The 115,343-nt window shown below is 74.3% G+C and carries 101 protein-coding genes (2 of these 101 only partly in view); 49 read left to right on the top strand and 52 right to left on the bottom strand.

The annotated features are described in order from the left end of the window. From FHX44_RS36385 to FHX44_RS36375, 3 genes are all read right to left on the bottom strand, one after another. Positions 1-1,800 carry the 5' portion of a glycoside hydrolase family 65 protein gene (locus tag FHX44_RS36385; RefSeq protein WP_147259913.1) on the bottom strand. Its footprint begins 561 nt before the window's first position, so only the first 1,800 of its 2,361 coding nucleotides appear in the window; the start codon lies at positions 1,798-1,800; its stop codon lies off the left edge, out of view. 112 nt (positions 1,801-1,912) lie between these two features. Further along, positions 1,913-2,659: a beta-phosphoglucomutase family hydrolase gene (locus FHX44_RS36380; protein WP_147259912.1), complete on the bottom strand. Its 747-nt coding sequence runs from the start codon at positions 2,657-2,659 to the stop codon at positions 1,913-1,915. A 280-nt stretch (positions 2,660-2,939) separates the two neighbouring features. Then, complete coding sequence (locus FHX44_RS36375) at positions 2,940-4,517, bottom strand: ATP-dependent DNA ligase (RefSeq protein ID WP_147259911.1); 1,578 nt, start codon at positions 4,515-4,517, stop codon at positions 2,940-2,942. Between the two features lie 65 nt (positions 4,518-4,582). Here FHX44_RS36375 and FHX44_RS36370 point away from each other — a divergent pair, with 65 nt between their 5' ends. The 3 genes from FHX44_RS36370 (at position 4,583) to FHX44_RS36360 (ending at position 9,875) form a co-directional block, all read left to right on the top strand. Further along, positions 4,583-7,108, top strand: a complete 2,526-nt coding sequence (locus FHX44_RS36370; protein ID WP_147259910.1) for a DEAD/DEAH box helicase — start codon at positions 4,583-4,585, stop codon at positions 7,106-7,108. A gap of 118 nt (positions 7,109-7,226) precedes the next feature. Further along, positions 7,227-7,616 carry a hypothetical protein gene (locus FHX44_RS36365; RefSeq protein ID WP_147259909.1) on the top strand — a complete coding sequence of 130 codons (390 nt, stop codon included), beginning with the start codon at positions 7,227-7,229 and terminating at the stop codon, positions 7,614-7,616. Positions 7,617-7,703: 87 nt separating this feature from the next. Further along, positions 7,704-9,875, top strand: coding sequence for a putative bifunctional diguanylate cyclase/phosphodiesterase (locus tag FHX44_RS36360; RefSeq protein WP_147259908.1), 2,172 nt, complete (start codon positions 7,704-7,706; stop codon positions 9,873-9,875). Between the two features lie 78 nt (positions 9,876-9,953). Here FHX44_RS36360 and FHX44_RS36355 read toward each other — a convergent pair whose 3' ends face one another. Further along, positions 9,954-10,709, bottom strand: a complete 756-nt coding sequence (locus FHX44_RS36355) for a DUF742 domain-containing protein (RefSeq protein WP_212612810.1) — start codon at positions 10,707-10,709, stop codon at positions 9,954-9,956. Between the two features lie 168 nt (positions 10,710-10,877). Between FHX44_RS36355 and FHX44_RS36350 the strand changes: the two genes are divergently transcribed. Then, positions 10,878-11,651 carry an LLM class F420-dependent oxidoreductase gene (locus tag FHX44_RS36350; RefSeq protein WP_147259907.1) on the top strand — a complete coding sequence of 258 codons (774 nt, stop codon included), beginning with the start codon at positions 10,878-10,880 and terminating at the stop codon, positions 11,649-11,651. Between the two features lie 278 nt (positions 11,652-11,929). Here the strand turns inward: FHX44_RS36350 and FHX44_RS36345 are convergent, their stop codons facing one another. Continuing rightward, positions 11,930-13,042, bottom strand: a complete 1,113-nt coding sequence (locus tag FHX44_RS36345) for an LLM class flavin-dependent oxidoreductase (RefSeq protein ID WP_147259906.1) — start codon at positions 13,040-13,042, stop codon at positions 11,930-11,932. Positions 13,043-13,289: 247 nt separating this feature from the next. On the opposite strand from FHX44_RS36345, the gene FHX44_RS36340 reads away from it, so the two are divergent. The 6 genes from FHX44_RS36340 (at position 13,290) to FHX44_RS36315 (ending at position 19,168) form a co-directional block, all read left to right on the top strand. Then, positions 13,290-15,197: an FAD/NAD(P)-binding protein gene (locus FHX44_RS36340; protein WP_342793374.1), complete on the top strand. Its 1,908-nt coding sequence runs from the start codon at positions 13,290-13,292 to the stop codon at positions 15,195-15,197. Positions 15,198-15,264: 67 nt separating this feature from the next. Then, positions 15,265-16,368, top strand: a complete 1,104-nt coding sequence (locus FHX44_RS36335) for a glycoside hydrolase family 172 protein (RefSeq protein WP_246170781.1) — start codon at positions 15,265-15,267, stop codon at positions 16,366-16,368. Positions 16,369-16,385: 17 nt separating this feature from the next. Further along, on the top strand, positions 16,386-16,853 hold the full coding sequence (locus FHX44_RS36330; protein WP_147259904.1) for an NUDIX hydrolase: 468 nt from the start codon (positions 16,386-16,388) through the stop codon (positions 16,851-16,853). Between the two features lie 10 nt (positions 16,854-16,863). Beyond that, complete coding sequence (locus FHX44_RS36325; RefSeq protein ID WP_147259903.1) at positions 16,864-17,778, top strand: DUF4126 family protein; 915 nt, start codon at positions 16,864-16,866, stop codon at positions 17,776-17,778. A 42-nt stretch (positions 17,779-17,820) separates the two neighbouring features. Next, the gene (locus FHX44_RS36320; RefSeq protein WP_147259902.1) at positions 17,821-18,429 is read left to right on the top strand and encodes a sulfite oxidase-like oxidoreductase; all 609 of its coding nucleotides are present in this window, start codon (positions 17,821-17,823) and stop codon (positions 18,427-18,429) included. 13 nt (positions 18,430-18,442) lie between these two features. Beyond that, the gene (locus FHX44_RS36315; protein WP_147259901.1) at positions 18,443-19,168 is read left to right on the top strand and encodes a ferredoxin reductase; all 726 of its coding nucleotides are present in this window, start codon (positions 18,443-18,445) and stop codon (positions 19,166-19,168) included. Between the two features lie 9 nt (positions 19,169-19,177). On the opposite strand, the gene FHX44_RS36310 is transcribed toward FHX44_RS36315, so the two are convergent. Beyond that, positions 19,178-19,459: a DUF4326 domain-containing protein gene (locus FHX44_RS36310; protein WP_147259900.1), complete on the bottom strand. Its 282-nt coding sequence runs from the start codon at positions 19,457-19,459 to the stop codon at positions 19,178-19,180. Between the two features lie 87 nt (positions 19,460-19,546). Here FHX44_RS36310 and FHX44_RS36305 point away from each other — a divergent pair, with 87 nt between their 5' ends. From FHX44_RS36305 to FHX44_RS36295, 3 genes are all read left to right on the top strand, one after another. Then, positions 19,547-20,239 (top strand): class I SAM-dependent methyltransferase, encoded by a 693-nt coding sequence (locus FHX44_RS36305; protein ID WP_170309183.1) that lies wholly within the window; start codon positions 19,547-19,549, stop codon positions 20,237-20,239. A gap of 77 nt (positions 20,240-20,316) precedes the next feature. After that, on the top strand, positions 20,317-21,057 hold the full coding sequence (locus FHX44_RS36300; RefSeq protein ID WP_147259898.1) for a GntR family transcriptional regulator: 741 nt from the start codon (positions 20,317-20,319) through the stop codon (positions 21,055-21,057). 146 nt (positions 21,058-21,203) lie between these two features. Further along, the gene (locus tag FHX44_RS36295) at positions 21,204-21,386 is read left to right on the top strand and encodes a hypothetical protein (RefSeq protein ID WP_147259897.1); all 183 of its coding nucleotides are present in this window, start codon (positions 21,204-21,206) and stop codon (positions 21,384-21,386) included. A gap of 156 nt (positions 21,387-21,542) precedes the next feature. Here the strand turns inward: FHX44_RS36295 and FHX44_RS36290 are convergent, their stop codons facing one another. The 3 genes from FHX44_RS36290 to FHX44_RS36280 form a co-directional block, all read right to left on the bottom strand. Continuing rightward, the gene (locus FHX44_RS36290; RefSeq protein WP_246170780.1) at positions 21,543-22,355 is read right to left on the bottom strand and encodes a DUF1932 domain-containing protein; all 813 of its coding nucleotides are present in this window, start codon (positions 22,353-22,355) and stop codon (positions 21,543-21,545) included. A gap of 49 nt (positions 22,356-22,404) precedes the next feature. Further along, the gene (locus tag FHX44_RS36285) at positions 22,405-23,208 is read right to left on the bottom strand and encodes a metal-dependent hydrolase (protein WP_147259896.1); all 804 of its coding nucleotides are present in this window, start codon (positions 23,206-23,208) and stop codon (positions 22,405-22,407) included. Positions 23,209-23,342: 134 nt separating this feature from the next. Next, the gene (locus FHX44_RS36280) at positions 23,343-23,942 is read right to left on the bottom strand and encodes a TetR/AcrR family transcriptional regulator (RefSeq protein ID WP_147259895.1); all 600 of its coding nucleotides are present in this window, start codon (positions 23,940-23,942) and stop codon (positions 23,343-23,345) included. Positions 23,943-24,107: 165 nt separating this feature from the next. On the opposite strand from FHX44_RS36280, the gene FHX44_RS36275 reads away from it, so the two are divergent. Continuing rightward, on the top strand, positions 24,108-24,821 hold the full coding sequence (locus FHX44_RS36275) for an SDR family oxidoreductase (RefSeq protein WP_147259894.1): 714 nt from the start codon (positions 24,108-24,110) through the stop codon (positions 24,819-24,821). 4 nt (positions 24,822-24,825) lie between these two features. Here FHX44_RS36275 and meaB read toward each other — a convergent pair whose 3' ends face one another. From meaB to FHX44_RS42465, 6 genes are all read right to left on the bottom strand, one after another. Then, complete coding sequence (gene meaB, locus FHX44_RS36270) at positions 24,826-25,821, bottom strand: methylmalonyl Co-A mutase-associated GTPase MeaB (RefSeq protein WP_147259893.1); 996 nt, start codon at positions 25,819-25,821, stop codon at positions 24,826-24,828. After that, positions 25,821-27,983: a methylmalonyl-CoA mutase gene (gene scpA / locus FHX44_RS36265; protein WP_147259892.1), complete on the bottom strand. Its 2,163-nt coding sequence runs from the start codon at positions 27,981-27,983 to the stop codon at positions 25,821-25,823. The genes meaB and scpA overlap by 1 nt, the downstream gene beginning before the upstream one ends. Continuing rightward, positions 27,980-29,932, bottom strand: coding sequence for a methylmalonyl-CoA mutase family protein (locus FHX44_RS36260; protein ID WP_246170779.1), 1,953 nt, complete (start codon positions 29,930-29,932; stop codon positions 27,980-27,982). The genes scpA and FHX44_RS36260 overlap by 4 nt, the downstream gene beginning before the upstream one ends. 120 nt (positions 29,933-30,052) lie before the next feature. Beyond that, positions 30,053-30,526, bottom strand: a complete 474-nt coding sequence (locus FHX44_RS36255; RefSeq protein ID WP_147259891.1) for a Rieske (2Fe-2S) protein — start codon at positions 30,524-30,526, stop codon at positions 30,053-30,055. 11 nt (positions 30,527-30,537) lie between these two features. Further along, positions 30,538-31,227, bottom strand: a complete 690-nt coding sequence (locus FHX44_RS36250) for a DUF6529 family protein (RefSeq protein WP_246170778.1) — start codon at positions 31,225-31,227, stop codon at positions 30,538-30,540. Further along, on the bottom strand, positions 31,224-31,925 hold the full coding sequence (locus FHX44_RS42465) for a hypothetical protein (protein ID WP_170308689.1): 702 nt from the start codon (positions 31,923-31,925) through the stop codon (positions 31,224-31,226). The genes FHX44_RS36250 and FHX44_RS42465 overlap by 4 nt, the downstream gene beginning before the upstream one ends. Positions 31,926-32,108: 183 nt before the next feature. Between FHX44_RS42465 and FHX44_RS36245 the strand changes: the two genes are divergently transcribed. From FHX44_RS36245 to FHX44_RS36215, 7 genes are all read left to right on the top strand, one after another. Continuing rightward, positions 32,109-32,651, top strand: a complete 543-nt coding sequence (locus tag FHX44_RS36245) for a sigma-70 family RNA polymerase sigma factor (RefSeq protein WP_147259890.1) — start codon at positions 32,109-32,111, stop codon at positions 32,649-32,651. Beyond that, positions 32,648-33,364, top strand: a complete 717-nt coding sequence (locus FHX44_RS36240; protein ID WP_147259889.1) for an anti-sigma factor family protein — start codon at positions 32,648-32,650, stop codon at positions 33,362-33,364. Before FHX44_RS36245 ends, FHX44_RS36240 begins: the two co-directional genes overlap by 4 nt. Before the next feature lie 86 nt (positions 33,365-33,450). Continuing rightward, positions 33,451-34,884: a cytochrome ubiquinol oxidase subunit I gene (locus FHX44_RS36235; RefSeq protein WP_147259888.1), complete on the top strand. Its 1,434-nt coding sequence runs from the start codon at positions 33,451-33,453 to the stop codon at positions 34,882-34,884. 29 nt (positions 34,885-34,913) lie between these two features. Next, a complete protein-coding gene (cydB, locus tag FHX44_RS36230) occupies positions 34,914-35,909 on the top strand; it encodes a cytochrome d ubiquinol oxidase subunit II (protein ID WP_147259887.1) in 996 nt (331 codons plus the stop codon). Next, entirely contained in the window at positions 35,906-37,585 is a 1,680-nt protein-coding gene (cydD, locus tag FHX44_RS36225; protein ID WP_147259886.1) for a thiol reductant ABC exporter subunit CydD, read from the top strand. Before cydB ends, cydD begins: the two co-directional genes overlap by 4 nt. A 97-nt stretch (positions 37,586-37,682) precedes the next feature. Continuing rightward, positions 37,683-39,443, top strand: coding sequence for a thiol reductant ABC exporter subunit CydC (cydC, locus tag FHX44_RS36220; RefSeq protein WP_147259885.1), 1,761 nt, complete (start codon positions 37,683-37,685; stop codon positions 39,441-39,443). A gap of 57 nt (positions 39,444-39,500) precedes the next feature. Next, positions 39,501-40,856: a glycoside hydrolase family protein gene (locus FHX44_RS36215; protein ID WP_147259884.1), complete on the top strand. Its 1,356-nt coding sequence runs from the start codon at positions 39,501-39,503 to the stop codon at positions 40,854-40,856. Positions 40,857-40,867: 11 nt separating this feature from the next. Here FHX44_RS36215 and FHX44_RS36210 read toward each other — a convergent pair whose 3' ends face one another. The 4 genes from FHX44_RS36210 to FHX44_RS36195 form a co-directional block, all read right to left on the bottom strand. Then, positions 40,868-41,731, bottom strand: coding sequence for an SAM-dependent methyltransferase (locus FHX44_RS36210; RefSeq protein ID WP_147261745.1), 864 nt, complete (start codon positions 41,729-41,731; stop codon positions 40,868-40,870). An 86-nt stretch (positions 41,732-41,817) separates the two neighbouring features. Next, entirely contained in the window at positions 41,818-43,074 is a 1,257-nt protein-coding gene (locus FHX44_RS36205) for a DUF4032 domain-containing protein (RefSeq protein ID WP_147259883.1), read from the bottom strand. A 25-nt stretch (positions 43,075-43,099) separates the two neighbouring features. Continuing rightward, positions 43,100-43,861 carry a 3-oxoacyl-ACP reductase FabG gene (fabG, locus tag FHX44_RS36200; RefSeq protein WP_147259882.1) on the bottom strand — a complete coding sequence of 254 codons (762 nt, stop codon included), beginning with the start codon at positions 43,859-43,861 and terminating at the stop codon, positions 43,100-43,102. A 93-nt stretch (positions 43,862-43,954) separates the two neighbouring features. After that, the gene (locus FHX44_RS36195; RefSeq protein WP_147259881.1) at positions 43,955-44,650 is read right to left on the bottom strand and encodes a methyltransferase domain-containing protein; all 696 of its coding nucleotides are present in this window, start codon (positions 44,648-44,650) and stop codon (positions 43,955-43,957) included. Between the two features lie 107 nt (positions 44,651-44,757). Between FHX44_RS36195 and FHX44_RS36190 the strand changes: the two genes are divergently transcribed. Continuing rightward, on the top strand, positions 44,758-47,262 hold the full coding sequence (locus tag FHX44_RS36190; protein ID WP_147259880.1) for an ATP-dependent Clp protease ATP-binding subunit: 2,505 nt from the start codon (positions 44,758-44,760) through the stop codon (positions 47,260-47,262). A gap of 38 nt (positions 47,263-47,300) precedes the next feature. Here FHX44_RS36190 and FHX44_RS36185 read toward each other — a convergent pair whose 3' ends face one another. Beyond that, the gene (locus FHX44_RS36185) at positions 47,301-47,897 is read right to left on the bottom strand and encodes a UdgX family uracil-DNA binding protein (RefSeq protein ID WP_147259879.1); all 597 of its coding nucleotides are present in this window, start codon (positions 47,895-47,897) and stop codon (positions 47,301-47,303) included. A 198-nt stretch (positions 47,898-48,095) separates the two neighbouring features. Here FHX44_RS36185 and FHX44_RS36180 point away from each other — a divergent pair, with 198 nt between their 5' ends. Beyond that, positions 48,096-48,752, top strand: a complete 657-nt coding sequence (locus FHX44_RS36180; protein ID WP_212612809.1) for a hypothetical protein — start codon at positions 48,096-48,098, stop codon at positions 48,750-48,752. Further along, complete coding sequence (locus FHX44_RS36175) at positions 48,752-49,372, top strand: hypothetical protein (protein ID WP_147259878.1); 621 nt, start codon at positions 48,752-48,754, stop codon at positions 49,370-49,372. The genes FHX44_RS36180 and FHX44_RS36175 overlap by 1 nt, the downstream gene beginning before the upstream one ends. A 66-nt stretch (positions 49,373-49,438) precedes the next feature. On the opposite strand, the gene FHX44_RS36170 is transcribed toward FHX44_RS36175, so the two are convergent. Then, positions 49,439-50,539, bottom strand: a complete 1,101-nt coding sequence (locus FHX44_RS36170; protein WP_147261744.1) for a glycosyltransferase family 9 protein — start codon at positions 50,537-50,539, stop codon at positions 49,439-49,441. Between the two features lie 44 nt (positions 50,540-50,583). Between FHX44_RS36170 and FHX44_RS36165 the strand changes: the two genes are divergently transcribed. Further along, complete coding sequence (locus FHX44_RS36165) at positions 50,584-51,582, top strand: glycosyltransferase family 9 protein (protein ID WP_147259877.1); 999 nt, start codon at positions 50,584-50,586, stop codon at positions 51,580-51,582. Here FHX44_RS36165 and FHX44_RS36160 read toward each other — a convergent pair. Genes FHX44_RS36160 through FHX44_RS43575 form a run of 7 tightly spaced genes read right to left on the bottom strand, consistent with a single transcriptional unit; the run spans position 51,563 to position 58,405 of the window. Then, on the bottom strand, positions 51,563-52,567 hold the full coding sequence (locus FHX44_RS36160; protein ID WP_170309182.1) for a bifunctional heptose 7-phosphate kinase/heptose 1-phosphate adenyltransferase: 1,005 nt from the start codon (positions 52,565-52,567) through the stop codon (positions 51,563-51,565). The two genes, FHX44_RS36165 and FHX44_RS36160, sit on opposite strands and share 20 nt — an antisense overlap. Next, positions 52,564-53,379, bottom strand: a complete 816-nt coding sequence (locus FHX44_RS36155; protein ID WP_147259875.1) for a glycosyltransferase family 2 protein — start codon at positions 53,377-53,379, stop codon at positions 52,564-52,566. The genes FHX44_RS36160 and FHX44_RS36155 overlap by 4 nt, the downstream gene beginning before the upstream one ends. Beyond that, positions 53,376-54,878, bottom strand: a complete 1,503-nt coding sequence (gene rfaE2 / locus FHX44_RS36150) for a D-glycero-beta-D-manno-heptose 1-phosphate adenylyltransferase (RefSeq protein ID WP_147259874.1) — start codon at positions 54,876-54,878, stop codon at positions 53,376-53,378. The genes FHX44_RS36155 and rfaE2 overlap by 4 nt, the downstream gene beginning before the upstream one ends. Next, positions 54,854-56,029 carry a glycosyltransferase family 9 protein gene (locus FHX44_RS36145; protein WP_147259873.1) on the bottom strand — a complete coding sequence of 392 codons (1,176 nt, stop codon included), beginning with the start codon at positions 56,027-56,029 and terminating at the stop codon, positions 54,854-54,856. The genes rfaE2 and FHX44_RS36145 overlap by 25 nt, the downstream gene beginning before the upstream one ends. Next, the gene (locus FHX44_RS36140; RefSeq protein ID WP_147259872.1) at positions 56,026-56,769 is read right to left on the bottom strand and encodes an SDR family oxidoreductase; all 744 of its coding nucleotides are present in this window, start codon (positions 56,767-56,769) and stop codon (positions 56,026-56,028) included. The genes FHX44_RS36145 and FHX44_RS36140 overlap by 4 nt, the downstream gene beginning before the upstream one ends. Further along, a complete protein-coding gene (locus FHX44_RS36135; RefSeq protein WP_147259871.1) occupies positions 56,766-57,833 on the bottom strand; it encodes a glycosyltransferase family 9 protein in 1,068 nt (355 codons plus the stop codon). The genes FHX44_RS36140 and FHX44_RS36135 overlap by 4 nt, the downstream gene beginning before the upstream one ends. Beyond that, the gene (locus FHX44_RS43575; protein WP_425469167.1) at positions 57,830-58,405 is read right to left on the bottom strand and encodes a D-glycero-alpha-D-manno-heptose-1,7-bisphosphate 7-phosphatase; all 576 of its coding nucleotides are present in this window, start codon (positions 58,403-58,405) and stop codon (positions 57,830-57,832) included. Before FHX44_RS43575 ends, FHX44_RS36135 begins: the two co-directional genes overlap by 4 nt. A 211-nt stretch (positions 58,406-58,616) precedes the next feature. Here FHX44_RS43575 and FHX44_RS36125 point away from each other — a divergent pair, with 211 nt between their 5' ends. Genes FHX44_RS36125 through surE form a run of 4 tightly spaced genes read left to right on the top strand, consistent with a single transcriptional unit; the run spans position 58,617 to position 62,334 of the window. Continuing rightward, complete coding sequence (locus FHX44_RS36125; protein ID WP_147259870.1) at positions 58,617-60,317, top strand: formate--tetrahydrofolate ligase; 1,701 nt, start codon at positions 58,617-58,619, stop codon at positions 60,315-60,317. A 44-nt stretch (positions 60,318-60,361) separates the two neighbouring features. Then, positions 60,362-60,589: a hypothetical protein gene (locus tag FHX44_RS36120; protein WP_147259869.1), complete on the top strand. Its 228-nt coding sequence runs from the start codon at positions 60,362-60,364 to the stop codon at positions 60,587-60,589. 29 nt (positions 60,590-60,618) lie between these two features. After that, complete coding sequence (locus tag FHX44_RS36115) at positions 60,619-61,548, top strand: 1-phosphofructokinase family hexose kinase (protein ID WP_147259868.1); 930 nt, start codon at positions 60,619-60,621, stop codon at positions 61,546-61,548. Between the two features lie 15 nt (positions 61,549-61,563). Further along, positions 61,564-62,334, top strand: coding sequence for a 5'/3'-nucleotidase SurE (gene surE, locus FHX44_RS36110; protein WP_246170777.1), 771 nt, complete (start codon positions 61,564-61,566; stop codon positions 62,332-62,334). A gap of 243 nt (positions 62,335-62,577) precedes the next feature. Here the strand turns inward: surE and FHX44_RS36105 are convergent, their stop codons facing one another. The 3 genes from FHX44_RS36105 to FHX44_RS36095 all read right to left on the bottom strand — a co-directional run bounded on the left by FHX44_RS36105 (position 62,578) and on the right by FHX44_RS36095 (position 65,574). After that, positions 62,578-63,198, bottom strand: a complete 621-nt coding sequence (locus FHX44_RS36105) for a D-sedoheptulose-7-phosphate isomerase (RefSeq protein WP_147261742.1) — start codon at positions 63,196-63,198, stop codon at positions 62,578-62,580. A 121-nt stretch (positions 63,199-63,319) separates the two neighbouring features. Next, positions 63,320-64,558 carry a glycosyltransferase gene (locus tag FHX44_RS36100; RefSeq protein WP_147259866.1) on the bottom strand — a complete coding sequence of 413 codons (1,239 nt, stop codon included), beginning with the start codon at positions 64,556-64,558 and terminating at the stop codon, positions 63,320-63,322. Positions 64,559-64,563: 5 nt separating this feature from the next. Continuing rightward, a complete protein-coding gene (locus tag FHX44_RS36095) occupies positions 64,564-65,574 on the bottom strand; it encodes a glycosyltransferase family 4 protein (RefSeq protein ID WP_147259865.1) in 1,011 nt (336 codons plus the stop codon). Positions 65,575-65,697: 123 nt separating this feature from the next. Between FHX44_RS36095 and FHX44_RS36090 the strand changes: the two genes are divergently transcribed. From FHX44_RS36090 to FHX44_RS36080, 3 genes are all read left to right on the top strand, one after another. Further along, positions 65,698-67,341, top strand: a complete 1,644-nt coding sequence (locus tag FHX44_RS36090) for a RecQ family ATP-dependent DNA helicase (protein ID WP_147259864.1) — start codon at positions 65,698-65,700, stop codon at positions 67,339-67,341. Positions 67,342-67,427: 86 nt separating this feature from the next. Next, on the top strand, positions 67,428-71,849 hold the full coding sequence (locus FHX44_RS36085; protein ID WP_147259863.1) for a SpoIIE family protein phosphatase: 4,422 nt from the start codon (positions 67,428-67,430) through the stop codon (positions 71,847-71,849). Positions 71,850-71,981: 132 nt separating this feature from the next. Continuing rightward, a complete protein-coding gene (locus FHX44_RS36080) occupies positions 71,982-72,986 on the top strand; it encodes a YihY/virulence factor BrkB family protein (RefSeq protein WP_147259862.1) in 1,005 nt (334 codons plus the stop codon). Positions 72,987-73,015: 29 nt separating this feature from the next. Here the strand turns inward: FHX44_RS36080 and FHX44_RS36075 are convergent, their stop codons facing one another. Together FHX44_RS36075 and FHX44_RS36070 are read right to left on the bottom strand one after the other, a co-directional pair. Then, positions 73,016-73,423, bottom strand: coding sequence for an STAS domain-containing protein (locus FHX44_RS36075; RefSeq protein WP_147259861.1), 408 nt, complete (start codon positions 73,421-73,423; stop codon positions 73,016-73,018). Between the two features lie 167 nt (positions 73,424-73,590). After that, positions 73,591-74,730, bottom strand: coding sequence for an Rv2629 family ribosome hibernation factor (locus FHX44_RS36070; RefSeq protein WP_147259860.1), 1,140 nt, complete (start codon positions 74,728-74,730; stop codon positions 73,591-73,593). A gap of 52 nt (positions 74,731-74,782) precedes the next feature. Here FHX44_RS36070 and FHX44_RS36065 point away from each other — a divergent pair, with 52 nt between their 5' ends. From FHX44_RS36065 to FHX44_RS36050, 4 genes are all read left to right on the top strand, one after another. After that, complete coding sequence (locus FHX44_RS36065) at positions 74,783-75,832, top strand: AbrB family transcriptional regulator (RefSeq protein ID WP_147259859.1); 1,050 nt, start codon at positions 74,783-74,785, stop codon at positions 75,830-75,832. Between the two features lie 83 nt (positions 75,833-75,915). Next, the gene (locus tag FHX44_RS36060; RefSeq protein WP_147259858.1) at positions 75,916-76,089 is read left to right on the top strand and encodes a CsbD family protein; all 174 of its coding nucleotides are present in this window, start codon (positions 75,916-75,918) and stop codon (positions 76,087-76,089) included. A 154-nt stretch (positions 76,090-76,243) separates the two neighbouring features. Then, positions 76,244-77,245 (top strand): Gfo/Idh/MocA family protein, encoded by a 1,002-nt coding sequence (locus FHX44_RS36055; RefSeq protein WP_212612807.1) that lies wholly within the window; start codon positions 76,244-76,246, stop codon positions 77,243-77,245. Continuing rightward, positions 77,242-78,333 (top strand): zinc-binding dehydrogenase, encoded by a 1,092-nt coding sequence (locus FHX44_RS36050; RefSeq protein ID WP_147259857.1) that lies wholly within the window; start codon positions 77,242-77,244, stop codon positions 78,331-78,333. The genes FHX44_RS36055 and FHX44_RS36050 overlap by 4 nt, the downstream gene beginning before the upstream one ends. Positions 78,334-78,361: 28 nt before the next feature. Here FHX44_RS36050 and FHX44_RS36045 read toward each other — a convergent pair whose 3' ends face one another. Together FHX44_RS36045 and FHX44_RS36040 are read right to left on the bottom strand one after the other, a co-directional pair. Then, a complete protein-coding gene (locus FHX44_RS36045) occupies positions 78,362-78,904 on the bottom strand; it encodes a response regulator (RefSeq protein WP_212612806.1) in 543 nt (180 codons plus the stop codon). Then, positions 78,901-83,406, bottom strand: coding sequence for a HAMP domain-containing protein (locus FHX44_RS36040; protein ID WP_147259856.1), 4,506 nt, complete (start codon positions 83,404-83,406; stop codon positions 78,901-78,903). The genes FHX44_RS36045 and FHX44_RS36040 overlap by 4 nt, the downstream gene beginning before the upstream one ends. Positions 83,407-83,652: 246 nt before the next feature. On the opposite strand from FHX44_RS36040, the gene FHX44_RS36035 reads away from it, so the two are divergent. Next, a complete protein-coding gene (locus FHX44_RS36035) occupies positions 83,653-85,824 on the top strand; it encodes a SpoIIE family protein phosphatase (protein ID WP_147259855.1) in 2,172 nt (723 codons plus the stop codon). Positions 85,825-86,078: 254 nt separating this feature from the next. After that, positions 86,079-87,524: a GDSL-type esterase/lipase family protein gene (locus FHX44_RS36030; RefSeq protein WP_212612805.1), complete on the top strand. Its 1,446-nt coding sequence runs from the start codon at positions 86,079-86,081 to the stop codon at positions 87,522-87,524. A 39-nt stretch (positions 87,525-87,563) separates the two neighbouring features. Here FHX44_RS36030 and FHX44_RS36025 read toward each other — a convergent pair whose 3' ends face one another. After that, positions 87,564-89,255 (bottom strand): S8 family serine peptidase, encoded by a 1,692-nt coding sequence (locus tag FHX44_RS36025; RefSeq protein ID WP_246170775.1) that lies wholly within the window; start codon positions 89,253-89,255, stop codon positions 87,564-87,566. A 94-nt stretch (positions 89,256-89,349) separates the two neighbouring features. On the opposite strand from FHX44_RS36025, the gene FHX44_RS36020 reads away from it, so the two are divergent. Genes FHX44_RS36020 through pip form a run of 3 tightly spaced genes read left to right on the top strand, consistent with a single transcriptional unit; the run spans position 89,350 to position 92,188 of the window. Continuing rightward, entirely contained in the window at positions 89,350-90,387 is a 1,038-nt protein-coding gene (locus FHX44_RS36020; RefSeq protein ID WP_147259854.1) for a DNA polymerase IV, read from the top strand. Between the two features lie 41 nt (positions 90,388-90,428). After that, positions 90,429-91,193, top strand: coding sequence for a class I SAM-dependent methyltransferase (locus tag FHX44_RS36015; protein WP_170309180.1), 765 nt, complete (start codon positions 90,429-90,431; stop codon positions 91,191-91,193). Between the two features lie 44 nt (positions 91,194-91,237). Next, on the top strand, positions 91,238-92,188 hold the full coding sequence (pip, locus tag FHX44_RS36010; RefSeq protein WP_147259852.1) for a prolyl aminopeptidase: 951 nt from the start codon (positions 91,238-91,240) through the stop codon (positions 92,186-92,188). Here the strand turns inward: pip and FHX44_RS36005 are convergent. The 7 genes from FHX44_RS36005 to ald form a co-directional block, all read right to left on the bottom strand. Further along, the gene (locus FHX44_RS36005) at positions 92,173-93,198 is read right to left on the bottom strand and encodes an ABC transporter ATP-binding protein (protein WP_212612804.1); all 1,026 of its coding nucleotides are present in this window, start codon (positions 93,196-93,198) and stop codon (positions 92,173-92,175) included. The genes pip and FHX44_RS36005 overlap by 16 nt on opposite strands. Further along, on the bottom strand, positions 93,195-94,235 hold the full coding sequence (locus FHX44_RS36000) for a FecCD family ABC transporter permease (protein ID WP_147259851.1): 1,041 nt from the start codon (positions 94,233-94,235) through the stop codon (positions 93,195-93,197). The genes FHX44_RS36005 and FHX44_RS36000 overlap by 4 nt, the downstream gene beginning before the upstream one ends. Further along, positions 94,232-95,395, bottom strand: a complete 1,164-nt coding sequence (locus FHX44_RS35995) for an ABC transporter substrate-binding protein (protein ID WP_147259850.1) — start codon at positions 95,393-95,395, stop codon at positions 94,232-94,234. The genes FHX44_RS36000 and FHX44_RS35995 overlap by 4 nt, the downstream gene beginning before the upstream one ends. Positions 95,396-95,463: 68 nt before the next feature. After that, the gene (locus FHX44_RS35990) at positions 95,464-96,216 is read right to left on the bottom strand and encodes a cobalt-precorrin-6A reductase (protein WP_147259849.1); all 753 of its coding nucleotides are present in this window, start codon (positions 96,214-96,216) and stop codon (positions 95,464-95,466) included. Next, the gene (gene cobF / locus FHX44_RS35985) at positions 96,213-96,977 is read right to left on the bottom strand and encodes a precorrin-6A synthase (deacetylating) (RefSeq protein WP_147259848.1); all 765 of its coding nucleotides are present in this window, start codon (positions 96,975-96,977) and stop codon (positions 96,213-96,215) included. The genes FHX44_RS35990 and cobF overlap by 4 nt, the downstream gene beginning before the upstream one ends. Before the next feature lie 10 nt (positions 96,978-96,987). Next, the gene (locus FHX44_RS35980; protein WP_212612803.1) at positions 96,988-98,034 is read right to left on the bottom strand and encodes a diacylglycerol/lipid kinase family protein; all 1,047 of its coding nucleotides are present in this window, start codon (positions 98,032-98,034) and stop codon (positions 96,988-96,990) included. 123 nt (positions 98,035-98,157) lie between these two features. Next, positions 98,158-99,291, bottom strand: coding sequence for an alanine dehydrogenase (ald, locus tag FHX44_RS35975; protein WP_147259847.1), 1,134 nt, complete (start codon positions 99,289-99,291; stop codon positions 98,158-98,160). A 68-nt stretch (positions 99,292-99,359) separates the two neighbouring features. Here ald and FHX44_RS35970 point away from each other — a divergent pair, with 68 nt between their 5' ends. Both FHX44_RS35970 and FHX44_RS35965 read left to right on the top strand, forming a co-directional pair. Then, the gene (locus FHX44_RS35970; RefSeq protein WP_147259846.1) at positions 99,360-99,872 is read left to right on the top strand and encodes an Lrp/AsnC family transcriptional regulator; all 513 of its coding nucleotides are present in this window, start codon (positions 99,360-99,362) and stop codon (positions 99,870-99,872) included. A 128-nt stretch (positions 99,873-100,000) separates the two neighbouring features. Further along, positions 100,001-100,654 carry an RNA polymerase sigma factor gene (locus tag FHX44_RS35965; protein WP_170309179.1) on the top strand — a complete coding sequence of 218 codons (654 nt, stop codon included), beginning with the start codon at positions 100,001-100,003 and terminating at the stop codon, positions 100,652-100,654. 313 nt (positions 100,655-100,967) lie between these two features. Here FHX44_RS35965 and FHX44_RS35960 read toward each other — a convergent pair whose 3' ends face one another. Together FHX44_RS35960 and FHX44_RS35955 are read right to left on the bottom strand one after the other, a co-directional pair. After that, positions 100,968-102,176 (bottom strand): cysteine desulfurase-like protein, encoded by a 1,209-nt coding sequence (locus tag FHX44_RS35960; protein WP_147259844.1) that lies wholly within the window; start codon positions 102,174-102,176, stop codon positions 100,968-100,970. Between the two features lie 26 nt (positions 102,177-102,202). After that, positions 102,203-103,675 (bottom strand): hypothetical protein, encoded by a 1,473-nt coding sequence (locus FHX44_RS35955; protein WP_147259843.1) that lies wholly within the window; start codon positions 103,673-103,675, stop codon positions 102,203-102,205. Between the two features lie 390 nt (positions 103,676-104,065). On the opposite strand from FHX44_RS35955, the gene FHX44_RS35950 reads away from it, so the two are divergent. Further along, entirely contained in the window at positions 104,066-105,181 is a 1,116-nt protein-coding gene (locus FHX44_RS35950) for a WD40/YVTN/BNR-like repeat-containing protein (RefSeq protein WP_147259842.1), read from the top strand. Beyond that, positions 105,178-105,483, top strand: coding sequence for a MoaD/ThiS family protein (locus FHX44_RS35945; RefSeq protein WP_147259841.1), 306 nt, complete (start codon positions 105,178-105,180; stop codon positions 105,481-105,483). The genes FHX44_RS35950 and FHX44_RS35945 overlap by 4 nt, the downstream gene beginning before the upstream one ends. 8 nt (positions 105,484-105,491) lie before the next feature. On the opposite strand, the gene FHX44_RS35940 is transcribed toward FHX44_RS35945, so the two are convergent. The 5 genes from FHX44_RS35940 to FHX44_RS35920 form a co-directional block, all read right to left on the bottom strand. Further along, on the bottom strand, positions 105,492-106,112 hold the full coding sequence (locus tag FHX44_RS35940) for an L-threonylcarbamoyladenylate synthase (RefSeq protein ID WP_147259840.1): 621 nt from the start codon (positions 106,110-106,112) through the stop codon (positions 105,492-105,494). A 207-nt stretch (positions 106,113-106,319) separates the two neighbouring features. Then, entirely contained in the window at positions 106,320-107,453 is a 1,134-nt protein-coding gene (locus tag FHX44_RS35935; protein ID WP_147259839.1) for an L-talarate/galactarate dehydratase, read from the bottom strand. 31 nt (positions 107,454-107,484) lie between these two features. Further along, positions 107,485-108,810 carry an enolase C-terminal domain-like protein gene (locus tag FHX44_RS35930; RefSeq protein WP_147259838.1) on the bottom strand — a complete coding sequence of 442 codons (1,326 nt, stop codon included), beginning with the start codon at positions 108,808-108,810 and terminating at the stop codon, positions 107,485-107,487. A 1-nt stretch (position 108,811) separates the two neighbouring features. Continuing rightward, complete coding sequence (kdgD, locus tag FHX44_RS35925; RefSeq protein ID WP_147259837.1) at positions 108,812-109,726, bottom strand: 5-dehydro-4-deoxyglucarate dehydratase; 915 nt, start codon at positions 109,724-109,726, stop codon at positions 108,812-108,814. 83 nt (positions 109,727-109,809) lie between these two features. Next, complete coding sequence (locus tag FHX44_RS35920; protein ID WP_147259836.1) at positions 109,810-110,703, bottom strand: LysR family transcriptional regulator; 894 nt, start codon at positions 110,701-110,703, stop codon at positions 109,810-109,812. Positions 110,704-110,804: 101 nt separating this feature from the next. Between FHX44_RS35920 and FHX44_RS35915 the strand changes: the two genes are divergently transcribed. The 4 genes from FHX44_RS35915 to FHX44_RS35900 are packed head-to-tail and all read left to right on the top strand — an operon-like array spanning position 110,805 to position 114,242. Continuing rightward, the gene (locus FHX44_RS35915) at positions 110,805-111,824 is read left to right on the top strand and encodes a tripartite tricarboxylate transporter substrate binding protein (protein WP_147259835.1); all 1,020 of its coding nucleotides are present in this window, start codon (positions 110,805-110,807) and stop codon (positions 111,822-111,824) included. Next, complete coding sequence (locus FHX44_RS35910; RefSeq protein WP_212612802.1) at positions 111,821-112,342, top strand: tripartite tricarboxylate transporter TctB family protein; 522 nt, start codon at positions 111,821-111,823, stop codon at positions 112,340-112,342. Before FHX44_RS35915 ends, FHX44_RS35910 begins: the two co-directional genes overlap by 4 nt. Positions 112,343-112,353: 11 nt before the next feature. Further along, on the top strand, positions 112,354-113,856 hold the full coding sequence (locus FHX44_RS35905) for a tripartite tricarboxylate transporter permease (RefSeq protein ID WP_147259833.1): 1,503 nt from the start codon (positions 112,354-112,356) through the stop codon (positions 113,854-113,856). Next, on the top strand, positions 113,853-114,242 hold the full coding sequence (locus FHX44_RS35900; RefSeq protein WP_147259832.1) for a universal stress protein: 390 nt from the start codon (positions 113,853-113,855) through the stop codon (positions 114,240-114,242). Before FHX44_RS35905 ends, FHX44_RS35900 begins: the two co-directional genes overlap by 4 nt. Positions 114,243-114,299: 57 nt before the next feature. Here the strand turns inward: FHX44_RS35900 and FHX44_RS35895 are convergent, their stop codons facing one another. Then, positions 114,300-114,941: a LysE family translocator gene (locus tag FHX44_RS35895; RefSeq protein ID WP_147259831.1), complete on the bottom strand. Its 642-nt coding sequence runs from the start codon at positions 114,939-114,941 to the stop codon at positions 114,300-114,302. Positions 114,942-115,271: 330 nt separating this feature from the next. After that, positions 115,272-115,343, bottom strand: the final stretch of a protein-coding gene (locus FHX44_RS35890) for a dihydroxy-acid dehydratase (protein WP_147259830.1). 1,635 nt of this gene lie beyond the right edge of the window; the window shows 72 of its 1,707 coding nt (coding positions 1,636-1,707); the start codon falls outside the window, past its right edge; its stop codon occupies positions 115,272-115,274.

The following is a 115,343-nucleotide window of genomic DNA, read 5'->3' as shown; positions in this document are numbered from 1 at the left end:
CACCAGGTCCGCCTGCTTGATCACCTGCTTGCGGTACAGGTCGAAGTACGGCACGTGCAGCAGCAGCGGGTACTTCTCCGGGGGCGTGTTCTCGAAGTCCCACACCTGGTGGTGGGTGAACCCCTCGGCCTGGGGGTGCACCCCCAGGACCTCGTCGAACGGGATCCGCATCGACTTCGCGGCGTCCCGCCAGGACGCCATCTCCTCCGCGTTCACCCCGAGCTTCGCCGCCGCCCGCGCGTGCCGCGCAGCGGTGTCGGCGGCGACCCGCAGGTTCTGCTGCGCCATCACGTTGGTGTAGACGTTGTTGTCGACGATGGCCGTGTACTCGTCCGGACCGGTCACCCCGTCGATCCGGAACTCCCCCGCCGAGTCGTGGTGCCCCAATGAGCGCCACAGCCGCGCGGTGGCCACCAGCAGCTCCAGCCCCACCTCGCGTTCGAACACCACGTCCCCGGTGGCCGCCACGTGCCGGCGCACGGCGTCGGCGATGTCGGCGTTGATGTGGAACGCCGCGGTGCCGGCAGGCCAGTAGCCCGAACACTCCTGCCCCCGGATGGTGCGCCACGGGAACGCCGCACCTTTCAGCCCCAGCTGCTCCGCGCGTTCGTAGGCGAGGGGGAGGATCGACTGCCGCCAACGCAGGGCGTCGGCCGCGGCGTCCGGGGCGAGGTGGGACAGGACGGGCAGGCAGAAGGTCTCGGTGTCCCAGAACGTGTGCCCGTCGTAACCCTCGCCGGTGAGGCCCTTCGCCCCGATCGCGCGGCGCTCCGCCCGGGCGCCGGCCTGCAGCACGTGGAAGACGGCGAGGCGGACCGCCTGCTGCAGCTCGGCGTCACCGTCGATCTCGACGTCCGCGGTCTGCCAGAAGTCGTCCAGGTAGGCGCGCTGCTCGCCGCACAGGCCCTCCCAGGCGGTGTAGCGCGCCGCCGCGAGCGCCGCCCGGACCTGGTCGTGCAGCGCGGGCAGCGACCGGCGCGACGACCAGCCGTAGGCCAGGTACTTCACCAGCCGCAACGTCTGGCCGGGTTCGAGCCGGGCGATCACCGTGGTGCGGCCGATGTCCTCGGTGGCCTCCGAGGTGACCTTCACGCCCTCCGGGCCGTGCACCTCGTGGTCCATCGCCGCAGCCACCCGCAGGCCGGAACGGCGGGTGCGGTGCAGCAGCGTGGCCCCGGCCTCGTCGCAGCGGTGCTGCTCGGCGACCAGCGGGTCGGTGAGGGCGGCCTCGACGCGCGGGTCGGCCTCGTCGCGGGAGGGCAGCTGCTCGTTGGCCACCAACTCGGACTGCAACACGAGCAGGGCGGGCGCGTCGAGCACCTCCACCTCGTACTCGATCGCGGCGATCGCGCGCTGGGTGAGCGACACCAGCCGGGTGGAGCGCACCCGCACCATCCGGCCCGCGGGCGACGCCCACTCGACCTCGCGGGTGAGCGTGCCGGCCCGCAGGTCCAGCACCCGCTCGTGGCGACGCAGCTGGCCGTAGCGCAGGTCGAACGGCTCGTCCTCCACCAGCAGCCGGATCAGCTTGCCGTTGGTGACGTTGATGATCGTCTGCCCGGACTCCGGGTAGCCGTACCCGCCCTCCGCGTACGGCAGCGGCCGCCGCTCGTAGAACGAGTTCAGGTACGTCCCCGGCATCGCGTGCGGCTCCCCCTCGTCGAGGTTGCCCCGCAGCCCGATGTGCCCGTTGGACAGCGCGAACACCGACTCGACCTGGCCCATCCGGTCCAGATCCAACCGTGGCTCCCGCACCACCCACGGCTCCACGGCGAAGGCGCGGCCCGGGTCGGGGCTCATCGCACGGCCTCGCTGTGCTCACCCACGCCGCCGGCTCCGCCGGCTGCCGTCCCCCGAGGCTCGGCCGAGGCCTCGCCCAGGCGCTGTGTCGACGATTCGCTCGCAAACTCGCTCATGACGCGTCCCCCAGCAGGTCGGCGAGGTCGGTGACGACGACGTCCGCGCCGTGCGCGCGCAACGCGTCGGCCTGCCCGAGCCGGTCCACCCCGACGACGCAACCGAAGCCGCCCGCCTTGCCGGACGCGACGCCCGCGAGGGCGTCCTCGAACACGACGGCCTCGTCCTTCCCGACGCCGAGGTCGGCGGCCGCGGCGAGGAACGTGTCGGGCGCGGGCTTGCCGGCCAGGCCGCGCTCCTTCGCGGTGACCCCGTCCACCCGGTGGTCGATGAACTCGGCGAGCCCGGCGACCTCGAGCACCTGCTCCGCGTTGGCCGACGAGGACACGACGGCCGTGGCGAGCCCGGCGTCCTTCACCGCGTGCAGGTAGCGCACGGATCCCGGGTACACCTCGACGCCGACGGTGACGATCTTCTCCTGGACCAGCGCGTTCTTCCGGGTGGCCAGCGCGTACACCGTCTCCGCGTCCGGGGGGTCGGCCGGCCCGCCCGCCGGCAGCTCGATCCCCCGGGAGCGCAGGAACGAATCGGTGCCGTCGAACCGCGGCTTGCCGTCGACGTACGCCGCGTAGTCGGTGGCGACGTCGAACGGCCGGAACGGGGTGCCCTCCCGCTCGGCATGCGCCCGCAGGTACTCGTCGAACATCTGCTTCCACGCCGCCGCGTGCACGCTCGCGGTGTCGGTCAGCACGCCGTCGAGATCGAAGAGGCACGCTCGCGTGCCGTCGGGAAGGCCGAGCATGTGCGCACGGTACCGATTCCGAGATCACACAGGGGAGCGGAGTCGCCGACTCGTCCGGGTCCCGCCCTGCTACCCCACGAGACCGATCCGCCGCCCCCGCACCGGCACCCGGAACGTTCCGCGGAACGCCTCGGGCCGTGATCAGCGCTCGAGCGCGCAACCGGGGCTCAGATCCGCGGGCCGAGATCCGCGGGCCGATGTGCCGATCACGACCCGCCGCGGCGGGAAGCCCTCCACGGGCACAATGATCGACAGCTGGAGCACGACAACCAGCTCCTGTCTAGGAGGGCAGCCGGATGGTCCGGGCCGCTGCCGCGCCTCCCGTCACGCGCACCTCGCACCCGCCCTCCACGGGCCGGGCGGCGAGGGTGAGCAGGCCGCCCTCCGGCTGAGGTTCGATGTCGTGCTGCACCGCATCGCGCACGGCCGCGAGGATCTGCATCGGGATCACGGGGATCAGGTGCAGCGTCGGCGCCACGTCGACCGCCACCCGCAGCCGCCTGCCGAACCGGGCCTGCTCGAGCTGCAGGTACCCGTGGACGGCGGCGAGCTCGTCGCCCAGCGTGCTCCCGCCCACCCGATCGACGGCCCGGGACAGGTCGGCGAAGCCGATGAGCAGGTCGCGGGCCCGGCCCGGGTCGGTGCGGATCAGCGCTGCGATCGTGTTCAACGAGTTGTAGACGAAGTGCTGCTCCAGGCGCCGCGCCTCGCCGGCGGCACCTGCCTGCTCGGGCTGCGCCGGCGGCTCGATCGGGCCGGGCTGCTCCTCGGGGACCGGATCGGCCACGGGCTCGGCCGCCGGTTCGGCCGGCACGGCGGAATCCAGCACGGCGGGATCCAGCACGGCGGGCGCCGGTTCCGGGGGGCGGGCCCATCCGTCCTCGCGGACGTCCGCGGGCTCGAGCAGGCCGCGCCAGAACGGTCGGCGCATGCGGCCGCCGCCGATCCAGCCGGAGAACTCGGCGAGCCCCACCAGTTCGGGCCGGGCCCACCGGGCGTGGCGGGCCGCCGCAGCCGGAACGGCGTCGACGAACGGGGTCGTGTTCTGCTCGTGTTCCGCCAGCGCGTCGGCGAGCCTGCGGCGCTCCCCCAGCGACAGCCCGACGCGGCCCACGTAGTGCAGGGCTCCGGGTGTGTCCGCCACCGGCGCGCCGAGCAGCAGGGTGCCCACCGTCTCGGGCCGGGTCGGGTCGGCGGGTGTCCAGCCCCCCACGAGCACCTGGCGCGTGCGGGTGACCGGCACGCGCAGCCAGAACCGGGAACGCCCTCCGGGGTGGTAACGCCCCCGCAGGTGCCGGGCGTGCAGCCCATCGGCGCCCTTCTGCTCGGCGATGGCGAGCATCGTGTCGATCTCGGTGGCCGGCAGCGGGGAGGTGGCCCACACCGGCGGGCTGGTGAGACCCAGCGCGTCGAGCAGCGCCCGGCGGTCGGCGTAGGGCAGGTCGGTGGTGCTGTGGCCGTCGAGCCAGAGCAGGTCGGCGACCTGGAAGTCGACGGGGATGCGCCGGATCGTGGCCTCGGACGGGCGGTGCCGGGCGGTGCGCCGGGCGATCAGCCGGGGGCGGACCGCGTGCTCCTCGCCGCGGGCGACGAGGGTGCCGTCGAGCACCATGCCCCCGGACGGCGAGCGGCGCAGCAGCGGCTCGGCGAGCTCGGGGTAGGCGGCGCTCATCGAGTTGGCGGCGCCCGAGAGCAGCCGCACCCGCCGCCCGGGCTCGACGTAGGCGATGCAGCGGTGGCCCGTCCACGCCACCTCGACCACCCAGTCCGGGCCGGTGGGCGGGTCGCCGGTCACGGTGCCCGGCTGCATGGGCGGGACGAGGGCGGGCACGCCGCGTCGAGTCGCCCGCTCCGTCACGGAACCCACCGTATCTGGCCCTCAACTGCACGTCGCCGGTCACGTGGGGGACGATCGAGGCCATCATGACCCTCACCGACCGGCTTCCGCCCGCCCCCGACCCCGACGCGCTCGTCGAGGCGTTCACCGACTGGGCGTTCGAGGAGCGCGGCCTCTCCCTCTACCCGGCGCAGGAGGAGGCGCTGCTGGAGCTGGTCACCGGCGGGAACGTGATCCTCTCGACGCCGACGGGATCCGGGAAGTCCCTCGTCGCGGTCGGGGCGCACGCCGCAGCGCTCGCCCGTGGGGAGCGCACCTTCTACACGGCGCCGATCAAGGCCCTGGTCAGCGAGAAGTTCTTCCAGCTCATCGACACCTTCGGCGCCGACAAGGTCGGCATGCTCACCGGCGACGCCGCGGTGAACGAGAAGGCGCCGATCATCTGCTGCACCGCGGAGATCCTCGCCAACATCGCGCTGCGCTCGGGCGCAGGCGCCGACATCGGCTCCGTGGTGATGGACGAGTTCCACTTCTACGCCGACCCGGACCGCGGCTGGGCCTGGCAGGTGCCGCTGATCGAGCTGCCGCAGGCGCAGTTCCTGCTGATGAGCGCCACGCTCGGGGACGTGTCGTTCTTCCGCGACGACCTCACCCGCCGTACCGGCCGGGACACGGCGGTGATCACCTCGGTCGAGCGGCCGGTGCCACTGCACTTCCGCTACGTGCTCACCCCGCTGCACGAGACGATCGCCGAGCTGCTGCAGACGCACGAGGCCCCGGTCTACGTCGTGCACTTCACCCAGGCCGCCGCGGTCGAGCGGGCGCAGGCGCTCATGAGCGTGAACGTGACGTCGCGCGAGGACAAGCAGGCGATCGCGGACCTCATCGGCCGGTTCCGGTTCACCGCGGGCTTCGGGAAGACGCTGTCGCGGCTGGTGCGCCACGGCATCGGCGTGCACCACGCCGGGATGCTCCCCCGTTACCGCCGGCTCGTCGAGACCCTCGCGCAGGCCGGGCTGCTCAAGGTCATCTGCGGCACCGACACGCTCGGCGTCGGGATCAACGTGCCGATCCGCACGGTGCTGTTCACCGCGCTCTCGAAGTACGACGGTCAGCGCACCCGCCCGCTGAAGGCGCGGGAGTTCCACCAGATCGCGGGCCGCGCCGGGCGGGCCGGTTACGACACGGTCGGCACGGTCGTCGCCGAGGCGCCCGACCACGAGGTGGAGAACGCCCGCCTGCTCGCGAAGGCCGGCGACGACCCGAAGAAGCGGCGCCGGGTGGTGCGCAAGCAGCCCCCCGAGGGCTTCGTCGGCTGGTCGCAGACGAGCTACGAGAAGCTGCAGAACGCCCAGCCCGAGCCGCTCACCAGCCACTTCACGGTCACCCACGCGATGCTGCTCAACGTGATCTCGCGGCCGGGCGACGCGTTCGCCGCGATGCGCCACCTGCTCGAGGACAACCACGAGCCGCGGGCGCGGCAACGCCGCCACATCCGGCGCGCCATCGCCATCTACCGGGCGCTGCGCACCGCGGGTGTCGTCGAGGAGCTCCCCGAGCCCGACACCGAGGGCCGCCGGGTCCGGCTGGTCGGTGACCTGCAGCTGGACTTCGCGCTCAACCAGCCGCTGTCCCCGTTCGCGCTCGCCGCGATCGACCTGCTGGACCGGGAGTCGCCGCAGTACGCCATGGACGTCCTGTCGGTGCTCGAGGCCACCCTGGACAACCCGCGCCCTGTGCTGATCGCGCAGGAGAAGAAGGCCCGCGGGGAGGCCGTCGCCGCGATGAAGGCCGAGGGCATCGAGTACGAGGAGCGGATGGCGCTGCTCGAGGACGTCACCTACCCGAGACCACTGGACGAGCTGCTGCACGCCGCCCTCGAGACCTACCGGCGCGGCCACCCGTGGGTCGAGGACGCGCACCTGTCACCGAAGTCGGTGGCGCGGGACATGTTCGAGAAGTCGATGACGTTCGTCGAGTACATCGGGCACTACGGCCTCGCCCGGTCCGAGGGCCTCGTGCTGCGCTACCTCGCCGACGCCTACCGCGCGCTGCGCCAGACCGTGCCGGACGAGGCGAAGACCGAGGAGCTCGCCGACGTCGAGGCGTGGCTGGGCGAGCTGGTGCGCCAGGTCGACTCCAGCCTGCTCGACGAGTGGGAGGCCCTCGCCGCGGGCGCCGGTGCCGGCGAGGAACCGGAGCCCCCCACCCTGGACGCGACCCCGACCGCGGTCACCGCCAACCCGCGGGCCTTCCGCGTGCTCGTGCGCAACGCGATGTTCCGCCGCGTCGAGCTGGCCGCCCTGCGCCGCTTCGCCGAGCTCGGCGAGCTCGACGGCGACGCGGGCTGGGACGCCGATGCCTGGCGGGAGGCGCTCGCGCCGTACTTCGCCGAGCACGGCGACGACGGGATCGCGATCGGCCCGAACGCGCGCGGCCCGCAGCTGTTCTCCGTCACCGAGGAGCCCGAGCGCTGGCTCGTCCGCCAGGTCCTGGACGACCCGGAAGGCCACCACGACTGGGCGATCACCGCCGAGATCGACCTCGCCGCCTCCGACGAGCAGGGGTTCCCGGCCGTCTGGGTGACGGGCGTCGAGCCGCTCGGCGGCTGACCCCTCCCCCTCCCCCTAACCCCCTCCCCCATCTCCCGGATCCGCGCCGCGGTCGCGGCCGCGACTCGCCGTCCATGATCGGTTGACGATTCGTAGGCGTCAATGAATGATTGACGACATGAAGTACGAGGATGCGGTGCGATGGCTGGACCGGGTCGATCCGATGATCGCGCGCCCCGACCGGTCGATCACGGGGCGGCTGGACCGGCTCAAGGAGGTGTCCCAGGACGGCGGGCTGACCCGCGACGCCGCGGCCGCCTGGTACGCGCTCGTCGGCGAGATGCGCCGGCTGGCCGACTACTACGAGCGCGACCTCATCCGCAGGCTGCGCGCCGACGGGCTCACCTGGGCGCAGGTCGCGGACGCCGTGCAGGCGCAGCTGTCGAGCCGGCAGGCCGCCCAGGCGAAGTGGAAGCGGCTGCTCGACCCGGGCCGCCGCACGACCACCGGCGACATGCGGCGCGGCGGTCGCCCTCGGCAGTCTCCCAGCGGGCCGGACCCCGCCTGATCGGGCGCCGTGACGGGCGTGGAGCGGTAGGCTCCGGCCAAGATCGCCCGGGTCCCGGGCGGTCAGGTCACGAGCGGGGGCGCGGCCATGGGTGACGACGCGCAGGCGCTCGGCACCGCATGGGCGGACTCGGTGCAGGCGGCCGGCTTCGTGCCGCTCCCGCGCTCCGCGCTGCACACCACCCTCGTCGAGCGCGCCGGGGAGCTGCTCGACGCGGCCTCCGGGACCGGTGAGCCGGGTGCGGCCCGCGCCGTCGGGCGGTGGCTGGTCGAGGCCCACTTCACGCATCCGGCCGCCCTCGAGCAGACGCTCGCCGTCCTCGGCCCGGCCCTCGCCCACGTCGATCCCGAGCGCGGGGCGGCGGCGCTCGCCGCCCTCTCGGCCGGTTATGCCGCCGCGCTGCAGGAGCGCACCCGCGCCGAGCAGGAGCGGCTGACCGCGGCCGCGTTCGTCGCCCGCGCCGCCGCGGAGCAGGCGCGCTGGGCCAGTGAGGCCCGCTTCGGCGCGCTGTTCGCCGACGCGGCGATCGGCATCGCGATCGTCACGGCCGACGGCGAGATCGTGGAGGTGAACCGGGCGCTCTGCGAGATGTTCGGCCGCCGGGCCGACGAGGTGCTCCACCGCACCATGGAGGACTTCGTCCCCGCCGACGACCACGAGCACTGGCGGAACCTGCGCTCGATGCAGGCAGGCGAGCTGGACAACGTGCGGCTCGAACGGCCCTTCCCGCATGCCGACGGCACCACGATCTGGACCGACATCGTCCTCTCCCTGGTCAGGTCGCCGGACGGTGCTCCGCGCTTCATCGTCACCATGATCGCCGACGTCACGCAGCGGCATCGCCTCGAGACCTCGCTGCGCCACCAGGCCCAGCACGATCCCCTCACCGGCCTCCCGAACCGCACTCTGTTCTTCGAGCGGCTGGAGGCCGCGCTCGACGCCGGCCGGCGCGTCGGCATCTGCTACCTCGACCTCGACGACCTCAAGGCCGTCAACGACACCCTCGGCCACGACGTCGGCGACCACGTGCTGCAGACCGTGGCACACCGGCTCGCCGCCGAGGTCGGCGCAGAGATCGGCACAGAGATCGGCGCAGAGATCGGCGCAGAGATCGACTCGGGGGCCGGCAGCACCGGGCGCCTGGTCGCCCGGATGGCGGGTGACGAGTTCGTCGTGCTGCTCGAGGGACCCGACGCGCAGCCGCTCCGCGTGGCGCAGCGCGCCCTCGACGTGGTGCGGCGCCCGGTCGTCACGGGCCCGCACCGCATCGTCGTGTCCGCCAGCGTCGGCGTCGTCGAGCGCGCGGACAGCGACTCCGGCTCCGGGGAGCTCGAGAAGGCCGCGGACCTCATGCGAGCGGCCGACACCACGCTCCATTGGGCCAAGAAGGACGGTCGCAACCGGGTCGCGGAGTTCGACGCCGAACGCCACCGCACCGCCGTCGCCCGGTTCGAGCTGTCCGCCCGGATGCCCCACGCCCTCGACGCGGGTGAGTTCGTGGTGGACTACCAGCCGCTGGTCCGGCTCACCGACCAGCGGCTGGTCGGAGTCGAGGCGCTGGTGCGCTGGGAGCAGCCCGGCGGCGAGCGGATCGGACCGGACGTGTTCATCCCCATCGCCGAGGAGACCGGGCTGATCGTCCCGCTCGGGAGGTGGGTGCTCGCCGAGGCCTGCCGGCAGGCCGTCCGCTGGCGGGAGGAGCACCCGGGCACGCAGCTGTTCGTCAGCGTCAACCTGGCGGCTCGCCAGGTACGCGAGGCCGGGATCGTCGACGACGTGACGCGCGTCCTCGCCGACACCGGCTGGCCGGCGCACGCGCTCCAGCTCGAGCTCACCGAGAGCGATCTCATGGGCACCACGGGGGAGCCGCTCGACGCCCTGCGCGATCTCGCGGCGATGGGCGTGCGGATCGCGATCGACGACTTCGGCACCGGCTACTCGAACCTCGCCTACCTGCGCACGCTGCCGGTGCACGCGCTGAAGCTCGCCGGGCCGTTCGTCACACGACCGTTCGCCGCGATCCCGGAGGCGGGCGGGGAACGGGATCGCGACGAGGTCGACCTCGAGGTGCTCGCCCTGCTCATCGAGCTCGCCCACACGCTCGGCCTGTCCGTCACCGCCGAGGTGGTGGAGACCTCGCTGCAGCTGGAGCGGCTGCGCAAGCTGGGCTGCGACACCGGCCAGGGCTGGTACTTCGCCCCACCCGTGCCCGCGTCGGCCGTGCCGGCCCTGCTCCGCGGTCCGGTCGGTCCGGCGTGACCGCGCGATCAAGTGCTCCCCGCACTTGGACGAGCGATTCGAACTCGACGGGCACAACGATCTGCTGGAGCGCTCCAGTCAGAGCTTCCGGAGGCCGCTGAGCACGCGCTCCATCAGGGCCAGGTCAGGGCCCGACGCCCCGGGCCCGCGGTGGACGGCCACGGCCCCGGCCGCTGCCAGGTCGCCGACGAGCACGCGCGCGACCCCGAGCGGTACACCCACGTGTGCCGCGAGCTCAGCCACCGAGCAGGGCTCCCCGCACAGTCCCAGCACGGCGTGGTGCTCGCCCGTGAGGCCGGTTCGCGCTCCGTGCGGGACCGCCGACACGAGCGTCTCGACCGAGAGCTCGAACGCCCGCCGCGTGCGCCCCCGCGTGAACACGTACGGCCGCACGATCGCCGACCCGCCGGCGACGGGCTCCTCCGCGTCGGGCGGAACCGACGGCTCGGGCGGTGCGAGCCGCGGCGGTGACGGTGTCGGCGTCGGAGCGTCCGGGCGGGGGCGTGGCTTCCGCTTGCGGGCGCCACCGAAGCGGGCGCCGGTCAGCCCGACCGCCGGGTCGTCCGGCGCGTCGCCCGCCGGAGCCAGGTCGGCGGGCGGCGCCGCATCTGCCGCGGGAGCGCCGTGCTGGCGCGCCCCGGCGTGGTGGGATGCCGAGCCCAGGACGGCCGGAATGGCGACGGTGTCCGCCTCCGGCGCCGACGCCTCGGGGGGCTCCTGTCCTGGGGGCGCATCCGCTGTCCTGCGCCGGGCAGTGCGCTTCCGTCGCGACGCGCCCCCGAAGCGCGCGCCGGTGGTTCCGATCGCAGGCCCTGGATCGTCCTCGCTGTCCACTTCGTGGCCTCCCCCATCGCTCCGAAGTGGGTCCACCGTGTCGACAGCGCGTTACGATCGCGTTACTCGGCCGTTCCACCGACATGACGTTTCGTGATCATTCAGTCACGCACCGTGTACACCCTCACGGGGCGACCGCCGAGCGGGTGACGGTGGAAGGATCAAGGCATGTCGCACCCCATCCGGATCGGTGTCCAGCTGCAGCCCCAGCACGCCGACTACGCGCAGATCCGCGCCGCCGTCGCCGAGGCCGAGAACGCCGGCGTCGACATCGTCTTCAACTGGGACCACTTCTTCCCGCTCCGTGGCGAGCCCGACGGCAAGCACTTCGAGTGCTGGACGATGCTCGGCGCATGGGCCGAGGCCACCAGCCGGGTCGAGATCGGTGCCCTCGTCAGCTGCAACAGCTACCGCAACCCGGAACTGCTCGCCGACATGGCCCGCACCGTCGACCACATCTCCGGCGGCCGGCTCATCCTGGGTATCGGCGCGGGATGGTTCCAGCGCGACTACGACGAGTACGGCTACGACTTCGCCACGGCCGGAGCCCGGCTGGCCGACCTCGCGCAGGCCCTCCCCCGCATCCGCGACCGCTGGTCCAAGCTCAACCCCGCACCCACCCGCGACATCCCCGTGCTCATCGGCGGCGGCGGGGAGCGCAAGACCCTGCGGTACACCGCCGAGCACGCCACCATCTGGCACAGCTTCGGCGACGTCGGCACCTTCACCCGCAAGTCCGAGATCCTGGACCGCCACTGCGCCGACGTCGGCCGCGACCCCGGCGAGATCGAACGCTCCATCGGCGTGTCGGCACCGCCGCAGGACGTGGCCGAGGGACTGGTCGCGGCGGGCGCGAGCCTCTTCACGGTCGGTGTGGGCGGGCCGGACTACGACCTCGGCCTGGTCAAGGAGTGGATCGCCTGGCGCGACGCCCAGGGCTGAACCCGGGGTCGGCGCGCCCTGCCGTTCGATCCTGGTGGTGGGCCTCCGGTGGCGCCGCGCATCGTCGGCGAGGGTCGACCAGTTCCGCGCCACCGAGGCCGATCGGCGATCAAGGCGAAATGGTCGCTAGATGATCTTCGACAGCGACCATCTGCCCTCGATCGCGGCCATCAGCCCTTGATCGCTGCTGCAGGCCACACCGCCGACCTGCTGATCACGCGCGGGACCGCCAGAAGACGCCCGCGACCCGCTCCACGAGCGCCCGCACAGCCAGGCCCTCAGGCCGGCACCGATGCCCGCTCCGCCGCGTCGCGCCTGGCCACCTCCGCGCGCACCAGCGGGATGACCTCCCGGCCGAACTCCTCGGCGTCCGCCAGCAGGTCGTAGCCGCGGGCCGACAGGATCCGCACGCCGAGGTCGTAGTAGTCCATCAGCGCGGCGGCCACCGTCTCCGGCGTGCCGACGAGCGCCGTGGAGTTGCCGGCCCCACCGGTCGCCTTCGCCGTGACCGTCCACAGCGCCCTGTCGTGCCGCTCGCCCTGTGCGGCCACGGCGAGCAGCCGCTGCGAGCCGGCGTTCTCCGGGTCGGTGAGCTTGTGGCGGCGGGTGAGCTGCGCCGTCCCGCTCCTGGTCCGGTCCTGGATGCGGGCGACGGTGGCGTAGGCCTTCTCCCAGGCCTCCTCCTCGGTGCGGCCGAGGATCGGGCGGAACGCCACCTGGAACGTCGGCGCGGGGCGGCCTGCCGCCGCGGCGAGCTCGGTGATCGTGCGGATCTGCTCGGCCGTGCCGGCGAGCGGCTCGCCCCACAGCGCGTAGATGTCGGCCTCCTCGGCCCCGACCTCGTACGCGGCGGGCGACGAGCCGCCGAACGAGATCCGCGGGCGCGGTTTCTGCACCGGCTCGACGTCGAGCACGAAGTCGGTGAACCGGTAGTGCTCGCCGTGGAAGTCGAACGGCTCGCGCGAGGTCCACGCCTTCTTGAAGATCTGGATCGCCTCGCGGGTGCGGTCGTAGCGGCGGTCCTTGGGCAGGGTGTCGCCCTCGCGCTGCTGCTCGTGGTCGTTGCCGCCGGTGATGACGTGCACGGTGGTGCGGCCGCCGCTCATGGCGTCCAACGTGGCGATCGTCTTCGCCGCGAACGTGGGGTAGGAGACGTTCGGGCGGTGCGCCACGAGCACCTGCAGGCGCTCGGTGCGGCAGGCGATCAGCGCAGCGGCCTGGGCGGGGTCGGGGCTGCCGCTCCCGTACGCGGTGAGGACCCGGTCCCAGCCGGACTCCTCATGGGCGCGGGCCAGCGCGACGGTGTACTCGGGGTCGAACGCCGGGCCGGACCGGGAGTGGGTCTCGGTGCCGTCGTTGGTGGCTCCCATGCCGAGGAACTCCACGGGCATGTCCTGCTCCTTGGGTAGTGGGGCGATGGCGGGCGTCAGGAGCCCGAACACGCCGCCGACCACACCCGACCGAGGTCGACGTGCCGTCGGATCACCAGCGGAACGCGGATGGCCACGATCCCACTCCAGCACCCGCCGTCACGGGCGTCAACGGGTCCGTTCCACTGGCTGCCGCCTCGTTCCCGACCTACAGTCGATGGGTCGGCGCGACGCGGCGCAGCCCCACACCCTCTCGGAGGAGCCGTCTGTGAGCTCTGCGATCGCGATCGTCGGCGCGGGCCCGCGCGGCGTCGGGATCCTCGAGCGGCTGGCCGCCAGCGCTCCCGACCTCGGGCCGGACGGCCTGGACGTGCACCTGATCGACCCCTACCCGCCCGGCCCGGGCCGGATCTGGCGCCACGAGCAGTCCCCGCTGCTCGCGATGAACTCCATGGCCGCCGACGTCACGATGTTCACCGACGACACGGTGCTCTGCGAGGGTCCGATCGTCCCCGGGCCCTCGTTCTGGGAGTGGGCGCAGGCAGTGCGCGGCGGCGGCGACCCCGACTCGCTCGGCCCCGAACTCGCCGCCGAGCTGCGCGCGGTGACCGCCTCGACGTTCCCGAGCCGGCGGTTGCAGAGCGCCTACCTCGCCTGGGTGCTGCGCGAGGTCGTCGCCGCGCTGCCGCCCGGGATGCGGGCGCACCTGCACCGGACCCGCGCCGTCGACATCGCCGAGGACGGCGACCTCCAGCTCGTGCGGCTGGAGAACGGCGACACGCTGCGCGTCGACGCCGTGGTGCTGGCGTCCGGGCACCTCGACGCCACGCCGACCGACGAGGAGCGCGCGCTCGCGGCGGGCGCCGCCGACGCCGGACTCACCTACCTGCCTCCCGAACAGACCACCGACTCGGACCTGTCGGTGATCGCCCCGGGCGAGACCGTGCTCGTGCGCGGCCTCGGCCTGGCGTTCATCGATCTCATCGTGCTCCTGTTCGAGGGCCGCGGCGGGCGGTTCGAGCCCGACGGGGAGGACCTGCGCTACGTGCCGTCAGGAGCGGAGCCACGGCTCGTCGCGGGCTCGCCGCGGGGGATGCCCTACCACTCCAAGCCCCACTACGGGCTGCGCGCAGGCCGGCCGCCGCTGCCGCGGTTCTTCGGCCCGGCCGCCGTCGACCCGTTGATCGGCTCCGGCCGGCCGGTCGAGCTGCGCACGCAGGCGTGGCCCCTGATGGCGAAGGAGATCGCCTGGGGCTGGTACCACGAGCTGTTCGTCGGCCACCCCGACCGCGTCCGGTTGCCGTGGCCCGAGTTCGCCGCGCGGTTCGCCGCCATCGACCAGGATTCGCCTGCGATGGCGGGGCTCATCGCCGACGCCGTGCCGGACCCGGTGGACCGCATCGACTTCACCGCGCTCGACCAGCCCCTCGCCGGCGTTCGCGCCCAGGACTTCGCGGCGCTGCAGCCCCTCGTGCGCGACCGGATCGCCGAGGACCTGCGCCAGCACGTGGACCCGGCGCACACGCCGCACCTCGGTGCGTTCGTCGCGATGCTGTCGGTGTACGCGGAGGTCACCCGCCTCGCCGGCTCCGGGGTGTTGTCCGCGCGGTCCCGGGCCGCCGACCTGGGCTGGTGGCAGAGCTTCTTCAACGCGGTCGCGAGCGGCCCGCCCGGCTTCCGCGTGCGCGAGCTGCTCGCGCTGTCCCGCGCGGGGTACGTCGCGTTCCTCGGCGCAGGCATGTGGGTGGACGTCGCGGTCGACGATTCCGGGGGCGTCTTCCGGGCCGGGAGCGCCAGCGTGCCGGGCGCCCCGCCCGTCACGGCCCGCGTGCTCGTCGACGCGCGCCTGCCGGATCCGAGCGTCGCCCGCACCACCGATCCGCTGATCGCCGCCCTGTTCGCCGGCGGCGCCGTCAGCGAGGAGGTGCTGCGCGACACCGACGGCACACCGCTGCGCAACACCGGCCTGGTCCGCGTCCGGCCGGCCGACGGGGCGTTGATCGACGCCGCGGGCCGGGTGCATCCGCGCCGGTTCGCCGTTGGCCCCCACACCACGGTGAAGGTGGCGGGCGCGTTCACCCGGCCCGGCATGAACGCGCAGAGCCTGCGCTACAACGACGCCGTCGCCCGCGCGGTATTGCGCAGCCTCCCGGGAGCGAGGGCCGCAGCGGCGTAGATCGGTGGCATGGATCAGTATCGGACGATCGATCTCGCTACCGCTGACGACGACGTCCGGAGGCACGATGGCCCACCCGATCCCGCCGCAGCCGCAGATGGCCCTGCTCAGCACGGCGTTGCTGAGCACGGCGGTCACCCGCTCGATCAGCCCGGAGAACCCGACCGGCGCGCCCGGCGCGGGCGGCGGCGCCACCGAGGGCACCGGCGCGGCCGCGGCCCGCGACCTCGGCCGCGGATGGAAGGTCTCCCCTTCGATCGAGATCCCGGCCGGCACCACCGCGCGCCTCGCCGAGATCGACGGGCCCGGCACGGTGCAGCACATCTGGATCACCACCCACCCCTCGCACTGGCGCAGCCTGCTGCTGCGCATGCACTGGGACGGCGACACCGAACCGGCCGTCGAGGTGCCCCTCGGCGACTTCTTCGGGCAGGGGTGGGGCGAGTTCGCCCAGCTGTCGTCGCAGGTCGTGGCGGTGAACCCGCACGGGGGGTTCAACTGCTACTGGCAGATGCCGTTCCGGTCGGCTGCGCGGATCACCCTCGAGAACCTCGGGGCCGAGCCGGCGATCGTCTACTTCCAGATCACCTTCGAGCTGGCCCCGGTGCCCGAGCAGGCCGGCTACCTGCACGCCCAGTGGCGCCGCGACAACCCGTTGCCCAAGGGCTCCACGCACACGCTCCTCGACGGCGTCACCGGGCGGGGGCACTACGTGGGCACCTACCTCGCATGGGCCTCGAACTCCAGCGGCTGGTGGGGCGAGGGCGAGATGAAGTTCTACCTCGACGACGACATCACAGGCGGCGACGAGGAACTGCCCACGATCTGCGGCACGGGCACCGAGGACTACTTCGGCGGCGCCTGGAACTTCGACGTCCCCGGCCAGGGCTACACGGCCTACTCCACCCCGTACCTCGGGCTGCACCAGATCCTGCGCCCCGACGGGTGCTACCGCAGCCAGCAGCGGTTCGGCATGTACCGGTGGCACCTGGCCGACCCGATCCGGTTCGAGAGCGCGCTCCGCGTGGACGTCCAGGCCCTCGGCTGGCGCTCCGGCCACCGGTACCTGCAGCTGCAGGACGACATCGCCTCCGTCGCGTGGTTCTACCTCGACCGCACCTCCACCCACCGCCCGCCCACGCCGGACGTCGACCACCTCGAAGTCACCTGACCTGCCACACTCCTCGGGTGGCAGCGACGCGGAGCGCGGGAGTGGTGCTGCACCGGCCGGGCCCGGAAGGCACGGAGGTGCTGCTCGGACACATGGGCGGGCCGTTCTGGGCCCGCAAGGACGACGGGGCCTGGTCGATCCCCAAGGGCGAGCACGGCCCCGACGAGGACCCACGGGCCGCGGCGGCCCGCGAGTTCGCCGAGGAGCTCGGCGCGCCGCTGCCGGACGGGCCGCTCGTCGAGCTCGGCGAGGTACGGCTGTCCGGGGGCAAGCGGATCACCGCGTTCGCCCTCGCCGCCGACTTCGACGTCGAGCGGATCGTCCCCGGCACGTTCGCCATGGAGTGGCCCCCGCGGTCGGGCGCGTTGCAGGAGTTCCCGGAGATCGACCGGGCCGCGTGGTTCGGCATCGACGCCGCTCGTCGCAAGATCACGAAAGGGCAGTTGCCGCTGCTCGACCGGTTGCCGGCGCTGCTCGCCGGGTAGCGGAGGTCTCATGGAATCCCTGGTCTCCGGACTCCTGCGTGGGTGCGCGGCGGGCGCCGCCGGCGCGGGTGCGTACCTCGCCACCCGCTACCTGGACGACTCGACCGGGAGAACGACCCGGGCCCGCGGGCGCTCGGACCTGCTCGTGGGCGCTGCCGCGGGGCTGGGCGTCGGTGCGCTCGCCGGCGTGCTGCGGGCGGCCGGGGTGCGCCCACCCGCCGCGGTGAGCGGCCCGCTGCTCGGGGTCGCCGCACTCGCGGCGAGCGCAGGCCCGTCGGCGGTGGCGCGGATCGTCGACCCGCGTCGCAGCGCCGACCGGCTCGCCGAGATCATCCCGCCGCTCGTGTACGGGTTCACGACGCACTCCACGCTCGTGTCGGTGTCTCGGGTGGCGGAGGGCCGCGAGGCGGTGCCACCGGCGAGCCCCGCGGCCCTGCTTCGGGCGGCCGCGCTCGGCGCGTCCAGCGGGTCACGCAGCGCCACCGGCCTCGCCGCGGTGGCGCTCACCTCCCGGCCCGACGACACCGGCCCGGTGGCCTCACGGCTCGGCGGCCGCACCGGCAGCACGCTCTCGGGCATCGCCGCCGCAGGCGAGCTGGTGGCCGACAAGCTGCCGAGCGTGCCGAGCCGCCTCGCGCCGCTGGGGCTGATCCCCCGGGCCGCCGCCGGCGCCACGTCGGCGGCGGCGGTCGCCCGGCGCGACGGGCACGATCCGACCCTCCCCGGCCTCGTCGGCGCCGCCGCCGCGATCGGCACGGCCGTGCTCGGGGTGCGGCTGCGCGCGGCGGCGCAGCGGCGGTTCGGTTCCGACCGGCCGGGTGCCGTGGCCGAGGACGTCCTCGCGGCAGCGCTCGGCTGGCTCGGTGCCCGCAGGCCCACCATGGCGGCACCCCCCGAGACGACCGCCCGGCCGCTGGCGCGCTGACCGGCCCAGGAATGAACCCACGTCGCGGAGGTTGAGGAGAGCATGGCCGGTATCACCCGAGGATTCGTCGGACGGCGGCGCGAGCGCGACCCGCGGCTGCCTCCCGGGCAGTACGACGCGCGCGACGAGTGGCCGGTGCTGCACGCCGAGGCCACCCCGAACATCCCCACCGAGCGCTGGACGTTCACGATCGAGGGCCTGGTCGAGAACACCGTCACCTGGAACTGGGACGAGATCCACGCGCTCCCCCGCTCCCGCTACGAGGGCGACATCCACTGCGTGACCACCTGGTCCAAGCTCGGGATGACGTTCGACGGCGTCTCGGTCGACACGCTGCTGGCTGCCGCGAAGCCGCAGCGCAGCGCCACCCACGTGATGGCGGTGTCGCACACCGGCTACACCACCAACCTGCCCCTCGAGGACATCACCGGCGGCAAGGCCTGGGTCGTCTGGGACGCGGACGGCAAGCCGCTCAGCACGATCCACGGCGGCCCCGCCCGGCTCCTGGTGCCGCACCTGTACTTCTGGAAGAGCGCGAAGTGGGTGTCGGGCCTGCGCCTGATGGACCACGACGAGCAGGGGTTCTGGGAACGCAACGGCTACCACGACCGCGGCGACCCGTGGACCGAGCAGCGCTACCAGGGCGACTGATGGCCGGCGACTGATGACGCTGACCCCTGGCGGCACCACCCACCGCCGCACCCTGCGCTGGCAGACCGCGAAGGTCCTCTCCGTGCGGGACGAGACCCCGCGCGCCCGCACCTTCCGGCTCGCGCTGCCCGAGCCGCGCCCCCACCTGCCCGGGCAGTACTACGTCGTGCGGCTCACCGCACCCGACGGCTACACGGCGTCCCGCGACTACTCCATCGCGTCGGCCCCCGATGGGACGGGCGAGATCGAGCTGACCGTCGAACGGCTCGACGACGGCGAGGTCTCTGAGTTCCTGCACGACGTCGTCGTGCCCGGCGACGAGCTGGAGGTCCGCGGCCCGATCGGCTACTTCGGCTGGGACGGCAGCGCGCCCGCACTGCTCGTCGGGGGCGGATCGGGGGTGGTCCCGCTGATGGCGATGCTGCGCCACGCCCGCCGGCTGGGCCGCCCCGACCTCGTGCGACTGATCGTCTCCGCCCGCTCCCCCGAGGACCTGTACTACGCCGACGAGCTGCCCGGCCCCGAGACGACGGTGATCTACACCCGCCAGGCGCCGCCCGACGCGGGCCGCACCGCAGGCCGCCTGGCGGTCGCCGACGTGGCGCCGCTCGTGCGCGGCGGGGAGACCGTCTACGTGTGCGGCTCCCCCGGCTTCGCCGACGCGGCCACGGCCGTGCTGACCGAGGTCGGCGTCGCCGCGGGGAGCATCCGCGTGGAGCGCTTCGGCCCCTCGGGCTGACCCGGCCTCCTACCCGTTGGCGACGCCGAGCAGGACCTCGGCGTGGCACGGTTCGCCGGGCGGGCACCAGCAGCCGAGGGGCCGCCCGGCGAGCTCCTCACGGGCGGCGGTGACGATCTCGGGATGGCGGCGCAGCCACGAGCGGTAGGCAGCGACGGCGCGGGCGCGACCGCCTCCCGTCCGCCGGTGGTCGAAGGGGTTGCCCCAGCGGGTCGGGCGGCCGACGTAGACGGTGCCGGGCGGCTTGTGCCAGCCGGGCGTGCGGGCCTGCCAGTGGACACGAGTGCTCATCGTTCGGACTCCCGTGGGGCGAGTACCCGGCGTGCGGCGAACTACGTGATCATGAATCCAGCTGCGGGTCCGGCTAACGTCGCGATCATGACAGCGGCGTGGACCTTCCCCGAGTTCTCCCCCGTGGGCGTCGACCTGGCGGGCGCGGAGGCCGTGGCCCGGTACGACCGCAACCAGGGCACCGACGCCGAGCGCGACAACGCGCTGCTCGACCGGCTCGGCGTCGGACCTGGCACCCGGTTCGTGGACCTGGCCTGCGGTACCGGCTCGCTCGTGGTGGAGGCGGCCCGGCGCGGAGCCGACGCCCACGGCGTGGACGTCGCCGAGGAGATGCTGGCGTACACCCGCAGGCGCGCGGCCGACGCAGGCGTCGCCGTGTCGCTGCACCACGCCGGGTTCCTGTCCTACGAGCACGCGGGCCCGACCGCCGACGTCGTCACCACGCGGTCGGCGCTGCACCAACTGCCCGACTTCTGGAAGCAGGCGGCCCTGCTGAAGATCGCCGGGTACCTGCGCCCGGGCGGCCTGCTCTACGTCTGGGACCTGATGTTCAGCTTCCCGCCCGCCGAGTACGCGGAGCAGGTCCAGCGGATGATCGACGAGCTCGGCCGGCCCGAGGGGGCGGGCTTCACCATGGCCGACTTCGAGGCGCACGTCCGCGAGGAGTTCTCGACCTACACCTGGATCATCGAGGGACTGATCGAACGCGCGGGGTTCGCCATCGAGGGCTCGGCGTTCCCGAGGACGACGCACGGGGAGTTCGTCTGCCGCCGCAGGTAGCCTCGCGATCCCGCTGATCGTTAGGTTGTCAGGACCAACGGCACGACGTCGGCGGCACCGACGGACAGGAGGCTGCGATGCCCGACCGCCCGCAGGTCCTGGTGGACCGCGCCAGCCCGGTGCCGCTGTACTTCCAGGTGGCGCGCCAGCTGGAGCAGGCCATCGAGTCGGGCGTGCTGCCGCCCGGATCGCGGCTGGACAACGAGATCGCACTCGCCGAGGAGCTCGGGCTGTCCCGCCCCACCATGCGGCAGGCGATCCAGTACCTGGTGGACAAGGGGCTGCTGGTCCGCAAGCGCGGCGTCGGCACCCACGTCGCGCGGGCGCGGGTCCGCCGCCCGGTCGGCCTCACCAGCCTGTTCGACGATCTCACGAGCTCTGGCCAGCGGCCGACCACCACGGTGCTCTCGCACACCGTCGAGGCGGCGTCCGGTGCGATTGCGGCCGCGCTCGAGGTGCCGGAGGGCACGCCCGTGGTCATGCTGGAGAGGCTGCGCCGCGCAGACGGCGAGCCCCTCGCGATCATGCGCAACCACCTCCGCGCCGACCTCGTGCCGCTGCAGCCAGAGCTCCTGGAACGGCGTGGGCTCTACGAGTTGCTCCGCGAGGCCGGGGTGGCGCTCGCCTCCGCCACCCAGAGCATCGGCGCCCGGCGGGCCACCGCCGCCGAGGCCGAGCTCCTCGACGAGACACGCGGCGCCCCGTTGCTGACGATGCGGCGCACCACGTTCGACGACCGCGGGCTCGTCGTCGAGTTCGGCGACCACCTCTACCGGGCGTCGCGCTACTCGTTCGAGGTGGCGCTCACCGGCCGCTGACCGGGCGGCGTCGCGCCGGATCAGGGGATCGCGGCGGCCACGCTGAGTGGCACCATCACCCGATCCCGTCGGCCTGAGGGACCTCTTCGGGTGGATTCCGCCGTTCGGCCGCGACGGACTCCGACCCGGGCGGTCAAGCTGTGCCCATGCGACGCAAGCGTCTGGCAGCAACAGCCCTGGTCAGCCTCGTGATCGGCGCGGTGCTGGCGCTGCTCGCCCCAACGGCCCTCGCCGCGTCCAGCGACGAGTCCGGCAGCTCACCCGGGAACCGGGGATGGGTCGTGAAGGGCGATTCGGACAGCGACTGGTCGGACAGCGACGACGACTGAGTGCGAACGACCGATCCGACGACTGGCTGACGGACAACCACTCCGGCTCGGGGCCACCGGCCCCGCGCAGACCGCCGCCGCTTCCATCCCCCCTCCGGTGCGGCGGCGGTCCGCGCTCCGCACACCAGACCGCGGCTCACGGGAACCCGGGACCCGTCAGCGTGAGCCGTCGGCCATGCGGCGGTACACCTCCGCAGCCGCGCGGGAGAAGCCGTCCGGTACACCGACCGCGGAGAGGGTGGCCGCCGCCTCGTCCATCTCGCCCGCCCATCGCCACGCCTTCGACCCCGCGCGAGCGCGCAGCGCGTTCAGGTGCGCGGTGAGATCCACCCCGTCGCGGGCCAGCTGATCGTGCAGCGCGTCCCGCACGCCGTAGGCGTCGGCTGCCTCGGCGAGCGCCGCCCACACCGTCGGCAGGGCCTTGGTCTGCAGGGCGTAGCAGGCCTTGAGCGCGCTCGCCGAGCCGAGGTCGGGGCCGAGCACCCGGGCGGTGAAGGGGGAACCCGCGAACAGGTCCGCCACCGCGGGCGCGGCCTCACCCGACAGCCACAGCACCGTGCGGCCGGGCTCCCACGCCGGCGGGCCGATCACGGCCCCGTCCACCACGCGCTGCGCACCCAGCAGCGCGCCGACACCGTGCACGGTGGCGGGGGCGACCGCGTTCGCGTCGACGTACAGCGGCGGGTCGGGACGGCCGGCCAGCGCGGCCGCAACCTCCTCGGCGACCGCGCCCGCCGCGTGCGGCGGACAGATCGAGACGATCAGGTGCGACCGCCTGGCCAGCTCGGTGACGTCGGGCACGGCGACGAGGTCGGCGAGCTCCGCGCGCTTGGCCGTGGCATGGCTGCGCCCGGCCGCGGCCCAGATCACCGTGCCCGCCCGCGCCTTCAACGCCGAACCGAGCGCGGCACCCATCGCGCCGGGGTGCAGGATCCCGACCACCGGCCGGTTCGGGAGAGGTGGGTCCACACCGGGCATCATCACACCGGGAATCATCGCCCCCGCCCTGTCCGGCCCGTCAGCCGCCCGCGACCAGCCGCTCCACGTGCGACCGCATGTCCAGCAACCAGGGCGCCACCCCCGGCACCACGAAGGCGATGAGCAGGAACACCGCCACCGTGAGCGCGGGCGCCACCAGCCAGGCCTCGACGGCGCCGCCGGTGCGGAACCGCAGCGGCCGCGGGCTGCCCACCGGATACCAGCGGCGCTTGCGGATCTGCAGCGGCCACAGCAGCGGCGCACCGGACTCGGTGATGGCATCGCCGACGGAGTGCACCACCATCCCCAGGGTCACGGCCGTGCCCAACCACCCGGCCGTGCCTGCCGTTCCCCCCGGCACGGCCTGCTCGATGGCGTAGGTGAGCCCGGCGGCGATCACCAGGGACGGCGGACCCGGCACCAGCGCGTCGAGGCCCTTGATCGCCAGGGCGAGGCACACGAACAGCGTGCCGACCAGCACCGGCGTGCCGAACCGCGCCGAGGCCATGTTCACCGCCAGCCCGAGCAGCACGGCCCCGACGACGGTGTGGGTGAGGCCCCGGTGGGAGCCGCGGCCGGTGTCGCGGCGCCCCCGCGTCAGGTCGTACACGAGCCGCGACAGCGGCCGCACCACGTGGCTCGCGACGTACGACGCCGCCGAGAACCGGCGGGTGGCCATCGACGAGGGGTGGTCGAGGTCGGGCAGCAGCGCCGCGCCCGCGCACACCGCGGTGAAGGTCAGCACGGTGCCGGCGTCCGGGTGCTCCCCCAACAGCTGGGGCACGAACCCCGCGACCGCGAGCCCGAGGGCCGCTCCCGACAACGCGTGACTGACCCCGAGCACGCCGCGACGTTAACCCGACCGGGCGACAAGATCGGTTCGCCACGCCGACGTCCAGCGGGACGCGCCGACCAAACCGGTGGCCTCCGCCGAGACGCGGTCGGCGGCCACGTCCACCATCCGACCGACGCGCAGCCTCACGTCGTTCGCGGCGCGGCGATCTGCCGGGCGGCGTGGACCACGGCGGCACGGCGGCGGGCGGCTTCGGCGCCGTCCTGTGCGTCGCTGCCGGACAGCATCCGGGCGATCTGCGGTGCTGCGGACCAGTAGCTCGACAGCGCGATGACCAGGAAGATCAGGTGGGCCGGATCGATCGTGTCGTCGATCAGCCCGGCCTGTTGGGCCGCTGCGATGGCCTCGGCCTTGGCGGTGTACAGCTTGGTGCGCGCGATCTCGTCCGGGACCCTGCCGGTGTCCGACAGCCCCTCCCACAGCACCAGTCGCGCCAGGCCGGGATGGGCCCGCTGGTAGTCGAACGTCCGGCCGGCGAACTCGCCGACGTCCGCGGTGCAGGTGATGACCAGCGGTACGGCGTCGGCGATCTTGTCCAGTTCGCTGCGGATGACCGCCGAGAACAGGTTCGACTTGTCGCCGAAGTAGTTGTAGACGCGTTCCCGGTTGACCCGAGCCCGCTTCGCGATCCGGTCGATGGTCGTGCCGTCCGGGCCGTGCGCGGCGAACTCTGCCGCCGCCGCCTCGTGGATGCGGCGCTTCGTCCCCTCGACGTCCCATGCCATGCGCCGCATCCTAGGCGTTCCCAACGCCAACGTTGCCGTTGGACGCCGTCGCGGCTAGGCTCGACGACATCGACAACACGAGTGTTGGAGTTGTCCGGAACGCAGACGCCGGACCGGCACACCGTGGACCCCTCGCCGACACCTCCAGTACCCAGGAGCACAACCATGAGCAGCAAGACCGTCCTGATCACCGGTGGGACCAGCGGGATCGGCGCCCACACGGCGCGGTTGCTCCTCGACCGCGGCCACCGCGTCGCCGTGACCGGTCGCGACGACGCCAAGCTCGAGTCCTTCCTCAAGGCAGCCGACCGTCCCGACCGGCTCCTGGGCCTCATCGCGGACGCGGCCGACTGGGAGGCCACCCGATCCGCCGTGGCCCGCACCGTGGAGCACTTCGGCGCCCTGCACGCCGCGGTGGCCAACGCCGGGTTCGCGTCCCGCGACGGCGCGCGCACGGCAGGCGCGACCCTCGCCGACGGCGACCCGACGCTGTGGCCGCCGATGGTCCTCACCAACGTCCTGGGACCTGCCCTGCTGGCCAGGGCGGCCCTGCCGCACCTCGAGGCCACCGGCGGGCGGCTGGTGCTCATCGGCAGCGTCGCCGGGCTGAAGAACGCCCCCGCCAACCTCTACTCGGCCACCAAGTGGGCCGTCACCGGGCTCGCCGAGAACCTGCGGATGCACGCCACGACCCGGGGCATCGGGGTCACCCTCGTCAACCCGGGCATGATCGACACGCCCTTCTGGGAGAGCGGCAGTGCGCCCTCCTTCGCCATGGCGCCCGAGCACGTCGCCGAGTCCATCTGCTTCGCCCTCGACCAGCCGGCGGACGTCGACGTCAACACCCTGACCATCCGACCGATCGGACAGCCCGTATGACCGTTCAGGTGCCCAGGCGATCGAGGAGCCGCTGGGCGGCCAGGGTGGGGGTGAGCTCGCCGTCGCGGACCGCCCGCTCGACCTCCGGGAGCGCCTCCCGGACGTCCGGGTCGGAGTGAAGGCGGTCGAGCAGACGGTCGCGGACCACCCGCCACATCCACTCGACCTGCTGGTCGGCGCGGCGGCGATCCAGCTCGCCCGCGGCCTCCAGCGCGGCGCGGTGGTCCTGCACCGCGGTCCACACCTCGTCCATCCCTGCGCCGGTACGGGCACTGCAGGTGAGGACCGGCGTGGTCCACGCCGGTCCCTCCCGCGTGAGCATGCGCAGCGCGCCCCGCAGCTCGCGGGCCGCGGCCCGGGCGTCGGCCTCGTGCGGGCCGTCGGCCTTGTTGACCGCGACGATGTCGGCGATCTCCAGGATGCCCTTCTTGATCCCCTGCAGGGAGTCACCGGTGCGGGCGATCGTGAGCAGCAGGAACGTGTCGACCATCGCGGCGACGGCCACCTCGGACTGGCCGACCCCGACCGTTTCGACCAGCACGACGTCGTAGCCGGCGGCCTCCAGCAGCACGATCGTCTCGCGGGTGGCGCGGGCGACACCGCCGAGCGTTCCCGCGCTCGGCGAGGGCCGCACGAACGCGTTGTCGTCGCTCGCGAGGCGCGCCATGCGGGTCTTGTCGCCGAGGATCGAGCCCTTCGTCCGTGTCGAGGACGGGTCGACGGCGAGCACCGCCACGCGGTGACCCCCGATGTCGCCGCCGCCGGTGAGCCGGGTGCCGAGCGCCTCGATGAACGTGGACTTCCCGACACCGGGCACGCCGCTGATCCCGACCCGGCGTGCCCCGCCGGAGTGCGGCAGCAGCTCCATCAGGAGCTGCTGCGCCGCCTCCCGGTGGTCCGGCCGGTGGGACTCGACGAGCGTGATCGCCCGCGCGAGCATCCCCCGTGAACCGTCCAGCACGCCCTTGACCAGGCCTGCGACGTCGACTTCCCGGGGCACTAGCCGTGCAGCTTCGCCGTGAGGGTGCCGAGCAGGTCCACCGCGGCCTCGGCGATGACGGTGCCGGGTCCGAAGACCGCGGCGGCGCCGGCCTCCCGCAGTGCGGCGTGGTCGGCCGGGGGGATGACCCCGCCGACGACGATGGTGATGTCGTCGCGGCCCAGCCGGGCGAGCTCGGCGCGCAGCTCGGGCACCAGGGTGAGGTGCCCGGCGGCCAGTGAGCTGACCCCGACCACGTGCACGTCCGCGTCGACGGCCTGGCGGGCCACCTCTGCGGGGGTGGAGAACAGCGGGCCCACGTCGACGTCGAAGCCGAGGTCGGCGAACGCCGTGGCGATCACCTTCTGACCGCGGTCGTGCCCGTCCTGGCCGACCTTCGCCACCAGGATCCGGGGCTGGCGGCCCTCCTGGGCGGCGAACTCGGTGACCAGCTCGCGGGCCCGGTCGATCGCCGGGTTCCGGCCGGCCTCGTGCGCGTACACACCGGAGATGATGCGGATCTGGCCGGAATGGCGCGAGAACACCTTCTCCAGCGCGTCGGAGATCTCCCCCACCGTGGCCTTGGCCCGCGCCGCCGCCACCGACAACGCGAGGAGGTTCTGCTCCTCGGTACGCGGGGAGCTCTCGTTGATCGACGCCGCCGCGTTCGTCAACGCCGACAGCGCGGCGTCCACCTCCCGGTCGTCGCGCTCCTCCCGCAGCCTGCGCAGCTTCTCCAGCTGTTCGCGGCGCACCCCGGCGTTGTCGACCTTCAGCACCTCGATGTCCTCGTCGGAGTCGGCGACGTAGGTGTTGACACCGATCACCGGCTGCCGCCCGGAGTCGATCCGGGCCTGGGTGCGTGCCGCGGCCTCCTCCACGCGCAGCTTCGGGATCCCGGCGTCGATCGCCTGCGCCATCCCGCCGGCCCGCTCGACCTCGGTGATGTGCGCCCACGCCCGCCGCGCCAGGTCGTAGGTCAGCCGCTCGACGTAGAAGCTGCCGCCCCACGGGTCGATCACCTTCGTGGTGCCGGACTCGTGCTGCAGCACCAGCTGGGTGTTGCGGGCGATGCGCGCGGAGAAGTCGGTGGGCAGCGCCAGTGCCTCGTCCAGGGCGTTGGTGTGCAGGGACTGGGTGTGCCCCTGGGTGGCGGCCATCGCCTCCACACAGGTGCGGATCACGTTGTTGTAGACGTCCTGCGCGGTCAGCGACCACCCGGAGGTCTGGCAGTGCGTGCGCAGGGACAGCGACTTGTCGCCGACCGGGTCGAACTGCTTGACGAGCTTGGCCCACAGCAGCCGGGCCGCCCGCAGCTTCGCGACCTCCATGAAGAAGTTCATCCCGATGCCGAAGAAGAACGACAACCGCGGTGCGAACGCGTCCACCTCGAGCCCGGCGTCGATGCCGGCGCGCAGGTACTCCACCCCGTCGGCCAGGGTGTAGGCCAGCTCCAGGTCGGCGGTGGCCCCGGCCTCCTGGATGTGGTAGCCGGAGATGGAGATCGAGTTGAACCGCGGCATCTCCCGTGAGGTGTAGGCGAAGATGTCGGAGATGATCTGCATCGACGGCTGCGGCGGGTAGATGTAGGTGTTGCGGACCATGAACTCCTTGAGGATGTCGTTCTGGATGGTCCCGGTGAGCCGCTCGTGCGGCACCCCTTGCTCCTCGCCCGCGACGATGTAGAGCGCGAGCACGGGCAGCACGGCGCCGTTCATCGTCATCGACACCGACATCTCCCCGAGCGGGATCCCGTCGAAGAGCTGCCGCATGTCGTAGATCGAGTCGATCGCCACCCCGGCCATGCCGACGTCCCCGGCGACCCGGGGGTGGTCGGAGTCGTAGCCCCGGTGGGTCGCCAGGTCGAAGGCGATCGACAGGCCCTTCTGACCGGCCGCCAGGTTGCGCCGGTAGAACGCGTTCGACTCCGTCGCCGTGGAGAACCCCGCGTACTGCCGGATCGTCCACGGCTGCGTGGTGTACATCGTCGGGTACGGGCCGCGCAGGTACGGCGCGATCCCCGGGAAGGTGTGCAGGAAGTCGACGTCGGCGAGGTCGGCCGCCGCGTAGAGCGGCTTCACCTCGATGCCCTCCGGCGAGTCCCACACCGGCACATCGCCCGCCCACTCCTGCGCCCGCGGCGCCTCGCCCTCGAGCGGCACCTGTGTGAAGTCGGGGATCATGCCTGCACCTCCAGCACCCGGTAGACCGACTCGATCACGGCGGGCGCGTCGCAGCCGGCGGCGAGGTTCCCGTCCACCCCGGGAACGTCCGCCCTGCCCGCCAGCAGCACGTACCGGGCCCCGGCCGCCCGCAGCACCGCCACCGTGTCCGGCGCCCGCTCGTCGTAGAGCGCGTCGCTCGCGCAGAGCACCGCCACCGGCGTGCCCGCCTCCCGGAACGCCGCCACCACGTCCTCGGTGGTCTCGGTGGGACCGGCCTCGGGGGTCTCGATCCCGCCCGCCTGCAGCAGGTTGCGCGCGAAACCCGCCCGGGCCGTGTACGCGGCCAGCGGGCCCAGCGTGGCCAGGAACGCGCGCGGCCGGGACCCGGTCTCCGCGAGCAGGGCGTCGGAGCGATCCCGGAACGCCTCGTACGGCTCGGCGGGCCGGAACCGGGGCAGCCCGCCCGCCGGCGGTTCCGACGCAGGGCGGCGTTCGAGCGCCGGCTCGGTGAGGTCGGCGAACTCGCTCACCCCGACGATCGGCGCGGTGCGCCGCGCCGCCGACTCCGCGCGACGTCCGCGAACCGGCTCGACGCGCTCGGCCACCAGGCCCGCGTCGAGCGCCGCGAGCACCCCGCCCGCCGCCTCGATCTCCTGGAAGAACGCCCAGGCCGCCGCGGCGAGCTGCCGGGTCAGCGACTCCACGAACCAGGACCCGCCCGCCGGGTCCACCACCCGCGCAAGGTGCGCCTCCTGCACCAGGAGCGACTGGGTGTTCCGCGCGATCCGCCGTGAGAACGAGCCCGGATCGCACACCGCTGCGTCGAACGGCGCCACCGTCACCGCGTCCGCGCCGCCGACACCGGCCGCGAACCCCGCGACCGTTCCGCGAAGCAGGTTCCCGTGCACGTCGCGGCGGGTCAGCATCGACGGCGACCCGACCGCGTGCTGGACCTGCGGGAACGCCTGCCCGCACGCCTCGGTGACCCGAGACCACAGCAACCGCGCCGCCCGCAGCTTCGCGATCGTCGGGAACTGCTCCGCGGTGGCCGCGTAGCGGAACTCCAGCAGGCCCGCGGCCGTGGCCAGGTCGAGGCCGGCACCGGTGAGGGCCCGCAGGTACGCCACCCCGGCGGCCAGCGAGAAGCCCAGCTCCTGCGCGTCGGACGCCCCGGCGCCGTGCACGGGCAGCGCGTCCACGACGACGACCCGCACCCGGGGGAACTCCGACGCCGTCCTGATCGCGGTGGGGACGACCGCGTCGGGGTCGGGCCCCTCGCCCGTGCGGGCGCGCCGCCCGACCGGATCGAGCCCGAGCGTGCCGAGCAGGTCCCGCCCGGCACCCCGCTCGCCCGCCAGCTCGAGGAACGCGCCCGCGGCGGCGAGCTCGGTGTCCGCGGTGTCCCCCGACGCGTCGAGCACCACGGGGGCGAGATCGAGCTGCACCCCGTCGAGCACCCTGCCGAGGTCGGCCACAGCCGTGCCGCCGGCACCGACGGCCAGCCAGACCGAGGACACCCCGTTCTCGAGGTCCGCGAGCACGGCGGCCTGGGCCGCGGCGGCGTCCGGATCCGCGTGGCGCTGCCGGACGTCCCATCCGTCGGGGGCGGGGCCGTCGGCGCGCCCGCCGCGCACGTACGGGGCGGCGCCCGGCACGCCCGCGCTCTCCCCGGAGGTGTCGTCCGCCGTGTAGAGGGGCCGCACCGGGATGCCGTCGAGCGTGCGCCAGGTCAGCTCCTCGAAACCCGCGCCCACCGGGGCATCGCCCGGGATCCGCCCGGCCTTGCGCACCACCTGGTCGACGAGCCCGAGCCAGGCCTCCCGGGCATCCACCCTCGAGAACTCGGCGGCGAGCGCCAGCTCCTCCGGCTCCGGGGGCGCCTGCGCGTCGAGCGCGTCACCCTCGACCTGCGCCGCAGGAGTGGGGGTCGTTCCGCTGGGGCCTGACTCGACCATCTCGGCGTCCATGCAGCGCCACACCTTCCGCCACCCCGGGCAGCAACCCTGCCGCCGGGCCCGACGGTGCGGAGTCTAGGTCGGCGCGGCGGCCGTGGCCGGGTCTCGGCGGAGTGATCCGACCCACGGCGGTCAGGCGAGCCGGATCTGCTCCCCGGTCACGGAGATGTCCCGCTCGGGGAGCGGGGTGTCGGCGGGCCCGTCGACCACGGAACCGTCCTCCACGGCGAACTTGCTGCCGTGGCAGTTGCAGTTGATCGTGCCGTCGACCACCTCGGTGACCGGGCACCCCTGGTGGGTGCAGGTGGCGGAGAAGGCGCGGAACTCCCCCGCGGCCGGCTGCGTGACCACGACGTCCTGTTCGGCGAACACGGCGCCGCCGCCCACCGGGATGTCCGATGTACTGGCGAGCGCGCCGGCCTGTGCCGATCCCCCGGGGGTGGGGGCGCCCTGCGCGTCCGGCACGGCCGGGGCGGCGGGCGCCTGCACGGGCGCCGGACCGGCCCGGTAGATGGAGCAGGCGCTGAGCGCGGCGGCGCAGGCCGCGCCGCACGTACTGGCGACGAACACGCGCCGCGTGAGGGGGCTCGGGTGGGCAGGAAGCACGGGGTCCCTTTCTAGAAGGAGAGTCCGGACGTCGAGAAGAACCACACCGCCGAGGTGAGCCACACCGCGGTGATGGTCGTGAACAGCACGCCGCCGAGCAGCGGGAGGCTCCAGCGGGGGCTCCTCGGCTGCTGCAGCACCAGCATCTTCGTGACGAACACGCCGTACAGGAAGCAGCCGGCCAGCGAGTGCACGAGCACGCGCAGGCTGCTGTCCTCGTAGCCGAGCGCGTAGAGGCAGTGCACGGCCACCGGGACGGTGAGCAGCACCGCCGCCCGGCCCGACCACCGGTGCAGGCCCGCCACCCAGCCCGGCGCGCCACCGGCCTCGCGCCACCGCCTGCCCACCCGCCCGTAGAGGGCCGCCGCGGACCACAGCTGCACGAGCGCCAGCAGGAACGCGCCGGTGGCCAGCCACGCCTTCGCGGCGATCCCCGAGGAGAAGCCCGCGATGTTGAGCGCCGCCGACGCCGGCTCGTGCATCCGGCCGTACACGCCGAGGGCCACGGCCACCAGCGATCCCAACGCCGCCGCGACGACGAGACCGGCGCCGCCACCGCGCCGCGCCGCGCGGCGGTGCGGTTCCGGGGCGGGATAGCCCGCCGCGCGCGGCAGGGTCCGTTCCTGGTGGGAGCCGGAGTGCGGGCCGGGCATCCCGGCGCTCACCTGCTGGACCGGGACGCGGGGTGCGGAGCGGGTCATCGCCCGATCACCGGGGCGGAACCGTCGAGGGCGGTGACCGTGACCGGCACGCCGTCGATCCTGGTGGCGCCCGGGGCGGCCGGGTCCAGCTCGGGCGCCGGCCGCCGGGTGCCGCCGGCATTGGCCACGCCGGTGACGTCGCCGTCGTCCTCGACGATCCACCCGATCCGGGTGAGGACGCCGCGCACGGCGGCGCGACCCTCGTAGAGCCCGGCGGGCGCCGCGACGTCCTCCGCGGCGAAGGGCAGGTCCTTGCCCCCGACGGTGACCGTGCCGAGGGTGGCCGCCTCGGTCACCGTCGCGGTGATCCCGGGCTTCCCGTCGGCCGCCGACAGCTGCAGGTCCGCTCCGGCGAGCGTGCCCTCGTACCACGCCTCGACCTTCTTGCCGTCGCACACGTAGGCCACGGCCCTGCCGTCCTTGACCGCGAGCGCGACGGTGACCTCGTCGCCGGCCGACCGGCCCGTGTAGGCGGCCTCCACGACGGCGGGCGCCGCCGGAGCGGCAGCGGGCGGGACGGGCGGCGCGGCTTCCGGCGCGGCTCCCGGCGCCACCTCGGCCGCGGCGACCGGCGGTGCGGCGACCGCCGTGCCGGCGGTGACGGCGGGCGGACCGAGCACCGTCGTGTTGACGAACAGCAGCCCGCCACCGAGTGCGGCCACCGTCCCGAGTGTGATCAACGGTGCGAACCTGGACACGGCACTCCCCCGGGGTCGTCGGGGCCCGGTCGGTCCGGGCGCGCTCCTTGTCCACACGGATCCGATGGCCTACCGGTTCAGCGGATCCCGCAGTGAACCGTCCACGCGGATCGGCCGTGTCGGGGGTGGGAACCGCTCCGCTAGGGTTCCGCCCCCGACCCAAGCCCCGGGAGCCCACCGACAATGCCACCCGCCCGTGATCGTGACGAGGCACTGGTGCACGCCGTCTACTCCGAGCACGGGCGTGCCCTGCTCGCGTACGCCACCCGGCTCACCGGCGACCGTGCCGCTGCGGAGGACATCGTGCAAGAGACGCTGATCCGCGCCTGGCGACATCCCGACGTGCTGACCAACGGCAAGGGATCCGCACGGGGCTGGCTGCTGACCGTGGTCCGCAACCTGGTCACCGACCGGTACCGGGCCAAGGCCGCCCGTCCGCAGGAGGTCGCGGAGAACCCCGACTCGCCACCGGTCGTGCGCGACCACGCCGACAGCGTCGTGGCCTCGGTCACCGTCATGGCGGCGCTCGACGAGCTCTCCGAGGACCACAGGGGCGTGCTCGACCAGATCTACTTCAAGGGGCGCAGCCTCGGCGAGGCCGCCACGGCGCTCGGCATCCCCGCCGGCACCGTGAAGTCGCGCTCGTACTACGCGCTCCGGGCGCTGCGGCAGGCCCTGGCGGGAACGATGTCCGAGAACGCGGCGGGGCGGGAGGTGCCGGCGTGAACCGCCACCGGGCCGGGAACGGCGACTGGTCGGATCAGCACGGCGGGGCACACGACCCCGAGGAGCTCGGCGCCCATGCACTGGGCCTGCTCGACGCCGCGCAGTCGCGCGCCGTGGAGGAGCACCTCGCGGGCTGCCCGGCGTGCCGACGCGAGTGGGAGGAACTGCGAGGGATGGTCGACCTGCTCGACGACGTGCCCCCGGAGGCGTTCCTCGACGGTCCGCCCGAGGCCGATCTCATGCTGCAGCGCACCGTGCGACAGGTGCGGGCGGAAGCGGCCGCACAGCGCCGCAGGCGGCGGTTGCTGCTCGCCGGCGCCGCCGCGGCCGCGGTCGCCGTGTTCCTCGGCGGCGGGGTGCTGATCGGGCGGGAGACCGCCCCGCCGCCTCCCGCGGTCGTGGCCGCGCCGGGCGCCGTGCAGCTGACCGGCGGCGGCGCTCCCGGCGTCGCGATGACCGCGACGCTCACACCGGCCGCAGGCTGGGTGCGCCTGACGACCTCGGTGAAGGGGATCCCGCCGGGCGAGCGGTGCTACATCGTCGTGGTGGCCCGTGACGGCTCCCGGCAGATCGCCGGCAGCTGGCTGGTCTCGCAGGGCGGCTGGCGCGACGGCATCACGCTCGACGGCTCCGCGCTCGTGCCCCTCGACCAGGTCGCCGAGGTCGTCATCGAGAACGAGGCGGGACGGGAGTTCGCCACCGCCGAGGTCTGAGCGAGATCCACAACACCCTCCCACCCTTCGATCTTCTACATGCGGTAGAACTACTACAGGCAGTAGAAGTTCATGGGGAGGCACGGGTGGACGCGCTGGACCTGGCACGGTGGCAGTTCGGGATCACGACGATCTACCACTTCCTGTTCGTCCCGCTGACGATCGGCCTCTCGGTCGTCGTGGCGGCGCTCCAGACCGCGTGGCACCGGACGGGGCGGCCGGAGTACCTGCGGGCCACGAAGTTCTTCGGGAAGCTGTTCCTGATCAACTTCGCGATGGGCGTGGTGACCGGGATCGTCCAGGAGTTCCAGTTCGGGATGAACTGGAGCACCTACTCGACGTTCGTCGGGGACGTGTTCGGCGCGCCACTCGCGATGGAGGCCCTCCTCGCGTTCTTCCTCGAGTCCACCTTCATCGGGCTGTGGATCTTCGGGTGGGACCGGCTGCCGCGCCGCGTGCACCTGGCGACGATCTGGGCCGCCGCGATCGGCTCGAACCTCTCGGCGTTCTTCATCCTCACCGCCAACGCCTGGATGAGGCACCCCGTCGGGTTCGCGGTGGACCCGGCGACGGGGCGCGCGTACCTCACCGACATCTGGGCGGTGCTCACCAACCCGCAGGCCCTCTCGACCTACCTGCACGTGGTCAGCGCGTCGTTCGTCGTGGCGGGCCTGTTCGTGGTGGCCGTCTCCGCGTACAAGCTGCTGCACCGCGACCGCGCCCCGCACCCGGACGAGCCAGGGCTGTTCCGCCGGACGCTGCGCGCCGGGCTGGTCACCACGGCGATCGCCGGGGCGGTGGTCGCGCTCTCGGGCGACCACCAGGCCAAGCTCATGGCCGAGTACGAGCCGATGAAGCTCGCGTCGGCCGAGGCGATCTGGGAGACCGAGAGCGCGGCCGGGTTCTCCCTGTTCGCGATCGGCGATCACGAGATCGGCGAGGTGGGCGTCGGTCGCAACGTCGTGGACCTCGAGGTGCCCTACGTGCTCAGCTTCCTCGCCACCGGCTCCCCCGCCGGTGAGGTCGAGGGCATCAACGACCTGCAACGCCGGTTCGCCGAGCAGTTCGGCCCCGGCGACTACACCCCGAACATCCCGGTCCTGTACTGGTCGTTCCGGCTGATGATCGGGCTGGGGCTGGCCGGGGTCGGCGTCGGCGTGATCGGTCTGTGGCTCACCCGCCGCGGGGCGCTGCCGCGGCACCGGTGGATGTACCGGGTGGCGATCGCCGCGCTGCCCGCCGCGCTCGCCGCGAACATCTTCGGCTGGGTCCTCACCGAGATGGGCCGCCAGCCCTGGACGGTGGTCGGGCACCTGCTGACGGCCGCGAGCGTCTCCCCCGGGGTGAGCCTCGGCGAGGTGGCGTTCTCGCTGACGGTCTTCACCGCGCTCTACGGCGCTCTCGCCGTCGTCGAGGCGCGGCTGCTCCTGCGCTACGTCGCGGCCGGGCCCGGCCACGTCATGCCGTACCCGCGCGCGGGCGAGCCCGAGCCCGACCGCGTCCCCGCATTCGTCTACTAGGGCGTTCGTCTACCAGGAGGGGATCCGCCGTGGACCTGCCCACCGTCTGGTTCGTCGCGATCGCGGTGCTCTGGACCGGCTACTTCGTGCTCGAGGGATTCGACTTCGGCGTCGGCATGCTGCTGCCTGTGCTCGGGCGCGGCTCCGACACCGACCGGCGGGTGGTGATCAACGCGATCGGCCCGGTCTGGGACGGCAACGAGGTCTGGCTGATCACCGCCGTCGGCGCGATGTTCGCCGCGTTCCCCGCCTGGTACGCGGGCCTGCTGAGCGGCTTCTACCTGCCGGTGCTGCTCGTCGTGGTGGCGCTGATCGCGCGTGGCGTCGCGTTCGAGTACCGCGGCAAGGTGGACGACCCGCGGTGGCGGGCCCGTTGGGACGTCGCGATCGTCGCCGGCAGCGCGGTGCCCGCGTTCACCTGGGGCCTGGTGTTCGCCAACCTCGTGCGCGGGGTCGAGCTGGGCCCCGATCGCGTGGTCCGCTCGGACCTGGTCGACCTGCTCAACCCGTACGCGCTGGTGGGCGGCCTCGCGACGCTCACGCTGTTCGTCCTGCACGGCGCGGTGTTCCTGGCACTCAAGACCGACGGCCCGGTCCGGCACCGGGCCCGGGCCGCGGCACGGGCGGCGGCGCCCGCCGCGGGGGCGACGCTCTTCGCGTTCCTCATGTGGACCCAGGCCGACCACGGCTCACCCGCCACGGCCGTCGTCGCGGCCTGCGCCGTCGGGGCGCTGCTCGGCGGGGCCCTGCTGGTGGCCCGCCGCCGGGAGGGCTGGGCGTTCCTCGCCACCGCGATCGCGGTCGCGGCCACGACGGCGGCGCTCTTCGCGACGCTCTTCCCCGCCGTGCTGCCCTCGCTGCTCGATCCCGCGTTCGACCTCACGGTGGCCGACGCCGCGTCGAAGCCCTACACGCTCGGCATCCTGTCCTGGATCGGCGGGTTCGCCCTGCCGCTGGTGCTGCTCTACCAGTCCTGGAGCTACTGGGTGTTCCGGCGCCGCGTGACCCGGGCGCACGTGTCATGAGGCCGCTCGACCCGCGCCTGGTCCGCTCCACCGCGGCCGTGCGGGTGCACCTGGTCGTCACGGTCGCGTGCGGGTTCGCGGCCACTGCGTTGATCCTGCTGCAGGCCTGGCTGGTGGCGCGGACGATCGCGGGAGCGACGGCAGGAGCCACGGAGGCGCTGGGCGCCACGATCGCCGCCGTCGGGGCCATCGCGCTCACCCGCGCCGCCCTGGCCTACGCGGCCGAGGCCGCCGCCCTGCGCAGCGCCGCACGCGTCAAGTCCGACCTGCGGCGCAGGCTCGTCCGGCACGTCGCCGCCGCCGACCCGGCCACGACGGACGCCGGCGAGCTCGCCACGCTCGCGACCCGTGGCCTCGACGCCCTCGACGACTACATCGCCCGCTATCTCCCCCAGCTCGTGCTGGCGGTGCTCGTGCCCGTGGCGGTGCTCGCCGTCGTGTTCCGGGCCGACTGGATCTCCGGCCTGGTCATCGCGCTCACGCTGCCCCTGATCCCGCTGTTCATGGCGCTCGTCGGGATGCACACCGAAGCGCGCACGCGTCGGCAATGGCACCTGCTGCAGCGGCTCGGCGGCCACTTCCTCGACGTCGTGGAGGGCCTGCCGACGCTCGCGGTCTTCCGCCGCGCGAAGGCGGAGGCCGCCCTCATCCGCCGGGTGACCGACGCCCACCGCGAGGCGACGATGCGCACGCTGCGGGTGGCGTTCCTGTCCGCGTTCGTGCTGGAGGTGCTCGCGACGCTCGCCGTGGCGCTGGTGGCGGTGGAGATCGGGCTGCGGCTGCTGTACGGCCGCCTCGACCTGGAGACCGCGCTCCTGGTGCTCATCCTCGCGCCGGAGGCGTACCTCCCGTTGCGCGAGGTCGGAGCGCGGTTCCACGCGAGCATGGAGGGTGTGACCGCGGCCGAACGCGTGTTCGCCGCGCTGGAGCGCCCCGCCGTCGCGCCCGCCCCGGCCGCTCCCGTCCGGCCGGCCCCGCGCCCGGCCGTGCGCTTCGCCGGGACCCACCTCACCTACCCGGGTCGCGACGCCGCCGCCCTCGGTGGGGTCGACCTGACCCTGCGCCCCGGCACGACCACGCTCGTCACCGGGCGCAGCGGTGCCGGCAAGACCAGCCTCCTGGCGCTGCTCCTGCGGTTCGCCGAGCCGACCGCAGGCCGCGTGGTGGTCACCGCGGCCGACGGCCGGGAGGTCGACCTGGCCGACGTCGACCCGGACACGTGGCGCCTGCGCATCGCCTGGCTGCCCCAGCATCCGTACCTCTTCGACGCCTCGGTGGCCGACAACATCCGGCTCGGCCTCCCCGACGCGCCCGACCAGGCGGTGCGCCGGGCCGCGGGGCGGGCGGAGGCCGAGGAGGTGATCGACGCGCTCCCCGACGGCTACGCCACCCCGCTCGGCGAGCGCGGGCACCGGCTGTCCGCGGGCCAGCGCCAACGCATCGCACTGGCCAGGGCGTTCCTGCGCCAGGAGACCCTCGACGCCCCGATCGTGCTGCTGGACGAGCCCACCGCGCACCTGGACCCGGAGAACGCCGCCGCCGTGCGCGCCGGCGTCGCCCGGCTGCTCCACGGGCGGACCGGCGTGATCGTCGCCCACGACGAGGGGTGGTCCGATCTGGCCGACGAGGTGGTGCGCCTCGAGGCGGGCGTGCTGGTGGAGGCCGCTCGTGCCTGACGACGCCCGCACTTCCATCCGACGAACGGCGCGTTCGTCGGATAGGTGCCGACCAACGCGCCGTTCGTCGGAAAGGGGCGGGGATCCGCTCCTGCGCATGATCGCGCTTGCGCGACCGCGGGGGACGCGTTTCGCGCTCGGGGTGCTCGCCGGGGCCACCGCCACCGCCGCGGGGGTGGCGCTGCTCGTCGTCGCGGCGTGGCTCATCGCCACCGCCGCCACGTCCCCGCCGCTCACGGCGCTCTCCGTGGCGATCGTCGCCACGCGGGCGCTGGGCGTCACCCGCGGGGTCGCCCGCTACCTCGAGCGCGTCGTCACGCACGACGCCGCGCTGCGCACCCTCTCCGACGTGCGAGCGCGGGTGTACGAGCGGCTGGCCCGGACCGAGCCCGTGCACCGGTTCCGCGCGGGCGACCTGGTCACGCGCCTCTTCAGCGACACCGACGCCACCCAGGACCTGCTCGTGCGCGGCCTCACGCCACCGCTCGCCGCACTGGTGGCCGGGGCGGGCGCGGTTGCGGTGAGCACCGCGCTGCTGGCACCCGGCGGGCTGCTGCTCGCGGCGGGGCTCGTGCTGGGCGGCGTGGCCGTGCCGCTGGCCGCCGCGGCCGCGGGACGTGGGCCGGGCAGGCGGCGCGCCGCGGGCCGGGCGGCGCTCTCCACGGCGCTGGTCGACACCATCCACGGCGCCCCCGACCTCGTCGCGTACGGCGCCATGCCCGCCGCCATCGCCCGGGCGGACGCCGCCGACGCCGAGCTCACCCGGGTGGAGCGCCGCGACGCCGGCCTGCTCGGCCTGGGTGCGGGCGCGTCCGCGCTGCTCGCCGGGCTCACGCTGTGGGGCACGCTGCTGCTCGGCGTGGCCGCGGTGCGCGACGGGGTGCTCGCCCCGATCCCCCTGGCCGTGCTGGTGCTCACCGCGCTCGCCGCGTTCGAGATCGTCGCCCCGCTGCCGGGCGCCGCGGCCCGGCTCGGCACCGTGCGCGCCGCGGGTGCCCGCCTGTTCGACGTCCTCGACACCCCACCGGCGCTGACGCCGCGGCCGGCCGCCGCGCCGGCGCCCGCCGGACGGGGGTTGCAGATCCGCGGGCTGCGGGTGCGCTACGGGCCCGACGAGCCGTGGGCCCTCGGCGGTATCGACCTGGACGTGCCCCCGGGCAGGCGGATCGCCGTGGTCGGCCCGAGCGGGTCGGGGAAGAGCACGCTCGCCGCCGTGCTCTTCCGCTTCCGGGACCCGGACGCAGGCACCGTGCACCTGGACGGGGCCGACGTGACCGCGCTGCCCGCCGACACCGTGCGCGCTCACGTGACCGGCATGCCCCAGGACTCGCACCTGTTCGCCAGCACCGTGCGGGAGAACCTGCGGCTGGCCCGGCCGGACGCGACCGACGCCGAGTTGCGGGCGGTGCTGGCGCGGGTCGGCCTGGACCCCGCACTCCTGGACACCGAGGCCGGCACGCACGGCACCCGGCTGTCCGGCGGGATGCGCAGGCGGCTCGCCCTCGCCCGTGCCCTCCTCGTGCCCGCGACCGGAGACGCCGGCCCGCTGCTCGTGCTGGACGAGCCCACGACCCACCTCGACCCCGACACCCGGGCCGCCGTGCTCGACGACCTCCTCACGGCGACGGCCGGCCGGTCGTTGATCCTCATCACGCACGACATGGAGGCGCTCGACCGGATGGACGAGGTGGTCGTCCTCGTCGACGGCCGCGTGCGGCAACGCGGGAGAGCTGCCGAACTGCGACGACGTTCCGGCTGGTACCGGCGTGCGGTCCTCGGGATCGCGGGTGGAGGGGCCCTCTCAGGAGCGCTTCAGGGCCGACCTGCCACTATCTCATCCACTGGCGCCGAGCGGTAGGGTCTCGCCCGCTCCCGCCGAGGATCGTCCAGAACCGGTCGACAGCGAGGTTTCGTCGTGCGTTCTCCCCGTTCCCTCGCCGCGCTGCTCGCGGTGCTCGCCACGGTGATCATCACTGGGCTCTCCGCCTGCTCGTCGGGCCCGACCGGGCCCACGACGATCTCCGAGCAGACGCTGCGCGCGATCGAGGCGGACTCCGGGTTCACCTGGGAGAAGCAGGTGGCGCCGCTCGAGCTCGGCGTCACCCACACCCAGAACAGCCTGGACTCCCACGACCCGGACGAGGCGACGGAGCGGGGGGCGGAGATCCTCCGCGACGACAGCGCGATCTGGCAGAACATCCACCTCATGGGCTTCGGCACCGACAATCCGGAGCCGTCGCCTGGCGACTACGACTGGGACACCCTCGACCGGCGCATGGAGCTCGTCGAGGAGACCGGCGGGAAGGCGATGCTCACGCTGTGCTGCGCGCCGGACTGGATGAAGGGCGGCGAGGCGGGCGACACCGACTGGTCGAAGCTCGAGGACAACCCGCTGCCCGAGCACTTCGGCGACTACGCGAACCTCGCCGCCGAGGCGGTGAAGCGCTACCCGCAGGTCGACCGCGTACTGGTGTGGAACGAGCTCAAGGGGTTCTACAACCAGGCGGAGAACCGCTGGGACTACGAGGGCTACACCGAGTTCTACAACCAGGTGTACCGCGCGGTGAAGGCCGTGCGACCCGACATCCAGGTCGGCGGTCCCTACGTCGTGCTCATCAGCCTCGACAAGGGCAAGACCGATGCGTCCGACCAGGTCACCGGCCCGTGGGGCGCGGCAGACCAGCGCACGCTCGACGTGATCGAGTACTGGTTGCGCAACAACGTGGGTGCCGACTTCCTCGCGGTGGACGGCGCCACCAAGACCAAGGACGACACCCTCCCGTCCGTCCTCGACGGCACCCAGAAGTACGCCGACCTGGACCGGTGGCTGCGCGAGCGGACCGACCTGCCGATCTGGTGGGCGGAGTTCTACCCCGACGTGCCCGAGAACGCTCGGCCGGGCGCCGACAGCCCCGCCAGCGCCACCGCCACGCTCGCCGCCGTGGCCGCGTACGCCCGGTCGGGTGCCTCCGGCGCGCTGCTGTGGGGCCCCCAGGGCGACCCCGACCTGGCCTACGCGGCGCTGTGGACCGACGCCACCTCGGAGGACGGCGGGCGGCCCACACCGCTGACCGCCGCCTGGCAGTGGCTCGTGCCGCGGCTGGCGCAGGGCGACGTCGAGATCGGTCGCTCCGACGCGTCGCCGATCGTGGTGTTCCGCGCCCCGGACGGAGCGGTGGTCGTGAACGCGGGCGACCAGCCGGTGCAGGTGGCCTCCGACACCGAGCCCGTGGGCCCCTGGTCGATCACGGTGGTGCCCCGCAGCTCCTAGCGGAGCTGGTGCTAGGGCTTGCGGGCCACGCCGCCGAGCATCATGTCGTCCTCCTTGCTGGAGGGCGCCAGCAGCGGACCGTCGGGCCACCAGTCCCGCAACCGGGTCACGCCCGGCTCGACGAGCTGGAGGCCGTCGAAGAACTTCTCGATCTCCGCGCGCGGGCGGAAGGTCACCGGGTCCAGCCCGCTGCGGGTGAAGACGCCCTCGACGAGCCGGGCGAGCTGGGTGCCGGGCCCGTCGTCCTGCGGGTCGCAGAAGTGCGAGAGCACGAGGTAGGAGCCGGACGGGAGCCGCTCGAGGTAGCGCTGCACGATCTCGTGCGGGTGCTGCCTGCCGGCGACGTGGTGCATGGTGCGGCTGTGGATCAGCGCGACCGGCTCGTCCGGCTCGAGGTACTTCTTGACCGTGTCGTGGCCGAGCACGTCGTCCGGGTGGGCGAACCCCGCCTCGACGAGGTGGGTGAGGTCGTTCTCCTCCAGGATCGCCCGGCCGTGCGCCAGCACCACCGGGTCGTCGGCGACGTAGATGACGCGGGTGTCGGCGTTGAAGCGCTGGGCGGCCTCGTGCGTGTTCTCGATGGTCGGCATGCCCGAGCCGACGTGCAGGATCTGCTCGATCCGCGCCGACTTCACGAGGAACCGGGTGACCCGTCCCAGCCAGGCCCGCTCCTCCTGCACGACCCGGGCGAGCTCCGGCGTGACCGAGTGGATCTCGCGGACGACGGCGCGGTCGGCCGAGTAGTTGTCCTTGCCCGCGAGGAAGCTGTCGTAGACGCGCGCGAGGTTCGGCTTCGACGGGTCGATCCGCCGCGACGGTGGAACGGGCGGGTCGTCGGGATCGAACCCGGAGGGCTCGAACGGGGTGCCGGACATCACGCCACGTACCGTAGCGGCCCCGTACGCACGCGGTCATCCCCCACCGGGTGAGGTTGAGGACCTTGCTGACGTGCGGGGATGGGTCAGGGCCGCGGGAGCGGATCGCCACCGGGCAGTGTCAGGGTGCTCGGGGTGTTCGGCAGGATCGCGTCGATGTAGGACTTCGCCGCCGCGGTGGTGCCCACGTCCTTGCCCGCCCGTTCGGAGAGGAACCAGCGGTGCTCCAGGATCTCGTGGAAGATCTCCGCGGGCTCCAGCCGGTCGGCGAGCGACTCCGGGATGCGGGCCATCACCTTGTCGTAGACCTCGGCCCGCCACCGGTGCCCGGCCACGGTCTCCGGGATCGAGCGGCCCTCCTTCTGCTCGAGGTACCCGCGGTAGCTCGTCAGGTCGTTGAGCAACCTGCGGGCCTGGTTCTCGGTGACCTCGAGCCCGGTGAGGGCGAAGAGCCTGTTGCGGTGCCGTCCGGTCTCGGCCACCTGCGTGCGCACGCGCAGCCGGACGCCCTCGTGGGTGGTCTTCAGCTCGATCTCGTCGACGTCGAAGCCCAGCTCGTTGATCCGGTCCACCCGCGCGGCCACCCGGTAGCGCTGCTCGTCGGGCTGCAGGATCTCCTCGCGGGTGAGCTCGTCCCACAGCGCGTGGTAGCGGCGGGGCAGCTCGGCCGCGATCTCGACGGGGTCGACGTCGTCGGGGAGCAGGCCTCCCGCCTGCAGGTCGAACAGCTCCCCGCCGACCCGCTCGGCGGCGTACTCGATGTCGAAGCTGCGCTGCCCCGCCGTGAGCGAGGGGTGCAGCTCGGCGGTCTCGGCGTCCACCAGGTAGGCCGCGATGCTGCCCGCGTCCGGGCGGAACAGCGTGTTGGACAGCGAGCAGTCGCCCCAGAACAGGCCCGCCAGGTGCAGCCGTACCAGCAGCTCCACCATCGCGTCGACCAGCTGCACGGTGGGGCGCGTGGTGTGGCCGTGCGAGAACACGTACCGGTAGGACATCGAGTAGTCCAGGAACCGGGTGACGAGCACGGCGTCCTGGGGCGTGTCGCTCGGATCGTCACCGGCCGGCGGGCGCTCGACGCACACACCGAGCGCCGACACCGCCGGCATGCCCAGCTCCTCCAGGCGGCCCAGCAGCCGGTACTCGCGCCGGGCGAGGCGTTCGTCGATCTCCTTCAGCGCGTAGACGTGGCCGTCGGCCTCGACGAAGCGCACGACGTGCCGCGAGATCCCCCGATGGGCCACCTCGAGGAGCCGCTCGTCCTCCCACTCCTCCAGCGGCTCGTCCCACGGCAGCGAGAGCAGCCCGGCCGCGTGTTCGGCCGGGGGCCGGAAGATGAAACGCACGTCGGCCAGTATGCGTGTGACCCGGTCAGGCCTTGGGGCCGCCTGCGACGTAGAGCACCTGGCCGTTGACGAACCCGGAGCTCTCGCTGACGAAGAACGACACGGCGTTCGCGATGTCCTCCGGCTGTCCGGCGCGGGCCACTGGGATCTCCGCCGCCCTGGCGGCCACGTAGGTGTCCCAGTCCTGCCCGATCCGCTCCGCGGTCGCCTTCGTCATGTCACTCACGATGAACCCGGGCGCGATGCAGTTGACCGTGACGCCGAACTTGCCCAGCTCGATCGCGAGCGTCTTGGTGAAGCCCTGCAGCCCGGCCTTGGCCGTGGCGTAGTTGGCCTGGCCGCGGTTGCCCAGCGCCGACGTGCTGGAGAGGTTCACGATGCGCCCGAAGCGCTGCTCGACCATGTGCTTCTGCACGGCGCGCGACATCAGGAACGAGCCGCGCAGGTGCACCCCCATGACGGTGTCCCAGTCCAGCTCGGACATCTTGAACAGCAGGTTGTCGCGGGTGACGCCGGCGTTGTTCACCAGCACCGTCGGCGCACCGAGCTCGGCGGCCACGCGCCCGACGGCCGCCTCGACCTGCGCGGGGTCGGAGACGTCCGCCCCGACGGCCAGCGCCCGCCCGCCGGCGGCCTCGATCGCATCGACGGTGCCCTTCGCCGAGGCCTCCTCGAGGTCGACCACCGCCACGGCGAGGCCGTCGGCGGCCAGCCGCTGCGCGGTGGCCGCGCCGATCCCGCGCGCCGCCCCCGTCACGATCGCCACGCGCTGCGGGCTTCCCGTCATCTCCTGCTCCCGTCGTCGTCGACTTTCCCGGGGAGTCTCGGGCACCGCGGGTGCTCGCGCCAACCGGCGAGTGATTCACATCGCTGGACGCCGTCAGTCGAAGAACCGGGCCATGTGGCGCTCGTCGGGTCCGTCGCCGGGCGGGGCGGGCGTGAGGTCGGCGAACACCGTGGACTCGTCGCGGCCGACGTGCAGCGGGAACCAGGCCGGCCGGTCCGGTCCGGAGCAGATGCCCTTGATCGTCTGCGTGTCGAGCAGCCGGACGTGGGTGGGGTCGGCGACCGCGTTCACGTGCTTCCACCACGGGGAGAGCACGTGGAGCACCCCGCCCGGGCGCAGCACCCGGTGGCACTCGGCCACCAACGGCAGGAAGTCGATCAGGTGCTCCAGCACGTGCACGGCGAAGACCCGGTCCACGCTGGCGTCCCGGAACGGCAGCGGGCGCGACACGTCGGCCACCGCTGCCACCGACGGCGTGCGCCTCCGGTCCACCCCGATGTTCGTCGGGTACTGGCGCTGCTCGCCGCACCCGAGGTCGAGCGCCACCGGGTCCCGGCCGGCGACGCGCACCCGGTCCCACACCGCGTGCACGCCGGCCAGCCGCCCGGCCAGTCGCCGGACCGTGTCCAGCTGGGCCGGCCGGTCCACGCGCCCGCGCAGGTGCACGACCCCGCCGTCGACCTCGGCCATGACGTCGAGCCCGCGCACCCGCTCGTCATGAGCGAGGATCTCCCCCACCGCGCCGGCCAGGTACTCGTCGGTCAGCTGCTGCCTCGCCTCACCACCCATGCCCGGACCGCTACCCGACCCGCGCGCGCCCAACCGTTTCGGATCCGGCACGTCGGGAACGCCCACCCGATGATCCCGATCGGAACGCCCACAGGAGAGGTGCGTCCATGACCGGCTTCCCCGGGCCGGGCGACCCCGGCTCGTTCGACGACTTCCTCGCCCGCTTCCTCGGCCCGGGCGCCCGCGGACCCGCCCGGCGGATCGACCTCACGCGCCTCATGAGCACCGGGGCGCGCGAGCTGCTCGCGACGGCCGCGCAGCTCGCGATCGACCGCGGCGACCCCGACCTCGACGCCCAGCACATGCTGCTCGCCTCCACCCAGCTCGAGCCGACCCGCCAGTGGCTCGACCGGGCGGGCGCCGACCCGGACCGGATCGCGCAGATGCTGGACGAGCGCCTGAAGCGGGCCGAGCCGACCGGCCGTGCCCCTGCCCTCACGCCCGCCGCGAAACGCGCGCTGCTGGACGGCCACCAGGTCTCGCGCTCACTGGGATCCACCTACATCGGCCCCGAGCACCTGCTGCTCGCCATCGCCGCCAACGAGGACTCGGCAGCGGGCCGGCTGCTGGCGGAGGCCAGTCTCACCCCGGGCCCGCAGAGCGCCCCGCGCGCGTCCCGGCGCGGCGATGCGGGCGGCCCCGCCTCGACGCCGACGCTGGACCAGTTCGGGCAGGACCTCACCGCCGCCGCCCGCGAGGGCCGCCTGGATCCGGTGGTCGGGCGGGCGGGCGAGATCGAGCAGACCATCGAGGTGCTCTCCCGCCGCACCAAGAACAACCCCGTGCTCATCGGCGAGGCAGGCGTCGGCAAGACCGCCATCGTCGAAGGGATCGCTCAGCGCATCGTCGACGGCGACGTGCCCGACACCCTCGCCGGCCGCCGCGTCGTCGAGCTGCAGCTCTCCGGCGTGGTCGCCGGCACGCGCTACCGCGGCGACTTCGAGGAGCGGCTGCGCACCCTCATCGACGAGATCCGCGCCGGCAGCGACCAGCTGATCGTCTTCATCGACGAGCTGCACACCATGGTCGGCGCAGGCGGCGGTGGTGGGGACGGCGGCGCTGGATCGTCTCTGGACGCCGGCAACATGCTCAAGCCGGCGCTGGCCCGCGGCGAGCTGCACGTCATCGGCGCCACGACCCTCGACGAGTACCGCAAGCACATCGAGTCCGACGCCGCGCTCGCCCGCCGCTTCCAGCCGGTGATGGTGCCCGAGCCCAGCTGCGAGGACGCGATCGAGATCCTCCACGGCCTGCGCGACCGCTACGAGGCCCACCACCAGGTGCGTTACACCGAGGACGCGTTGCGAGCCGCCGTCGAGCTCTCCGACCGCTACCTCACCGACCGGTTCCTCCCCGACAAGGCGATCGACCTGATGGACCAGGCGGGGGCGCGCGTCCGGCTCCGGACCCGCACCCCGTCGGTCGACCGCCGCGGTCTCGAACAGCGCCTCGAGCAGCTCGAGCGGGACAAGGACCAGGCCGTCACCGACGAGCAGTACGAGCGGGCGTCCGAGCTGCGCGACGAGATCGCCGACCTGCGTGGCAGGCTCGCCGCCACCGGGGCGTCCGACGGCGGCGTGCCCGAGGTCGGCGTCGCCGACATCGCCGAGGTGGTCTCGCGCTCCACCGGCATCCCGGTCGCCCAGCTCACCGAGGCCGAGCGCGACCGCCTGCTGCGGCTCGAGCAGGAGCTGCACGCGCGGGTCGTCGGGCAGGACGAGGCCGTCTCCGCCGTCGCCGAGGCCATCCGCCGCTCCCGCGCCGGGCTCGGCGACGAGGACCGCCCGGTCGGCAGCTTCCTGTTCCTCGGCCCGACCGGCGTCGGCAAGACCGAGCTCGCCCGCGCGCTCGCCGTGGCGCTGTTCGGCGACGAGGACCGGATGGTCCGGCTGGACATGAGCGAGTACGGCGAGCGGCACACCGTCGCGCGGATGGTCGGCGCCCCGCCCGGCTACGTCGGCTACGGCGAGGCGGGCCAGCTGACCGAGGCCGTGCGGCGGCGCCCGTACTCGGTGCTGCTGCTCGACGAGATCGAGAAGGCCCACCCCGACGTGTTCAACGTGCTCCTGCAGGTGCTCGACGACGGCCGGCTCACCGACAGCCAGGGCCGCACGGTGGACTTCCGCAACACCGTGGTGATCATGACCAGCAACGTCGGGTCCGAGCTGATCACCAACCAGGGCGCGACGCTCGGGTTCGGCAGCAGCCGCGACGTCGGGACCGACGCCGACTCCGCCGCCCTGCGCGACAAGATCATGCCCCGGCTGCGGGAGGTGTTCCGGCCGGAGTTCCTCAACCGCATCGACGAGATCATCGTCTTCCGCAGGCTCGACCCCGACCAGCTCGCCACGATCACCGACCTGCTCCTCGGCGACACCCGCAGGCGCCTGGCCGCGCAGGACGTCACCGTCGAGTTCACCCCGGCCGCCGTGCGCCGGATCGCCGAGCTCGGCTACCAGCCCGAGTTCGGCGCCCGCCCGCTGCGGCGCACGATCCAGCGGGAGATCGACAACCGACTGTCCGGCATGCTGCTGGCCGGGCAGCTCCCCGCCGGGACGCACGTGAAGGTGGACGCCCACGACGGCGAGCTGGAACTCCAGGCCGCTGCGTAGGGCGCCGGAGTCGGGGGCGGAGGCTCGGGGGCGGGGGCTCAGGGGCGGAGGCGCGCGACGACCTCCAGGTCCGCCACCAGGGCCGACAGCGCCTCCTCGCGAGCCTCCGGCGGGCCGCGCAGGATCGAGCTCGGGTGCACGGTCGGCACGAGCTGGTGCCCCTCCCACTCCAGCACCCGGCCACGCTCCTTCGTGATCTTGAAGCCCGAGCCGAGCAGTGCCTTGGCGGCGACGGCACCGAGGGTCGCCATGGCGCTCGGCCGGACGGCGGCGAGCTCACCGTCCAGCCAGTGGCGGCAGGCGCGGATGTGCGTGACGCCGGGCGTCTTGTGGATGCGGCGCTTGCCCGCGCGCTCGAACCGGAAGTGCTTGACGGCGTTGGTCACGTAGACCTCGTCGCGGTCGATGCCCGCCCGCTGCAGGGCCGTGTCGAGCACGCGGCCGGCCGGTCCGACGAACGGCGCGCCCTCGACGTCCTCCCGGTCGCCCGGCTGCTCCCCCACGAGCATCAACCACGCCGAGGCCGGCCCCTCACCGAACACTGTCTGCGTGGCGGGGGCGTGCAGCTCGCAGCGGGTGCAGGCGGCGGCGTCGCGACGCAGGTCCGCCAGATCAGGACGATGGACGGTGGTCACCCCACGGGGTCTACCCGGCGGGAGGCCCGCTCAACCTTCTGCATTTCGCAGGGCTCGCCAATACGGAAATTCCCATTCCGCGAACTCCAAGCGGCGTACTCGAACGGGGATGTTTGTCGATCCCGATGTCCTGGTAACCGGTACACAACGACGTCACTCGTTCGAGTGAACGCCACAATCACAGAGAAGGAGAGTGCGGTGGACAGCACCGTGACCGTCCTTGTCGTCGTCATCGTGGTGTTGGCGCTCGCGCTGATCGCATTCGGCGCGATGCTGTTCCAGCGCCGCCGCACCGAACGCCTGCAGGAGCACTACGGGCCCGAGTACGAGCGGAGCCTCAGCCAGACAGGCAACCGGCGCGCAGCAGAGGCGCAGCTGACCGAACGCGAGAAGCGCCACCGCGAGCTCGACATCCGCGACCTCCGATCCGAGGAACGCGACCGGTTCGCGGCATCATGGGCAGATATCCAGCGGGAGTTCGTCGACGACCCGAAACGCGCCGTCCACGACGCGGACGGGCTCGTCCTCGACATCATGCGAACCCGCGGATATCCGGTCGGCGACGACGGCGGCGACTTCGAGCGCCGCGCGGAGGACATCTCGGTGGAGCACCCCGACGTGGTGCAGCGCTACCGGCAGGCCCACGCGGTGCGCGACGCGACGGAGCGCGGTGACGTCGACACCGAGAACCAGCGCTCCGCCGTGACCTCGTACCGGTCGCTGGTCAGCGCGTTGCTCGACACCCGGGGCGACGAGCGCACCCACGAGCGCAGCCACGACGACCGCAGCCACGACGACCGCAGCCACGACGGCCGCGAGCGTCACCACCCGACCGGCGAGGAGCAGACCCGATGATGCCGGAGCAGAACGAAAAGGTTCACGAGGGGCCCGAGCAGGTGGCCGCGGAGTCCGAGTACCCGCGGTCCGAGCATGCGGCGTCCGAGCAGACGCGATCCGGGCAGATGCGATCCGACCAGACGCAGCCCGACCAGACACGGCCCGAGCAGACGCGGCCCGAGCAGACGCGGCCCGACCAGACGCGGCCCGACCAGACGCGGTCGACGGACTCGGGGTCCGACGCGATGCGCTCCGAGGACAGTGGTTCCGGGCAGCCGCGGACCGGGCAGCCGCCGGCCGGGCAGCCGGGGCAGCAGACCGCGGGGCAGCAGACAGCGGGGCAGCAGACCGCTCACCAGGCGGGCGAGCAGCGCGAGCGGCTCGTGCCCGAGGACCACGCGGCGTCGTACGGATCGCGGTGGGACGCGGTGAAGGGCACGTTCGTCGACGAGCCGCGCGAGGCCGTCGCCCAGGCCGACGCGCTGGTCGGCGAGCTGCTCGACGAGCTGGAGACCCTGTTCCGGGAGCAGCGACGCAGCATCGAGCGCGGTCTCGACAGCGACGAGACCTCCACCGAGGACCTGCGCATGGCGTTGCGCCGCTACCGCAGCTTCTTCGAGCGGCTGCTCGCCGTGTGACGGTCGCGGTCCGACCTCCCCCGCGGGCCCCGCCTGCCTCTCGCACCGAGAGCGGGCGGGGCCGATTCATGCGCCGGCGGCGTCCGCCCCCGACCGGAGAGGCGGGTCGCTCGCCAGCAGATCCATCACCTCTTCGCCCGCTTCGGCCACCGGTATCTGCCCCAGGAACGACGGCCGGTGCCCGCAGCCGTCCCCCGGGCGGTGCGGGTGACCGGCCGTGCTGCAGTCGGCGCCGCACTCGGGGCAGTGGACGGTCCAGCTCAGCAGCGGTCGGTGCCGGGTACGGGTGGCAGGCGCCGCGTTGATCGCGTTGCCGCACCAGTACAGGCCGACGGTGGCCGCGCCGACGGCCCGGGCGAGGTGCAGCGGGCCGGAGTCGTTCGCGACGACCACCACGCAGCGCTCCAGCACGGCGGCGAGCGCGCCCAGGTCGGTGCGCCCGGTCAGGTCCGGGACCGGGCCCTCGGCCGCCTCCCGGACCTCGGCGTTCACCGCCGCGTCACCCGGCCCGCCCACGAGCACCGGGCGCGCCCCGGTGGCCGCGAGCACGTCGGCGAGCGCGGCGAACCTCGCGGCCGGCCACCGTCTGCGCGGATCGGTGGCGCCGGCGTGCAGCGCCACCCACGGCCCCGGGCCGGGCAGCAGTCCGGCGGCGGTGTCGCGTTCGGCCCCCGACACGGCGAGCGCCGGGTAGTCGGCAGGCCCGTCGGCGCCGGCGAGCCGGGCGACCTCGAGGAGCCGCTCGACCTCGGGCTGGTAGTAGCGGTAGGGGACGTTCGCGTCCAGCGGCGGTGCGTCCGCGGCGCGCAGCCCGATCGTGCGGCGTGCGCCCAGGGCCGCGACCAGCGGGTTGGACGCCCGGCCGCCCCCGTGCAGCTGCACGGCGAGGTCGTAGCGCTCCGCGCTCAGGAAGGCCGGCAGGGCGCGCGGGTCCGGCGCGTCCCGGGGCTGGCCGGCCAGGCCGTCGACGCGCGGGAGCACGCGCACGCGATCCACCGGTCCCGGCCTCCCGGAGAGGAACAGCTCGTGCCAGCGGGCGCCGAGCAGGGTCACCTCCGCGTCGGGGAACCGCGCGCGGAGCGCGGCGAGCGCGGGAGTCGCCATCAGGTAGTCACCGAGCGCGTTGCAGCGCAGCACGGCGACGCGCCGGACCGGGATCCCCTCCATCACCGGCGCGGGTTACCCGTGGCGCGCGAGGGTACGCCCGCGAGGTGGAGCACTCGCGGCAGCCGACGGCACTCGTGCTCCGCGCGCTGCACCTCGGGGATCTGCTCGTCGCGGTGCCGGCGTTGCGGGCGGTGCGCAGGGCGTTTCCCGGGCACCGGATCGTGCTGGCGACGGCCGGGTCGCTGGCGCCGCTCGTCCCCCTCACCGGCGCCGTGGACCAGTTGCTGCCGACCCCCGCCCCGGATGCGCTGACCTGGACGGGTCCGGCTCCGGACGTCGCGGTCAACCTGCACGGCGCCGGGCCGGAGAGCCATCACGCCCTCGACGCGACGGCGCCCGGACGCCGGATCGGGTATCGGGCGGCGGGCTGGCCGGGCCCGCGGTTCGACGACATCGCGGCGCGGCACCCCCACGAGCGGGAACGGTGGTGCGCGATGCTCGCCTCCCACGGCATCCCGGCCGATCCGGCCGATCTCCGACTGCCCCCGCCAGCGACACCCGCCCCGCACTGCGCGCACGCCCCGGTGCTCGTGCACCCCGGCGCCCGCTACGGGGCGAAGCGCTGGCCGGCCCGCCGCTTCGCCGAGGTCGCCGCGACCCTGCACTGTGCCCTCAGCCCCGTGCTGATCACCGGCACCGCCGACGAGCGGGAGCTCGCGCTCGCCGTGGCCCGGACGGCGGGGCTCGCCGAGTCCCGGGTGCTCGCCGGGCGCACCGACCTCGCCGAGCTCTGCGCGCTCGTCGCCGGTGCGGCGCTCGTGGTGAGCGGTGACACCGGCATCGCCCACCTCGCGGTCGCCTTCGGCACCCCGTCCGTGACGCTCTACGGACCGGTCGGGCCGCAGCAGTGGGGTCCGCCTGCCGACGGCCCCCACGCCGTGCTCGACGAGCCGGGAGCGCGCCGCGGCGACCCGTTCGCCGACGATCCGGACCCGGCGCTGCTGGCGGTCGGTGTGGGGGACGTCCTGCGCGCGGCGGCCCGCCTGCGCGGACGCTACGTGCTCGAGCAGCCGAGCGGTGTCCTCAGGAGCCGCTCGAGGTGACGGTCGCCATGGCCTGGCGGCGGCGGGGCCGCGACCGCGGCTGCGGCGGCTGCAGCCAGCGGTTCCCGGCACGGCGCACGGTCGATCCGCCACCGCGCGCGACGAACCCGGCCGCGCCGAGCACCGCCTCCGCGACGGCTTCGTCCACGCTCGATCCGGCGGCGAGCGCGGCGGCGACGCCGCCTGCGAAGTAGTCACCGGCACCACACGGGTCGGCCTCGTGCACGGCCGGTGCCGGCGTGTCCGAGCAGGCCCCGTGCCGATGGCGGACGACCGCGCCGTCGCGCCCCAGCGTGACCGCGACGGCGTCGGCGTCCCAGCGGTCGAGCAGTCGCCCGGCGAGTTCGAGTGCCTCCCCCGCGCCCGTCTCCACCACGTCCTGGCCACCGGCGGCCCCGCGCGCCTCGGAGAGGTTCGGGGTCGCGAGGGTGACGCCGGGCACCGGTTCGGGGCCCCGCGGATGCGGATCCCACACCACCGGCACCCCCCGGGCGAGAGCCCGTGCGAGCGCGGCGCGCACGTGTGCGTCGGCCGCGACGCCGCGTCCGTAGTCCGACACCAGCACGGCACCCGCGTGGTCGAACACGGTCTCCAGGTCGAGCCCGTCGGCGAATCCGGGCGCCGGCACGCCGCGGCCGCGGTCGGTGCGCAGCATCGTCCGGCCGCCCGCGCGCATGCGGCACTTCACGACCGTGCCGCCCTCCGCGGGGCCGGCCAGCAGCTCGAGGGTGCCGTCGACCAGGCCGTCGAGCAGGCCGGAGAGCCGCCTGCCCGGCGCGTCGCCCGCGAGGGCGGTGACCAGCCGCACCGGGGTGCCGCGCCCGGCCACCAGGACGGCGGCGAGCGCCGCACCGCCCGGCCGGGGCGACTCGTCGACCACGTCGAGCACGGGGGCAGGCGCGTCCGGGCAGAGCCGCTCGACGGTGCCGACGACGTCCACGTCGAGCAGCGCGTCGCCGACCACCACCACCGGCCGGGCGCTCACGACGCGCTCCCGAGGGCCTCCCGGGCCTGCACGGTGCGATCGGGCACCGTGGTCGGCGACTCGAGGTGGCACGCGCCCGAGGGCAGGATTCCCGCGCCTCCGGCCGCCGCCATCACCCGGTGCTGCGCCAGCACGTCCTCCCCGCAGTGCGAGGTGGGCAGCTCGGTCCAGAAGTCGAACCCGCCGCAGGCCTCGAGCACGGAGCGGTCGTAGAGCACGCAGCCGCCCACCCATGCGACCTTGTACGGCACCCATCGCTCCCCCGGGCGGAGGTGGCGGCGGGCGAGGTGCACGGGGTTGGCGGCGTTGTGCAACGTCCACCGCTCCCAGGCGGGGGTGCCCGGCTCGATCCGCTCCGGCTCGGGCCGCCCGGTCCACCTCTCGAACGGGGCGAGCTCCGACGGCCGCACATCGTCGAGGTAGGACAGACCCTGCACCGCCGCGCCGACGAGCCCGCAGCCCAGCGTCGTGATCGCCTCGTGCAGGCGGCCGACGGTGCCGGGTTCGAGCCACACGTCGTCGTCGAGGAAGAGGACGTACCGCGCGCGCGAGCGCGCCAGCAGGGCGGCCCGGTGCTCGGCGAGCCCCCGCCGCGGCAGGTGCTGCTGCGTGCGTACCCGGTGCCCCGCCGCCCGCAGGGCGCGCAGCATCGTCCGTGCGGCGGGCGTGTCGTAGGACGCCGGTCCGTCCGACTGGTCGCTGACCACCACGCCGAACGGATGCCGCTGCGCGGCCAGCCCGGCGAGGGTCGTGGCCAGCTCGACGGGCCGGTCGCGGGTGGGGACGAGGACGTCCAGCTCCGGCGCCCTCATGGTCGGCCCGCCTTGATCCGGCCCACGATCGCGCTGGTCGAGTGGTCCGACAGGTAGTCGAGCACCCGGACCTCGCCACCGAGCCGTTCGACGATCGGGGTCTCGGGCAGCATCTGCGGGGTGTAGTCGCCGCCCTTCGTGTAGACGTCGGGGCGCACGGCCTCGAGCAGCGCGGCCGGGGTGTCGTCGGAGAACGACGTCACCAGGTCGACGCACTCGATCGCGCCCACGACGCCCGCGCGGTCCTCGAGCGGGTTCACCGGCCGCTCGGGGCCCTTGAGCCGCGCCACGCTGTCGTCGTCGTTGAGCGCGACGACGAGCACGTCGCCGAGCGTGCGGGCCTGCCGCAGGTAGGCGACGTGGCCGCGGTGCAGCACGTCGAAGCAACCGTTGGTGAACACGATGCGGCTGCCCCGGCGCCGGTGCTCGCCGACGATGGCCAGCAGGTCGCGGTGGGTCAGCAGGCCCCCGCGGTCGCGTTCCGCGAGCCGCGCGGTGAGGGCACCGGTGGTGCAGACCGCGGTCCCGTCCTGCCCGACCACCACGTCGGCGGCGCATTGCGCCAGCACGAGCGCCTGTTCCGGGGCGATCCCGGCCGCGCGGGCCGCCGCCGTCGCGGCGGTGAACGTGTCGCCCGCCCCGCACGCCCGGCACTCCGGGCCCGGGCAGGCCCTCGTCCGCTGGGCGGGCTCCGCGGGGTCGACGGGCAGCCGGACGGCCCCGTCGACGTCGAGCGTCACGAGTACCTCACCGCCACCGGCGGCGCGCGTCAGCTCGGCCCGGTGGGCGAGCACCCACTCCGCGCGCCCGTCGGCCGGGTCGGGAGTGCCGATCAACGCGGTCGCCTCGGTCATGCTCGGGGTGAGCACGTCGGGGCGCACCGCAGCCCACCCGTCGGGTGCGTGGGCATCGACGACGAGCAGCGGGATCCGCTTCCGGAGGCGCGACAGCGCGACCCGCGCCCGGGCGTCGAGTGCGCCGAGCCCGTAGTCGGCCACCACCACCGCGTCGGCAGGCTCGGCGAGCGCCGCCTCCAGGCCGCTGACCAGCGCGGCCGTCGTGTCGGGCCGCGGCGGCCGGGTCGGACCGGCGTCGTAACGGGCGAGGGGCTGGCCCGCGCTGAGCAGGCGCCGCTTGACGGCGGTCGCCCGCCCCGGCTCGGTGACGCAGTGCGCCGTACCCACGCCCGCGGAGTGCAGCAGCTCGCGCAGCTCGGCCCCGCCCAAGTCGTCGCCGAGCACCGCCACCAACTCGGTGCGTGCGCCCAGCGCGGCGAGGTTGGCCGCGGCGTTGCCGGCACCGCCGGGCGCGGTGCGGGACTCGGCGAGCTCCACCACGGGCACCGGGCCGTCGCGCCCGAGTCGGTGCGCGGGCCCGGAGAGCCAGCCGTCGAGCAGTGCGTCGCCCACGACGACGACGCGGGGTGCCCGGTCGGCGATGTGGCCGGCGAGCGCGGCGGGGGCGGCCGGATCGGTCAGCGTTTCGCCGGGACTGCGCATGAGATCTCCTCGGAGGGTTCCGGGGTGCCTGGTTGTTCAGGACGGCGTCCCGCGAGGGCGAGCGCGGCCGCGGCGACCTCGCCGGGCGGGACGTCCAGGCACTCGTGCTGGTACGGACAGTGGAGCTGTCGGCACGGGGAGCACGGGACGGCGCGGCGCAACAGCGTGGCCCGCGTGCTGCGCGGGCGGAGCTCGTCCGGCCGCTCGGTGCCGCCGTAGGTGACGGCGACCGGCGTGCGGACCGCGTCGGCGAGGTGCATGCCGCCGGAGTTGTTGGTGACGGCGACCGCCGCGCCGGCGATCAGCGCCGTGAAGACGGGGAGCGGCACCGGTGGCACCGGCGTGACGTCCGGATGTGCCGCCGCCGCGACGACCTGCGCGACGAGGGGCGCTTCCGGCTCGGGGCCGGCGACGAGGACCGGCAGCCCGGCGCGGGCGAGCAGCGCCGCGGCCGCCCCGAACCGCTCCGCCGGGTAGCGCCGCGCGGCGCAGGACGCACCGGGCGCGAGCACCGCGAAGGGGCGATCGGGGGCGACGATGGCGGCTGCCCGCCGCGCGTCCGCCGGCACGTGCAGGGCGGTCTCCCGGCCCCGGTGCGGCACGCCGATCGCGGCGAGCAGGTGCAGCGCGCGGTCCACCTGGTGGGTGCTGTCCGGCGGCGGCGTCACCCAGTGCGTGGCGACCGCGCCGCCGAACTCCCGCGAGTGCACGACCCGGGTCCCGATCCCGGCGAGCAGCCCGAGGTGCGCCACCGGCCACGGCGACTGGGAGAACGACGTGAGGACGATCAGCACGTCGTAGCCGCCCGCGGCGACCCGGTCCAGCAGCGCGTGCTCGGTGGCGTCGTCGGTCCCGGCGGCACCGGGGAGCTGCTGCCAGGACGCCGAGGCCACCAGCACGCCGTCCAGCTCGGGGATCATCGGGACGACCGCGGAACCGGCGGGCGAGGCGAGCAGGTCGATCCCGGCGTCCGGCGCGGCCGCGCGCAGGGCCCGCAGGGCGGGCGTCGTGGTGACGACGTCGCCGATGTTGTCGGCGCGCACCACGAGGACGCGCCGGGCGGCGGCCATGTCGACCGGTCCGCCGCGGTCGGCGCCCGGATGGCGGCCGGGCCTCGGGCGGGTCGCGGTGGCTGTCACGGTGGCGGTCATGGCCAGGAGGGCTCCGTGGAGGCGCACACGACCATCTCGCGCACCTCGCACCCGTCGGGCCGCGTGAGCGCGTAGAGGACGGCGTCGGCCACCTCGGCCGGGTCGTTCAGCTGCGCGTCCGGACCGGGCTGGTACTGCTCGGGGCGGCCGTCGAAGAAGGCGGTGTCCATGCCTCCGGGCACGAGGAGCGTCACCCCCACCGTGCCGGCGAGCTCCGCGGCAAGCGCGCGGGTCATGCCCACGACCCCGAACTTCGAGGCGCAGTAGGCCGACGCGTCCGGCAGCGCGCGCACGCCCAGCGTGGAGGCCACGGTGACGATGCGGCCGCGGGAGGCCGTGAGCGCCGGGAGCGCGGCCCGGATGACCGCGGCCGTGCCCAGGAGGTTCACACCGACCACCCGCTCCCACTCGGCCGCGGGGACCTCGGCCATGGGCCCGCAGCGGTCGGTGCCCGCCGCGGTGACCACGCCGTCGAGCCCGCCTGCGTCGGCGAGCAGACGGCCGATCGCCGCCTCGCTCGCCCGCCCGTCGGTGAGGTCGGTGACGACGGACGGTGCGTCCGCGAGCTGCGGTTCCGGATCCACCGGGACGCGGTCGAGCAGCAGCGGCGTACCCCCGGCGGCCGCGATCGATCTGGCCACGGCGCGGCCGAGGCCGGACGCGGCACCGGTGACGAGGACGGTCCCGACGGGCCGGGGCGCACGGGTGGTGGTGGTCGGGGCGGGGAGTGTGCGTGTCACGACGATCCTTCCTGCGGGTCCCCCACCGGGACCGGCATCGCCACCAGGCGACGCACGGCGGAGAGGACCCTCTCGGGGGCGATGCGGGTGAGGCACGGATGGCCCGGTACCGGGCAGATCCGGGCACGGGAGCCGCGGCACGGCGCGTCCTGGTCGCCGAGCAGCACGTGCGGCACGCGGTAGGGCCGCCATCGCACGGCCGGCACCACGGGCGCGAAGAGCGAGACGACGGGCGTCCCCACGGCCGCCGCGAGGTGCGCGGCGCCGGTGTTGCCGACCACGAGCACCGCCGCCCCGGCGAGCACGCCGGTGAGCTGGGCGAGGTCGGTGCGCCCACCCAGGTCGAGCGCCGTGTCGCCGGCGACCGCAGCCGTGAGCTCCCGCTCGCCGGTACCGCCGGTCACGACGACGGGCAGCCCCGCCCGCGCGAGCAGCCGCGCCGTGCGCCGGTGGTGCTCGGCGGGCCAGCGCCGCGCCGGCACCGCCGCGCCGGGATGCAGGACGGCGTAGGGGCGCCCGGACAGCGACCCGAGCAGCGGGCCCACCGCGGGCGGGCGGCGCACGGCGAGCCGCCCGTCGTCACCGGGAGGCAGGCCGAACCCGGCGGCGGCGGCGATCGCGAGCGCCCGCTCGGGCTCGGGGAGGTCCTCGGGGAGATCCTCACCGGGGCGCAGTCGCACGTCGAGCAGCGAGCCCGGGTAGTCGACCGAGGCCCCGGTGATCCGGGGGATGCCGGCCAGCCTCAGCAGCAGCGCCGTCGGCAGCGGCGACTGGTGGAACGAGGTGAGCACGACGGCCTCGTCGAACGCGTGCGCCGCGAGCCTCGCGATGATGCCGTCCACATCCGGCGTCGACACGGGAGGCGCCGGGGCGACGACCCACGGGCTCGCCCACTCCAGGACGCGGCGCACGCCGGGCAGCAGCCCGCCCGCGGCCGCGCCGTCCGGCCCGCAGAGCAACGTCACCTCGGCGCCCGGCGCCGCGGCGGCCGCGCGCACCGCGGGCCCGGCGAGCACGACGTCGCCCGCGCCGTCGAGGCGGACCACGAGAACGCGGCGCGTCATCGGGCCTCCAGCAGGTGGCGCACGGCGGACAGGAGGTCGGGCCGCACCGTGGGCGCGGCGGCGACCTCCTCCCGTCGGGTCACGGGCGTGGGCACGAGCACCGCCGTCGCCCCCGCCGCGGTGGCGGCCTCGACGTCGGCGCCGATGTCGCCGACCAGGGCAACCCGCTCCGGCGCGACGCCGAGGCTGTGGGCCGCGGCCAGCACCATCCCCGGCCGGGGCTTGCGGCACGCGCAGCCGTCCCCAGGCCCGTGCGGGCAGACCTGCCAGACGGCGAACGGGCCGAGCAGCTCCTCGACCCGCCGGTTGACCCGCTCGGCCTGCTCCGCGGTGACGAGCCCGCGGGCGATGCCGGACTGGTTGGTGACGACGCCGACCCGGATCCGGGCCTCCCGCAGCAGGCGCAGCGCCTCGCGCGCCCCGGGCATCGGCCGCACCAGCGCGGGGTCGCCGTTGTACGGCACGTCGACGACGAGGGTGCCGTCCCGGTCGAACAGGACGGCCTCCGGGGCACAGCGCCCGAGCCCGTCGGGCCCGGTCGCGGTGTGCCCGGTCGTGCGGCCAACGATCACGGAGGAAGTACTGTCCGAGGCCGCCGCCGGTAAACCGCCTCGGCTCGCACTACTACTCAGCGCTGTCACTACTACTTTCAGTAGCCGGAAGTCCCCTGGACACGGCGCCCGTCCCCGGCCTCTCCTGTGATCGAGGCCACCGGGGCGGATACGGTGAGCCGCAGGGGGTAGCAGCGGCCCCGCACGGGGCCACGAGCGGTGAGGGGGCGCGATGGGGGCATTCCCGTCCGATCTGGCGATCGCGAAGGGTGCGACGCTGCGGCCGCTGGTCGACGTCGCGGCCGCGATGGGGATCGGGCCGCACCTGGTCACCCCGTACGGCCGGGAGGTCGCGAAGATCGAGCTCGCCGCGATCGACGAGCTGGCCGACCGGCCGCGGGCCAAGTACGTGGTGGTCTCCGCGATCACCCCGACCCCGCTCGGCGAGGGCAAGACCACCACCACCGTGGGGCTGGGCCAGGCGATGCGGCACATCGGCCGCAGCGCCACGGTGGCGATCCGGCAGCCGTCGATGGGCCCGACGTTCGGCATCAAGGGCGGCGCGGCGGGCGGCGGCTACTCGCAGGTGGTGCCGATGGAGACGCTCAACCTGCACCTCACCGGCGACTTCCACGCCGTCACCGAGGCGCACAACATGCTGTCGGCGATCCTGGACAACCACCTGTTCCAGGGCAACGGGCTCGGCATCGACCAGCACAACATCACCTGGCGCAGGGTCCTCGACGTGAACGACCGGGTGCTGCGCAACATCGTGGTCGGGCTCGGGTCGAAGGGCGACGGGGTGCCCCGCCAGACCGGCTTCGACATCACCGCCGCCTCCGAGGTGATGGCGATCTTCGCGTTGGCCCGGTCCGTGCCGGAGCTGCGGGAGCGGCTCGGGCGGATCGTCGTGGCCTACACCGGCGCCGGCAAGCCGGTCACCGCGGAGGACATCGGCGGGGCGGGCGCGATGGCCGTGATCATGCGCGACGCCCTGCGGCCCAACCTGCTGCAGACCCTCGAGAACACCCCCGTCCTGGTGCACGCAGGCCCGTTCGGCAACATCGCGCACGGCAACTCCTCGGTGGTCGCCGACCTGATCGGCATCCACGCGGGCGACTTCCTCATCACCGAGGCCGGCTTCGGCGCCGACATGGGCGCTGAGCGGTTCTTCAACATCAAGTGCCGGGCGTCGGGGCTGCGGCCCGACGCCGCCGTCGTCGTCACCACCGTGCGTGCGCTCAAGGCCCACTCCGGGCGGCACCGCGTCATCGCGGGCAAGCCGCTGCCGGAGGCGATGCTCGCCGAGAACCCGGACGAGGTGCACGCAGGCGGCGCGAACCTGCGCAAGCAGATCGAGAACATCCGGCTGCACGGGGTCTCCCCCGTCGTCGCGATCAACGCCTTCCCCGGCGACCACCCGAGCGAGCACGCCGCGATCGCCGAGATCGCCGAGGCGGTGGGCGCCCGATCTGCGGTCTGCACGCACTTCGCCGACGGCGGTCGCGGCGCGGTCGAGCTGGCCCGCGCCGTGGCCGAGGCCGCCGAGGAACCGTCGCACTTCCGGTTCCTGTACCCCGACGAGGCGCCCCTGCGGGAGAAGATCGAGACCGTTGCGCGCGAGGTGTACGGCGCCGACGGCGTCGACTACGACCTCGTCGCGGCGCGCCAGCTCGACTCCTACGAGCGCAACGGCTTCGGCAACCTGCCCGTCTGCATCGCGAAGACGCACCTGTCGATCTCCTCGGACGCGTCGCTGAAGGGCGCACCCACGGGCTGGCGGCTGCCGGTGCGGGAGGTGCGCGCGTCGGTGGGCGCCGGGTTCATCTACCCGATCTGCGGCGACATGCGGACCATGCCGGGCCTGGGCGCCAACCCCGCGGCGCACCGCATCGACCTGGACGCGAACGGCGAGATCGTGAACCTCTCCTGAAGGGACCTGCCGGTGCGCCGGGCCCCGTCCGGGTACCCACGGCCATGACCGAGCACGAGCAGGACCCCACCGAGCACGATCCCGTCGAGCACGATCCCGTCGAGTCAGCGCGTCCGTCGATCGGCCGCCGCGACGAGCCCGACGCGATCCGCCCGGACACCGAGGACCGGCCCCACCGCAAGCTCCCGCCCGATCCGGAGGAGGACGACACCGCGGGCGACGACGCCCCGGACGCGCCGCGGCCCACCGAGTCCCCGGCAGGCCGCGACTAGCCCCACCGGGCACCGGGTACGGATCGGGCATGCCACCCGCTGTCGTCCTTTTCGCTCCCTCGCCGCTGCTCACCGTCACGATCGAGGATCGGGCGGGCCAGCCGGACATCCACGTCCACCCCGGTGGGCAGGGGGTGTGGCAGGCAAGGATGATCTCGTCGCTCGGCGTGCCGGTGGTGCTGTGCGCCGCGCTCGGCGGTGAGGCCGGTGACGTGCTCGAGCACCTGTTGCCGAGCGAAGGCGTCGAGCTGCGCGCCGTGCGCGTCGGCGCCCGCAACGGCGGCTACGTGCACGACCGCCGCGGCGGCGACCGCGAGGCGATCGCCGAGGCACCGGGTGGGCCGCTGGACCGCCACGAACAGGACGCGCTCTACGAGCTGGTGCTGGCCGAGGGGCTCCGGCACGGCACGGCCGTGCTCGCCGGCCCGAACTCCGACCAGGTGATCCCGGCGGAGCTCTACCGGCGGCTCGCGACCGACCTCGGCGCCAACGGCTGCCGGGTGGCCGCCGACCTGGCCGGGGAACGCCTCGACGCGGTGCTCGCAGGTGAGCCGGCGGTGCTCAAGGTGAGCCACGAGGAACTCGTCGCCGACGGACGCGCGGACAGCGACGAGCCCGCGGTGCTGGTGGCCGCGATGAAGCAGCTGCGCGCCGACGGCGCCGACACCGTGATCGTCTCGCGGGCGGCAGAGCCCGCGCTCGCGCTCCCCGGGGGCGGCGACGCCGTCCTGGAGATCCACGTCCCCCCGCTGCAGGCCGCCGAGCCGCGTGGGGCGGGCGACTCGATGACCGCGGGGGTGGTCGCGTCGCTGGTGCGCGGCGACTCGGTGCGCGAGGCGCTGCGGATCGGTGCGGCGTGCGGCGCGCTGAACGTCGTCCGCCGCGGGCTCGGCACCGGCGGCGAGGCGGCCGTCCGCACGCTCGCCGAGCGCGTCGAACTCATCGAGTGGGAGGGCTGAGCAGTGCGCGCCCTCGTGACGAACGACGACGGCATCGACTCCCCCGGCATCGCCGCGCTGACGCGGCTGGCCGTGGCGGCCGGGCTCGACGTCGTGGTGGCCGCCCCCGCCACGCAGTCCAGCGGCGCGAGCGCCGCGATCACGGCGGTCCGCGAGGAGGGCCGCACCATCGTGGAGCGCCGCGAGCTGCCCGACCACCCGGACGTGCCGGCGTGGGCGGTGCGGGCGCAGCCGGGCCACATCGTCGTCGCCGCACTGACCGGCTGGCTGGACCCGGCGCCCGACCTCGTGCTGTCGGGCATCAACCACGGCGCCAACGTCGGGCGCGCGGTGCTCCACTCCGGCACCGTGGGCGCGATCCTCACCGCCGCCGTGCACGACGTGCGCGGGCTCGCGGTGAGCCTCGACGTCGCGCTGCACCCCACCGGGGAGCGCCGCTGGGACGCCGCCGACGACCTCTTCCCGCGCGTGCTGGACCTCCTGCTCGACGCGCCGCCGGGCACGTCGCTGTCGCTGAACGTGCCCGACCGGCCCGCCGAGGCGCACCGCAAGCTGCGGCACGCGCGGCTCGCCACGTTCGGTGCCGTGCAGGCCCGCGTCGACGAGGTCGGCCCCGACGGGTTGCGGCTCGGGGAGGTCGAGGTCGGCACCGAGCCCGAGGAGGGCACCGACGGGGCGCTCCTCGCCGCGGGGCACCCGACCCTGACCGCCCTGCGCCCGGTCGCTGAGGACGAGGGCCGCTTGGTGCCGGACTGGCTGGCGCACGCGGAGCGGGTCCGGGCTTAGGAGCGCACCGGTCGGCGCAGCCGGTCGCCGTCGAAGATCGACCAGCGACCACGCGCCCTTGGTCAACTCCCACGTCCGCACAGACGAGCCGCTCGCCGCGATCACCCATGTGATCGGTCCGAGCAGCACGCCGCTGCTGGCACAGCAACCGTGGCGTGCCAATCAGACAGATCGCAGACCCGTCGGCGAGCACGATCCATCCGAAGCGACGCGTAGCGCCCTTGAGACCTGGGAGGGGCGCTGCTAGGCCGCCGAGTCGACCGTGGCCGCGACGGCGGCGTCGACCGCCCGGCACAGCATGTGCACGGCCGCGAGGTGGCACTCCTGCACGGTGGCGGTGTCGCCGGGCAGGCACACCGCCCGGTCGCAGGCGTCCGCGAGGGGGTTCGGTCCCGGCCCGGTGATCGCCCACCTGTTGGCGCCTGCGCCGGCCGCCGCGTCGGCCGCGGCGAGGAGGTTCTGGCTGCGGCCGCTCGTCGACAGCAGCAGCACCACGTCGCCCGGGCGGGCGTGCGCCCGCACCTGCCGTGCGTAGATCTCCTCGAAGCCGTAGTCGTTGCCGATGGCGGTGACGCTCGAGGTGTCGGCGTGCAGCGCGATCGCGGCCAGCGGGCAGCGTTCCCCGTCGAACCGGCCGACGAGCTCGGCCGTGAGGTGCTGGGCCTCCGCGGCGCTCCCCCCGTTCCCCGCGGCGAGCAGGCGACTGCCCGCGAGCAGGCGCCCGGCGAGATCGGTGCCCCAGTTGCCCAGCGTCGGGGCCGCGGCGCGCAGGACCGGCAGCGCGGCGGCGAGCCGGTCGACGTGCGCGCCGAGCTCGCCCGACACCTCACCGGGGCGGGTCAGGAGCGGGGAGGTCGTCGGCATCGCACCCGGGAACGTCTCGGGGAAGGCGGGCGGGAACGTCGAGGCGCTCATCGCACGACCTCGCTGCGCTCGGCCGGGCGCTTCGCGCGGCGCTGTGACATTGATTCGCTCGCAAGCTCGCTCATCGCTGTACTCCGGCGGTCTCGGAAACGGCCGCCAGCGGATCACGCCTGCGGCGGGTGGCGAGGACGTCGTCGTACACCTGCGCGGTGGCGGCGGCCACCCGTTCCCAGTCGTAACGGGCGAGGACACGGTCGCGGCCCGCGATGCCGTACGCGGCGCCCATGGTCGGGGAGGCGAGCAGGTCCCGCAGGGCCGTGGCGAGGGCGTCGGGCCGGCGCGGGGGCACGAGCAGCCCGGTGACCTGGTCGACGACGGTGTCCTGGATCCCGCCGACGGCACTGGCCACCACCGGTCGCCCGCACGCCATCGCTTCCAGCGGCACGATGCCGAACGGCTCGTACCAGGGCACGCACACCACGGCGTCGGCCGAGCGCAGCAGCGCGGGCACGTCGGTTCGGGCCATGGGTCCGGTGAAGTGGACGCGGTCGGCCACCCCCGCCCGCCGGGCGCACTCGCGCAGCCGGGCGACGTCCGGATCGCCCCTGCCGTCATCTCCTGGGCCCTCGCCACCGGCGATGACGAGCTCGGCGGCCGGCAGCCTGCGCATCGCCTCGATCACCTCGTCCACGCCCTTGCGGCGCACGAGGCGGCCCAGCGACACCAGCCGCGGCCGGTCCCCGCGCGGGGCGGCCGGACCGTCGGGTGTGAACGTCGTGGTGTCGACCCCGCACGGGACGACCGTCATCCGGCGGCGCGGCGCGCCCATCCGGGCCAGCTCGAACACCTCGTCGGTGCAGGTGGCGAGCACACGGTCGACCTGGCGGGCCACGGCGAGCTCGGCGCGGACCCGGCCGTCGGGGCTCGTGTCGTCGGTGCCCTGGTGGCGACGCTTCACGCTGCCCAGCGCGTGGAAGGTCTGCACCACCGGGATGCGGCCCGCGGCGGCCGCGAGCGCGACCATGCCGGACATCCAGAAGTGACCGTGCACGACGTCGGGCGGATCGGCGGACCACGCGTCCTCCAGCGCCCGTGTGAACGCCGGCAGGTACGGCACCAGCTCGTCCTTGGGTACGGGTCGCGCCGGTCCGGCGTCCACGTGGCGGATGACGACGCCGGGTCGCGCCGGGACGGTGTCGGGGAGCGCGTCGTCGTCGCGGCGGGTCCACACCGTGACCTGGTGGCCCATGTCGGCGAGCGCGGAACTGAGCTCGAGCACGTGCACGTTCTGCCCGCCGGCATCGGCTCCGCCGAGGGCTGCGAGCGGGCTCGCGTGCTCGGAGACCATGGCGACCTTCATGCGGATCAGCTCCTTCCGTTCGTGGCGGATGCGACGGGGACGCGGGCCGCCGGACGTTCGGTCACGTCCGCGAGCAGCGCATCCCATTCACCGAGGAATCGGTCGAGGCCGTACCGGGCCAGCGCATGAGCGCGGGCGGCGACGCCCTGACGGCGGGCGAGCTCCGGCTCGGCGACGAGCTCGCGCAGCGCCCGTTCCAACCGGTCGGGATCCGTCGAGCAGCAGCCCGTGCCGGGCGGCACCGCCTCGACGGCCTCGGTGGTGGCGAGCGCCACCACCGGCATACCGAGGTGCATCGCCTCGATGAGCGAGAGCCCCAGCGACGTCCAGCGCGACAGGTGCAGGTAGGCCCGCCTGCGCGCCATCTCGGCGTGCATGCGGTCCTGCGGCAGGTCGCCGCACGACCTGACGCGCCCGGCGGTGCCCAGCGCGGCGTCGAGACCGGCGGTGCCCATCCCGAACACGTCGAGCGGGACGGACCGGGCGAACCGGGGCAGCAGGTCCGTGCCGGTGATCCGGCCGCGGCGCACGGGCTCGTTCACGGCCACGGCGGCGGCCGGCATCTCCCCGGTGTAGCGGGGGCCCGGGTCGACGACGCCGTGCTCGACGACGGCGGTCCGGGTGTGACCCGCGTCCCACATCAGCCGGTTGAAGTGGGTGACGTGGACCAGCAGGACGTCGTCCCGGTCGGCGACCGGGTGCCGGCTCGTGGCCGCGTGCTCGCGCGGGGTGTTGTGCTCCACGTACACCGCGGGGACGTCGCGGCCCGGGGTGCGGCCGAGCCACTGCCGCGCGAGCTCGAACTCCTCGGGCCGCTGGAGCACGACGACGTCGACGTCGGCGTCGGCCAGCTCGTCGGGTGCCACTTCCACGGCCGAGGCGGGCCAGTCCCATGCCGCCGGACGGCCGCCGCCCCACGGCCCGCGCTCCGGGAGCGTCGGAAGCAGGTAGCGGTGCGGCCCCTGGACGAACGCCGTCGCCCAGGAGCCGTGCACGTGCCAGACGAGTATGTTCACCCCCCTCGGTTGGACGGAACGCGCACGATCAAAACGCGCTTCACCCAACTGCTACTCACCGTGTCGAATGATCACGCTGAGTGCTCGCCGGATAGGTGGGTTTCCGAGGGGTACGCGGGACCCGTGAGCAGCCCCCGCACCGACCTGCGGCGCACCGCCGCCGAGACCTTCGGCTGGAGCCGGCTGCGCCCCGAGCAGCTCGAGGCCATGGAGCACGTGACGGAGGGCCGCGACGTACTGGCCGTGCTGCCCACCGGCTCCGGGAAGTCGGCGATCTACCAGGTGCCCGGATTGCTGCGGGACGGCCCGACGGTGGTCGTCTCGCCGCTCATCGCGCTGCAGCACGACCAGCGCGAGGGCTTGGCCGAGCGCACCGACGCGGACGCCCGAACCGTCGGCGCGGTCGCCGTCAACTCCGTGCAGAAGGCGGGCGAGAACCGGGCGGCGTGGGAGGCCCTCGACGCCGGCACGGCCGAGTACGTGTTCCTCGCCCCGGAGCAACTGGCGAACGACGACGTGGTGGAGCGGGTCCGCGCCGCCGGGCCCGCACTCTTCGTCGTGGACGAGGCGCACTGCGTCTCGGAGTGGGGGCACGACTTCCGCCCGGACTACCTGCGCCTCGGCAGCGTGATCGAGCGCCTCGGGCACCCGCCGGTGGTCGCTCTCACCGCGACCGCGGCCGCGCCGGTGCGGGCCGACATCGTCGAGCGCCTCGGCCTGCGCGACCACCAGGAGGTGCTGGCGAGCTTCGACCGCCCGGAGCTGCACCTCACCGCGCACCGGTACGCCGACGCCGACCAGCGCCGCGCCGAGGTCGAGGAGCGGGTCGTGGAACGGGCCGCGGACGGGGCCGGGCTCGTGTACTGCGCCACCCGCAAGGACACCGTGGCCTACGCCGAGGCGCTCACCGCCCGCGGGGTCGCGGTCGCGGCCTACCACGCCGGGCTGAAGCGGGCGGTGCGCGAGGACGTGCACGAGCGCTTCCTCGGCGGCGAGCTCACCGTCGTCGTCGCGACCTCGGCGTTCGGGATGGGCATCGACAAGCCGGACGTGCGGTTCGTGCTGCACGCGGCCGCACCCGCCTCGCTGGACGCCTACTACCAGGAGATCGGCCGAGCCGGTCGGGACGGCGAGCCCGCGGTTGCCGAGCTGCACCACCACAGCCGCGACTTCGACCTGCAGCGCTTCCTCACCGCGCGCCGGCCCAGGCCGGACGCCTTGCGCACCGTCCTCGCCCTCCTCGAGGACGGCCGGGCCCGCACCCCGAAGGAGATCGGCGCCGACTCGGGCCTGTCCCCCGCCCGCCGCACCGCCGCGCTCAACCTGCTCGAGCAGTCCGGCGCCGTCGCGACCGACGCCGAGGGCCGGTGCGCCGCCACCGGCGACCCGACCGGTGACGCCGCCGTGGAACGGGCTGTCACGATCGCCGAGCAGCGCCGCGAGATGGTCCGCTCTCGGATCGAGATGATGCGCGGCTACGCCGAGAGCACCGACTGCCGCAGGCGCATCCTGCTGGGGTACTTCGGCGAGCAGCGCGCCGAGCGGTGCGGGAACTGCGACAGCTGCGATGCAGGCACGTCCGTCCACCGGGAACCCGGCTCTGCGTCCGTCGACGGGCGGGAGACCGTGCGGCACCCGAAGTGGGGCGAGGGCGTCGTCCTGTCGGCCAAGAGCGACCGGGTCACGGTCCTGTTCGCCGAGCACGGCTACAAGACCCTCGCGCTCGAAGCCGTGCGCGACCGCGACCTGCTGAAGCCGGCCGAATAGCGGCCTGCGGCCGCGCACCCGCCGTCGCCCCGGCGCGCCGCAGGCACATCGGGCGGCGAGACGATCGCCACGCCTAGAATCCCCTGGTGACCGCCGCCCGCGCGTTGCCTTTCCTCGCCGCAGGGGGCGAGCTGGGCCGGCTGATCGGTGACCGCGACTGGGCGGCCGGTCCACTCGGCCCCCCGTCGACGTGGCCCGGCCCCATCCGCGTCGCCACCGGGATCGTCCTGCAGTCGCCGCAGCCCATGCTGGTGTGGGTCGGGCCCCAGCTCGTCGCGCTCTACAACGATGCCTTCGCCGCGCTCGCGGGCCGCGCCCACCCGGGCGCGCTCGGCAGGCCCGGCGCGATCGGGTTCGCCGACGTGTGGCCGGTGGTCGGGCCCGCCGTGACACGGGTCCTCGAGACCGGCATCGGCGTCCACGTGGACGAGCAGCCCCTGGTCCTGCAACGCGGGGACTCCCCCGAGGAGACCTACTGGACGTTGACGCACTCCCCCGTCCGCGGGGAGGACGGCGAGGTGTTCGCCGTCCTCACGTCCACCACCGAGACCACCGCCCGCGTGGTGGCCGACCGCAGGCAGGAGATGCTCCGCGCGCTGGGCGACCTGTCCCCCGTGCGCCTCGCGCCGGCCGGACACGCGATCGAGCGCGTCGCCGTCGCCGCCCTCGACGTGCTCGCGCGCAACCCGCAGGACATCCCGTTCGCCGCGGTCTGCCGGCCCGGCCCGGACGGCTCCGGCGAACCCACGACGGGTGAGCCGGAGCTGCAGGTGGCGACCGCACACGGTCTGCCGGACGGCCTGCCACCGCTCACCGCTCCCGACGGCTCGGGCTCGGCACTCGCGCTGGCGCTGCGCACCGGGGAGCAGGTCGTGGTCCGCGGGCTGCGGGACGGCTTTCCCGGCGCCTTCCCGGCCGGCAACGCGCTCGGGCCGCTCTCCCCGGACGCCGCGGTGGTGCTGCCGCTCGGCGCCGGCGCCCCCACCGGCGTGCTGGTCCTCGGCGTCAACCCCTACCGCCCGCTCGACGACGACCAGCTCGCGTTCCTGCGCGCCGTCGAGAACCAGGTGTCCGCGGCACTGGCCGACGCCAGCGCTCTCGACGGGGTGCTCGACGCCGCCCGCCACGACGGGCACGCGCCGTCGGACGAAGCGCTCGGCAAGGCGCTGTTCCAGGAACGCGAGCGCTACCGCACCCTCGTCACGCAGGCCCCCGTGGGCATCTGGGTCGCCGACCGCCGCGGCACCACCACGTTCGTCAACGACCAGATCGCGCAGCTGTGGGGCCGGCCAGCGGCGGACCTGCTCGGCGCGGGCTGGACCGACCAGCTGCATCCCGACGACCGCGCAGACGCCGCGGCCGGGTGGGCCGCCGCGGTCCGCCACGGCACGGTGTGGGAGTCGACATACCGCATCGTCGCGACCGACGGCACCGTCCGCGACGTCCGGACGTCCGCGCGTCCGCTGCGCGACCCCGCGGGCGAGATCACCGGCTTCCTCGCCACCACGGCCGACATCACGGAGGAGCGCCGAGCCGAGCAGATCCGCCGCGACGTCGCCACCGAGCACGCCGCCCGCAAGGCCTCGGAGGCCGCGGCCGCCCGGCTGCGCGCGATGGTGCAGGGCCTCGCCGCGATCGTGTGGGAGGCCGACTGGCGGCCGGAGTCGGGCGGTCTGCGGTTCACGTTCGTGTCCGACCGCGCCGAGGAGCTGCTCGGCCACCCCGCGGCCCGCTGGTGCGACGACCCGGACTTCTGGCCGGCGATCATCCATCCCGATGACCGCGACGAGGTCATCGCCTACGCGCACGAACGCACGGCGGCCGGCGTCGACCACGACCTCACCTACCGGGCCGTCGCGATCGACGGCCGGGTGATGTGGCTGCACCAGGTGGTGCACGTGGTGACCGGCCCTGACGGCGCCCCAGTGGCCGCCCAGGGCCTCACCGTGGACGTCACCGAGCAGAAGCGCGCCGAGCGCTCGGCCGCGCTGCTGGCCGACACCGGCCGGCTCGTCACGCAGGACGGCAGCGCCGAGGAGCGGCTCGGCGACCTCGCGCGGCTGGTCGTGCACGAGCTCGGAGACGCGGCCGTCGTGGCGCTGGTGGGTCCGGACGGCCTGCTGCACCGCGCCGCCGTGGCCCACGAGCACCCTGCCGTCACCGAGGTGCTGCGCTCGCTCAGTGCGACGAGGCTGCCCCCGGACCTCGCCGAGGCGCTCGCGCCCGGCCTGCCCATCGTCGTCCCGGTCACCGCGGAGCTCGTCCGGTCCGCGGTCGAGGACGACGCGAGCGCGGCGGCCCGGATCGCGCTGCGGGCGAGCAACGCCCTCGTCGTCCCGCTCGTCGTCGGTGACCAGGTGGCGGGCGTGCTCGCGTTCGTGAACTTCGGCACCGGCCGCTACTACCACCACGCGGAGCTCGACCTGGCCGCCGAGCTGGGCAGGCGGGCGTCGATGATGCTGACGTCCGACCGCAGGCGCACCCGGGAGCGGCGGCTGCAGCAGGTGAGCGCCGACCTCGCCTCCGCGGGGAGCGTCCTCGAGGCGGCCCGGCTGCTCGTCGCGCGGCTGCCCGACTTCCTCGGGGCATCGGCCGTGAGCGTGTACCTCGCCGATCCCGACCGCGGCCTGCGGCTCGTGCACGCCGCCGGCTACGCCGAGCCGGTGCTCGGCTCGTACTCGGTGATGCGGCTCGACGACCCGGTGCCGATCGCCGCGGCCGCGCGTACCGGCGAGCCGGTCTGGATCCGCAACCGCGAGGAGTGGGCGCGCACCTGGCCGACGCTGCTCGACAAGGCCGTCGCCGGCAACCGGCACGCGGCCGCCGCACTGCCGCTCGCCGCCGTCGGGCGGATCGTCGGCGCGATCGGCCTGTCCTTCCCCACCGAGCGGACCTTCCCCGCCGACGAGCGCGACTTCGTGCTCGCCCTCGTCGCCCAGGCCGCGCCCGCTTTCGAGCGGGCGGCCGCGGCCGACGAGCGCCGGGTGATCGCCGAGACGCTGCAGAAGAGCCTCCTGCCCCCGACCCTCCCCCGGCTGGACCGCCTGCCGCTGGCCTCCCGCTACCTACCCGGTGCGCGCGGCAGCCAGGCCGGGGGCGACTGGTACGACGTGCTGCCGCTGGACGCGGGCCGCGTCGCGATCGCCGTCGGTGACGTCGTGGGCCAGGGCGCCCGGGCCGCGGCGATCATGGGACAGCTGCGCAGCGCGCTGTCGGGGTACCTGCTCGAGGGCCACGAACCGGAGCAGGCCCTCGAACGGCTCGACCGCTTCGCCGGCCGGGTGCCCGGCGCCACCGGCAGCACCGTTGCGTGCCTGGTGCTCGACCCGGAGACCGGCGAGCTGGTGTGGGCCAGGGCCGGCCACCCGCCGCCGCTCGTGGCCGGGCCGAACGGCTGCCGCCGCCTCGACGACGCCACCGGCACCGTGCTGGGAGTGCGCGCCCGCCCGCCGTACGCCGTCGGGACGGCGACGATCACGCCGGGCGAGAGCATCGTGCTCTACACCGACGGCCTCGTGGAGCGGCGCGGAGAGCTCATCGACGAGGGGATCGACCGGCTCGCCGCCATCGCCGCGCGCCATCACGCCCTCGCCCCCGAGGCCCTCACGGACGAGCTGCTGACCGGTGCGCTCGCCGGGAGCCACTCCGACGGGGGACCGAACGGCGGTCCCGACCCGGCCGACGACGTCGCCCTCATCGTGGCCCGGCTGGTGCCGGCCCCGCTGCGGCTGGTGTTGCCCGCCGAGGCCGCGGTGCTGCGGGAGCTGCGGGCCGCGGTGCTGGCGTGGGCGTCGGCGACGGCCATCGAGGACGACGACCTCTACGACCTGCAGCTCGCCGTCGGCGAGGCGGCGGCCAACGCCGTCGAGCACGCCTACCGCGGCCGGGCCCCGGGCCCGATGTCCGTCGAGCTGGCCCGGGATCCCGAGGGCGGGATCGACGCGCACGTCCGGGACGAGGGCAGCTGGCGGCCCATCCCGCAGGAGAAGGGCTACCGCGGCCGTGGGCTCGAGCTGATCCGGGACGTCAGCAGCGGGATGCGGCTGCACCACGGACCCGAGGGCACCGAGGTGCGGTTCACGCTGCCGCCGTCCGGTGCCCCTGCCGCCCCGGCGCGCGCGGCGCCTGCCGCACCCGTCACACCGGTCCCCCCGGGCCCCGCGGCCCTGCGGCTCGCGGGCGGGACCGAGGACGGCGGTCCGGGTGCCGTGGAGATCCGCGGGGAGCTGGACCTCGCCGGTGTGCGTGGGGTCGGCGACGAGCTGCTGGCCTGCGCCGACGCCGGCGGCGCCCTCACGGTGGACCTGCGCGCCACCACCTATCTCGCCAGCGCGGGCGTCGCACTGCTCGTGGAGGCGGACCGACGCGTGCGCGCCGCGGGCGGCCGGTTGCGCGTGCTGGTGGCCCCCGGTGACGTCGTGCGCCGGGCGCTCACCCTCAGCGGGGTGGACGGGCTGCTCGAGGTGGTGGCCGACGAAGGCGGTCCGAGCAGGGCCGTCGACGGCTGATGGGCCGGACGGCCCAGCAGCCCGCGGCCCGTCGGGCGGGATGTCGGGAAAGAGGGCTGCGGGAGGGTTGACCCGGGCCCGGACGGCTATCCGCGGGATTCACGTCCCCGTCGACGCCCCGAGGAGCACGCCGTGTCGCAGCAGGTCACCCGCTCCGGGAGCACCGGCTCCCGGTCCAGCCCTCCGCCGGGCCGCGACGCCGACACGCCCGTCCAGATCCCGCCGCGGGGCTGGTGGCAGGTAGTTCGCCGGGCGTTCGCCGAGAGCAAGGCCGACCACGTCCCGATGCTCGCGGGCGGGGTGGCCTTCTTCGCCTTCCTCGCGGTCTTCCCCGCGCTCATCGCCACGCTCACCATCTACGGACTCGTGGCGGATCCCGCGCAGGTGGCGCGCGAGGTCGAGGGGCTGGCCGGGGCGCTGCCCCGCGAGGCGCAGCCCTTGGTCGCCGAGCAGCTCGGCGCCGTCGTCGCGAGCAGCGACGGCGCGCTGGGCATCGGGCTGGTCGTGTCGCTGGTGGCGGCGATCTGGTCGGCTGCCAGCGGCACGGGCAACCTCGTGCAGGCGATCAACATCGCCTACGACGAGGACGAGACCCGCGGCTTCGTGAGGCTGCGGGCGACCGCCCTGCTGCTCACCCTGGGCGCCATCGTCTTCGTGCTGGTCACGCTGGCACTGGTCGCGGTCGTCCCTGCACTGCTCGACGCAATTCCGCTCGGCCCGCTCGCGACGGTGCTCGCCCAGCTGGTGCGGTGGGTCCTGCTGATCGGTCTGGTGATCGTCGCGCTCGCGGTGGTGTACCGCATCGCGCCCGACCGGGACGCCCCGCGCATCCGCTGGGCCAGCATCGGCGCGCTCGTCGCCGCCGTCCTGTGGATCGCGGGCAGCGTCGCGTTCAGCCTCTACGTCGACAACTTCGGCAAGTACAACCGCACCTACGGGACGCTTGCCGGCGTCGTCGTGCTGCTGCTGTGGCTCTACCTGACCAGCTACATCGTCCTGCTCGGCGCGGAGATCAACGCCGAGGCCGAGCGGCAGACCGCGCGCGACACCACGCGGGGGCCCTCGGTGCCGATGGGCGAGCGCCGCGCCGTGGCCGCGGACGAGGTGGCCGCGGACGAGGTGGCCAACCAGCGGTGACGCCCGCGTGGCCGATCAGGCGTGGTCGCTCAGGCGTCGAGCTCCTGCAGCGCGGCGTCGAGCGTCTCGCGGTGGCGCAGCACGGGGCCGAGCTGGGTGATCTCGAGGACCCGGCGCACGATGGGGGGTCCGTCGGCCGTGCCGAACCGCACGCCGGCGGCCTCCGCGTCGCGGCGCGTGTCCATGAGCACGACCAGACCGGTGGATCCGCAGAACGTGAGCCGGCCGAGGTCGACGACGAGGCAGCGCGGGGTGGCGGCGACGGCGTCGCGAGCGGCGCGGCGCAGCACGTCGGCGCTGGCGCCGTCGACCTCGCCGACGGGTGACAGCACGAGCACCCCGGGCCGTGACTCGGACACCTCGACCCGCAGGATGTCCGGGCACGGCACGACCGGGGCGCGACCGTCGGCGCCGGTGTGCTCTGTTCCGTGGATCATCCCGATCCGCCCTCAGCCGGAGTGCAGGGCGACTCGCCCCGTGTCGTTCACAGTGCACCCGGGGGCAATCGGCCGCAAGTGGGTGACATGCACCCGGACGGGTCGATCTTGGCGGGGCCGGATCTCGGCGGGTCTGCGGGATGGAGCGGTGGCGGGGTGACCGGAGATCAGGCGCCGGTGGGGACCGGGTAGCGCAACAGGGCGCCGACACCGTCGTCGAGGGGGTGCCCGGCGAGCCCGGTGCGTCCACCCCCGATCGGGACGAAGCCCGCTCCGGTGCCGGCCGCCGCGCGCAGGAGGGCGGCATCCACCGGGACCTCGCCGGTCGGATCGGTGCCGGTCGCGCGCAGGTCCTCGGGCGTCTCGGCCACCTGCGCGGGCGCGTCGGAGATCCACACCGTGGCGTCGCGGTGGACGCCTGCGTCGAGCAGCAGCGTGTCGACCGCCTCGGCACGCAGGGCCGCCAGTACGGGTCCGATGCCCTGCACGGCGAGGCCCTCGGGCCGCCCGGCCGCCTTCTCGTACCGCTCGAGCACGGCGAGCCGGGTGTCGGTCGCGACGTCGCGCACGGCCTCGGCCACGGCGGCTGCGAGGTCGTCCGCACCGGTTCCGCCCCGTTCGAGCTCCACCGTGATCGAGGCGCTCCGCTCCGCCAGCGCATCGACGAGGCGCGACCGCGACCGCCCGTCGCCCGCGACGAGCAGCACGCGGGCCCCGGTGTCCGCGACGAGCCGGTCGACCCGCTCGGCGACCTGCGCCGTGTTGCGCCGCCAGCTCTCCTCCACCCGTTCCTGCATCGCGAGGTGCGACCGCCCGCCCCCGCGCACCTTGTGCACGGGACCGTCGCCGCCCTCGACCTCCTCCGCGACGACGGGCTTCTCGTCCGGCCCCGCCACGAGGATCTCCCCGCCGGTCTCGTCGACGCGCACGACCACCGCCGTCACCGGTTCGGGCTGGTCGACGAGGGCGGGCAGCAGGTCGGGCAGCGGGCCCCACTGCGCGGACGGACGCGCGGGCGGCTCGGGCAGCGACCGGTCCAGCACGACCTCGGCGCGGCCACCATCAGCCCGGCGCGCCACCAGCACCCGCCCGGCCCGGCCGACGGCGGGCGGGGCGTCCGCGATCGCCGCGGCGAGCGCGTCCAGGGTCGCGCTGTCCGCGCCCTGCGCCTCCAGCTCGTCGCGGGCCTCGGCCCACCGCAACGCGATGGCGCGCGCCGCGTCGTCGGTGTCGTGCGACGTGTCCAGGTACACGGTGGCGAACGGCCCTGGCGTCCGGGTCAGTTCATGGAGGAATTGCAGATCCACGTCAGGGGGCCTACCCCGGCACCCGGGCGGGCATGCGGCGAGAATCGGGGCAATGAGATCGCGAACTCCGGCGTGGGCGCGCTGGGCGCTGCTGATCGTGCTCACCGCCGGGGGCAGCGCGGCGATGGCGCCGCTCGACGTGCCGTCGCCCGCGCTGTTCGCCGGTCTGCTGGTCGCCACCGCCCTCGCGCTCGGCGGGCTGCCGGTGGCCGTGCCGCGGCCGGTCACCGGCACCGCTCAGGCGGTCATCGGCGTGGTCATCGGCGTGCTCGCCCAGCCCGACACGCTCGCGGGCCTGGCCGGCCAGTGGGTGCCGGTGCTGCTCGTGTCCGTCGCGACCCTCGCGGTCAGCATGGCCGCCGGCCTGCTCCTGGGGCTGCGGCGCGGCATCACGCCGCTCACCGGGATGCTCGCGCTCACCGCGGGCGGCGCGTCCGGGCTGGTGGCGATGAGCCGCGACCTGGGCGGCGACGACCGCACCGTCGCGGTCGTCCAGTACCTGCGGGTCGGAATCGTCACCGCCACGATGCCGGTGGTGGCCGCCGTGGGTTTCGGCGCGGCCGGGGGGTCGGGCCCCGACGCGTCGGGCTCGGCGCCGCTCGTCGTCGACGTCGGGTACCTCGCGTTCTGCGCGGTGGCCGGCACGGTGCTGGCGCGGGTCGCGCGGGTGCCGGCCGGTGCGCTGCTCGGGCCGATGACCGTGGCCATCGCGGTCAACCTCGCCGGGTGGTCCTTCGGCGCCACGCCGCCGGTGCCGCTGGTCGAGGTCGCATACGCGGTGATCGGCTGGCAGGCGGGCGCCCGGTTCACCCGGGAGAGCCTGCGCACGGTGCTCGAAGCGCTGCTCCCGGCCGCCGCGCTCGTCGTGGGTGTCATCGTCGCCTGCGCAGGGCTCGGCCTCCTGCTGTCCACCCTCACCGGAACCACGGCGCTCGACGGCTACCTGGCCACCACCCCCGGCGGCGTCTACGCCGTGCTCGCCACGGCGGTCTCGGCAGGCACCGACGTCACCTTCGTGATGGCGGTGCAGGTGCTGCGCGTGATCGTGATGCTGCTGGTGATGCCCGCCATCGCACGGCTCGCCGGGCGCGCCCTCCCCTGACTTGTCACCCGTTCGACGGAACACATGGGTGTGTTCCGCCGGGCCGGGTAACCCGGCGCCGACCGAGAGATCCGGAGGACCCGATGGACCGCCACGAGAAGATGGACCACAAGCTCGAGGAGCTCGGGGGCAAGGCCAAGGAAGCGGTCGGCCGCGCCACCGACGACGAAGAGCTCGAAGCACAGGGCGAACGGGACCAGACGAAGAGCAACCTCAAGCAAGCGGGCGACAAGGTCAAGGACGCCTTCCGGCACTGACCCGCCCGCCCCGAACGGGCCCCGGCCGACCCCCGACCGGCCGGGGCCCGGCCATGTCCGCACCCGGCCGAGCCATCCGGCTGCGCCTGGCGCTGGTTGGGAGTGGGGTCGAGCGAGCCGTTTCGCCTGCGCCCGTCGCAGGTACTTCGAATGCGTGACGGTGGACGGGTCGGGTAATGGAACAGGGCCGGACCGGGTGGGGCCGTGCCGCATCGGGTTCGTCGGCACGGGAGGCGTCGCCCATCGCCACGCCCGCGTGCTCGGCGGGATGTCCGGGGTGCAGTTGGTCGCCGCCACCGACGTCGCCCCCTCGTCCGCGTCGGTGTTCGGCGAGGCGCACGGCGTCCGCACCGTGCCCGACCTCGACGCCCTGCTCGGCGAGGAACTCGACGCCGTCTACGTCTGCGTGCCCCCGTTCGCGCACGGCGCGCTCGAGGTGGAGATCGCCGCCGCCGGGAAGGCGCTCTTCGTCGAGAAGCCGCTCGCGTGCGACCAACCGACCGCCGAATGGGTGGGACGGCGGATCCGCACCTCGGGCGTGCTGAGCCGCGTCGGGCACCACTGGCGGTGCGCCGAGCCGGTGCAGCGGGCCCGGAAACTGCTCGACGGCCGCCAGATCCGGCTCGTGTCCGGCACGTGGCTCGACTGCACGCCGCCGGTCGCCTGGTGGGCCGACCGCGCCCGATCGGGCGGTCCGCTGGTCGAACAGGCCGTGCACGTGCTGGACCTCGCGCGCTTCCTCGTCGGCGAGGTCACCGAGGTGCACGCCGCGGCGGGCGGGCGGCTGCCCGGCGGCGTCGAGGCCGCCACCGGTGCCCTCCTCTGCTTCGCGAACGGCGCCGTCGGGACGATCGCCACCACGTGTGTGCTCGACGGCAGGCACCGCACGGGGCTGGAGATCGTGGCCGACGGGATCGTCGTCGGGGTCGGCGAGGACTGGCTCGACGTCCGGGACGCCGAAGGCGCCCACCGCGCCGAGTACGACGCCATGACACCGCGCACCGCCGTGGACGCCGCGTTCGTCGCCGCGCTGCGCGGCACGCCCGTCCCGCCCGAGCGCGACGCGCCCGACCACACCGAGGCGCTGCGCAGCCATCGGCTCGCCTGCGCCCTCGCGCGCTCCGCCGAGTCCGGACGAGCGGAGATGGTCAGATGATCGAGTGCGACCGGGCGATCGTGGTGCGGGCGCCGGGTGAGGCCGTCGTGCAGGAGGTGCCCGCCGGGGACGGCCCGGTCCGGCTGGCGACGGTCTGCTCGGGCGTGTCGGCAGGCACCGAGCTCTCGTTCCTCACCGGCACGAACCCGGCGCTGCACGCCCACCACGACCCCGAGCTGGGGCTCTTCCGCACCGACCTCCCCGCCACCGGCTACCCCGTGACGCGCCTGGGGTACATGGAGGTCGGGCGGGTGGTCGACAGCGAGCCGACCGGGCCGCCGCGGGACGCGCTCGTGGCCGCGGCATACGGCCACCGCACCGGCTACCGCCTCGACCCCCTCGCCGAACGGCTCGTCGTGCTGCCGTCCGACCTCGACCCGCTGCTCGGCATCTACGTCGCCCACATGGGCCCGATCTGCGCCAACGGGCTGCTGCACGCGGCGGCCGACCTGTGCGGCACCGACGTGCGTGCCCTCGGCGACGGTGTGCGGGGACGGCGGGTCGTGGTGGTGGGTGGCGGGGTGGTCGGGTTGTTGACCGGGCTGTTCGCGCGCCACCACGGCGCGGCGGAGGTGGTGCTGCTCGACCCGACGCCGCAGCGCCGCGCGGCCGCGGAGGGACTCGGGCTCGAGGCGCTCGACCCGGATCGGGCCGACCCGGCCGTCCTGCTGAAGACCCGCTGGCGGCACGGCCCCGGCGACCGCGGCGCCGACGTCGTCTTCCAGTGCCGTGGCCGCACCGCAGCGCTCGCCACCGCTCTGCGGCTGCTGCGGCCCCAGGGCAGCGTGGTGGACCTCGCCTTCTACACCGACGACGGCTCGGCCCTGCGCCTCGGCGCGGAGTTCCACCACAACGGGCTGGTCATCCACTGCGCGCAGATCGGGCGCGTGCCCCGCGGCACGGCACACGCCTGGGACCGCGAGCGCCTCTCGGCCGAGACGATCGACCTGCTGCGGGCCGAGGGGGCCGTCGTGCGCAAACATGTGATCACCGACGTCGTGCCGTTCGAGGACGGCCCTGCGCTGCTCACCGACCTGGCGGCCCGCCGCCGCCACGTCGTGCAGGCGGTACTCGCGGTCGATCCCTGAGCCGGTCGATCCCTGAGCCGCGGCGCGGTCAGCCCGTACCCAGCCGCGCGCCGCGGACGGCGGCCAGCCGGGAGCGCGCCCTCGCCGCGTCCGCGGGGTCGCCGCTCTCCAGGAGCTCCAGGGCCTCGTCGATCGCGCCCCGCAGCACCACCACCTCCCCGGCGCGGTCGGCGAGCTGGGTGTGGGTGGTCCACAGGTCGACGAACACGGCCACCTTCGAGCGCAGCACCCAGGGGTCGAAGGGCTTGGTGATGTAGTCGACGGCTCCGGCCTGGTAACCGCGGAAGGCGAGGTGCGGGTCGTAGTCGACGGCGGTGAGGAACAGGATCGGGATGTGGCGGGTGCGTTCGCGCTGCTTGACGTGCCCCGCCGTCTCGAATCCGTCCATCCCGGGCATGTGCGCGTCGAGCAGGATCACGGCGTAGTCCTCGACGAGGAGCCGCTTCAGGGCGTCCTCACCGCTCGTGACCGCCACCAGCTCGATCGGCAGCCCCTCGAGGATGGCCTGGAGCGCGAGCAGGTTCTCCCGCCGGTCGTCGACCGCGAGCACCCGCGCGGGCTGGCGGATCACCACCCACCGCCAACCGCTCTGATGCCGGAGGTGCTCGCCCGCCCGCGCCGCGGCACGATCCACGACGCCATGAGCGCGAGCAGCTCGTCGAGGTCCACCGGTTTCGTGACGTAGTCGGTGGCCCCCGCGGCGAGGCTCGACTCCCGGTCGCCCGGCATCGCCTTGGCGGTGAGGAACACGATCGGCAGGTCACGGCCCTGCGGGAGGCGCCGCATCCGCCGCGTGGTCTCGTTGCCGTCCAGGTCGGGCATCATCGCGTCCATCAGCACCGCGTCGACCTCCGGGTGCTCGGTGAGCAGGCGGATCCCCTCCGTGCCGTTGTCGGCGTAGAGCACGGTGAGCCCGTGCAGCTCGAGCGCGCTCGTGAGCGCGAAGACGTTCCGCACGTCGTCGTCGACGATCAGGACGGTGACGCCGGCCAGCTCCGGCGCGGGACGCACGCCTGCGGGCCCGCCCGGCCCGGTGCGCAGGATCGGGTTCGCCGACGCGGCCGGGCGCGGTGGCTCGAGCGCCCGCTCCGGGAGCGCGAGCGCCGGGATCGGCGGGCGCGGCGTCATGCGGGCGGCCGCCGCCGTGACCGGGGGCAGCTCGTCGGGCAGCAGGAGCGTGAACACCGATCCCTCGCCGGGCTGCGAGGTGACCTCGATCTTGCCGCCGAGCATCCGCGCGAGCTCCTTGGAGATCGACAGGCCCAGGCCGGTGCCGCCGTACTTGCGACTGGTGGTGCCGTCGGCCTGCTGGAACGCCTCGAAGATCATCTCCAGCTTGTCCTGCGGGATCCCGATCCCCGTGTCGCCGACGGTGAACGCGATCACCGTGCGGGCCGAGTCCAGCGCGGGCACGCCGTGCAGCGTGCCGGAGGGCACGACGGAGACACCGAGGCTGACGTGGCCGGAGTCGGTGAACTTCACGGCGTTGGCGAGCAGGTTGCGCAACACCTGCTGCAGCCGCTGCTCGTCGGTGATGATGGTCGCCGGCAGGTCGGCGGTTGCCTCGACGCGCATCTCGAGGCCCTTCTCCTCGGCCTGCGGCCGGAACGCCTGCTCCACCGACGAGCACACCTGGCCGAGGTCCACCGGAGCCGGGTCGACGTCGACCCGCCCGGACTCGATCTTGGACAGGTCCAGGATGTCGTCGATCAGCCGCAGCAGGTCAGAGCCCGCGCTGTGGATCGTGCTGGCGAACTCGATCTGCTTCTCGGTGAGGTTGTTGTTCGGGTTGTCGGCGAGCAGCCGGGCGAGCAGCAGCAGCGAGTTGAGCGGGGTGCGCAGCTCATGGCTCATGTTGGCCAGGAACTCCGACTTGTACTGGCTGGCCAGCGCCAGCTGCTGCGCCTTCTCCTCGACGCCCCGCCGCGCCGCGTCGATCTCCATGTTCTTGATCTCGACGTTGCGGTTCTGCTGGGACAGCTGCTCGGCCTTCTCCTCCAGCTCGGCGTTGGCGCGCTGCAGCTCGGCGGACTGGTCCTGCAGCTCCATCGCGAGCACCTGGGACTGCGACAGCAGCTCCTCCGTGCGCCGGTTCGCCCGGATCGTGGTGATGGCGACGCCGATCGAGGCGACGAGCCGCTCCAGGAAGGTGAGGTGCAGCGGCGCGAACGGCGCCACCGACCCCAGCTCGATCACGCCGAGGCACTCGCCCTCGAACTGGACCGGCAGCACGACCACCGCCCGGGGTGAGGCGGCTCCGACCGCCGAGCGGATCGGCAGGTAGCCCTGCGGGACGTCCTCGACCAGCACCACCCGGCGGGTGGCGGCGGCCTGCCCGACGAGCCCCTCCCCCGGCCCGAACGACAGCGGTGGTTCCCCCGCGGTCATCGCAAAGCCGCCGCACATCACGAAGCGGTCCGGGTCGCCACCGGAGATGATCGACGGCTCCGCCGCCAGGAAGAAGGCCCCGACCTGGGAGTTCACCAGTGGCGCGACTTCATTCATGATCATCTGGCAGACCTCGTTGAGGTCGCGCTGCCCCTGCAGGAGCCCACCGATCCGCACCAGGTTCGAGTCGAGCCAGCCCTGCTCGGCGTTCTCCCGCGTGGTCTCCCGGAGCGTGGCGATCATCTGGTTGATCGTGTCCTTGAGGTCGGCGATCTCGCCGCGGGCGGCCACCGTGATCTGCTGCGTCAGGTCGCCGCTCGCCACGGACGTGGAGACCGCCGAGATCGCCCGCAGCTGCGTGGTGAGGGTGGCCGCGAGCTGGTTGACGTTCTCCGTCAGGTCGCGCCACGTGCCGGACACGCCGCGCACCTGGGCGAGGACCCCGAGCTTGCCCTCGGTGCCCACCTCGCGCGCCACGCGGGAGACCTCGTCGGCGAAGCTCGACAGCTGGTCCACCATCGTGTTGACGGTCAGCTTGAGGTCGAGGATCTCGCCGCGGGCGTCGACCGTGATCTTCTGCGACAGGTCGCCCCGCGCGACCGCGGTTGTGACCTGCGCGATGTTGCGCACCTGCGCCGTGAGGTTCCCGGCCAGCTGGTTCACGTTCTCCGTGAGGTCGCGCCACGTGCCCGCGACGCCCTTCACCGTGGCCTGGCCGCCCAGCTTGCCCTCGGTGCCCACCTCACGCGCCACGCGCGTGACCTCGTCGGCGAACGACGAGAGCTGGTCCACCATCGTGTTCACGGTGTCCTTGAGCTCGAGGATCTCGCCCTTGGCGTCCACCGTGATCTTCTGCGACAGGTCGCCCTGCGCCACCGCCGTCGTGACCTGCGCGATGTTGCGCACCTGCGCCGTGAGGTTGCCCGCCAGCTGGTTCACGTTCTCCGTGAGGTCGCGCCACGTGCCCGCGACGCCCTTCACCTCCGCCTGACCGCCCAGCTTGCCCTCGGTGCCCACCTCACGCGCCACGCGCGTGACCTCGTCGGCGAACGACGAGAGCTGGTCCACCATCGTGTTCACGGTCGACTTCAGCTCCAGGATCTCGCCCCGGGCATCGACCGTGATCTTCTGCGACAGGTCGCCCTGCGCCACCGCCGTGGTGACCTGCGCGATGTTGCGCACCTGGTCGGTCAGGTTGGACGCCATGTAGTTGACGTTGTCGGTGAGGTCGCGCCACGTGCCCGCGACGCCCTGCACCTCCGCCTGACCGCCCAGCTTGCCCTCGGTGCCCACCTCACGCGCCACGCGCGTGACCTCGTCGGCGAACGACGAGAGCTGGTCCACCATCGTGTTCACGGTCGACTTCAGCTCCAGGATCTCGCCCCGGGCATCGACCGTGATCTTCTGCGACAGGTCGCCCCGCGCGACCGCGGTGGTGACCTGCGCGATGTTGCGCACCTGCGCCGTGAGGTTCCCGGCCAGCTGGTTCACGTTCTCCGTGAGGTCGCGCCACGTGCCCGAGACGGTCGGGACCGCGGCCTGGCCGCCGAGCTTGCCCTCGGTGCCGACCTCGCGCGCCACGCGGGTGACCTCGTCGGCGAACGACGAGAGCTGGTCCACCATCGTGTTGACGGTCGACTTCAGCTCCAGGATCTCGCCCCGGGCGTCGACCGTGATCTTCTGCGACAGGTCGCCGCTCTTCACGGCGGTGGCCACCTGGGCGATGCCGCGCACCTGGTTGGTGAGGTTGGCCGCCATGAGGTTCACCGCGTCGGTGAGGTTCTTCCAGGTGCCTGCCACGTTGGGCACCAGGGCCTGCCCGCCGAGGCGGCCCTCCGTGCCCACCTCGACCGCGACCCGGGTGACCTCGTCGGCGAACAGGCGCAGCGTGTCGGTCAGCGAGTTGATCGTCTCGGCGAGCTCGGCGACCTCGCCACGGGCGTTCACCGTGATCTTGCGCGACAGGTCGCCCTGCGCGATGGCCGTGGCGGCCGTGGAGATCGAGCGCACCTGGTTGGTCAGGTTGCTCGCCATCGTGTTCACCGAGTCGGTGAGCGCGCGCCACGTGCCGGCGACGCCGCGCACGTCGGCCTGCCCGCCGAGCATGCCCTCGGTGCCCACCTCGCGCGCCACGCGGGTGACCTCGTCGGCGAAGCTCGACAGCTGGTCCACCATCGTGTTCACGGTGCGGCCGATCCGGCGGAACTCGCCCCGCAGCGGCCTGCCCTCGATCTCCAGGGCCATGTGCTGGGACAGGTCGCCCTCCGCGACGGCCTCGATCACGCGGGCGATCTCGGCCGTCGGCGCCGCGAGGTCGTCGATCAGCGCGTTGACCGCCTGCACGCCGTGGGCCCATGCGCCGTCGTAGGCCTCCTCGTTCAGCCGCTCGGACATCCGGCCCTCCCGGCCGACCGTCCGGCTGATCCGCAGGATGTCGCGGTTGCGGCGCTCCAGGAGCGCCACGAGGTCGTTGACCTGGTCGACCAGCTCGCCGGGCGAACCGGCCCGCCGCGGCAGCCGCACGTCGAACCGCCCGCGCCGCACCTGGTGCAGGATCTCGCCGAGCTCCTGCAGCAACACAGTCTCGTTGTCCGTCGACTGCGCTGTCTCCGGTGCCGCCACCTGCGCACCCGCGGCCGGGCCTGCGCCCGTCGGCTCGGTGCTCTGGCGCGGGGTCGTGGTCATTCGGCCGTCCCTCCACTGCTCGGACCGGCGACCGGGCACGGGCGCGCGCCGTATCCAGGAGGGTAGGGGCACCGGCGCGGCCGCCGCAGCCTTCGACCCTAGTGGATCCTGTGCGGATCCGACCCCGCCCGGTACGGCGAACAGGTCGGCGTCGGCGCCCGCTGGGCACCTCGTGGACCGCCCCGAAACGAGGGCGATGCCCCGGCGAGTGGGCGCCCGCGCCGCGAGGGGTGCAGACTGCACGCCGTGCCCGTTCAGCTCGAGCGGCGGACCAGGCTGCCGCCGGACCCGCGATCGGCCGGTCGAGCCCGACGGATGCTCCAGGAAGCATTACGCGAGCTGGAGGAACCAGGCGACCCGTCCGGCGACGGGCGTGGCGTCGACACCGCCGTCGACGCCGACCTCGTCGACACCGCCGTCCTGCTGGCCAGCGAGCTGTGCGAGAACGCGGTCCTGCACGCCGGCACCGAGTTCGAGGTGGCCCTCACCGTCACCGAGGCCGACCTCACCGTGGCCGTCACCGACCGCGGGCCGGGTCCGCTCGAGCTGCACCTGGCCCAGCCCCGCCAGCGCTACGGCCGCGCCGCGAGCCACGGGCGCGGCCTCGCGCTCGTGCAGCGGTTGGCCACCACGTGGGGCACCCGCCACGAGGCCGACGGCCGCCACGTCATCTGGTTCTCCCTCGCCCGCGAGGAACGGCCCGCCGCGACGCCGGCCCCGCCGGCACCGCCGGACGCGGAGCGGGTCTGGACCACCGCCGAGCAGGCCCGCTGGCTGCTGCACGTGCCGCCGGGGCTCGTCGACCGGCTCGAACCGACCGAGCTCGTCGCCGAGCTGGTGCGCAGGCTGCGCGAGCTCCTCGACGCCGAGTCGGTGAGCGTGGAGGTCGACGAGGGCGACGGCACGGGTGCGCGCGAGATCACCCGCGACGGCAGCCCGGACCGCGGGCTGTCCACCGGCGGCGAGATCATCAGCGGCCTCGGGACGAACCCCGGCCGCCGCGTCGAGGTGCGGCTGCCCACCACCGCGCCGTTGCGCGGGGTGCTGCGCGTCACGCACCGCCCCGGTCGCCCGGACGCGGACCCCGACCGCACCCGCGACCTCACCGAGCTGATCGCCTACCGGGTGGCCATGGCGGTGGAGTCGCAGTGGCTGCGCGCTGTGGACCAGCGCAGGCGGTCGTGGATGACCTACCTCGCCGAGACCAGCGAGCTGCTCGGGCAGTCGCTCGACGTCGACCTCGCCGTGGCGGTCGTGCCCCAGGTCGTCGTGCCCAGGCTGGGCCGCTGGTGCGCTGTGCACCTCGTCGAGCCCTCCGGCGGGATGCGCCTGGCCGCGCTCACCCACGCCGACGAGGACGCCCTGCCAGAGCTGCGCGCCGTGCTCGACCCGGACGGCTACCCCGGCCTGCCCGCCGAGCTGCGCAACCGCCTCGCCGAGGTGGTGCGCGACGGCTCGTCGGCGGTCCGCTTCGCGGTGCCCACCGACGGGATCGCGCTGCCCCTGTGGGCCCGCGGCCGCGCGCTCGGCACCCTGCTCGTCGGCCGGCCCCAGAACCGGCCCCACAGCCCGGAGGACGTCGTGCTCGCGGGCGACGTCGCCCGCCGCGCCGCGCTGGCGATCCACAACGCGCAGAGCACCGCGGCGCACGTCGCGGTCTCCCAGGCGCTGCAGCAGGCGCTCCTGCCCCGCGCGCTGCCGATGGTGCCCGGCCTCGACTTCGCGGCCGAGTACCTGCCGGCCAGCACCGGTAGCGACGTCGGCGGTGACTTCTACGACGTGCTCACCGTCGACCCGTCCAGCTGGCTGGTGTCGATCGGCGACGTGTGCGGCAAGGGCGCCCGGGCGGCCGCCCGCACCGGGCTGGTGCGCGACGTGCTGCGGGTGCTGGTGCGCGACGACCGCTCCCTGCCGCGCGCCATCGAGCGGCTCAACGAGGTCATGATCGAGGCCGATGATCCGCTGCAGTTCTGCACGCTCGCCGCGGCGATGGTGCGCAGGCGCCACCGCGGGGCGGGCAGCGGCCCGACCCACTCGCACGGCGCGTCCCGTGGCGGCCTCGACGTCGATCTCGTGCTCGCCGGGCACGTCCAGCCGGTGCTGGTGCGCGCCGACGGCACCGCGGAGCTGATCGGGACCTTCGGCACGGCCGTGGGGCTCGTTCCCACCGTCCGGCTGACCTGCACCAGGCACCGCGTGGACCCGGGCGACACCCTGCTCGTCTACACCGACGGCGTCACCGAGCGCCGCAGGGGAAGCGAGCAGTTCGGGGCCGAACGGCTGCTCACGGTGGCCGCCCGCGCCGCCGGACGTCCCGCCGTGCAGGTCGTCGGGGCCGTGCGCGAGGCCGTGGAGCGCTTCTCGACCGAGCCACTCGACGACGACGTGGCCTTGCTCGCGGTGCGCGCCGCCCCGTGAAGCGATTCCTGATGCAGCCCTCTGACGGAGCACGGCGCGTCGCCGCCCCACGTAACGCAGGCGCGCCGTAGTCCGAAGCCTCCGCCGGGATAGGCCGGTCGGTCGTACCCTCGGCAACCGACCCGACGCATAGTGGAGGCGGCTCGAGATCCGCTCCCGATCGCCCCGACCGCGTGAATCACGGAGGTGGAGCACTGGACGCGAAGCGCAGCCGGCGGACAGTACTCAGGGAGCTGCGGTCGTGGCCGACCATCGTGCTGGTCCTGTTCTGCCTGTGCGCCGGCATCCCGGTCACGGTCGCGCTCACCCCCGCGCAGGACCTCGTGGTCTTCGGTCAGCACATCTCCGTCGGCGCCAGGCCGCCGGACCTCTCCATCGCCGGGCCTGCACGGCTCGTGCAGGTCGGCAACACCGCGCTCGACATCGACCAGATGCACGTCTACGGGCCGTTGCGCCCCGAGCTCACCATGGGGCCGGTGCAACGCAACGCCGCCGCGGCCGCCGTCTTCGACCCCGTCGCGGGCCCGCAGGCGCAGGACGAGGCGATCTCGGCCGTCACCCGCGGGTTCCTCACCTGGTACGTCCTCGGCGGGCTCGGCCTGCTCGCGTTCACCCTCGCCGCCGCAGGAGGAGCCGCCGGCATCCGCACCCTTGTCGTGCTGCGGCGCCAGGCCCGCGCGAGCGGCGGCGAGCACGCACCGCTGCACGAGATCTTCTCCTACTGCGTGCGCGCCGCCCGCCGGATGACCGTCATCGCCCTGGTCACGGCGGTGTTCGCGTGGCTGGCCTCCGGGGCGCTCGCGGTCACCGGTTCCCTGCAGGGCCTGCGGGGCGTCACCTCGCTGGCCCAGCTCGTCGGCGCCTACCACCTCACCCCCGACCCCGTGGGCCCCCAGATCACCGGCTTCGACGGCGCCGTCATCGGCGACTCGCGCGCGGTCCGCCTCGGCGGCCCACCCGTCCCCGACGGCACGCCCGACGACGTGGCCTGCCAGCGCAGCACCGACTCCCTCGCCGCCGAGATCGGCCACCTCCTCCCGGCGAGGGTGCTGAACCTGTCCTGCCCGAGCGCCACGATCACCAGCGGGCTGCGCGGGCCGCAGGACGCGGGAGGGCGCTCGGTGCCCGCCCAGGTCGGCGTGCTCAAGCAGGTGCAGGACCTGCGGTTCGTCGTCGTCGCGATCGGCCCCAACGACGTGGGCTGGATCGACTTCCTGCGCTACTGCTACGGCGTCCCCGACTGCTCGGACCGCCTCACGCAGGGCGAGTTCGACTACCGCCTCGCCGCGTTCGACCGCGTGTACGGCGACCTGCTGATCGACCTCAACGAGCTGCCCGGCAGGCCCCAGGTGATCATCATGACCTCGTACGGCGCCTTCCCGCCCGACGCCGACTGCGCCGACACCCGGGCCGAGGGCTACCCCGGTCTGGACCCGGTCAAGATCGAGCTGCTGAACGACCGGAACAAGCAGCTCAACGACGTCCTCACGGCTGGGGCCCAGAAGTACGGGTTCGCCGTGGCCGACCCCCGGCTCGCCATGCTGTGCGAGAAGGGGCCGGGCATGAAGGACGGGGACGGACTGGGGCCGGACCTGCAGGGCATGGCCGACCCGTACCCGTTCCACCCCACCGGGATCGGGTCGCTGCGCATGGCGTCGTCGGTGGTGCGGCAGATCGTGCCCCTGCCGGCCGCGGGCTAGCAGGCGCAGGCGAGGAGGGCCTCCGATCCGGAAGTCTCGCTAGCGGGCCGCCCGGTCGAGCGCGGCCACCGCGTCCACGATGCCGTTGCCGTAGTACCCGTTGAAGGCGGGCGAGCCCTCGCAGGGCGCCGTCGGCGGCGCGGCGACCGGGCAGCCGGTCTCGTGCGCCGACTCGACGAGTGCGCGCTCCACCTCGTCCGGCGCCATGGTGAGCCCTCCCGGACGCTGCGGGTCGGGAACGCCGCCGCGGCTCACCACGAGCGCGGCCACCCCGGTGACGTGCGGCGCCGCCATGGAGGTGCCCTGCAGGTAGGCGTAGTAGCCGCACGCCCCGTTCGGCGCGCCGCAGACCTTCTGCACCCCGCTCGCGGTACCCTTCTGGGTGATCTCCCCCGCGGCGTCGACGTCCCCGTCCCGCTGCAGGACGCTCCTGGGATACGACGAGAGGATCATGTCCTCGGTCCCGCCGATGCCGTTGTTGCCGCCCGGGGCGGCCAGGGAGACCTGCTCGACGCCGTAGTTCGAGTACTCCGCCTTCTCCCCCCTCGGCCCCACGGCGGACACCCCGATCACGTGCGGGCCCTCCACCGGCAGGTCGCTGCACGTGGCGTTGTCGACCGGGCGCGCGTACTCCGAGCCGGGCGGGTGGTTCGGGCTGCTCGTGTCCTGGCCGGGGCGGCCGAGGTCCTCGTTCTCGTTGCCGAGCGAGCCGACCAGTGTGACGCCCCTGGCGTGCGCGTATTCGAGGGCCCGGTTCATCGCCTCCACCGTGGTGCGCTGCTCGATCCGCGCCTCCGGCGGGTCGGCCGGGTTGTCGATGCAGTTGTAGCGCCACGGGTCCACGTAGAACGACATGTTGATCACGTCGAGGCCGATGTCGGCGCCGTAGGTGAGGGCGTCGATCACCGGCTGGAGGAAGAACAGGCCGGCGTCCTGCCCCGCCCGGATGTTCACCAGCGTCACGTTGGGCGCCACCCCGGACAGGCCGGACCCGTTCGCAGCCGCGGCGACCGTGCCCGCGACGTGGGTGCCGTGGCCGCCGCCGTCGTGGTCGGGCGGGTCGACGCAGCCGTCGAACTCGCACGGGCCGTCCAGCTCCCCACCGGTCGGGTCGGTCGGGATGTCGGTGACGAAGTTGCGCGACAGCCCCACGTCGAGGTTCGGGGCGATGTCGGGGTTGCTCCCGTCGACACCGGTGTCGAGGATGCCGACCAGCACGCGCCGGTCACCCGGCTGCACGGCCCGCACGGCGTCCGCCCGGACCATGGACAGGCCCCACAGGCGCGTGTCGAGCGGGTCGAGCCCCGCGGGCCCGGCCGCCGCCGGGTCGGCGGCGGCCGCGGCCCCCGGGTGGGGCGCCACCGGCGCGGAGCCGGCCCTGCCGAGCACGTGGCCGCGCGTCGCGCCGAAGACGCCCTCGATCGCCGACACCCGCTCGACGAACCCCGCCGGCGGGGCGTCCACCACGAGCGCGCTGACGGCCGTGTTCTCCCGCAGCAGGTGCCCGCCCGCGGCCTCGATCCCGGCGACCACGCCGTCACGCGCCGCCGGGCCGTCCAGGAGCACCGTGAACGTGGCGTGGCCCGCCGGTACCGCTGCCGGAGAGATCGCCTGCGGCGCCACGGACGCGGCCGGAGTCCCCTGCCCCGGGGCCAGCGAGGCGGCACCCGCGGTGGCGACGGCCGCGACGACGGCCGCGGCGGCCCACCCGACTGCGCGAGGGCTCTTCACGCGACCTCCCGGTTCCCCCGTGCCCCGGGATCCGGGGTCGGTCGATCACCTTAGGTCATCCGGCGGAGTCGGCAGGTCACGGCACACTGATGGGGTGGCCTACTGGGTGCTGCACGTCGACCTGGACCAGTTCCTGGCCGCGGTCGAGGTCCTGCGCCACCCGGAGCTGGCCGGGCGGCCCGTCGTCGTGGGCGGGAAGGGCGACCCGACACAGCGGGCCGTGGTGGCCACCGCGTCCTACGAGGCCCGAAGGTTCGGGGTGCGATCCGGGATGCCCCTGCGCACGGCGGCGAAGCGCTGCCCGGACGCGGTGTTCCTGCCGGCCGACAACGCGCACTACGAGGAGGTCTCCGAGGAGGTCATGGCGACGTTGCGGGCCCGGCCCGGCGTGGTCGTCGAGGTGATGGGGTGGGACGAGGCGTTCGTCGGCGCCGAGACCGACGACCCGGAGGCCGTTGCACGCACGATCCGGGCCGACGTCCTCGAGCGCACCCGGCTGCACTGCTCGATCGGCGTGGGCGACAACATGTTGCGCGCCAAGCTCGCGACCGAGTTCGCCAAGCCCGGCACCGGCGACGGCGTGTACCGCCTGACGGCCGCGAACTGGGCCGAGGTGATGTTCGACCGCCCCACCCAGGCACTGTGGGGCATCGGCACGAAGACCGCACGCAAGCTCGCCGACCGCGGCATCGCCACCGTGCGGGAGCTCGCCGCCGCCGACCCGGCGGCACTCGCCGCCGAGCTGGGGCCCGCGCTGGGCCCCTGGTACGTCCAGCTCGGCCGCGGGATCGGCCGCGCCGTGGTGGAGGGCACCCCCTGGGTGCCGCGCTCGCGCAGCCACGAGACGACGTTCCAGGAGAACCTCACCGACTGGGCCGACGTCCGCACCGAGGTCGCCGCGCTCGCCCGCCGGGTGGCCGCCGAGATCTCTCGCGCGGACCGGCCCGCCGTACGGGTGGCGGTGAAGATCCGCTACGCACCGTTCTCGACCTACACGCGCAGCGCCACGCTCGACGCACCCACCACCGACGCCGACCGGTTCGCCGCGGCCGCCCTCGACGTGCTCGAGCTGTTCGGTTCCCGGCGTCCGGTACGTCTGCTCGGCGTCAGAGCGGAATTTCCTCCGGTGTGAACTGAGAGTGAGCTCAGGCGGGTCCCTCCATCGTCGATCCCGTGGATCACAGTGCGGCGGTGGGGGCGGTGCGCAAGCACTTCGACCGGCTGGGCGAGCAGGGGTGGGGCCGTCCGGACTCCGACGCGGGCCACCGGGTGAGCCGGGAGGTCCACCGCCGGTTCCTGCGCCGGTTCGTCCCGCGCGGCGCGCGCGTGCTGGAGATCGGGGCCGGCGCCGACCGGTTCACCACGGAGCTGGCGGCCAGGGGCTGCCGCGTCGTGGTCACCGACCCGTCGTCCGCCCGGCTGGCCGCCCACGAGCGCAGGGTGCGCGCCACCCCGGCCGAACGCAGCGTGCTGCGGCGCGAGGTGCTCGACGCCACGGACGTGAGCCGGTACGCCGACGGCGAGTTCGACGCGGTGCTCGCCTACGGGGGCCTGCTCTCGACCGTGCCCGCCTGCGCCATCGGGGTCCTGCGCGAGCTGCTGCGCATCGTCGCACCGGACGGGATCGTCCTGGCCTCGGTGGTCTCGCTGCTCGGGTCGTGGCGCCACCACCCGCCCGGCATCGACGGGCGAGCGGAGACCGGCGAACGCAGATACCGGTGGTCGGACGTGGTGGCCCTCGTCGACGAGGCCGGCGGGGAGCTCGTCGACGGCAGCGCGAGCAACTGGGCGTCGGCAGGCGACCCCGGCCCGCTCGCCCACGTCGCCGCCGACCGCGAGCGCTGGCGCCGCTTCCTCGAGCACGAGATCGCCGCCTGCGCCGAGCCGGGGGCGCGCGACGGCGGCACGTACATCCTGTTCGCCGCTCGGCGGCGTTGACCTGCCTCCGCTCCGCTCCGGCGGGCAGCACTAGCGTCCCCGTCGTGCACCCGCCCATCGAGCCGTACGACCACGGGATGCTCGACGTGGGCGACGGCAACCACGTCTACTGGGAGACCTGCGGCAACCCGGACGGCAAGCCGGCGCTCGTCGTGCACGGCGGGCCCGGCTCCGGGTGCACGCCCGGCCACCGGCGCGCGTTCGACCCGGACCACTACCGGGTGGTGCTGTTCGACCAGCGCGGCTGCGGCCGCAGCACCCCGCACGCGAGCGACCCCACCACCGACCTCGCGGTGAACACCACCGCGCACCTGATCGCCGACATGGAACGGTTGCGCGAACACCTCGGCATCGACCGCTGGCTGATGCACGGCGGCTCGTGGGGCTCCACGCTGATCCTCGCCTACGCCCAGCAGTACCCGCACCGGGTCTCGGAGATCGTGATCGCGAGCGTCACGACCACCCGGCGGTCGGAGATCGACTGGCTCTACCGCGGCGTCGGGCGCTTCTACCCGGAGGCGTGGGAACGCTTCCGCGACGGTGTGCCGCCCGCCGAACGCGACGGCGACCTCGTCGCGGCGTACGCGCGCCTGGTGTCGCACCCCGACCCCGCCGTCCGCGAACGGGCCACCCGGGACTGGCTCGCCTGGGAGGACGCCGTCATCTCGGCCGAGCCGAACGCCCGCACCGGCGCCTACGGCGACCGCCCGCCGCTCGCCCAGCTGGCCTTCGTCCGCATCTGCACCCACTTCTTCTCCCACGGCGTCTGGCTGGCCGACGGTGTGCTGCTGCGCGACGCGGGCCGCCTCGCCGGCATCCCCGGGTTCCTCGTGCACGGCCGCCTGGACATGGGCGGCCCGCCGCGCACGGCGTGGGAGCTGGCGCGCGCGTGGCCGGACGCGGAGCTGGTGATCGTCGAGGACTCGGGCCACACGGGCAGCGACACGATGCGCGCCCACGTCGCGGCCGCGCTCGACCGCTACGCCACGCGCTGACGGCCCCCGCGCCGCGCCCATGCCGCCAGCTCGGCCCAGCCCATCCCCTCGACCGTCGCGCCTCCGCCGTCGACGGCGGTGAAGCGGCCGGGGGCGGTCCGGGTCACCACCGCGCCGCCCTCCCGGCCCACGGCCCACCCCTCGCGCGTGAGGAGCCGGGCCACGAGCGCCGCCTCCGGTTCGGGAGCGGCCACCCTGACCGGTCTCCCGCCCTTGGCCGGGCGCACCGTGAACGCACCGGCGGCCGGGTCGAACGCCAGCCCCGGCCCGTCGAACACCTCGGCGATCGAACCGTCGGCCACGAGCGCCTCGGGCGGCCCGGTGCGCAACCCGCCGGCGCGGTCGAGGAGCCACACCTGGTCGGCGACCCGCAGCGCGGGCTCCAGGTCGTGGGTGGACACCAGCACGCAGAGCCCGTCCTCGCGGGCGAGCCTGCGCAGCAGTCCGAGCAGCCCGACGCGAGCGGACACGTCGAGGAACGCCGTCGGCTCGTCCAGCAGCAGCACCGCGGGCTCCTGGGCGAGCGCACGGGCGACGAGGACGCGCTGGCGCTCGCCGTCGGACAGCTCCGCCACCCGCCGCCCGGCGAGGTGCGCGGCCCCGGCGGCGTCGACGGCCGCGGCCACCACCTTCCGGTCGGTGTCGCGCAGCGCGCCGGTCGGGCCGGTGTGCGGGTGGCGGCCGAGCGCGACGAGGTCCTCGACCGACAGGAGGCCCGCCTCGACGCGCTCGGTGAGCACCACGGCGAGCCGCCGGGCGCGCTCCGCGGGCGGCAGGGCCGTGAGGTCGGCTCCGTCCAGGGACGCGGTGCCTGCGAGCGGCGGGAGGAGGCCGGCCACCGTGTGGAGCAGAGTGGACTTCCCGGTGCCGTTCGGGCCGACCAGCACGGTCAGCTCACCGGCGCCGGCCCGGGCCGACACGCCGGCCAGCACGGTGCGGGGCGGCCGCCGCCGACCCACCCGGTGGCCGACGGACAGCCCGTCCAGGACGATCACGGCGCCGCCGCTCACGAGAGCGCGACCGCGAACCGCCTGCTGCGCAGCAGCACGGCGATCACCACCGGGGCCCCGACCAGCGACGTCACGACGTTCAGCGGCACCACGACCTCGGTGCCCGGCGGGTGCCCCACCACCACGCAGGCCAGCACGACGGCCGCCCCGACGAGCGCGGTGACGGGCAGCAGCGCCCGGTGGTCGGAGGTGTCGACGAGCAGACGGGCCAGGTGCGGCACCGCGATCCCGACGAACGCGATCGGCCCGCAGAACGCGGTGACGCCGCCACCCAGGAGCGCGACCGCGAGCACCACGGCCGCCCGCAGCCGCCGCACCGGCACCCCGACGCTGCGCGCGTGCGCCTCCCCGAGCAGGAGCGCGTTGAGCGGCTTGACCGACAGCGCCGCCACCGCGAGCCCCGCGGCCACCACCGGCGCGAGCACGGCGAGGTCGGCCCGGCTCGTGCCGTCGACGCTGCCCAGCCCCCACACGACGAACTGCTGGGCGATCCGCGGGTCGCTCCACGCGAGCACGAGGCTGACGACGGCAGTGGTCGCGGCGCCCACCATCACGCCCACGACCAGCAGCGTCACCACCGATCGGACCCAGCGCGCCAGCAGGAGCACGAGGCCCAGCACCGCCGCCGCGCCCACCGCGGCGGCCCCCACCGCGCCCAACCGGCCCACGCCCGCGAGGCCCTCGGCGAACGACGCGCCGGCCGAGCCACCGACGGCGGCGAGCGACAGCGCGACCCCCAGCCCGGCACCGGAGCTCACGCCGAGCACGTACGGGTCGGCGAGGGGGTTGCGGAAGAGCGTCTGCACCAGCGCGCCCGCCACCCCGAGCGCGGCCCCGGCCAGCGCGGCGGTGACCGCCCGCGGGAACCGGACGGTGCCGATCAGCACGCTCCACCGCGGGTCCGACGGGCTGGCACCGGTGAGCACCCGCAGCGTGTCCACCGGCGGGACGCTGACCGGGCCCAGCGCGACGGCCAGCACGAAGAGCACGACCGCGACGGCGCCGGTCGCGGACAGGAGCACGCGCCGTCGCGTCACGGCACCCGTCGCAGGTAGGTGAAACCGTGCCCGGGCAGGAGGTCCGGGTGCAGCACCGCGACCAGGTCGGCGAACTGCTCGTCTGGGTGGGTCACACCGCGCTCGTGCAGGTCGTTGCCGCCGGTCGGGCCGATCCGCCGGTCGCGGTTCCACACCTGACCGGTGCGCACGGCCGTCAGCTCGGCGTAGCGCGGGTCGGCCGCGGTGACATCGGCGAGCGTCGGCCACGGCCCGTCGGCGATCCAGATCGGCGCCGCCCCGTCCGCGGTGTAGACGCTCTCGAAGTCCTTCGGGATGCCGCCCGACGCCGGGTTGCCCGCCTCCGACCAGGTGGCCCCCGCGTCGCGCAGCAGCGCACCGGCCGTGCTCCCACCGGTCGGCACCCGCCATCCGCCCTCGTAGAGCTGCCCGACCAGCACCGGGACCGGCCCGGACCCGTCGACCGCGCGCGCTGCGAGCGCCGCCAGCCCCCGGTAGCGCGTCTCGATGGCCGTGAACACCTGCTCGGCCTCGGCCTCCCGCCCCGTCAGCACGCCCATCACCTTGATCCACTCGGCCTGCGCGAGCGGGCCGCTCTCCAGGTACTCCGCCCAGCCGAGCACCGGGATCCCCGCCTCGCGCAGGATGGGGAACGCGGGGTCGTCCGTGCCCTGGCTCAGCACCACGTCCGGCGCGGCCGCCACCACCCGCTCGACGTCGATCTGCCCGGTGGTGGCGAACCCGGCCACGCGCCCGGCGTCGATCCGCGCCCGCACCTCGGCGCCGGAGACGAAGCCGGGCGTGCCGACGCCGGTGAGGGCGTCGAGGGCCCCGATGTCGACGATCATCGGCAGCTGGGTGGTGGACGCGGCGTACACGCTGCGCACCGGCACCTCGAGCACCGGCACCGCGGCCAGCTCAGGTGGCAGGGCGGGCACCGGCGCGCCGCAGGGCACGAGCACGGTCGACTCCGGCGCGCCGCCGGGGAACGGCTGCACGACGGTCAGCACGCGGTAGCCCTCGGCCTCCCGCACCGAGACGTTGGTGGCGTACCGCAGCTCGACGGCCGTCGGCGCAGGGCTCGGCGAGCAGTCCGCGTCCGGGCGGGGCGGCGCGGCCGCCGGCGCGCCGCACGCGGCCACGAGCAGTGCCAGGACGGCCAGCAGCGAGCCGTGGATCATGCGGAAGTGGTCGCCCCGAGATGCGGCGTGCGGCCCTTCCGAGGACGTTCGCGCGGATCTCGGTGCGATCACGGCCGCCCCGCGAGGGCCGCGGCCAGCCAGGCGACGGCCTCCTCCACGCTCGCGACGGCGGGCGCGTCCGGCGCGGGCGGGCGGGCCATCAGCACGACCGGCAGGCCCAGCTCCCGCGCAGCCACCAGCTTCGCCGCGGTCAGCTCGCCACCGCTGTCCCGTGCGACGAGCACCTCGATCCGGTGCTCGCGCAGCAGCGCGCGCTCGGCGTCGGCCGTGAACGGGCCGCGCGCGAGCACGAGGTGGTGCCGGGCCGGGAGCGGCGGCGGTGGCGGGTCGACCGCACGCAGCAGGCACCACGCGTCGAGCCCGGCGAACGCGGCCAGGTCGCCGCTGCCGGTGGCGAGGAACACCCGCGTGCCGAGCCGGGGCACCAACGCGGCCGCGGCGGCGGCGTCCGGCACGCGGTGCCAGCGGTCACCCGGTCCCTCGGTCCAGCCGGGTCGGCGCAGCACGACCAGCGGAACCCCCGCGGCGGCGGTGGCGGCCAGCGCGTTGGCCGTCATGCGGGCGGCGAACGGGTGGGTCGCGTCCACGACAGCGTCCGTGCGATTCCCCCGCAACCACGCGGTGAGGCCGTCCGCGCCGCCGAAACCGCCGATGCGGACGTCGCCGCAGGGCAGCCGCGGTACCGCGACCCGCCCGGCGAGCGACGACGTCACGGCGAACGCGGGATCGCGGTGCAGGACGGCGGCGAGGCGGCGCGCCTCCGCGGTGCCACCGAGCACCAGCACGCTGGCCGGTCTCACCGGGTCCGCCGCAGCAGGTAGGTGTCCATGATCCAGCCCTTGCGGGAACGCAGCTCGGCGCGCCGCCGCACGATCTCCGCCGTCACGTCCCGGAGCGGGCCGTGCACGAGCGTCTCGTCCGGGGTACCGAGGTAGGCACCCCAGTAGATGTCCCAGGAGTCGCCGGGCAACGCGGCGAAGGCGTCCACCGCGTCCAGCATCACGACGACGTCGTCCACCCCCGGCGGCGGCCCGTCGTCGGCGAGCCTGCGCCCCGTCGTGACGACGACCGGCCGCCCGACCCGGTTCAGCGGGATCCGGTGCGCGGCGGCGAGCGCCTGCACGGCGCTGATCCCCGGGACGGACACCACCTCGAACGCGACGGCGCCCCGGTCGCGGATCCGCTCCAGGATCCGCAGCGTCCCGTCGTAGAGCGCCGGGTCGCCCCACACCAGGAACGCGCCGCACCCGTCCTCGCCCAGCTCGTCGACGAGCATCCGCTCGTAGAGCGCCGCTCTGCGCTCCTGCCAGTCGGCGACCGCGCCGGCGTAGCGCCCGCTCGGCGCGCTGCGGTCCCGTTCCGGGTCGCGCGCGGTCACCACCCGGTGCGGCCGCGTGACGTGGCGGGCGAGCAGCGTGGCGCGCAGCCCGGCCAGCTCGGCCTTCGCCTCGCCCTTGTCGATCGTGAAGAACACGTCGGTGCGGTTCATCGCGGCGACCGCCTGCAGCGTGAGGTGCTCGGGATCGCCCGCACCGATGCCGATCACGTAGACCGTGCGCACCGCTGGCCCCCTATCCCGCGTCCGGCGCGTCGGGTGGCGGAACGTCCGGCACGCGCAGCACCAGCGTGCCCGGATCGACGCGGATCGAGAGCTCCTGCGCGTTGCCCACCGGATCGCCGTCCACCTGGCACGGTTGAGGGGTCTCCGTCCGGATCACGATCGAGCGGGCCTGCCAGTGCTCGACGCGCTCGTGGCCCCGCGGGCGTCTCGTGATCACGCGCAGGGCCACCGCGATCCAGCCGGCGAACGTGCCCGGCGCGATGCTCACCACGTCGAGGACGCCGTCGTCGACCGTGGCGCGCGGCATGAGGACGAGCCCGCCGAGCAGGGTGCCGCTGTTCCCGACGATCACGCTGCGGGTGCGACGGCGCAGCGGCGGCCCGTCGTCGAGGCTGAGCGACACCCGGACCCGCCTGCCCCGCATCGCGCGCAGCCCCGAGACCACGTAGGCGAGCGGGCCGACCTTGACCTTCAGTGCCTCCGGCGTGCTCTCCATGATCGCCGCGTCGAAACCGGTGCCGGCCATCACGAGGAACACCCGCTCCTCGCCGGCACCGTCGATCCGGATGCGACCGACGTCGATGATCCGGTCGTCGCCGGTGAGGGCGACGCGCGTGGCGGCCGCGACGCCGTCCGGGGTACCGACGGTGCGGGCGAGCAGGTTCCCGGTGCCCGCCGGCACCAGCCCCATCGCCACCCCGGTCCCGGCGAGCGCTTCGGCCACCGAGCGGACGGTGCCGTCCCCGCCACAGGCGAGCACGACGTCGGCACCCTTGTCGATCGCAAGCCGCGCCTGACCGGTGCCCGGGTCCTCCACGGTGGTCTCCAGCCACAGCGGCTCGGCCCACCCGAGGCCGGTGCAGACCGACTCGATCCGCTGCCGCGTGTCCACCTCGATCTTGGTGGGGTTGACCACGACGGCGGCGAGGGGCCGGTCCTCCGGCTCGGCCGTCAGCAAATCGGGATCGGCGGCGTGGCGGCGGCCCCGGACCACGACGACCGCGAGCAGCCCCAGTACGGGCAGCGCCGCGAGCGCGAGGACCCACCACTCGTTCACGACGGAACCCTATGCGGCGGCCGGGCCCGCGGCGCGCGGCGTCCGCCACACGTCCGGGCGGCGTGACCCACTCCACCGCGAGTCGCGCTCCGGGGTGTACGCGAGTCGCGGCGTCGGTGCGGCTCAGGCCGCGACGAGGGTGTGCGGGTCGGCGTAGGGCAGGCCCAGGTCGTGGGCGACCTGCAGGTTGGTCAGCGCGCCGTGGTGCGTCGAGAGACCGGCGGCGAGGGCGGGGTCGGCCGCGAGCGCGTCGGCCCAGCCCAGGTTCGCCAGTCGCAGCACGTAGGGCAGCGTGGCGTTGGTCAGCGCGTACGTCGAGGTGTGCGGCACGGCGCCGGGCATGTTGGCCACGCAGTAGAACACCGAGCCGTGCACCGTGTAGGTCGGGTCGGCGTGCGTGGTGGGTCGGGAGTCCTCGAAGCAGCCGCCCTGGTCGATCGCGATGTCGACGAGCACGGAGCCGGGCTTCATCCGGCGGACGAGGTCGTTGCTCACCAGCCGCGGGGCGCGCGCGCCGGGCACGAGGACGGCGCCGATCACGAGGTCGGCGTCCAGGCAGGCCTTCTCGAGCTCGTGGTTGTTGGAGGCGAGGGTGCGGACCCGACCGGCGTAGCGCTCGTCGACCTGGCGCAGCTTGGTGATGTCGAGGTCGAGCACGGTGACGTCGGCGCCGAGTCCGACGGCCATGGCCACCGCGTTCTGGCCGGCCACACCGGCGCCGATCACCACGACGTTCGCCGGCCGCACGCCGGGCACCCCTCCGAGCAGCACGCCGCGCCCGCCGGCCGCTCGCATGAGGGCGTTCGCGCCCGCCTGTGGCGCGAGCCGGCCCGCGACCTCGCTCATCGGGGCGAGCAGCGGCAACGAGCCGTCGGGCAGGCGCACGGTCTCGTACGCGATCGCGGTGGTGCCTGCCGCGAGCAGGGCCTGGGTGCACTCCTCGGACGCCGCGAGGTGCAGGTACGTGAACAGCACCTGGCCGCGGCGCAGCCGGTGGTACTCCTGCTCGATCGGCTCCTTCACCTTGAGCAGCAGGTCAGCGCTGGCCCACACCTCGTCGGCCCCGTTGCCGTTCGCGCCGCCGACGATGCGTGCGCCTGCGGCCTCGAAGTCGGCGTCGCTGATCGAGCTGCCGACCCCGGCGCCGCGCTCGACGAGCACGTGGTGCCCGGCGCGGGTGAGCTCCTGCGCGCCCGCAGGCGTGAGCGCCACCCGGTACTCGTGGTTCTTGACCTCGCGGGGAACACCGATCCTCATGGACGGAGAATGAAGATGCTGACGGTCGAGGGCAACTTCTTCCGCAGGAGATTCGGTAGATTGCTCGAGTGCCACTGCCACCTGCGGGTTCGCGGCCCGAAAGGGCGATCCGGTCGCACGACGTTCGCCTCGACGCCACCGACCTGGCGATCCTGCGGGTCCTCGCCGACGACGCCCGCATCTCCAACAAGGAGCTGGCCGGTCGCGTCGGCGTCGCCCAGTCCACCTGCCTCGCCCGCGTGCGCGCCCTGCGGGCGAACGGCGTGATCCGCGGGTTCCACGCCGACATCGACCCGCGTGCCCTCGGCCACGACCTCGAGGCGATGATCGCCATCCGGCTCCAGCCGAACGCCCGCGGCAGCCTCACAGAACACGTCGCGGCGCTGTCGCGGCGGCCCGAGGTGCTGGACGTCTACTTCGTCGCGGGCGCCAACGACTTCCTGCTGCACGTCGCCACGCCCAGCACCGACGCGCTGCGCGCGTTCGTCGCCGACCACCTCAACCGCGACCCCGCCATCGCCGGCACCGAGACGAACCTCATCTTCGAGCACACCAGGGCGGCCGGACGCCGGGGAATCTGAACCGCAGATCGTCGGCTGGGAGGGCCCTGAACAACTCCGGCCGTAGCGAGCGCCGCGCAGTAGGTCGGAGTTGTTCAGGGCCCTCCCAGGCCTCGTAGGATGTGAGTCTTATGAGTCCGGGGGGCAACGTGGACGTCGATCCTGTCGAAGAATTCCCGCTTCTCGCGCGCCTGCTGCAGACCGCGGCCGAGCGCGGCGAGGGCACCGTCCTCGGGCTGCTGCCGCCCGGGCGGTCGCGCATCGGTCGCGTGTCGCGCGTCGACTCCGCGGCGTTCGCCGAGCGGCTCGCCGCCGCCTACCGGGAGCGCTCGCCCGCGATGGTCCGCTACGCCACGCGCAAGGTCGGCGACCCGGGCCGCGCCGAGGACGTCGTCCAGCGGGCCTTCGAGAAGATCCTGCGCCGCCAGCAGGGCGACCCGCCGGAGATCACCAACATGCAGGCGTACGTGCTCACGGCCGTCTGCAACGAGATCAACCGCGAGCTGCGCGAGGTCATCCCGGCCCGGGCGAACGTCAGCATCGACGACCCGGACCGGGGCGACGACACCCCGAGCGCACCCGTCGACGTCTCCAACCAGGTGGCCGACGCCGCGGTGCTGCGCGACGCGCTCGCCTCGCTCTCACCCCGCGAGCGCGAGGCGGTCGTCATCCGCATGCAGTGGCAGCTCAGCGTCGCCGAGGCCGCCGAGGTGATGCAGCTGTCCGCCGGCGCGGTCAAGCGCTACACCTCCGACGGCCTGCGCCGCCTGCGCGAGCGCCTCGACCCCGCGTTCGTCGCCTAGACCGTGTCCGTGCCGTGAAAGGTCCCGGCGTCCTCGGGATCGCCGCCGTGATCGGCAGGTCGGTGCGAGAACGGCCGGATCCGGCCGCCATCGCGCCGAACCGCTGATCACGGCCGGATCGGATGCGTCCCAGCGGAACGCGCCCGGTGCCGCTCGGGGCGCGCCCCCTCGTGGGCGCGCCCGCCCAGATCGCCTCGACGGGCCCGTGCCGACGGCGTGCGAGCGGCATGATCCGAACTAGCGGTTGTCCACGGCTGTCTCCACAACCATGGACAACCGATACCGCGGATCATGGGCAGGAAGATCCGTAGAACTAGGAAGCCCGGGACGCGAGGAACTCCGCGAGCCCCGCGAGCAACCGGTCGACGTCCCCGTCGTCGACGTAGGGGGCGAGGCCGATGCGCAGTGCCCCGGTGTCGCCGAGGCCGAGGCGGCGGGACGGCTCGAGGGCGTAGAACGCGCCTGCCGGCGCGTGGACGCCCCGCTCGGCGAGGAAGGCGTACGCGGACGCCGGGTCGCGATCGGCGAACGTGACGAGCAGCGTGGGCGTGCGGTGCGCCGCCCGCGACAGCACCGTGACGCCCGGCAGCTCGGCGAGGCCCTCCTCGATCCGCTCGCGCAGCCGGTCCTCGTGCGCCCCGATCGCCCCCAGCGCGGTGACGATCCGGTCCCGCCGGATCTCGCCGGTGCCGAGGTCTGCGAGGAAGTCGATCGCCGCGGTGGTGCCGGCCAGCAGCTCGTAGGGCAGGGTGCCGAGCTCGAAGCGTTCCGGCACCACGTCGGGTGAGGGCAGCAGCTTCTGCGGGTGCAGCCCGTCGAGCAGTGCGGGCGCCGCGGCGAGCACCCCGCAGTGCGGGCCGAGGAACTTGTACGGCGAGCAGGTGAAGAAGTCTGCGCCCAGCGCGTCGACGTGCACGGGCAGGTGCGCGGTGACGTGCACGCCGTCGACATAGGTGAGCGCGCCCGCGTCGTGCGCGAGGTCGGTGATCGCGCGGACCGGTGGGCAGGTGCCGAGCAGGTTCGACGCGGCCGTGACGGCGACGAGCCGGGTGCGCGGCGAGAGGACCTCCGCCACGGCCTCCGCGGAGAGTTCGGCGGTGGCCGGGTCGAACTCGGCCCAGCGCACCCGCGCCCCCACCGCCTCCGCGGCCAGCACCCACGGCCGGACGTTGGCGTCGTGGTCGAGCGAGGTGACGACGACCTCGTCGCCGGGCTCCCAGGTGGCCGCGAGCGTGCGGGCGACGTCGAAGGTGATCTGGGTCATGCTGCGCCCGAAGACCACGCCGCCCGGGTCGGCGCCGAGCAGGTCGGCCACGGCGCGCCGCGCGGCCACGACGATGTCGTCGGCGTTGCGTTCGGCGGCGGTGACCCGGCCGCGGTTGGCCAGCGGCGACACGAGCGTCCGCGCCACCGCATCCGCCACCGCGGTGGGGACCTGGGAGCCGCCCGGGCCGTCGAAGTGGGCGTATCCCGCCGTCAGGGCCGGGAAATGGGCGCGAACCGCGGCGACGTCGTAGACCACCCCGTCACCTTGTCACGGGGTGCCGATCACCACTCCTCGGGCTCCGGAGCACCCTCGGCCCGGTGCCGGCCCTCGCGGAGGCCGCGCTGGTAGGTGCTGAGGCGGTCGCGGACCCGGTCGGGCGCACGTTCCGTGGGCTTCGCGCCGTTCTGGCCGTTCTGGCCGTTCTGCTCCGTGCTGCGCGGCGGCGGCACGAGCTGGCCGCCGGGGCGGCGGCGGGGCAGACCGCTGGCCGTGGTGGGCGGCGCCGGCTCCGAGCGGGCCGCGCGGGCAGCGGCTTCGCGCCACTCGTCGTCCTGGGGGGTCTCCCAGTCCAGCGCACCGGACCGGCCCGTTCCTTCGCCGGACTCGTCCTCGCGGAACCACGCGGACGCGATCGCCTCGAAGATCGGGGTGGCGTACCGGTCGTCGATCGGCTCGAGGGGCAGGTCGAGCAGCGGGCCGAACAGCTCGTCCACCTGTGAGGAGGACGAGGGCGAATAGGCGGGCGCGTCGTCGAACGACACCGACGGCGACGGCTGCACGGTGCCGTTGGTCGGCCCGGCCGCGGCGGTCGAGGGCGTCGATCCCGAGCCGTTGGTGCCGTAGCTGCTGGTGCCGTTCGTGCCGTTCGTGCCGTTCGTGGGGAGCCGCGCCTCGAAGCCGAACTCGTACGACGACAGCGACGACAACGACGACGGCAGCGAGGACAACCCGGTGCGGTCCACCCGCACTTCCGGCGCGGGGAGCACCGGCTCCTCCACGGTGACCGCCGCCGGCGGGCAGTGCACGCCGGCGACGAGACCGGATCCGGTGGGCGGCGGGCCGCCGGCCGGCCTGCGCAGGACGATCCCGTGACGCGAGCATCGGGCGAGCTGCTCGGCCGCGGCGGCGGCCCGGCGGCCGCCCAGCCCGTCGGGGTCGTGCCGGGCCGCGCCCTCGACGAGCGCGTCGACGATGACCCCGCCGTTGCCGGTGCTGCGGCCTGCGGGGGTCTCCAGCCGGCTCACGAGCTCGATCCGGGCCCCCGGGTACACCGCGGTGATGTGATCGACGAGCTCGGCGAGCACGTGCACGAACTCCACCGCGGCCGCCGGCGCGACGAGCGCTGCGGGGGCGGGCCGGACGTGGACGCGGCGCGGCTCCTCGGCGAGCGCCGCGGCGTCGGACACGAGGTCGCCGAGCGGGCGTGGCCCGTCCGACCGCACGCCGGGCTCGTGGCCGGCGAGCAGCAGCAGGCTCTCGGTGTCGCGGCGCATCCGCTGTGCGGTGTCGTGCAGCTCCGGCAGGCCGGGTGGCTCGGGGTAGAGCTGCTCGGCCTGCAGCCGGTCCAGCAACCAGATGTGCCGGTCGAGCCGGGCCTGCAACCGCCGGGCGATCCCCGCCGCGGCATCGTCATCACCACGAATCCCGCCACGATCCACGCCACGATCGCCGGCGCCGGCATCCCAGCGATCGGTGCCCGCAGCGGATCCGAGGTGCGCGAGGTAGCCCGAGTCTCCCTCGTAACCCCTGTCCACCAGTCGGTCCTCTCCAACGGGTCGATGCCTCGTGCCGGCTCATGTCGAAGCGGCGTGACATGCGTGCATCACGCTCGGGCCCGTGACCGGCTGCCCTCGGCGAGGCACGCTACCTCGCAGCGGGCTCCGACCGACCGCCTGCGCGGAGAGTGCGCTCAGGGCGCGCCTTCCTGCGGCGGGCGGCCCGGACGGGTCCTGACCTGCGCCGGACGGCACGCACCGTAGCCCATTCGGGTGCCTCTCGCCTACCGGCGGGTGGCGAGCGGCCGACTCGCCGCGGTCGAGTGGTAAGTGGGCTCCCGACCGATGAGTTCGGCTGCCGCGGGAGGTCTCAAGTCTGCGCCGGGCGTGTGAACCCCGGCCGACGACCGAGGTGCGAGGAGGACCGCCATGACCGGAGTGCGGGTGCTGGTGGGCACGCGCAAGGGTGCGTTCGTGCTCACCGCGGACGGCAGGCGAGACAAGTGGGAGGTGAACGGGCCGCACTTCGCGGGGTGGGAGGTCTACCACGTGGCCGGCTCGCCGGCCGATCCCGACCGGCTCTTCGCGTCGCAGTCGGGCGGCTGGTTCGGGCAGATCGTGCAGCGGTCCGACGACGGCGGCGTCACCTGGGCGCCGGTGGGCAACGAGTTCGCCTACGCCGGCGTTCCCGGCACCCACCAGTGGTACGACGGCACCCCGCACCCGTGGGAGTTCGCGCGGGTGTGGCACCTCGAACCGTCGGCCACCGACCCGGACACCGTGCTCGCCGGTGTCGAGGACGCCGCGCTCTTCCGCAGCACCGACGGCGGCGCCTCGTGGCAGGAGTTGCCGGGCCTGCGCGAGCACGGCTCAGGGCCCAGGTGGCAGCCCGGTGCGGGCGGGATGTGCCTGCACACGATCATCGTCGACCCGCGGGACCCGGCGCGGATGCACGTCGCGATCTCAGCGGCGGGGGTCTTCCGCACCGAGGACGGCGGCGTGTCGTGGGAGCCGGCGAACCGCGGCCTGCGGTCCGAGGGCATCCCCGACGCCGACGCCGAGGTGGGCCACTGCGTGCACAACCTCGCGATGCACCCGGACCGCCCGGACACGCTCTTCATGCAGAAGCACTGGGACGTGATGCGCAGCGACAACGGCGGCGCCAACTGGTACGACATCGGCGAAGGCCTGCCCAGCGACTTCGGGTTCCCGATCGAGGTGCACGCCCACGAGCCGGACACCGTCTACGTCGTGCCGATCACCAGCGACTCCGTCCACTTCCCACCCGAGGGCCGTCTGCGGGTGTTCCGCAGCCGCACCGGCGGCAACGAGTGGGAGCCGCTCACCGCGGGCCTCCCGCAGGAGCACTGCTACGTCAACGTGCTGCGTGACGCGATGTCCATCGACTCCCTGGACACCTGCGGTGTCTACTTCGGGACGACCGGCGGCCAGGTCTACGCCTCGCCCGACGCCGGCGACACGTGGGCCCCGATCGTGTCGAACCTGCCTGCGGTGCTGTCGGTGCAGGTCCAGACCCTGTCATGACAGCGACGGTCAGGGTGAAGCTGCCTGCGCACCTGCGGAAGCTGGCGCAGGTCGACGGCGAGGTGCGGCTCGACGTGCCTGCGCCGGTCACGCAGCGGTCCGTGCTCGACGCCCTGGAGGCCCGCCACCCGGTGCTGCGCGGCACCATCCGCGACCACGGCACGCAGCGGCGCCGGGCGTTCGTGCGGTTCTTCGCCTGCGAGGAGGACCTGTCCCACGACGAGCCGGACGCCCCGCTTCCCGCCGAGGTGGCGGCGGGCCGGGAACCGTTCCTGGTGGTGGGGGCGATGGCCGGCGGCTGAGGGCGCGCCTACTCGAACCGGGTGGGATCGCCCGCACCCCGGCGGATGATCTCGGGCTCCGGTCCGGAGAAGTCGACGACGGTGGTGGGCTCGGTGCCGCAGTCGCCGGAGTCGAGCACCGCGTCCAGCACGCCGTCGAGCCGGTCCTTGATCTCCCAGCCCTGGGTGAGGGGCTCCGGCTCGTCGGGCAGGAGCAGGGTGGACGACAGCAGCGGCTCCCCCAGCTCGGCGAGCAGCGCCTGCGTCACGACGTGCTGCGGGATGCGCACCCCCACGGTCTTCTTCTTGGGGTGCAGCATCCGCCGCGGCACCTCCTTGGTGGCCGGGAGGATGAACGTGTAGCTGCCCGGCGTCGCGGACTTGACGGCCCGGAACACCCTGTTGTCAATGTGCACGAACTGACCGAGCTGGGCGAAGTCGCTGCAGACCAGCGTGAAGTGGTGCTTGTCGTCGAGCCGGCGGATCTTGCGGATGCGGTCCACCCCCGCCGCGTCGCCGAGCTGGCAGCCGAGCGCGAAGCACGAGTCGGTCGGGTATGCGATCAGTCCGCCACTCCGGACGATGTCGGCGACCTGACCGATCGCGCGCCGCTGGGGATCGACCGGATGGACGTCGAAGTACCGCGCCATGCCGCGGAGCGTAGGACGATGGGACCGTTTCGTCAGATCGAGATGCACGACTCGCCGTGCTCGAACGCACGACTCGCCGTGCGGGGACGCCCGACTCACCCGGACCGGCGAGTCCGACGTCCTGACACGGCGAGTCCGACGTCCTGACACGGCGAGTCCGACGTCCCGGCACGGCGAGTCCGGCGTCCCGGCACGAGTCCGGCGGCGTCAGCGGGGCTTGTCGACCGTGATCCTCTCGACCGTCCAGGCCCGGGCCTGCTCGCTCAGGGTGATACCCAGGCCGGGACGGTCCGACAGGTGCATGCGGCCGTCGCGGATCTCGAGGCGCTCGGGGAAGAGCGGGTAGAGCCAGTCGAAGTGCTCCACCCACGGCTCGATCGGGTAGGCGGCCGCGAGGTGGACGTGGATCTCCATCGCGAAGTGCGGCGCGAGCTGCAGGTTCCGGTGCTCGGCGAGGGCGGCGAGCTTGAGGAACTGGGTGATGCCGCCGATGCGCGGGGCGTCGGGCTGCAGGATGTCGACGGCGCCGTGGCGGATCAGCTCGGCGTGCTCGGCGACGCTCGTGAGCATCTCGCCGGACGCGACCGCGGTGTCCAGCGACCGGGCCAGCGCGGCGTGCCCCTCGGCGTCGTAGGCGTCGAGGGGCTCCTCGATCCACACGAGGTCGAACTCCTCCAGGGCGCGCCCGACCCGCATCGCGGTGGGCCGGTCCCACTGCTGGTTGGCGTCCACCATGAGCGGCGCGTCGCCGATGTGCTCGCGGACGGCGCGGACGCGGCGCAGGTCCTCGGCGCGGTCGGGCTGTCCGACCTTGATCTTGATGCCGCCGACGCCGGACTCGAGGGTGCTCGTTGCGTTGTCGAGGACCTGTTCGATCGGCTCGTGCAGGAAGCCGCCGGAGGTGTTGTAGCAGCGCACGGAGTCGCGGTGAGCCCCGAGCAGCTTGGCCAGCGGCAGGCCGGCGCGCTTGGCCTTGAGGTCCCACAGCGCCACGTCGATCGCGGCGAGGGCCTGGGTGGCCGCGCCGCTGCGCCCCACGGAGGCGCCCGCCCAGACGAGCTTGGTCCACAGCCGGCCGATGTCGCTGGGGTCCTCCCCGATCAGGTCGGGCGCGACCTCGCGGGCGTGGGCGAACTGCGCCGGTCCGCCGGCCCGCTTCGAGTAGCCGAACCCGACGCCCTCGAAGCCGGCCTCGGTGGTGATCTCGGCGAAGAGGAACGCGACCTCGGTCATCGGCCGCTGCCGGCCGGTGAGCACCTTCGCGTCGCTGATGCCGGTCGGGAGCGGCAACGTCACCGACGACAGCGTGACCGATTCGATCCGGTCCAGGACGGCACTCATACTGCTCCTCTGCAGGTCGGCGAACGACAACTCAACGGACCAAGCACGGGCGCTTGGGGTCGAACTCCCAGCCCGGCACGAGGTACTGCATCGCCACGGCGTCGTCTCGCGCGCCCAGCCCGTGCTCGCGGTAGCGCTCGTGGGCGGCGGCGAGGGCGTCGGGGTCGAGCTCCACGCCGAGCCCGGGCGCGGTCGGCACCGCGATCCTCCCGTCCTGGATCTGCAACGGCTCGCGTGTGAGCGCCTGCCCGTCCTGCCAGATCCAGTGCGTGTCGAGCGCCGTGATCGGCCCGGGCGCGGCCGCGCCGACGTGGGTGAACATCGCGAGCGACACGTCGAAGTGGTTGTTGGAGTGCGAGCCCCAGGTCAGCCCGAATCCGGCGCAGAGCTGGGCGACGCGGACGGACCCGCGCATGGTCCAGAAGTGCGGGTCGGCGAGCGGGATGTCGACGGCGCCGGCGCGGACGGCGTGCGCGAGCTGCCGCCAGTCCGTCGCGATCATGTTGGTGGCGGTGGGCAGGCCGGTGGCCCGCCGGAACTCGGCCATGATCTCCCGGCCCGAGAAGCCACCCTCGTCGCCGACGGGGTCCTCCGCGTAGGCGAGCACGTCGTGCAGGTCGCGGCACAGCTCGACGGCCTCGGCCAGTGGCCACGCCCCGTTCGGGTCGAGGGTGATGCGCGCGTCCGGGAACCGGGCCGCCAGCGCGCGCACCGCGGCGACCTCCTCCTCGCCGGCGAGCACGCCGCCCTTGAGCTTGAAGTCGGCGAACCCGTAGCGGGCGTGCGCGGCCTCGGCGAGGGCCACCACGTCCTTCGGCGTGAGCGCGGGCTCCCGGCGCAGCCGCTCCCAGTCGTCGGCCGGGTGCTCCTCCGCCACGTACGGCAGGTCGGTGGCACGCCGGTCGCCGACGTAGAACAGGTAGCCGAGCACCGGGACCTCGGTGCGCTGCTGCCCCTCGCCGAGCAGCTCGGCCACCGGCACGCCGAGGTGCTGGCCCAACAGGTCGAGCAGGGCGGACTCGAGGGCCGTCACGGCGTGGATCGTGGTGCGCTGGTCGAACGTCTGCAGTCCGCGCCCGCCGGCGTCCCGCTCGGCGAAACCCTCGGCGACCGACCGCAGGAGCGACCCGGCCTTGGCCACGGGCCGCCCGACGAGCAGTTCCGCGGCATCCGTGATCGTCCGCCGGATCGCCTCGCCGCCGGGCACCTCACCGACACCGGTGCGGCCCGCGCTGTCGGTGACGATCGCGATCGTGCGGGTGAAGAACGGGCCGTGCGCGCCGCTCAGGTTGAGCAGCATGCTGTCGTGCCCCGCGACGGGCACGACCTCCACCCGCGCGACGGTCGGCGATCCCATTTCAGGAGACCTTCTGGACCAGGGTCGCGAGCTCGGCGCGCTCGTCCTCGGTGAGGTCGGTGAGCGGCGGGCGCACGCGGCCGCCGTCCCGCCCGACCGCGGTCAGGCCCGCCTTGATGATCGACACCGCGTAGCCCTTCCCGCGGTCGCGGATGTCGAGGTAGGGGATCACGAACTCCGACAGCAGCCGGTACACCGTCTCGCGGTCCTGCCGACGTACCGCGGCGTAGAAGCGCAGCGCGAACTCGGGCAGGAAGTTGTAGAGCGCCGAGGAGTAGGTGCTCACGCCCAGCTGCAGCAGCGGGAGCGCGAACGTCTCCGCGGTCGGCAGGCCGCCGATGTAGGTCAGCCGTTCGCCGAGGCGGGCGTAGATGCGGGTGAGCCGCTCGATGTCGCCGACACCGTCCTTGAACCCGACCAGGTTCGGGTTGCGCTCGGCGAGCTCGGCCACCGTGGCGTCGGTGAGGACGGCATTGGCGCGGCTGTAGACGATCACGCCGAGGTCGGTGGCCCGGCACACGGCGCCGACGTGCTCGGCGAGGCCGCGCTGACCCGCCTCGGTGAGGTAGGGCGGGAACAGCAGCACCCCCGAGGCGCCCGCGTCCTGCGCGGCCTTCGCCTGCGCCACCGCGAGCGCGGTACCGCCGGTGGCCGGCGCGACGACCGGCACGCGGCCACCGACCTCCGACACGGCCGCGCGGACGACCTGGTCGACCTCGGGCGGGGTCAGCGAGAAGCCCTCCCCCGTACCGCCGGCGGCGAACAGGCCCGCGACGTCGAACCCGGCCTGCCAGGCCAGGTGCTCCCGGTACCGGGGCTCGTCGAACTGGAGGTCGGCGTCGAAGTGGGTCACCGGGAAGGACAGCAGGCCGGACCGGAGCCGGTCGGCGAGAACATCCGGGGGCAGCAGCGTCACGCGGGAAACCGTAGAAAGCGCAACGATGCCTGTCCAAGAGCAGTTCCGCATGGCGCGATACCCAGCAGGAATCGCGATGGGTGTCAGCGCGTCCCCGCGAAGCCGTCCAGGACGTCGAGGACCCGCCACAGCGCCGGATTGGCGGACTCGCGCGCCCACAGCAGGTGCAGCTCCGCCGGTTCGGGTACGGGCGTGGCCAGCCGCACGAACCCGACCCCCTCGATCCGCAGCCGCGTGGCCGACGCCGGCACGAACGCGATGCCCCGGCCCGCCGCCACGAGCCAGAGCATGGTGAGCACCTGGCTCACGCTGTGGACGATGTCCTCCTCGGGGATCGGCACGACCCCGGCGATCAGGTCGTAGAAGTAGCGCGCCTTGGTGGGCGAGTGCATGACGACCGGCTCGCCGACGAGGTCCTCGGCCGTGGCGTCGCGCTCGAGTTCGAGCAGGCGGTGACCGGGCGGCGCCGCCACGAGCATCGGCTCCCGGTGCAGCAGCCGGGAGTCGAACGTGTCGCGGTCGAACGGCGGTCGGGCGAGCCCGAGGTCGATCTCCCGGTTGGCCAGCGCCGCGACCTGCTCGCGGGTGACCATCTCCGCGAGGTCCACGTCGACGTCGGGCAGCTGCCGGCCGAGCTCGTTGAGCAGCGCGCCGAGGACGCCGTAGGTGGATGCGGCGGTGAACCCGATGCGCACCACGCCGCTGGTGCCCGACGAGACCCGCCGCGCCAGGTCGGGGGCCGCGTCGGCCAGTGCCAGCAGCCGCCGGGCCTCGGTGAGGAACACCCGGCCGGCCGCCGTGAGGTTGACGCGGCGGTTGTCGCGCACGAGGAGCTGCGCGCCGACGGCCCGCTCCAGCTTCTGGATCTGCCGCGACAGCGGGGGCTGGGTCATCTTCAGGCGGGCGGCGGCCCGGCCGAAGTGCAGCTCGTCGGCCACCGCCACGAAACCGCGCAGCTGCTCGAGCGTGTAAGCCATGCACGGACGGTATCAATCCATGCCGCATCGGATTTGGACAGGCATGACCGGCGTTCCTAGGCTGCCCCGGCAAGGCTCGGCTTCTCGAAGGGGAGAACGACATGACAAGGACCGTCGCCGGGCGCCGGTGGCCCGCGATCGGGCTCGGGCTCGCCCTCGCCGTCTCGCTCACCGCCTGTGGCGGCAACCTCGACTCCGGCGGCTCCGGCAACTCGGGTGCAGCGGAGTTCCCGGGCGGGGACCCGGTCACCATCCTCGTCGGCGCCGACCCCGGCGGCAGCACCGACCTGATCGCCCGCGCGCTCGCCGAACCGGCGTCCGACGACCTGGGCGTGCCGGTCGTCGTCGAGAACCGGCCCGGTGCCAACGGCGCCCTCGCCGCCCGCGAGTTGGCGACCGCCGCGCCGGACGGGCACCGTCTGATGATCTTCAATGGCAGCCTCGCCTACATCACGCCCCTCGCGGTCTCGCCGGACGAGGCCGTCGACCTCGCCGACTACGAGATCATCACCGGGGTGTCCCAGGACGACTACGTCCTCGTCACCGCGGCGTCCTCCGGTCTCCGCACCGTGCAGGACCTGGCGAACGCGGGTCGGCCGATCACCTACGGCACCACGGGCGTCGGCACCGGCAGCGAGCTGTCCCAGGCATTGCTGTTCAACCAGGCCGGAATCCCCGCCAGCGCGGTGCCCTTCGACGGCGGCTCCCCCACACTCACCGCGGTGCTCGGCGGCCAGGTCGACGTCGGGTCGATCCAGCTCGGCGAGGCCGTCGAGCAGATCCAGGCGGGCGCGCTCACGCCGATCGTCACGTTCGCGCGGGAGCGGCCCTCGTACCTGCCCGACACGCCCACCGCGGTGGAGGCGGGCTACGACGTGCCGGTGCAGCAGTCCCGCGCGGTCGCCGCGCCGAAGGGCACGCCGCCCGCTGTGCTGGACCGGCTGCGCGCGGCGTTCCAGAAGGCGTTCGTCACCGATGCCTACCGGCAGTTCAACGCCGACAACCAGCTCACGCCCAACGAGGTGAGCGGCGAGGAGCTGCGGGCGCAGTGGACGGGCAGCCTCGACGGCTACCGCCGGGTCACGCAGCAGTACGGCATCCAGCTGGGCGGGCCCCGGTGACCTCCGAGGAGCCGGCCCCGGCGCGGCTCTCGGACGCCGTCCACGAGGTGGAGGAGGTCGAGCACGAGTTCCGGCCGCCGGTCGCCGGGCGGGTGACCGACGTCGTCGTCGGGATCGCGGTCGTGGGGCTCGGCGTGGCCGCGCTGCTCGGCTCGCTGGCGCTCGGGGTGGGCAGCGCCCGTACCCCCGGCACCGGGACGTGGCCGCTCCTGGTGAGCGTGGCCCTCGTCGTGCTCGGGATCGGGCTGCTGGCGATGACCGGCCGGACCCGGGACGCGGAGCGGTTCACCCGCGCCGCCTGGCTCGTGCTCGCCGGCCTCGCCACCATGATCGCGTTCGTGGCGGTCGTCGGGGTGATCGGGTTCGAGATCCCGGCGGCCCTGCTGATGTTCGTGTGGCTGAGGTTCCTCGGCCACGAGTCCTGGCGGACGTCGATCATCACGAGCCTCGCCACGGTGGTCGCGTTCTACGTCGTCTTCGTCGGGCTGCTCGCGGTCCCGATCCCGCACATGTTCTGAGGGGCGCACCCGTGGACCTGACTCCGGTGGTGGAGGGCTTCGGCGTCGTGCTGGAGCCGACCAACCTCCTGTTCTGCCTGCTCGGCGTGGTGATCGGCATGCTGATCGGCGTGCTGCCCGGGCTCGGTCCCGCGGCCACGATCGCGATCCTGCTGCCGATCACGTTCGGGCTCGAGCCGGTGACCGCGATCATCATGCTCGCCGGCATCTTCTACGGCGCCCAGTACGGCGGCACGATCACGTCGGTGCTGCTGCGGCTGCCCGGCGAGGCGTCCTCGGTGGTCACCGTGTTCGACGGACACGCGCTGGCGCGCCAGGGCCGGGCCGGCACCGCGTTGGGCATCGCGGCGATCGGCTCGTTCATCGGCGGAACGGTCTCGATCATCGCGCTCTCGCTGGTGGCCCCGGTGGTGGCGGGTTTCGCGCTCGACTTCGGGCCACCCGAGTACACCGCGCTCGCACTGCTGGGCATCCTGCTGGTCGCCACGGTCTCGAGCGGCCACCGGCTCAAGGCGCTCGTCGCCGCCTGCATCGGGCTGCTGCTCGCGACCGTCGGCCGCGACGGCTTCACCGGAGCCGCGCGGTTCACCTTCGACAACCTCTCGCTCGCCGACGGCATCGACTTCGTGCCGATCGCGATGGGTCTGTTCGGGCTCGGGGAGATCCTCTACAACCTCGAGGAGCGCCACCGCGCGGTGCAGGCTCCCGAGCGCGTCGCGGACGTCTGGCCGTCCCGCGCCGACCTGCGGGCGTCGTCCGGCGCGATCGGGCGGGGCTCGGTGATCGGCTTCGTGCTCGGCGTGCTGCCGGGCGGCGGTGCGACGATCGCCTCGCTCGCCGCATACGGCCTCGAGAAGCGCCGCGCGAAGCAGCCGGAGCGCTTCGGCCGCGGCGCGGTGGAGGGCGTCGCGGCGCCGGAGACGGCCAACAACGCGGCCGCCACGTCGTCGTTCATCCCGCTGCTGACGCTCGGCATCCCGGCGAACGCGACGATGGCGGTGATCTTCGGGGCGCTGCTCATCCAGGGCGTGAGCCCCGGCCCCCAGCTGGTCGCCGAGCACCCGGAGCTGTTCTGGGGCGTGATCAACTCGATGTACGTCGGCAACATCCTGCTACTGATCATGAGCATCCCGCTGGTCGGCCTCTTCGTGCGGATCCTGCGGGTGCGCGCGACGATCCTCGCGCCGATCACGGTGCTGATCACCCTCATCGGGGTATACACGGTGGGCAACGACGTCTTCGACATCGTGCTCGTGATCGTCTTCGGCGCGCTGGGCTACCTGATGAAGAAGCTCGGGTTCGAGCCGGGCCCGCTCGTGCTCGCGTTCGTGCTCGGCTCCCTGCTCGAGGAGTCCCTGCGCCGGTCGCTGATCATCTTCGAGGGTGACGCCACCGGGTTCGTCACCCGCCCGATCTCCGGCACGCTGCTCGCCGCGTTCGTGGTGGTCGCCCTCTTCCCGCTGGTCCGGGTCGTGCTCGCGCGGCGCCGGACCCCGTCGAAGGAGTCCGTGTGACGGTTCTGGTCGGATTCGTGCCCACCGCGGAGGGCGAGGCCGCGTTCGCCGCCGGCCTCGACGAGGCCCGCAGGCGCGGGGAGGACCTGCTGGTGCTCAACTCGCCGCGCGACGGGGCCCCGGTGAGCGCCGACGTCGCCCCACCCGAGATGGTCGCCGACCTCACGGCCCGCGCCGAGGCGGCCGGAGTCGCGATGCGGCTCGTGCAGGAGGCACGCCGCGGTGAGCTGGCCGACGAGGTGCTCCGGGCCGCCGACGACGCCGACGCCTCGCTGATCGTGATCGGCCTGCGCCGCCGCTCGCCGGTGGGCAAGCTCATCCTGGGCAGCAGCGCGCAGCGGATCCTGCTGGAGGCCGAGCGCCCGGTCCTCGCGGTGAAGCCGTAGCCGAGCGATCCTGCGGCGGGCTGATCATGGGCGGATGGTCGTCCGTCGATCTGCTCGTCACCGAGCGGTGACCGCAACCCGCAGCCCCAGCCCGATCAGTACGCTGCCGCTGACCGCCTCCAGCCGCGCCCTGATCCGCGGTCTGCGGAACCAGCCGCCCGCCCGCGCCACGCCGGCCGCGAGCGCCAGGTAGAAGCCCGTCTCCAGCACGACCTGCAGCGCGGCGAGCACCGCGGTGGTCGCGAACAGCGGCATGTCGGACGGCACGAACTGCGGGTAGAACGCGATCATGAACACCGCGGCCTTCGGGTTGGCGAGCATGACGACGAACCCCTCGCCGAACGCCGCCCACCCGTGGGACGGCGAGACCGGGGCGAGCTCCGGCACCGCGGCCGCGCCACGGCGCTGCAGCCACGCCGCCCGCCAGGCCCGCACCCCCAGGACGATCAGGAACGCGGCACCCGCGACCCGCAGCACCAGGTAGGCGACCTCCGACGCCGCCACCAGCGCGGCGAACCCCGCCGCGGCGAGCAGCGCCCACACGTACAGGCCCGCCTCCAGCCCGAGCACGGTGGGCACGGCGCCGCGGAAGCCGCGCAGCGCCGCCCGGCGCAGTATCAGCGCCATCGCTGGCCCCGGCGAGGCCGAGATGAGGAAGACGGCGACGACGAACGCAGGAAGGGCGGCGAGGAGCTCCACGCACGGACACTCCCAGCCCGCCTGCGCCCCCGCACCCCCTTTCCGCCCGCGCGCCCCGTCGACGGGTCGCGCGAACCGACACGGGACGAGCGAGCGGAGACGGGGTGCGCGGCCGCGTGCCCCGTGTGCGAGAGCCACGGTCCGCTGCTCACGCACACCTGCTCCGGCGACGCACCCCTCCCGCGTCGACGCGCCCCGTCGACCGGCAGCGCGAACGCACATCGGGTGCGTCCGCCGGGTCCCGGCCGCCGCTCACGCGCCCCGCGCCGACGCACCCCTTGTCCGCCTGGCGCGCCCGGTCGACGGGTGGCGCGAGCACGTACGGGTGCGTCAGCTGCGGGACGGCTCCGATGGCACCGCTGGGACGCAGAAGTCCAGGTCGCAGCCCTGGTCGGCGCCCAG

This window comes from Pseudonocardia hierapolitana, from assembly GCF_007994075.1.
Classification (GTDB): domain Bacteria; phylum Actinomycetota; class Actinomycetes; order Mycobacteriales; family Pseudonocardiaceae; genus Pseudonocardia; species Pseudonocardia hierapolitana.
The sequence above is the reverse complement of the archived record's forward strand: the minus strand, read 5'-3'. Positions and strand labels throughout refer to the sequence as shown.

What these genes read in the sequence shown, in the direction of transcription:
- FHX44_RS36380 (WP_147259912.1), bottom strand. Translation starts at nt 2,659, where the DNA reads ATGCTCGGCCTTCCCGACGGCACGCGAGCGTGCCTCTTCGATCTCGAC.
- FHX44_RS36370 (WP_147259910.1), top strand. Translation starts at nt 4,583, where the DNA reads ATGACCCTCACCGACCGGCTTCCGCCCGCCCCCGACCCCGACGCGCTC.
- FHX44_RS36365 (WP_147259909.1), top strand. Translation starts at nt 7,227, where the DNA reads ATGAAGTACGAGGATGCGGTGCGATGGCTGGACCGGGTCGATCCGATG.
- FHX44_RS36360 (WP_147259908.1), top strand. Translation starts at nt 7,704, where the DNA reads ATGGGTGACGACGCGCAGGCGCTCGGCACCGCATGGGCGGACTCGGTG.
- FHX44_RS36350 (WP_147259907.1), top strand. Translation starts at nt 10,878, where the DNA reads ATGTCGCACCCCATCCGGATCGGTGTCCAGCTGCAGCCCCAGCACGCC.
- FHX44_RS36345 (WP_147259906.1), bottom strand. Translation starts at nt 13,042, where the DNA reads ATGCCCGTGGAGTTCCTCGGCATGGGAGCCACCAACGACGGCACCGAG.
- FHX44_RS36335 (WP_246170781.1), top strand. Translation starts at nt 15,265, where the DNA reads ATGGCCCACCCGATCCCGCCGCAGCCGCAGATGGCCCTGCTCAGCACG.
- FHX44_RS36325 (WP_147259903.1), top strand. Translation starts at nt 16,864, where the DNA reads ATGGAATCCCTGGTCTCCGGACTCCTGCGTGGGTGCGCGGCGGGCGCC.
- FHX44_RS36320 (WP_147259902.1), top strand. Translation starts at nt 17,821, where the DNA reads ATGGCCGGTATCACCCGAGGATTCGTCGGACGGCGGCGCGAGCGCGAC.
- FHX44_RS36315 (WP_147259901.1), top strand. Translation starts at nt 18,443, where the DNA reads ATGACGCTGACCCCTGGCGGCACCACCCACCGCCGCACCCTGCGCTGG.
- FHX44_RS36310 (WP_147259900.1), bottom strand. Translation starts at nt 19,459, where the DNA reads ATGAGCACTCGTGTCCACTGGCAGGCCCGCACGCCCGGCTGGCACAAG.
- FHX44_RS36305 (WP_170309183.1), top strand. Translation starts at nt 19,547, where the DNA reads ATGACAGCGGCGTGGACCTTCCCCGAGTTCTCCCCCGTGGGCGTCGAC.
- FHX44_RS36300 (WP_147259898.1), top strand. Translation starts at nt 20,317, where the DNA reads ATGCCCGACCGCCCGCAGGTCCTGGTGGACCGCGCCAGCCCGGTGCCG.
- FHX44_RS36295 (WP_147259897.1), top strand. Translation starts at nt 21,204, where the DNA reads ATGCGACGCAAGCGTCTGGCAGCAACAGCCCTGGTCAGCCTCGTGATC.
- FHX44_RS36280 (WP_147259895.1), bottom strand. Translation starts at nt 23,942, where the DNA reads ATGGCATGGGACGTCGAGGGGACGAAGCGCCGCATCCACGAGGCGGCG.
- FHX44_RS36275 (WP_147259894.1), top strand. Translation starts at nt 24,108, where the DNA reads ATGAGCAGCAAGACCGTCCTGATCACCGGTGGGACCAGCGGGATCGGC.
- scpA (WP_147259892.1), bottom strand. Translation starts at nt 27,983, where the DNA reads ATGATCCCCGACTTCACACAGGTGCCGCTCGAGGGCGAGGCGCCGCGG.
- FHX44_RS36260 (WP_246170779.1), bottom strand. Translation starts at nt 29,932, where the DNA reads ATGGACGCCGAGATGGTCGAGTCAGGCCCCAGCGGAACGACCCCCACT.
- FHX44_RS36250 (WP_246170778.1), bottom strand. Translation starts at nt 31,227, where the DNA reads ATGACCCGCTCCGCACCCCGCGTCCCGGTCCAGCAGGTGAGCGCCGGG.
- FHX44_RS36245 (WP_147259890.1), top strand. Translation starts at nt 32,109, where the DNA reads ATGCCACCCGCCCGTGATCGTGACGAGGCACTGGTGCACGCCGTCTAC.
- cydD (WP_147259886.1), top strand. Translation starts at nt 35,906, where the DNA reads ATGAGGCCGCTCGACCCGCGCCTGGTCCGCTCCACCGCGGCCGTGCGG.
- cydC (WP_147259885.1), top strand. Translation starts at nt 37,683, where the DNA reads ATGATCGCGCTTGCGCGACCGCGGGGGACGCGTTTCGCGCTCGGGGTG.
- FHX44_RS36210 (WP_147261745.1), bottom strand. Translation starts at nt 41,731, where the DNA reads ATGTCCGGCACCCCGTTCGAGCCCTCCGGGTTCGATCCCGACGACCCG.
- fabG (WP_147259882.1), bottom strand. Translation starts at nt 43,861, where the DNA reads ATGACGGGAAGCCCGCAGCGCGTGGCGATCGTGACGGGGGCGGCGCGC.
- FHX44_RS36195 (WP_147259881.1), bottom strand. Translation starts at nt 44,650, where the DNA reads ATGGGTGGTGAGGCGAGGCAGCAGCTGACCGACGAGTACCTGGCCGGC.
- FHX44_RS36190 (WP_147259880.1), top strand. Translation starts at nt 44,758, where the DNA reads ATGACCGGCTTCCCCGGGCCGGGCGACCCCGGCTCGTTCGACGACTTC.
- FHX44_RS36175 (WP_147259878.1), top strand. Translation starts at nt 48,752, where the DNA reads ATGCCGGAGCAGAACGAAAAGGTTCACGAGGGGCCCGAGCAGGTGGCC.
- FHX44_RS36170 (WP_147261744.1), bottom strand. Translation starts at nt 50,539, where the DNA reads ATGGAGGGGATCCCGGTCCGGCGCGTCGCCGTGCTGCGCTGCAACGCG.
- FHX44_RS36155 (WP_147259875.1), bottom strand. Translation starts at nt 53,379, where the DNA reads ATGAGGGCGCCGGAGCTGGACGTCCTCGTCCCCACCCGCGACCGGCCC.
- rfaE2 (WP_147259874.1), bottom strand. Translation starts at nt 54,878, where the DNA reads ATGCGCAGTCCCGGCGAAACGCTGACCGATCCGGCCGCCCCCGCCGCG.
- FHX44_RS36145 (WP_147259873.1), bottom strand. Translation starts at nt 56,029, where the DNA reads ATGACCGCCACCGTGACAGCCACCGCGACCCGCCCGAGGCCCGGCCGC.
- FHX44_RS36135 (WP_147259871.1), bottom strand. Translation starts at nt 57,833, where the DNA reads ATGACGCGCCGCGTTCTCGTGGTCCGCCTCGACGGCGCGGGCGACGTC.
- FHX44_RS36125 (WP_147259870.1), top strand. Translation starts at nt 58,617, where the DNA reads ATGGGGGCATTCCCGTCCGATCTGGCGATCGCGAAGGGTGCGACGCTG.
- FHX44_RS36120 (WP_147259869.1), top strand. Translation starts at nt 60,362, where the DNA reads ATGACCGAGCACGAGCAGGACCCCACCGAGCACGATCCCGTCGAGCAC.
- FHX44_RS36115 (WP_147259868.1), top strand. Translation starts at nt 60,619, where the DNA reads ATGCCACCCGCTGTCGTCCTTTTCGCTCCCTCGCCGCTGCTCACCGTC.
- FHX44_RS36105 (WP_147261742.1), bottom strand. Translation starts at nt 63,198, where the DNA reads ATGCCGACGACCTCCCCGCTCCTGACCCGCCCCGGTGAGGTGTCGGGC.
- FHX44_RS36100 (WP_147259866.1), bottom strand. Translation starts at nt 64,558, where the DNA reads ATGAAGGTCGCCATGGTCTCCGAGCACGCGAGCCCGCTCGCAGCCCTC.
- FHX44_RS36075 (WP_147259861.1), bottom strand. Translation starts at nt 73,423, where the DNA reads ATGATCCACGGAACAGAGCACACCGGCGCCGACGGTCGCGCCCCGGTC.
- FHX44_RS36065 (WP_147259859.1), top strand. Translation starts at nt 74,783, where the DNA reads ATGAGATCGCGAACTCCGGCGTGGGCGCGCTGGGCGCTGCTGATCGTG.
- FHX44_RS36060 (WP_147259858.1), top strand. Translation starts at nt 75,916, where the DNA reads ATGGACCGCCACGAGAAGATGGACCACAAGCTCGAGGAGCTCGGGGGC.
- FHX44_RS36050 (WP_147259857.1), top strand. Translation starts at nt 77,242, where the DNA reads ATGATCGAGTGCGACCGGGCGATCGTGGTGCGGGCGCCGGGTGAGGCC.
- FHX44_RS36040 (WP_147259856.1), bottom strand. Translation starts at nt 83,406, where the DNA reads ATGACCACGACCCCGCGCCAGAGCACCGAGCCGACGGGCGCAGGCCCG.
- FHX44_RS35995 (WP_147259850.1), bottom strand. Translation starts at nt 95,395, where the DNA reads ATGATCCACGGCTCGCTGCTGGCCGTCCTGGCACTGCTCGTGGCCGCG.
- ald (WP_147259847.1), bottom strand. Translation starts at nt 99,291, where the DNA reads ATGAGGATCGGTGTTCCCCGCGAGGTCAAGAACCACGAGTACCGGGTG.
- FHX44_RS35950 (WP_147259842.1), top strand. Translation starts at nt 104,066, where the DNA reads ATGACCGGAGTGCGGGTGCTGGTGGGCACGCGCAAGGGTGCGTTCGTG.
- FHX44_RS35945 (WP_147259841.1), top strand. Translation starts at nt 105,178, where the DNA reads ATGACAGCGACGGTCAGGGTGAAGCTGCCTGCGCACCTGCGGAAGCTG.
- FHX44_RS35940 (WP_147259840.1), bottom strand. Translation starts at nt 106,112, where the DNA reads ATGGCGCGGTACTTCGACGTCCATCCGGTCGATCCCCAGCGGCGCGCG.
- FHX44_RS35935 (WP_147259839.1), bottom strand. Translation starts at nt 107,453, where the DNA reads ATGAGTGCCGTCCTGGACCGGATCGAATCGGTCACGCTGTCGTCGGTG.
- FHX44_RS35930 (WP_147259838.1), bottom strand. Translation starts at nt 108,810, where the DNA reads ATGGGATCGCCGACCGTCGCGCGGGTGGAGGTCGTGCCCGTCGCGGGG.
- FHX44_RS35920 (WP_147259836.1), bottom strand. Translation starts at nt 110,703, where the DNA reads ATGGCTTACACGCTCGAGCAGCTGCGCGGTTTCGTGGCGGTGGCCGAC.
- FHX44_RS35915 (WP_147259835.1), top strand. Translation starts at nt 110,805, where the DNA reads ATGACAAGGACCGTCGCCGGGCGCCGGTGGCCCGCGATCGGGCTCGGG.